Consider the following 115,343-nt stretch of genomic DNA (forward strand, 5'->3'; position numbering starts at 1 on the left):
GAAAATAGAAGCAATCGTATCTTTCAGTATCTTAGAAGACTTGTACAAATAATATGAAACGGTTTATATTTTGGAGCACGGTACTCCTCGCTTTGTCCGGCACAATGATGGGAATGGCACAGGAAAACAACGTATTTCCATTCACAACTGATGTGATAGCCGTATACAAAAAAGATAATATGTATTATGTCGTAAAAGAATGCGAGACTTTGAATATTCTTTCTAAGTATTTCAAAGAAAACAAAAAATGGGCGAAAAAAATCCTTAAAAAAGTAACTCGAAATAAAAACGGATTGGTAGATATATTCGAACTAATCAATGTGATAGATCAGCCAGCATACATAACTTATTATTATGGAACCGAAGTATTATCAGCCTACGATGAATCATGTACAGACTATGACCCAACGGTAAAAAAACACTTTTTAAGCATCGAATTGCCTAAAAAATTGTTTACATACGAGAATGTATGGAAACTGTACGAATATATTATGTCCCGTATTAACATTTCTGAGAATTTACCTTATTCAATACGGCTCGAAGATGCCGAAATCCGGAAAGTCCTGAATGCGCCCCTGGAATAACTTCCAAGCCAAGCGATAACAGACAGCCTGTTATCGCTTGGCTTTTATACCATGACACCGGATCGGAACACCGCCGGCCCCGACTTCATACAAGAAATTGTCCGGACGGTCCGCATAAAGGAATGAAGGGGGCTGAACGATCATTCATGGATTTCGATCAACGAACGGATAAATATATCGAGATACACCGTTATATTGTCCATTGTAATAATATTCTGAGGCGACATCCTCCCAATATTTATTATTCAATCGAATCATCTTTATAATATAATGTGTAAGTGCGCTATCTCGAAAAACGCAGTCGTTGTATTGCAGGTGGGAATATCCGTCCAAGAATAACGTATCAAGCTTTTGGTCAGAATGTAACATTACAGCTATGGAAGTGTCAACTTCTTGATAATCAAATGAAATAGAATCCCGGGTTGCATGTTCTATCTGATCATAAATAAACTTCAAACTATCGAAATTCGTTATTGTAAGCTTATTTAATTTCAAACTATCTTTTAGGAAAACTCGACCTGGAGTATCAACGAATTTCAGAATGCCCCAAGGAGTTTGATTCGGGTTATAATATATAGTAGCTTTTTTTAGCGGATTGTTGGATTCCATACAAGCACTACATATTATTACTGTCAAAAATAAAAGTCGTCTCATATTGCTCTATCAATAACCTACATAACACAAACCGTGGCCGTCGTCACTGGACATCAAATACTTCCGACCGTTCGAAAGATAAGAAAAATTTGCCAGCAATCTGCCGTCTCGCGTAACTTTTTCTATCAGATTCAGTCGATTATACGTCATATCGAGTCCGTTTGCCCCGTCATGGACCAGATTCCTGTTCGTATCATAGGCATACGGATAAGCCGTCCCGGAATCGGAAAGCGACACGAGACGGTTCCCCGCATAGGTGTATGCGAAATCGGTCGTCACCGCATCACCCTGCGATCGTTGCAGGGTCAGTATATTGCCGTTCCGGTCGTAGGTCAGCGACCGTTCCACGAACCGGTCGGTACGTTCCCCGGCCTGATATTGCCTCGTATCCGTCAGACGGGAGAGGCCGTCATAGGCGAAAGCATAGGTGTTTTCCTCTCCACCGGCATGCCGCCACGTCCATTCGGCGATATTGCCCGTGTGATTGCATGAATGAATTGCTGAAAGGCACTGAGAGCTGTCAGGTAGTTCCGCCGAATATCCGGGGAATCATTGTGTTGGATTGTTCTCTTCGAAATTTGTAAAAGTCCAAACGGAAGTTGCCTTCGCCCTGCAATTTCAGCTTGGGATAACGGACAAGCTCGTCAATAGTCATGCCGTTGATTTTATAGCCTGACTTTCGGGTGATTCTTCGGCATTCATGACAGAGATCTTCACGAAGATCGACATGCTCATCATCCGTGATCTGAAGATCCGGGGAGAGATTTTCTTCCTCGACGTAAAGGGGAGTGTTTATTTTCGGGGTCTGGTAATTATGCGTAATCCGTAATTTCGTATTGTACGTTCCATCCTTCCGTAAATGATTCCTGAAGGCACAACCTTGAAAGCTGCCATTGGTTAATTCTTTTTGGCTCAAAAACAATCATTTTTCTGCCTTTTTGTGAGGATATACCAACCCGAGAAGATCGGAATGCACCAAAAAAACATATAGCGATCTGTGAGAATCGCTATATGTTAAGATAGATAGGAATTCGAGCGGAAAACGGGATTCGAACCCGCGACCCTCAGCTTGGGAAGCTGATGCTCTACCGACTGAGCTATTTCCGCAATTCGGAGTACAAAGTTACTCCGCTTTTTTGATTTTGCAAATCCCGGAGACGAAAAAACGTGCGCTACCCCACGATTTTTTCCAGCGACGCGAGGTTCCGGGGATTCTTCAGCGTTTTGCCTTCGGGTGTGTAGAGATAGGCTATCCGGTCGCCGAAGTGTTTCTCGACCTTGCCGCGGACCACTTTCATCGTACTGTTCACCAGCCCGTTCTGCTCCGTGAAGGCTTCGTCCACGATCGCCAGTCCCGCCGGCAGCCACCGCTCGGGGAACTCCCCGGCGTAGATGCCTCCCGCGCGGTAGCGGTCGATTTCCGCCCCGAGAATTTCCGCTGCGGCAGCGGCCCGGTCTCCCGGCGCCACGCCGCGGTTGTCCAGCTCGCGCCGCAGCGCTTCGCGGTTCGGCACCACGACGGCTCCCGTAAACGGGCTCTGGTTGTTGTGTATCAGAATCTGGTCGATGTAGGGCGATTTGTCCACGATCGCCTCCTCCATTCCCTCGGGGCTGTATTTCTCGCCGTCCGACGAGATCAGCAGGCTCTTGAAACGTCCCAGCACGTAGAGGAAGTCGTCCTCCGAGACATAGCCCATGTCGCCCGTGTGCAGCCAACCGTCGCGCACCGTGTCGGCCGTGGCTTCGGGATTCTTCCAGTACCCGGCCATGACGTTTTCGCCGCGGACGACGATTTCGCCCCGCTGTCCGCGGGGCAGTTCGCGTCCCTGTTCGTCCACGATCTTCAGGTCGAGCGGAATCAGTATCTTGCCCGACGATCCGAACCGATGCCAGTGGTGTTTGGGCGAGTTGGTCGAAATCACGGGTGTCGCCTCCGACAGGCCGTATCCCTGGAACATGGGGATGCCGATGGCGTAGAAGAAGCGTTGCAGTTCCGTGTCGAGCAGCGCGCCGCCGCCGACGAAAAATTCGAGGCAGCCGCCGAACGCCGCGCGGACCTTGCGGAACAGCAGGGCGTCGAACAGCCCCACTGCGGGAGCCAGTGCGATCCGCCAGCCGCGCCCCCGGCCGTATCCGTCCTGATTGTAGATATAGGCCGTGCGGAGCGCCAGCCGGAACAGCCGTTCGGTGAAGGGGCCTTTCGCGCGGATCGAACTCTCGATGTTCTTCCGGAAGTTCTTGGCCAGCGCCGGGACCGACAGCAGAAAGTGCGGCTGCACCTCGCGGATGTTCTGCGGGATGTTCTTGAGCGTCTCCATCGGTGTCGCGCCGATTTGCACCGTGGCCACCGAAGCGCCGCAGGCGATCATGATGTAGAACCCTACCACGTGGGCGAAGCAGTGGTCCAGCGGCAGGATGATGAGCGTGCGGTAGTGCGGCGGAATGTCGATGCGCGAGAGCGACTGTTCGACGTTGGCCGTATAGTTGCGGTGCGTCAGCACGACGCCTTTCGGGTCGGCCGTCGTGCCCGACGTGTAGGTGATCGTGGCGTAGTCGTCGTTGCGGATCGCCTGTCCGCGCCGCATGAATTCCTCGCGGTTCTTCGCCAGGTAATCGCGGCCCAGCCGCTTGAGTGTCCCGAAGGCCGTCTCGCCCGCCTCGAGCGGGAGGTGTCCGAAGACGACGATGTGCTCGACTCCGGGCAGTTCCTGCCGGATGCGCCGGATTTTGGGCAGTTGGTATTTCGAAACGAACAGCGCCCGGACCTCGGCGTGCCGCAGGCGGAAGAGCAGGTCGTTCGACTCCTCGAGCTTCACCGAGAGCGGCACGCTGACCGCTCCGGCGTAGAAGAGCCCCAGCTCGGAGATGATCCAGGCATTGCTGCCTTCGGCCAGAATGGCCACCTTGTCCTGCGGGCGGATGCCGAGCGAGGCCAGTCCCGCCCCGACCTCGATCGCCTGCTCGCGGGTTTCGGCGTAGGTCGTCGGTTCGAATTTGCGGTGACGCTTCTCGAGCAGGAAGGTCTTGGCTCCGTACTTCGCGACGGAGTCTTCGAACAGGTCGATGATGGTCTTCTTCATGTCTTATTTCTGTGGTAGTATGTTGGGGCCGGTCCGGAGAGCGGGCGCGTCCGTCAGTCCATCTTCAGTACGGCGAGGAAGGCCGACTGCGGCACTTCGACGTTGCCGATCTGGCGCATGCGCTTCTTGCCCTTCTTCTGCTTTTCGAGCAGCTTGCGCTTGCGCGATATGTCGCCTCCGTAACATTTGGCCGTCACGTCCTTGCGCACGGCCTTCACCGTCTCGCGGGCGATGATCTTGGCCCCCACGGCGGCCTGTATGGCGATGTCGAACTGCTGGCGCGGGATCAGCTCCTTGAGCTTCTCGCACATTTTGCGGCCGAAATCGTAGGCGTGGTCCGTGTAGGTGAGCGACGAGAGGGCGTCCACCGGCTCGCCGTTGAGCAGGATGTCCAGTTTGACGAGTTTCGAGAGCTGGAACCCCGTGCGGTGATAGTCGAACGAGGCGTAGCCTTTCGAGATGCTCTTGAGTTTGTCGTAGAAGTCGAAGACGATCTCCGAGAGAGGCATGTCGAAATTCACTTCCACGCGGTCCTGCGTGATGAATGTCTGGTTCTTCATCACCCCGCGCTTGTCGATGCAGAGCTTGATGACGTTGCCCAGAAACTCCGACTTGGTGATGATCTGCGCCAGGATGTAGGGTTCCTCGATCTTGGCGATCTTCGTCACCTCGGGCAGTCCCGAGGGGTTGTGGACCTCCACCGTGTCGCCCTGCGTGGTGGTCACGCGGTACGAGACGTTCGGCACGGTGGTGATCACGTCCATGTCGAATTCGCGGTACAACCGCTCCTGGATGATCTCCATGTGCAGCAGCCCGAGGAATCCGCAGCGGAATCCGAATCCGAGGGCCAGCGAGCTTTCGGGTTCGAACGTCAGCGAGGCGTCGTTGAGCTGCAACTTCTCGAGCGAGGCGCGCAGGTCCTCGTACTGGTCGGCTTCCACGGGGTAGATGCCGGCGAAGACCATCGGCTTCACGTCCTCGAAGCCGGCGATGGCCTCCCGCGAGGGGTTGGCCACCGAGGTGATCGTGTCGCCCACCTTCACGTCCGACGAAGTCTTGATGCCCGAGCAGATATACCCCACGTCTCCGGCCCTGATCTCCTGCCGGGGCTGCATCTTGAGTTTCAGCACGCCGATTTCGTCGGCGTCGTATTCGCTGCCCGTGTTGAAGAACTTCACGTGGTCGCCCTTGCGCAGCGTGCCGTTGAAGACGCGGTAATAGGCGATGATGCCGCGGAAGGGGTTGAACACCGAGTCGAAGATGAGCGCCTGTAACGGGGCGTTTTCGTCGCCTTTCGGGGCGGGGATGCGCGCGACGATGGCTTCGAGCACCTCCTCGACACCCTGCCCCGTCTTGCCCGAGGCCAGGAGAATGTCCTCGTCCTTGCAGCCGATCAGGTCGATCACCTGATCCTTCACCTCGTCGATCATCGCCGAATCCATGTCGATCTTGTTCAGCACGGGGACGATCTCCAGATCGTGCCCGACGGCCAGGTAGAGGTTCGAAATAGTCTGGGCCTGAATGCCCTGCGTGGCGTCCACCACCAGCAGCGCCCCTTCGCACGAGGCGATGGCGCGCGAGACCTCGTACGAGAAATCGACGTGTCCCGGGGTGTCGATCAGGTTGAGCGTGTACGTCTGCCCGTCGCGGGCCGTGTACTCCATCTGGATCGCGTGGCTCTTGATCGTGATGCCCTTTTCGCGTTCGAGGTCCATGTCGTCCAGCACCTGCGACTGCATTTCTCGCTGATTCAGTGTGTTGGTCTTTTCCAGCAGCCGGTCCGCGAGGGTCGATTTGCCGTGGTCGATATGGGCTATGATGCAAAAGTTCCGAATGTTTTTCATGGATTCCGCGTAAAAAATACGGGCAAATATACGAAATATATTTGAATTTCCGGCCTTCGTGCGGCGTCCTCCCGCCTTCCGGTCCGGGAAAGGAAGTCGTCTGGCGTGGGGGCGTCGGTTCCGGCGGGGATATTCCCTCTCCGCCGCGATTCCTGGTTCCGGAATTTGCCTTTTCCGGCTGAAAAATCTATCTTTGCGGCTTTACAAGGTTAAGGTTAAGTCAGTCAATTATGTTAAGCAGGCACATCGCATCCAAGCTCCGGGGCTTCGAGACCCCGTTCTATCTCTACGACACGGCGCTGCTGCGCCAGACCCTCGAAAGCGTCGTTTACGAATCGAACAAATACGGCTACAAGGTCCACTACGCCATCAAGGCCAATTACGACGATCACCTGCTGGCGATCATCCGCGAGTACGGGCTGGGCATCGACTGCGCTTCGGGCAACGAGTTGCGCAAGGCCGTCGAGGCGGGTTTCGATCCCCGGGGAATCGTTTACGCCGGCGTGGGCAAGCGTGACAAGGAGCTGCGCTACGCCATCTCGCAGGGTATTCTGGCGATCAACTGCGAGTCGATCGAGGAGCTGGAGGTTGTGGATGCGCTCTCGGCGGAGGCGGGCGCCGTGACCGACGTCGCACTGCGTATCAACCCGGACATCGACCCCCGCACGAACCACTGCATCGACACGGGACAGGCCGACAGCAAGTTCGGCATTTCGTACGAGGAGGTGCTCGAGCACGCCGCGCGGATCAAGTCCCTGACCCATGTGAACGTCGTCGGCGTCCATCTCCACATCGGTTCGCAGATCCGCGAACTGCATGTCTTCGAGAACATGTGCCGCAAGGTCAATGTGATCGTCCGCAACCTCGAGGGACTGGGTTTCTCGTTCCGCTTCGTGGACGTGGGCGGCGGCCTGGGCGTCAACTACGACGTACCGGAGAACGAGCCGATCCCCAACTTCGCTTCGCTGTTCTCCATCGTCCACAATCATCTCGACATCGGCGGCAAGGAGGTGCACTTCGAGTTCGGCCGTTCGATCGTGGCCGAATGCGGCGAGCTCATCACGCGCGTGCTGTTCAACAAGACCACCGCTACGGGGCGCAAACTGGCCATCGTGGACGCCTCGATGACCGAGCTGATCCGTCCGGCGCTCTACGGTTCGTACCATAACATCGAGAATATCACCTCCGAAGAGGAGACCTCGGACAAATACACCGTCGTCGGCACGGCCTGCGAATCGACGGACGTCTTCGACGAGAACGTGAGCCTGCGCAGAACGCGCCGCGGCGACCTGCTCTCGATCAAGTCGGCCGGAGCCTACGGCATGTCGATGGCTTCGCGCTACAACCTCCACGACCTGCCCGGCGCCGTTTACAGCGACGAGTTGTAGGCCATGTGGCTTTCGCTCGCCTTTCTGTCGGCCGCTCTGCTGGGGCTTTACGACGTCGCCAAGAAGAAGTCGCTCTCCGGCAACGCCGTGCTGCCGGTGCTGCTGCTCAACACGCTCTTCTCGTCGCTGCTGTTTCTGCCGGCGATTCTCTCCGCGGAGCTCGGTCTCGGATGGTTCGATTCGACGCCGCTGGCTGCCTCGCGGGGTACGGCCGAAGCTCATGCGCTGGTCGCGGTGAAGTCCGTCATTGTCCTCACTTCGTGGATTTTCGGATACTTCGGTATGAAGCATCTGCCCCTTACGATCGTGGGGCCGGTCAATGCCACGCGCCCGGTGTTGGTGCTCGTCGGTGCGCTGGCCGTCTTCGGCGAGCGGCTCAACGGGTTCCAGTGGATCGGCGTGGCGCTGGCGCTGACGTCGCTCGTGCTCCTGAGTCGCTCGGGCCGCCGTGAAGGGGTCGATTTCCGGCACAACGTCTGGATTCTCTGCCTCGCGGCGGCGGCCGTGACGGGAGCTGCCAGCGGCCTGTACGACAAATACATCATGACGCGGCTCGATCCGGCCTTCGTGCAGAGCTGGTACAATCTCTATCAGTTGGGCATGATGGCCGTCGTCACGGCGCTGCTCTGGCTGCCGCGCCGCGCGGCTTCGCCTTTCCGCTGGAGCTGGGCCATTCCGCTGATTTCGGTCTTTCTCTCGGCTGCCGATTTCGCCTATTTCTGCGCCCTGCGCGAGCCGGACGCGATGATCTCGGTCGTCTCGATGGTCCGCCGCGGGTCGGTCGTCGTGTCGTTTCTCTGCGGAGCGCTGCTCTTCGGCGAGAGGAACCTGCGCGCGAAGGCCGTCGATCTGGGCTTCGTCCTTCTCGGCATGCTCTTCCTCTGGCTGGGGTCGCGGTAGCGAAAAAAGCCCCGCCGCGGCGCGTATTTTGCCGGAAAATGCCTATCTTTGTTCGATTTTAGCTAATTCACAAATTCAACGATATGAACATTTCGTACAATTGGCTCAAACGCTATCTTCCGACCGAGCTTCCGGCCGGGGAGATCGCCCGGATCCTGACCGACATCGGGCTGGAGGTCGAGGGCTTCGAGAAGATCGAGACCGTCCGCGGCGGCCTGCAGGGGGTCGTCGTGGCCGAGGTGCTGACCTGCACGGACCATCCCGATTCGGACCACCTGCACCTGACGACGGTGGACGTCGGCTCCGGAGAGCCGCTGCAGATCGTCTGCGGGGCGCCGAACTGCCGTGCCGGGCTGAAGGTGCTCTGCGCCACGGTGGGCGCGGTACTCTATCCCGGCGGCGGGGAGGAGGAGTTCAAAATCAAGCGGTCGAAGATCCGCGGCGTCGAGTCGCTCGGCATGCTCTGCGCCGAGGACGAGCTGGGTATCGGCACGGCGCACGACGGCATCATGGAGCTGCCTTCCGACGCTCCGGTGGGCATGGCCGCCCGGGAATACCTGCATATCGAGGACGACTACCTGATTCAGATCGGACTGACGCCCAACCGCGTGGATGCGGCGTCGCATATCGGCGTGGCGCGCGACCTGGCGGCCTACCTCCGCAGCCGCGGCGAGCGGATCGAGGTGCAGTGGCCCGACGTCTCGGCCTTCGCTCCGGACAACCGCGACCTGCCGGTGAAGATCCGTGTCGAGAACACGGAGGCCGCGCCCCGCTATGCGGGCGTGACGGTCACGGGCTGCAAGATCGGCCCTTCGCCCGAGTGGATGCAGAACTGCCTGCGCGCCGCGGGCATCCATCCCAAGAACAACCTGGTGGACATCACCAATTTCGTGCTTTTCGAGCTGGGCCAGCCCCTGCACGCCTTCGACGCCGCGAAGATCGAGGGCCGCGAGGTCGTCGTCCGCACCTGCGCCGACGGCACGCCCTTCGTGACGCTCGACGGCGTGGAACGCAAACTCACGTCGCAGGACCTGATGATTTGTTCGGCCGAGCGCCCCATGTGCATCGCGGGCGTCTTCGGCGGGCTGGATTCGGGCATCGGCGACGGGACGACCGATGTCTTCATCGAGAGCGCCTATTTCAATCCCGTGTGGGTGCGCAAGACGGCCAAGCGCTTCGGGCTGAACACCGACTCCTCGTTCCGCTTCGAGCGCGGCGCGGATCCCAACCTGCAGGTCTATGCCGCCAAGCGCGCCGCGCTGCTGATGAAGGAACTGGCCGGCGGCACGATTTCGAGCGACGTCACGGACATCTACCCCGCCCCGATCGGCGATTTCGTCTTCGACGTCTCGCTGCGGCGGATCAACGCCCTGATCGGCAAGGAGATTCCCGAGGAGACGCTGCGGCGGATCATCGGCGCGCTCGAGGTGAAGATACTCGCCGAGAAGGGCGACGGGGAACTGACCGTGGCCGTGCCGCCCTACCGCGTGGACGTGCGGCGCGAGGCCGACCTGGTGGAGGAGATTCTCCGAATCTACGGCTACAACAACGTCGAGTTGCCCGCGCACGTGCGTTCGACGCTCTCCTACGCTCCCCGTCCCGATAGGAACCGCCTGATGAATCTCGCGGCGGATTTCCTTTCGGCCAACGGCTTCACGGAGATCATGTCCAACTCGCTCACGAAGGGCGCCTACTACGAGGGGCTGACCTCCTGCCCCGCGGAGCGCTGCGTGCGCATCCTCAATCCGTTGAGCGCCGATCTGAACGTCATGCGGCAGACGCTGTTGTTCAACATGCTGGAGGCCGTGGCGCTGAACGTCAATCGCAAGAACGGCGACCTGAAACTCTATGAATTCGGCAACTGCTACTTCTACGACGAGGCGAAGCGCTCCGAAGCCGACCGGCTGGCGCCCTACTCCGAGGAGTACCGGCTGGCGATCGCCGTGATGGGGGTCTCCACGCCGCATTCGTGGAACACGAAACCCGGGAAGGCGTCGTTCTTCACCCTGCGCGCCGTGGCCGAGAAACTCCTGCGCCGCTTCGGCATCGACATCTATGCGCTGGAGACGGAGACGCTCGAAAGCGATCTCTTCTCCGAAGGGCTGACGATGGCGCTCAACGGCCGGGAGCTGCTCCGGATCGGCTCGGTGGCCCCGGCTATTCGCCGCCGGACGGACCTCAAGCAGGAGGTTTACTTTCTGGAGATGAATTTCGACGTCCTCGTGCGTTCGACCCGGAAACACCGCATCGTCGCCGCGGAGCTGTCGAAGTTCCCCGAGGTGAAGCGCGATCTGGCGCTGCTGATCGACAAACGGGTGACCTTCTCGGAGCTGCGTGACGCGGCCTTCGCCGCCGAACGCAAACTGCTGCGGAGCGTCTCGCTTTTTGATGTCTATGAGGGCGACAAGCTCCCCGAGGGCAAGAAGTCCTATGCGCTGAGTTTCGTGCTGGAGGACAAGACCCGCACGCTGGACGAGAAGACCATCGAGCGTGTCATGGGGAACCTCGTCCGGCAGTTCGAACAGCGCTGCGGTGCGCAGGTCCGGGCCTGACGCCGCGTGGCGGAAACGAAAAAGGCAGCGGCCGGGTGATCCGGCCGCTGCCTTTTCGTTATGTGCGAATCTTCCTCCCGGGTGCGGGGTTACAGCACCGGCTTGATCTCCGGGGGCATCACCACGACGATCGGCGTGCCGTTGCCGTCCGAGGTACAGACCAGCCGCACGGCCTTCACGGACCGTTCGGGGTGCAGCAGGATGGCGCCTTCGTCGAGCTCCCCGGCGCGTTCGAACGTCCGGCCGTCGTACGACACCTCGGCATACCCGGTCACGAACTGCATCTTCGTCAGGTGCGAATAACCCGTGCGGAGCAGCATCTCGCGGCAGGAAACCGGTTCGTCGAAGGTATAGAGCACCCAATCCCCCTTGCGTCCGGTGCGGCTCGTGTAGGCGTAGCCTTTGTAGGTGTCCACGTTCGAATAGGGGAACTTCGCACTCTCGCGGATCGAGGAGGTGAGCGTCACGGCGGGCCGGATCGTGCGGTAGCGGGAATCGTGGGCCGCATAGGGGCTGCGTCCCGTCCCCCGCTCCGAGCGGAAACGGTAGCGGTGCGGCTCGGAGGTCTGCACCGGGGCCGTGTAGTCGGACTCCTCGTCCGGACGGTCGTCGCGCACGAAGCGGATGCGCGAGCCGTCGTCGGTCGCCGCCGTCAGCATCCCGTCGGCGTAGCGTACCTGCGGCGGAGTCAGACGGAAGCGGATGCCCATGGCTGTCATGCGGGGGTAGTGTTCCTCGCACAGTTCCTTATAGTATGCGTCCCACCCCTCGTCGTTGCCGCTCCAGGCGATCCGTGCCAGCGCGCAGACCCGCGGGAAGAGCATGTAGTCGAGGTAGTCGGGCTTCTCCGGCTCGTGCGCCACGTAGAGCTCGCTGAAAAAAGCCCCCTGCAAACCCTCGACGCGGCGCATCTGCGCGGCGGAGAATCCGGCTTCGGCGAAGTCGAACGAATAGACCTTCCGGGCGTCGAAGATCGCCGCCCACTGGTGGCCCGGCTCGTTCGGCGACTGCCGCATGTCGAAATAGAAATACTCGCCCGGCATCACGACGGTCCGGTAGCCTTTGGCCGTGGCATCGAGGCACGCCTTCGTGCTCTCCCAACCGTTCACGCGGCAGTCGTGCGAAAAGGCGCCCGTGCGCACGGCTTCGTTCCAGACGGCGGGCCGCTTGCCGTGCTCGCGCAGGATATCCGCGAGCCGCTCCAGAAAGAGGTCCTCCAGCCGGTGCGGGTCGTCCGTTCCCATCCGGGCCATGAGCGCCCGGCAGTCCGGGCAGCGCTTCCACTGCGACATGTCCACCTCGTCGCCGCCGATATGGATGTATTCCGACGGGAAGAGTCCGCAGATTTCGCCCAGAATATCCCCGAGCAGCTCGTAGTTCTCCTCGCGCGCCACGCACCAGGCGTTGCGGTAGTCGTATCCGGCGGTGGCTGCCGTGTCGGCGGCGTAGGCGCAGCGGATTTCGGGATGCACCGTCCCGACCGTGCGGCTGTGCCCCGGGAGGTCGATCTCGGGGATCACCTCGATGTTGCGGACGGCGGCATAGCGGACGATGTCGCGCATCTCCTCCTGCGTGTAGTAGCCGCCGTAACGTTCGAACCATTTGCCGTAGATGGCCTTCACGGGCGAATCGCCGCCGCGGAATCCGCCGACCTCGGCCAGTTCGGGGTGGGAACGGATCTCGATGCGCCATCCTTCGTCGTCCGTGAGATGAAGATGCAGTTTGTTGATATTGTGGTATGAAAGCAGGTCTATATAACGCTTTACCGCATCCGCATCCATCCACGTCCGGGCCACGTCGAGCATCATTCCGCGGAATGCGAAGCGCGGGGCGTCCTGCGTTTCCGCACAGGCGATCACGGTCCCTTCAGGCAGGCCGCGCTTCCCGTAGATTGCGGGCGGCAGCAGCCGGAAGAGCGCCTGCACGCCGTTGAAGGCCCCGCCGTAGTCGCCGCTGCGGACGACGATGTGGTCGGGGGCGATTTCGAGACGGTATCCTTCGGCCGGGATGTCGCCGGAGGCGTCGAGCACGAGCGCCACGGTGCCGTCGCCCGAGTGGTCCTGCCGCACCGGGCAGCGGAGGTATTCCGCGGCGTAATCCGCTATCGGACGCAAGGCCTCGTCGGCCGTGAGCGTCGTGCGGGAATCGAACGGGAAGACCCCTTCGCGGAAGGTCGTGCGCCCCGGGCCGGGCTGTGCGGAGACGGAAACGGCGCAAAGCAGCGCCAGCGCCAGAGAGAGTCGTTTCATCGGCAGGTAGAATTTTTGTACGACGCAAAGATATGTTTTTTCGGCCGATTTGTTATCTTTGCCTTGCTAAATCGAATCGGATTCATGGAAGACAAACGTTTGGAAGCCACGGCACGCCTGCTGGAGGTGATGAACACGCTCCGCCGCGAATGTCCGTGGGACCGGGAGCAGACTTTCGACTCGCTGCGCAGCAACACGATCGAGGAGACCTACGAACTGGCCGATGCCATCACGGCGCACAATATGGAGGGAATCAAGGAGGAGCTGGGCGACCTGCTGCTGCATGTGGTTTTCTATTCGAAGCTGGGCGAGGAACAGGGCGCGTTCGATTTCGGTGATGTGGCCAATGCCTTGTGCGACAAGCTGATCTATCGCCATCCGCACGTTTACGGCGACATCCACGCCAATACGCCCGACGAGGTGAAGGAGAACTGGGAGGCGCTCAAGCTGCGCAAGAAGAACCGCAAGAGCGGCACGCTCGGCGGCGTCCCCCGCTCGCTTCCGGCGCTGGTGAAGGCGTTCCGCGTGGGCGAGAAGGCCGCCGGGGCAGGGTTCGACTGGCAGCGCAAAGAGGATGTCTGGGCGAAGGTGAAGGAGGAGATCGCCGAGGTCGAGGCGGAGATGTGCGCGGGCCGCAGGGAGGAGCTCGAAGGAGAGTTCGGGGACCTGTTCTTCGCCCTCGTGAATGCCGCACGGCTCTACGGCGTGGATCCCGAATCGGCGCTGGCACGCACGAACGAGAAATTCATCCGTCGCTTCAATTATATGGAGGAACAGGCTGCCGCACAGGGAAGTTCGCTGCACGACCTCTTGCTCGACCAGATGGAGGTTCTGTGGCAGGAAGCCAAAAAAGAAGAATAAAAAACGCGAAGAGTATGCACCTGTCGCGGACGGAATTGAAACGCTCGCTGTCGTATGCCCTGGCGTGCCTGTTGCTGGCAGCCTGCGGCGGCGCAGGGGTGCAGCATTCTGCCGCACCACCGGATCCGGAACTGCTGCCCGAAGGTGCGGTCGCATTCCGTTACCACCGGGGACACCTCTATTTCGATGCGACGGTCTGCGATTCGATCCCGGCGCGTCTGGTCTTCGATACGGGTGCGACGGGGCTCTATGTCGATTCGCTGTGGCTCGCGCGCTCCGGCGTTGCGCCCGGGCGTGCAGCCCGGGGTATGATCGGCGGTACGGGAGTCTCGGTCGCGTCGATGCGCATACTGCTGGAGAAACTCGCATTCGCCATCGACACATTGCGCCGGGAGAGTGAGATGACGCCTGTCCTTGCCCTGAAGGAGGTGCTGGGACGCCAGTCCGACGGTATTCTCGGGCAGCGTTTTCTGGCGCAGTCGTGCGTGGAGTTCAATCTCCGGCGCGGTTACATGCGGGCCGTGTCGCCCGATACGCTCGCCGCTGCCGGCTTCGCCTGCGTGGCGGTGGAAAAACGCGATGACCGCATTTACCTTCCCGCCTGCGTGCGGTTTGATGCCGGGCATGCGCCCGAGGGGCTGCGTCCGGGCGACGTGGTCGTGGAATGGGACGGCGAGCCGGTCGGCGGGATGCGGATCGACAGTGCCGTGACGGCCCCCGGACGCCACCGCATGGCGGCGCTGCGAGGCGGTGTACGTACGGAATATACATTTGAAACCAAAGAGATATAATTATGGCATTGATCAGAGAAGTGCGGGGACATACCCCCGTGATCGGAGAAAATACGTTTCTGGCCGAGACGGCCGTGATCCTGGGCAACGTGACGATCGGGCGCGACTGTTCGATCTGGTACAACGCCGTCCTGCGGGGCGACGTGAACAAGATCGTCATCGGCGACCGCACGAACATTCAGGACGGCGCGGTGCTCCACACCATCTACGACAAGGCGAAGCATCCGTCGCAGACGATCATCGGCAACGACGTCTCGGTGGGCCACAACGCCGTGGTGCACGGCGCGCGCATCGGCGACAACTGTCTGATCGGCATGGGCGCCATCCTGCTCGACAACGCCGTCATCCCGTCGGGCTGCATCATCGCCGCCGGGGCGCTGGTACTCTCCAATGCACAACTGGAACCCGACTCGCTTTACGCGGGCGTTCCGGCCAAGCGGATCCGGGCGGTGACCCCCGAGCAGCGCGAGGAGATCGTGCTCCGCACGGCACGCGACTACATGCACTATGCCTCGTGGTTCCGGGACGGAGCGACCGAAGGCGAACCGGAGAAGTAACCCCTTCCCATGCGGCTGCAATCCCGATATTCCGACGTCGTGCTGAACCTGCTGGTCGCCGTGGCGATCAGCCTGGTGGTCAATTTCTCGTACCTGCTCCTGCTGCTCGTCGAGCAGAGCAGCGAGGCGCCGCCGCGTTCCGCCGGCGAGCAGATCGCCGAACGGCGCGACGCGGGTACGCTTTTCGTGCATCCCGACGGATACGGGTATCTGATCTACGCCAACGGCGACAGCGTCTATACCCCCTCGCGGCGTATGCGCTGGCTGGGGCTCGAGGCGGGCGACCGGATCGTGGCCGATCTGATGCCGCCCCGCAACGCCGGAGGACATCCCGTGCTGGAGCGGGTGCGGACGCTCAACGATGCGGAATATGATTACAGCGCCCTCTACAACCGCACTTCGCGGTGGACGGAGCTGCTGCTGCAACTGGTCTTCTACCTCATCATGTCGTTCGTGATGCTCTCGATCCTCACCTCGTCGCGCCGGAACTATTCGATGGCACGTTACGTGCGCCGCTGCCTGTGGTGCATCGCCGCGGCCGTTGGGCTATACTGCGTGGCTCCCGTCACGGAATGGCATTCCGGGCGGATCGTGATGAACTTCATGGGCGGCCGCATGTTCGACTACATGCTGCTGCTCAAATGTTCGTTCGCCGTGGTCGTCTCGCTGCTGTACAGCCGCATCTACGTGCTCATCTCGCAGCGGCAGGCCGTCGTCGTGGAGAACGAGCGGCTCAAGAACGAGAATCTCACCACGCGCTACAATCTGCTCGTCGGGCAGATCAACCCCCATTTCTTCTTCAACTCGCTCAACTCGCTGGCGATGCTCGTGCGCGAGCGGCAGGACGACAAGGCGCTCGTTTACATCGACCAGCTCTCCTACACGTTCCGCTACATCATCCAGAACGGCCAGAGCACGCTCATGACGCTCGGCGAGGAACTCAAATTCGCCGAGGCGTACAGTTATCTGTTCAAGATCCGCTATGCCGACAAACTCTTCTTCGACATCGCGGTCGATGCGCGCTACTTCGACTGGCGGCTGCCGGCGCTCTCGCTCCAGCCGCTGATCGGCAATGCCGTCAAACACAACACCATCACGCGCAGCAATCCGCTCCATGTCTCGATCCGCGTGGAGAACGGCATACTGGAGGTCTCGAATCCCCGGCGTCCCAAGCTCGAACCCGAGCCCTCGACCGGTATCGGACTGGAGAACCTGCGCAACCGCTGGCAGCTCATCACGGGGCGTGACATCGCCATTCTCTCGACGGAGGAACGGTTCACCGTGCGGCTGCCGCTGCTCAATCCCGACAAGCCATGATGAAGGCGCTGCTTATCGAAGACGAGACCGCCGCCGCGCGGAACCTCGCCGCCGTGCTGCGGGAGGTGGCCCCCGGCGTGCAGATCGTGGCGACGCTCGAAAGCGTCGCCGAGAGCATCGAATGGCTGCGTTCCAATCCCCAGCCCGACCTGCTGTTCATGGACATCCACCTGGCGGACGGCGATTCCTTCCGCATCTTCGGCGCCGTGGAGGTCACCGCTCCGGTCATCTTCACCACGGCCTACGACCGCTATGCGCTCGAGGCGTTCAAGGTCAGCAGCATCGACTACCTGCTCAAACCGATCAATGCCGACGACGTGCGGCGTGCGCTGGAGAAGCTGCGGAGGCTCACCTCGGGCGAACGGCTCGACTACGGCTCCCGCGTGCGGAGTCTCGCCGCGCAGCGGCAGGAAGAGGTCTTTCTGGTCCGCGTGCGCGACCGGATCATTCCCCTACAGCGCGACCGGATCGCCTACTGCTACACTTCGAACGAGAAGGTCACGGCCTGCGATTTCGACGGGGAGACCTACCCGCTCGACAAGACCCTCGAAGCGTTGCAGGCCTTGCTTCCCGAGCGCGATTTCTTCCGCGCCAACCGGCAGTTCATCGTGGCGCGCCGCGCCGTGAAGGAGATAGCCGTGTGGTTCGGCAGCCGTCTGACGCTCTATCTTACGGTCGATACCCCCGAGCGGATCGTCATTTCCAAAGCCCGCGTTCCCGAATTCAAGACCTGGCTGCGGGCGGTTCACCCTGCCGAATAGGCGGTTCGGCCCGTCCTTTTGCCGTTACGCCCGGAGTCCGCTCCGGGTTTTCGTGTTTGGCGTTACCTTTGTACCGACGATTCCCCGGAACGGTTTTCGACAACCGGGAATGTTTAACCAAAATTCGGAAAAGATGAAAAAGACGATTTTTGCAGTCTTCGCCGCCCTCTGCATGGCGGCAGGTACGAGCGCCTTCGCGCAGCCGCAGCGTATGGAACGGGGTCCGGAAGCGGGCGAACGCCCCTCCGTCGAGCAGATGGCCCGCGAGATGACGGACCGCATGGCCGAACGCCTGAAGCTCACGGAAAAACAGTCCGAACAGGTCTATGCCGCGACGCTCGAGCAGTTGCAGACGATGGAGGCCCATCGCGAGGCGATGCGCAAGGCGCGGGCGGAGCAGGCCGAGAAGATGAAGTCGATCCTTTCGACCGAGCAGTTCATGGAGTGGTCCAAGATGCAGGGCCCGCATCCCGGAGCCCGCCGCGGTCCGCAGATGATGCGCAAGGCGCCCGAAGGTCCCGCATGCCGGGAGGGCGCATGCTGCGACAGACCCTGTCCCCGTGAGAAGATGAAGGGAAAGAAGTGATACCGGATTTTCGGCGGCTTGTTGCAGCCGGGGCGCCGGTCGGTCGATTGGCGCCCTTTTTTTGCCGTTTCGCCTCTCTGTCGAACCGCCGTTGCGGGAAATGAATTAACTTCGCGCGTGCAAACAAGTGTTATTAAATAAAATGAAAAACGTACTACTGACTACCCTGCTGGCGCTCTTCGCGGCGGCGGCCTCCGCACAGACCGGGGCCGTCACGGGACGGATCGTGGATGCCGACACCGGAGAGAGCGTGGTCGGCGCGGTCCTGACCGTGACACCGGCCAGGAATCCGGAGAAGAAACAGTATCTCACCTCCGCCTACGAGGGATCGGTGTCGATTCCGTCGCTCTCCTACGGGGAGTACGGACTGTCGGTATCGTTCCTCGGCTACAACACCCTCGATACGACCTTCCGCGTCGCGTCGCCGAAGGTGTCGCTCGGCGTGCTGAAGCTCAAGCCGGGCGTGCAGATCGAGACCGTGGTCAAGGAGGTCAAGGCCATGCGCACCTCGCAGAAGGGCGACACGGTGAGCTATAATGCCGGGGCCTTCAAGGTGACCACCGACGCCGACGTCGAGGGCCTGCTGAAGAAGATGCCGGGCATCACCGTCACGGACGGCACGGTGGAGGCCCAGGGCGAGGAGATCAAGAAAATCTTCGTGGACGGCAAGGAGTTCTTCGGCGAGGACGTGACGACGGCCATCAAGTCGCTGCCGGCCGAGGCCGTCGAGCGCGTGGAGGTTTACAACAAGCTCTCCGACGCGGCCGAGTTCTCGGGCATGGACGACGGCGAGGGGTACAAGGCCCTCAATATCGTGACCAAGCCCGGCATGCGTCAGGGACAGTTCGGAAAACTCTACGCCGGATACGGTTATGACGCCGACACGAAGACCGAGTCGCAGCACAAGTACATCGCCGGCGGCAACGTCAATATCTTCTCGGGCGACAGCCGCGTGTCGGTGATCGGGTTGTTCAACAACGTCAATCAGCAGAACTTCTCGTTCGAGGACATTCTCGGCGTCACGGGCGGTTCGGGCGGACGCCGCGGCGGCGTGGGCCAGTACATGATGCGGCCCCAGAGCGGTGTGGCGAAGGTCAATGCGGTCGGACTGAACTATTCCGATACGTGGGGCAAACGCGACCAGCTTTCGTTCCAGGGCAGCTATTTTTTCAACAACACCAATACCACGAACCGTTCGACGACGCAGAAGTGGTACGAGGCCCCGATGGCCGTCGATACCCTCTCGACGACGGGCTACTCCGACACGAAGGGCTTCAACCACCGGTTCAACGCCCGTCTGGAGTGGAAAATCTCCGAGAACCAGAACCTGATGGTCCGGCCGAACTTCAGCTACCAGTCCAACGATCCGTGGAGTACGACGCAGGGCTGGCAGTACGGCGAGAGCGGATACAGCCGCACGGACAACTTCAACGACGGCCTCCGCAGCGGATACAGCCTCGGAACATTCGCCGTTTACCGCGCCAAACTGGGCAAGGACGGCCGGACGATCACGCTCAACGGCAGTTTCCGCTATTCGGACAGTGAGAACAACGCCACTTCCTACTCCAACCAACTGGGCAGCCTTCCCGACCGCCCTGTCACCGATCCCGCGACCGGCGTATGGATTCCGGACGACTACGTGCAGTTGCGCTACTTGCGCGATATGGCGCCTTCGCGCAGCCATACCCTGCGCGGCGAGTTCACTTACACGGAACCGGTGGCCAAATACGCGCAGGTGAGCTTCCAGTACCGCGCCACCTACGACCATCAGGAGCGCGACAAACGCTCCTACGAAACGGGCAGCGACTTCTCGATCGCCGGACTGACGCCCGATCCGCAGTTGTCGAACGCCTACGAGAGCAACTTCACCACGCATCGCTTCGGTCCGGGATTCCGCTATTCGAAGGAGCGCAACACGTTCATCGCGAACGTTTACTACCAGCGCTCGTTGCTCGACGGCATGGTGACGCAGAACGGTTCGGAGAAGATCCGCCACAACTACAACGACGTGACCTACTTCATGATGGGCCAGCTCAACATCAATCGTGAGAACTCGCTGCGGCTGTTCGTCTCTTCCTATACGGACAATCCGGAGGTGACCAACCTGCAGAGCGTCTACGACATATCGGATGCACAGAACATTTCGCACGGTAATCCGGGGCTCAAACCCTTCTACTCGCACCGCGTCAATTTCCACTACGTCAATTCGAACGTCGAGAAGGGCCGGACGTTCATGTGGATGTTCTCGTTCCAGAGCACGTCGGATTACATCGCCACGCATACGGTGCAGAATCCCTCGATCGAAATAGACGGTCAGCGTTATACGCCCAACTTCTATTCCATGCCGGTCAATCTCGACGGCAGCCGGAGCCTGATGACCCACTTGAGCTACGGCTTCCCGATCGGGTTCCTCAAGTCGAACTTCAACGTCATGGCGGGCATCGTTTACAGCAAGACCCCGAGCATGTTGGGCGGTACGGTGGATGCGGCGACGGGAATGATTTCGGGCGGCGAGCGCAACGACGCGAGCAATATGGGATACGACTTCCGCGCCGTGCTGGGCAGCAACATCTCCGAGAACGTCGATTTCACGCTGGCGTGGAACGGTACGTACAACGAGGCGACCAACTCGCTCGATGCCTCCGATTCGAAAAACCGCTACTTCAGCCATACGGCGCAGGGGGATCTGAAGGTGGTCTTCCCGCTCGGCTTCACGCTTACGGCGAGTGCGGCCTACACGCAGTATATCGGCTTTACGAACGATTACGACAGCCACTACACGCTCTGCAACGTTTACGTCGGCAAGAAAGTCTTCCGCAACCGACGCGGCGAGATCATGGTCGGCGTGAACGACATGTTCAATCAGAACAAGGCATTCGCCCGCACGACGGGTTCGGGATGGACGCAGAACGCCACGAACAGCGTGATCGGCCGCTATTATATGGTGCAGTTTACCTACAATCTGCGCCGCTTCGGCAAAAAAGGCTCCACGAATATCAAGGATTACGACGGCATGGAGCACCTGGAAGGCCGCCGTCGGATGGGGCCCGGCGGCCCGGGAGGTCCTCCTCCGTTCCGTCCGCGGTAACTTTCAGAATCGGCGGAACGCTTCGCATGCGCACCGGCCGGACCTCCTTCCGCAGACAGCCTTTCAGACCGCCGACCGTATAGCGGCTTCGGACCGAAAAGCGAAGACACCGGATCTCCCGGTGTCTTTTTTGTGCGAGCTCCGCAAAGAATGATTGTAAATAATTTTACTATATATGTGAATTCGTCTGCGCTTTGAGTGTCTTTTGATTGCCTTAATATCCGGCATGTGTATTATGTAAGGATTTTTTTGTCGAAATATTTGCGCTTTCAAATGGAAAATATATAACTTTAAAGTGGGTTTTACGGATTTCTTTACAGCGACTGTAAAATTCGAGAAAAACTACGACTTTTTTAACCTGAAAATTTCATGTATTAAAGAGAAACTGATTTTTGCGGGAGCCGTCGTATTGATGGTTGCCGCGGCTGTGACCGGATTCGCAATATCCGATCGATCGAATACCTTTGATCTGTTAAATGCCAATGTCGAAGCGTTGGCCAACGGAGAAACTGCTACAACTTGGAATTGTATTGGAAATACTGGTGATTGTTATGCAAGTTGTGGTATATGCGGAACATCCGTATCCGGCAAAGGTGATTTAAGAGGATCTCATAGATGTAATTAGTAATCCACAAGCATGCCGGTATTTTATTTGCCGGCATGCTTTAAAGAACTGATCCGCATGTATATAATAAAAAGAATAGGAATAATTTCGTTTATAGTGTTTTGTTGCCAGTGCAGCAAGCATACCATTGAATACGAAGGAGCAATAATTCCTGAACAAACAGAGCATCTTGCTTCGAATATATTGAATGATACGTTTTTATTTAGTTGGCCAAAAGATTTGATGATTTTGGACTCTTTATTAATAGTTCATGATTCTTATCAACAAACGAAATGTTTCCATATCTTTAGAAAAAGCAATGGCGAATTTCTCAAAAGTTTTGGCCAAAAAGGTCGTGGTCCAGGAGAGTTCATGGATATTAATTCAGTTAATAATAGAGACGGTTTAATAACTGTATATGACCCCAATTATAGGAAAATAGTGGTATTCGATCTTGTTGATTTGTTGCAAAATCAAGAGTCCTATTATCAAGAATTCATAATTCTTAATGCGCCTAATTTCATAAAACAAGCTCTTTATTATCAAAATAATTTTATTTTAAAAGGAAATACCGATAAATTACGCTATGCTTTTTGGGACCCTTCTTCCCAAACGTTTCATTCTGTTTATAATGATTATCCTCAATTATCCGAAGATCGAGAAACTAATTGGTCCTTAACTGATTATGGAGTAAAAGTCAGATTAAGTCCAAGCGGCAATACACTTGTCGCCGCAACTTATATAGGAGGAATATTGGAAATATTCAATATTGATAATAACTGTTTGAAATTAAAAAATATACGCTATTTTTTCGAACCTCGATATGGTTACGCCCAAGGAGCTAAACCGCGGTGGGTAACAACATCTCCGGAATCTATCATCGGTTTTGAAAACGTTTTCCTTACGGATGATGCAATTTATGGACTTGTGTGGGGTGTCGAAAAATCGAAGATGGAAACATGTAAACCTCAATTAGTTCGTTTTGATCAAAACGGAAATCCTGTCAAGTCTTATACTTTAGATGATACACTTGAATCAATGGCTGTCGATAATGATGGGACGATATATGGAGTGGGATATGATTCTAACGGACGGTATAAATTATGTAGATATACTCCGAAAACCGATAAAAAATCCCTATGATAGTGAATTCCAGCCATTACTCTCTTCCGCCGACAGCGGCTTCGGACCGAAAAGCGAAGACACCGGATTACCCGGTGTCTTTTTTTTGTGCGAGCTCTGCAAAGAATAATTATAAATAATTTTATTATATATGCGGATATACCTGCGCTTTTAGGTGTTTTTTTTGATTTCCTTGATATCTTACATGTGTATATGTGAGAATTTTTGTCGAAATATTTGTGCTGTTAAATAGAAAATATATAACTTTAAAGTGAATTTTGCGAGCTATTTTACGGAGACTGTAAAATTCAGATTAATTATTGACCTAAATTTTACAAGTATGAAAAATATGCGTCAGTCACCGAATCGTCGAAACTGCAAAATTTATTTGCCAATGCGGAAGCCTTGGCCGATAATGAAAGTCCGACCGAAGGCGAGTCCGGAGGAGGACTCGTTTGTAGGTGTCAGCCGGGAAACGCCAGAAGTTGTACTGTAGATAATTAAGGAGTTTTTAATTTGAAATGACTATGATCCGATTTCGTTATCTCTGTCTTATATTGGTCGTTGCAGCCCTTGCAGGATGTAATAAAACAAAAACAGGCTTTTGGCAAGGAAAAGTTTTCGATGCTCCGGCTGAAATTGCATATCGGAATGTTGCTTTGGACCGAATTGTATTGGATACCGTCAATTGCTCGTACGAAGGCCTTTCCGGAATCCTCGAAAACGGGAATATCTATTATATTGACAAATATTTCAGTTATCTGTATGAATTTTCTCCGGAAGGACGGTTGATAGAAAGACGATTGGGGGTCGGCAGAGGGCCTAAGGAAACGATCATACAGCATATCGACATAAACGCCTTTTCGAAAAACGGAGAATTGGCTTTGTTGGGGTCCAACGTGAATTTCGACGTATTCGATAATACATATCAGGCTCAGGCTCGATTTGTCGTTCCTTACGATCCGACAACCACCGATCGTGAGCGGTTCGAAATGTATTCGTATGCCCGTGATAATTTTAGTTGCAGGATGTATGAAGATATTATTTATATCGGAATGATATCGTATGTACGATCTTCTTTCAACTATTTCAGCCACGGAACCGATTTTTTGCAAAATTCGTTTCATATCGGCCGGGTTGATTGGAAAAAGAAAATAACGATGCCTATGATGCTTAAAGGTCATCCTGACATGTACTTCAACGACTCAGACAAGTATTATGAATTCCGATGCGTAAACTTCGACATTGATCGCGAGGGCAATTTCTATGTCAATTTCGAGGCGGATTCGATGATTTACAAATACACGCTGGATCAACGGCCGTTGGTTGCATTCGGACACGCGGGTCGCGATATGGATATGGATTATATGCCGATCGCGTCATTGGAACAAGTGAACCGGGACCTCGGGAAAAACCGTTTGAAAAAAGGGTATTACGGTACTGTGGAGTATATCGACGCAACGGGTTACCTGTTCCGTTCCTATCTGAAAGGCGCGGATGCCGCCACCGACGGTTTGCAGATTTACAAGGATGGCGTGCTCGTGGGCGATGTGGATGTTCCGAAGGGATTCCGCGTCACGGGCTACAACGCACCCTATTACTACTCGCAGGTCTTCGAGGATGAAGAAGCCGAGAAACTGACGGTTTACCGCTTCCGGTTATGAAACGATCGGTACAAAAGTTTTTTTTGTGTGTTTGCGGAGCCGGGAGGCCGGATTCATCTCCGGCTACAAGTCGATACGTACCATAAGATCGGTGAGAATGTGCTGAATACCGTAATCTGGGCGAACACTCCGGCATCGCTTCATATATTGAAATTGAAATTCAACGTATTGTCGGATTATTCCGATGGCGCCGACGAGGTGCTGCTGTTCGACGGCGGGACGGTCGATCTGGGCGAGCTTCCGCTCGGCGGGAGCCGTGAGGTGCGCGTCGGAGCCAGGAACGGTTCGGACAAGCCTGTCGTGGTGGTAGAGGCCTACTCGTCGTGCGACTGCACGCAGGTCACATACGACCGCAAGCCCGTACAGCCCGGCGGGAAGGCGAATGTCGATTGTATATAATTAAATTCAAAGCGCCTAATAATTTTATTAGGCGCTATTTAAAACCGTATTTATGAAAAAAAGTCTGGCTATCGTACTGATAGGTCTCGTCTTGTCCAGTTGCAGTACGAATCCCGAAGCCCACATGGCCTTCGAAGAAGTTCGTTATATCCGGGAGTTTCCCCACACTTATTCGCTTACGGCACAGGATGCAGAAAGTGTGGATTTCGGAATCATCGGCACACAGGATTTCATTGTCCACGACTCCCTGCTGATTCTCTCCACGGCAAACAAAAACGGATTCCTGACCTTTCTTTCCTTACCAGACCACCGAAATCTGGGGAGTTATCTGCTATTGGGGAATGGTCCTCAGGAGTTCATCATGCCTCCGTGGATCAGCCAGTCGGTCTTCTATCGGGAAAAAGGCGATTTATGCTTTACTTTGCACAACGTGGTCCGGAAACGGCTGGAGTGTTTCAATGTCACCCGAACACTTGAAAGCAAGCGGTTGCATCTATCCACGATAAAGGACTCTTTAGTATCCACGGCATTCCGATTCCTGTATATCAACGACTCAACCTTCATGTGCCGGGAGATAACATCGGACGAAACCCGGCAAATCCGATATTTCATCGAAAACGGCCGGCGTACGGAGCCCTTGTGTCTCATTCCTCTGAACGAATCCCGAGTCGATCCCGGCAATGGGAACTACAACATTCTGGCGACATTGATCCAATACAATCCCGACCGGCGGCGAGTTGTGGAGGCTCCTACCCTGCTGAACCACATCAACCTCTATGCTCCGGACGGTTCGTTCGCCCGGACGATCTGCGTCGGAAAGCGGCTCGATAAGACGAAAGACATTCAGGCCCGGGAGTACGGAGAGAGAATCCGCACCTACATGCATCTGCTGGCTTATCCGGATTTTTTCGGAGCCTTATATTTCGGGGCCACTGAAAAAGAGTTCGAGTCGGAACCCGGCAAAATTTCACCCGTTATCCAGTTATTCGACTGGGACGGTGAACCTCTGGCTGAAATTCGTCTTCCGTATATGGCTACGGCATTTGACTTTGACTTGAAAAACGGCGCGCTTTATACATTTGACCGAACTTCAGAGCAATTTCAAAAATATGATATAACGGATTTAAATTTTTGATATGCTCTTCGTGCTGCTCATTGACGCTCGTCGGATATTCCCGCATGCAGACTTGTAAAGGATTGCGGTAGTGAAGCCGGATTTCCTGTCGATCTGAAGGTTCGTTGCGAAGGACGATCGGTCGATGCACTGGCCGACGGGCCTATTGGAACCACGTGATGCACCTCGTGCCTGATCAACCGTCTTGAGTCCGCTTGCGCAGGATTCGACCGGCTGCCATCCGAAAAGCGAAGACACCGGAGCACCCGTATGGCAACTACCGGCCGGCTCCTTCCGATCTGCTGAATGCCAGTATCGGGGCTTTGACGCAGGATGAATCTCTCAATCCGGTGGCAGTCGGTTGTGATTGTAGAAACGGTTGCAGATATTTTAAATAATAGATAGAGCCTTTCTAAAAAGGAAATACTCTAAAAATGATTATGAAAAGAATATACGCTTTTGTTTTCGCTTGGTCGATAATTGCCGTGGCATGTACCGATACGCGGTCCAATTGTCCGACGGTCATCAAAGACCCGCAGGTTGTAAACTCGCTGGAAGGCGATCTTGTGACGCCCGATTCGGTAATCTCTGTGCTTGATTGGAAATTGACGGACCGATATATTGTCATATATACGTCTCAGGCCGATGGTGTCCTCCAATTGTGGAGCCTTCCGGAGTTGAAATACCACGGAAGCTATATCCGGAAAGGACGGGGCCCGGGAGAGCTGATTGCGGCAAACTGGGGGCAGACCGTTGAACGTAATGCGGTAATACTCTACGATATTCCGGCCGGGAAATTGACACGCTATCTCGTACGGAATGATTCATTGGAGACCGAATGTGTATTGGATATAGTCGGTCGCCGAACCCAAGACAAGTCACTTTTCAAACCGTATGTCGATATTTTGCAGATGAACGATTCATTCTATGCGATGCGGGCCTCTGACCGCCAAAAAGATGAATTGTCGATCGTGAACCTGCGACATGGCAATGTCGTATCTTATGCGGAAGAACTTTTACAACGCGATCCGGAGAAAGATCAATATTTGGAGTACGACTATCTTCTTGCAACGGATGGCCGTCATCTCGTTAAAGCCTATATGGAGTCCGATCGAATCGAAATCTTCGAACTCTTGGGGACGGATCTGCTGCCCCGATGCGTGATAACCGGTCCGGAAAATTCTGTGTCGTCCGGTTATAACGATATTATCTGTATGGGCGATCGGTTTGTTTGTCTGTTTGCGAGCGATGGATCCGGAGAAGGAAACATATTGGAGGTTTACGGATACGATGGCAGCCAGTTGGACCGGATTGCTCTTTCGCATCCGCTGACCCATATTCTCTACGATGAAAAGAATAAAATATTCTATGGATACAACGCCTGTTCTGAGAAGAATAACTTTTATCTGTTCCGTTATCCGAAATGAATCTCGCGGATAAGTTTTCCCCGTGAAGGGATACTGTAGATTGCAACGTTCTGAATAATAAAGAATGGCTATTAGAAACGACTTCGAATCCGTGTGGAAGGAATTGATATCGTTCTGAAAAACAGCTTCCTAACACTTTATTTGTAGGTAGTCGCCAATAATATAAACGGATCGGCCTCTGAATGCGTATTAAGACAAACGGGGTTTTGTTGATGAATTCATTTTGTCTGCGTATCTTTATCCGGCGAACCCCATGCAGATTCTGACCGCTTATGAAAACGGTAGGGAAGGAAATTATCGATGGACTTAATCGGGGCAGCGAATCGGCGTTCGCCGCCTTGTATGACTCCTATTTTTCCTATCTGTGTGCCTGTGCGGCGACCTATGTCCCCGATCCTGTGAGCGCCGAGGAACTTGTCAACGACGTCTTTGTCAATATATGGGAACATCGCGGCCGTTATCGGGTCCCTTTGCACGGATATCTCGTCAACAGCGTCCGGAACGCTTGTATCAGCCATATCCGCTCGCAGTTGTTCCGCCGTCGGCTGCGGGAAGGCTACGAACGGGAGTTGTTGCTGTTTGCCGAGCAACGATGTCTCACCGACGCTCATCCGCTCGAGGTTCTGTCCGCACAAGAGGTGGAGACACGTATCCGGGCTGTCGTCGAAACGCTTCCTGAGCGCTGCCGGGCCGTCTTCGAACAATACTTCTACCGGGGAGAATCCGCCCGGGAGATCGCCGAGAACCTGCGGATCGACCCCGTCACGGTACGAGTTCACATCAAGAACGCTCTCGACCGCCTTCGTGTCGAATTAGGACCGTTACTGACTGCCTATCTTTTCACGGCCTTTTTCAACCCCTGATTGATTATCCGTCCAAACAAAAAAACGGCGGGTCCTGCTAAACGATGCAGGACCCGCATGCGTAATTTATTATGCATGCAAAACTGGACAAGATGGAAAAATATTTTGAAGAGCTGATTATCGACTACCTGACCGGGAACCTGTCGGACCCGGATATCGCCCGGTTTCTCGAGTTCGTACAAAGTGACGAACGACACCGCAGGCGTTTCGAGGAGCTGAGCCGCCTATATGCCCAGTCGCTCATCCCCCGTTTCGAAACTGACAAAAAGGCCCGGTACCGGGAGGCGGAGCGGCGGATCGCCGCATCCCGCCGCAGGCCGTCGTTTTGGCGGATTGCCGGTTGGACGCGTGTCGCAGCCGCTCTCTTGGTCGGTATCGTCGTGGGAGCCGCCTCGCTTTTCGTACTCCGGCTTGATGCGGAGCCCGGCCTTTGCGAAGTGACGGTTCCGGCAGGCGCCCGTTCGCAGATCATGCTGCCCGACAGCTCCCTGGTATGGCTCAATGCCGGTTCTAAACTTATATATGCCAGCGATTTCGGTCGTAAGGACCGTCAGGTGCGACTCGAAGGCGAAGGCTATTTCGAGGTTGCGCGTAATGTCGGATGCCCTTTTACCGTCCGGACTGACGTGCTGGATGTCACGGTGCTGGGAACCTCCTTTAATGTGCAGGCTTACGCCGATGCCCGGACCGTCGAGGTCGATCTGCTCAAAGGTCGCGTGGAGGTAGCCGCAGCCGACGGACGCCGCCTTTCGCTCCTTCCTGACCGGCAGGCACGGTTCGACCGTACCTCAGGGCTGTTCGAATCTCACCCGGCCGTAACCGCGCTGGCGGCAGATTGGATCAACGGACGCCTGTCGTTCGTCAACACGCCGTTCCGGGAGATTCTGGACAAGTTGCAACGCCATTTTAACGTACGAATTGAGGTCAGCAGCGAAAAAGCCGCTCGTGAGTCCTTCTCGGGAAGCATCGACCTGCGCCTCTCGCTCGACGAAATACTCCGCTACATCGACGTGGACCGGAAATATACCTGGACAACGACCGACGGAACACTGCGACTCTCGGACCGGAATTGATAACGCACCACAACCTAAACCAACCTGAATACGATGAACAAACTCTACCTGAACCTGAGAAACTCCCTGTTCCGGTATCTGCTGCCGGTCGGGTGCCTGCTGTTCTGGGGGCTGCCGGCCGCGGCGCAATCCGGGTCCAACGCCCGGATTACGATCCATGCCGATGAGCAACCGGTTATCCGGATACTCAACCGGATCGGTGAACAGAGCGGCTGTTCGATCATCCTGCGCGACAACGATGTCGATCCGGACCTGAAGGTCTCCCTGCACGTTGATAATGCGACGCTCGGGACGGCCCTGCGACAATTACTGTCAGGGACCGACCTGACTTATCAGATCGACGGACGGAAGATTTCCGTCTTCCGTCCCCGGCGATCCGTTCCCGCTCTTCCCGGAACGCGGAAAGTCCAGGGTGTCGTGATCGACGAACAGAAACGCCCTGTCACCGGAGCAACGATCGTGCTGCCGCAGTTCCCGACAGTGGGAACCATCTCCGCCTCTGACGGCAGTTTCTGCCTGCAACTGCCTGTCGGTGCCGACCGGCTCGAGATCTCCTGTATAGGCTATGAGAAACAGCAGGTAACTCTCCCGGCCGATGCGGGTCGGACGTTGGAGATCGTCCTGCAAGACGATGTCCAGACGTTGGAGAATGTGGTGGTGGTCGGTTACGGCGTTCAGCGTAAAAGCGTCGTCACGGCGGCCATCAGCAGCGTGAAGGGCGACGATCTGAGACGTGTGACGGGCACTCGCATCGACAATGTGCTGAAAGGCATGGTGTCGGGTGTGAACATCACGCAGAGCTCCGGCCAGCCCGGTTCCGGAGTTCGTGTACGCATCCGCGGCGTGGGGACCATCAACGACAGCAATCCGCTCTACATTGTCGATGGGATGCCCGTCAGCAGCAATATCGACTATCTTAATCCGGCCGACATTCTCTCGGTCGAGGTGCTCAAGGACGCCGCGTCGGCTGCCATTTACGGTGCCCGCGGTGCGAATGGCGTCATTCTGGTCACGACCCGTCAGGGCAACAAGGGCCGCACGTCGGTCGATTACTCGTTCTCCTACGGATGGCAGAGCCCCTGGCGCACGAAGGACGTGCTCAACGCCCATGAATACGCTGTGATGATGAATGAGATGAATATGAACAGCGGCCTGTCCCCGATCTACGAAAACCCGGCGGCGCTGGGTAAGGGCACGAACTGGCAGAAGGAGCTCTTCAACTACAATGCGCCTGTCGTGGAGCATCAGGCCAGCGTCAGCGGCGGCAACGATAAGGTAAATTACTATCTGTCGTTCGGTTATCTGTATAACGAAGGTATCATCGGCGGCGATGTCAATCGGTCGAATTATGACCGTTATAGCGTCCGGGCCAATACGAACTATACGCTTTTCGAGAAATCCGAGCAGCGCTTTTTCCGTTCGGCGCGCGCTGGTGTCAATATGGCCTATTCGCGTACCGTGTCGCGTAGCATCGGTGAGAACAGCGAACGTGGCAGTGTGCTGGGCAGTGCCGTTTCGATGTCCCCGATCATGGGAGTCTATGCCGGCAACCCCGAGGAGGTCCTCAACGAACATCCCACGGCCGTGACTGACTTTTCGGGCCGGGTTTTCGCCATCGCAGGCGACAATTTCGGCAACATGGTCAACCCGATCGCTCAACTGCACCTGCCGGGCGACAAGTCCGCCGCCGACAAGCTGATCGGCAATATCTGGGGCGAGATCGAGCTCTATAAAGGACTGATATTTAAATCATCCTACGGTACGGAACTGGTCTTCAGCAGCAACGACGGCTATCAGATGCCCTATTATCTGGGACGTTACACTTATGCCGACCGCTCGTCGGTCTGGTCGAGTATGGAACGGCTCTTCACGTGGCAGGTCGAGAACACGCTGACCTACGACTGTACGCTGGGCGAACGGCATCAGCTTACAGTTCTGCTGGGACAGTCGGCACAGTCCTCGCACTCGCAGAACGTCGGCGGTTCGAGCTACGACATCAGCGACCCTTCGCAGCCGTGGATCGACACGACCGAGTCCGATGACAATTCGCGCAGCGCCTGGGGAGCACCTTCGCCCGACCACCGGCTGCTGTCGTATTTCGGCCGTGTGAGCTATAATTACGACGAACGTTACATGGCCGAGTTCACACTTCGCCGCGATGGATCATCGAATTTCGGTCCGGCGCACAAGTGGGCTACCTTTCCGTCGGTTTCTGTGGGATGGAACCTCACCAATGAACCTTTCATGGCAAACCGCCCGAAGGCACTCTCTTCGCTGAAACTCCGTGCCAGCTGGGGCCTGAACGGCAACGAATCGATCGGTTCTTTCCACTATATTTCGACCGTGACCGGTGGTGCGGATTACATACTCGGTCCCGAAGGGCTGAATACGTTGGTACCGGGTGCTACGCCGAGCGGCTATCCGAACGATGGTCTGAAATGGGAAGAATCCGAGCAGTTCGACGTAGGTATCGACGCGTCGTTCTTCGGAAACCGACTTTCGCTGACGGTGGATTATTTCAACAAGCGCACCAACGGTATGCTGATGACCGTTCCGTTGCCGCAGTATATCGGTAATTCCCGGCCTTACGGCAACGTGGGCGACATGAAAAACAGCGGTGTGGAGATAAACCTCCGTTACCTCTTCCAGGTGTCGGACGTCTCGTTCGATATCGGCGGCAACGCTACCTATATCAGCAACCGGCTGATACGCCTGGGTAATCAAAACGGCTGGGCCAATTACGATACGGTGTTGGGTAATATCGGCACCATCACCCGCGCCGAGAACGGTGAACCGTTCCCTTTCTTCTACGGTATGCGCACGGCAGGCATCTTCCAGACGGCCGACGAGGTCGCCGACTATGTCAATTCCCGGGGTGAAATGCTCCAGCCCGATGCGCGCCCGGGCGACGTGAGGTTCGTCGATTGCAACGGCGACGGAACGATCGACGATGCCGACCGTGTGAAGATCGGCAAAGGTGCACCCGACTGGACTTTAGGTTTCAACCTCGCAGTGGCTTGGAAGGGCATCGACCTCGGGGCCTTTTTCAATGCCACGATCGGCAACGATATCTTCGATGCCTCCTATCGGTCGGACTATCCTTACCTCAACATGCCGCGTCACATGCTCGATCGCTGGACGGGGCCCGGCTCCTCGAACCGTATTCCGCGCCTCTCCCGCAATGTCGACGCCGCCAACTGGCAGTCGTCGGACCTTTACGTGCACGACGGTTCCTTCCTTCGCCTGCGCAGTCTCCAACTGGGCTATTCGTTCCCTGCGGCGTTGCTCCGCAAGGTCCATATCGAGCGGCTGCGCCTCTGGGTCGGAGCCGAGAATCTCTGGACCCTGACTTCGTACGAAGGCTTCGATCCGGAAATCTCCTCCGGCGGGACCTCGCTGGGTGTTGATCGCGGCGTTTATCCTACGGCGCGCATCTTTACCATCGGAGCCAACATCACCTTCTAACCTCAAAACGACGATGAACATGAAATACATACGGATTATATTGGCGGCATTGGTCCTTTCGGTGTCCGTCTCCTGCACATCGGATTTCCTCGACGTGGACCCCACGACGGAGATTCCCGAAAAAGATTATTACGATGATTATGAAACTCTGTTGAAAGGACTGATGGCGGCCTATGCGCCCCTTCAGTGGCCGGATTTCGTCTTCGGGGAATACGGTCCGCTGGCATTCGTATCCGACGTCATGTCGGACGACGTACGCGTCGGCGGGGCCAACGAGACCGACATTCCCTACCTGCAACTCATGCGTAAATTCTCCGCGACGCCCAACCATACGCCGTCGGTCCTCTGGGTCGTCCTTTATTCGGGCGTCTACCGTGCCAATACCGTGCTGCAGTACGTCGATACGGCGGAAGGCATGTCGGGTGCGACCCGCAGCCGAATCAAGGCCGAGGCCTACGCCCTGCGTGCCTACTATTATACCTGGCTGTGGAAACTTTTCGGAAATGTCCCCTACTACGACCGCAATCCGACGGGGCCCGATTACCTGATCGACCAACTTACGGCAGACGGGGTTTATGCCAAGATCATCGGCGATCTGGATGCCGCGCTGACCGGCAGCGGGCTTCCCAAGGTCGTGAAATCCGCTGAACTGGGTCGCTTCACGCGTGCAGCCGCACAGATGCTTCGCGCCAACGTGGTGATGTACCAGCAGGATGCCTCCCGCTACGCAACGGTGCTGACCGATATGCGCGAGATCATCGGCTCCGGGCTTTATTCTCTCCGGAGCGATTTCGCCGGCCTCTGGACCGACAGCGGCGAATGGGGGACGGAATCGATTTTCGAGATCAACTATACCGATTCTCCCAGCAGCCGCACTTGGGAGAATCCGACGAAAGCCGGCGGTACGGTCTTCCCGACGCTCATCGGAATCAACGGTTATTCAGGCCCCGAATGGGATACGGGCGGCTATGGTTTCGAACCCGTCGAGGAGGCGCTCTACAACGCCTATGAAGGTGACGACACGCGCCGGGACGCCACGATCCTGAATTTCGCCAAATACCGGCAGCAGCATCCCGAGGCGACCTACACGCCCCGTTACGACGATACGGGCTACTTCAACCGCAAATATTTGGGTCGTGCCGACGGCCACGACAAATATACGGGCAACGCCCCGGAGATGAATTTCCGTAACAACTACCGCGTATGGCGTTATGCCGAAACGTTGCTGATCGCGTCGGAGTTGATCGTGCGCACGAACGGCGACCGGGACGAGGCCGACGACTACCTCAATCAGGTCCGCGCACGGGCTTTCGGCATGAAGCCCGGCGATGCGGCCTTTGCAGCCAAACGGCGCACTGCGACGCTCGACAACCTGCTGCTGGAAAATCGGCTGGAGTTCGCGCTCGAAGGTCATCGTTTCTGGGATCTCGTGCGTTACGGGAAAGCCGAGGAAGTACTCGGCAGCCGCGGTTACACCGATGCCAAGAAACACCTGCCGATCCCGCAGTCGGAGATCGACCAGGCACACGGCACCTTGAAACAAAATCCCTATTAACCGGCTTCCACCATGAAAAAACTACTGATATTACTGTCGTTCACCGCCCTGTGCCTGGCGTGCAGCAAGGCGGAATACAGTCTGGGAGACATTCCTTCGAATGAGAATACCGATTATTCGGTCACCCCGGAAAAAGAGCATCCCAATATGATCCGGTTCCGGTTCAACGAGCAGGGAGTTTCTCCCTTCTGGAAGGTCCGCAAACCCGACGGCTCCTATGTCGAATCGAGCAGCCGCGATTTCACGCTCCGCTATTATATGAAGGGCGAATACGACGGAACGCTGCAGGTTTACGGCGGCGGCGGAGTCAGCGAACCCATTGCCTTCACATTCCGCGTGACGGAAAACGACCCGATTGTCGCCCTGTTGACGGGTTCGGGCGAACAGAAAGTTTGGGAGTGGAATTATTCCGTTGATAACCACTTCGGCGAAGGTTCCAGTTCGACCCGTGTTCCGGACTGGTGGCCCGTGAAAGCCAACGAACTGAAGGATATGAAGATGTATGATGACGAACTGTCGTTCGTTACCGACACCTGGCAGTATGTGCTCGATGCCAAAGGTTATGTCTATGCCGACGGTTCGGTTCTCTCCGACCTTGATCCGCAAAATTATCCCGAAGGGGGTACCTACAATTCTGCGACGATCGCTTACAACCAGCCCGAAGGTCAGAAATGGGCCCTTTACGCAGACGAGACCGGGACACTGTGGCTGAGCTTCACCGGAGGCGGATTCCCTTCGTATGCTCCTTATCCCGATGGGCTGGGCGGTGCCTACGAGGTAATGGAACTGACGGAGGAGACGCTGGCGCTGCGGTTCGATACCGGATCGGACAAATACGGCGCCTGGTATTACCGCTTCGTAGTGAAAGGTTCGCAGCCCGATGCCGACCTGCTGGCGCTCGAACAACTGCTGACGACGAAGAGTGACGGAACGCAGAAGGTCTGGACCTGGGATTATACCCGGGACGGACATTTCGGCGAGGGAGATCTGGCCTCCCGCGAGCCTGATTGGTGGCCGGCCGGTGCCAATGAAATGCATAACTACTCGATGTACGACGACGAGCTCTCGTTCCTCGCCGCAGGCAAGGCGTATGAACTGGCGGCGAACGGCTACGTTTACTGCGATGCCAGCGCACGTGCTGCCATGGGCCTCGAAGACGGTCCTACGGGTGATGTTGCCTATACGCAGCCCGAGGGACAGACCTGGAAAATCGAAATGCGCGAGGGCGTACCCTATCTGAAATTCTCGGAGATGGCATTCCCGAGTGCCGTTTGCCATCCGTCGGCGCTGGGCGGCAGTTTCGAAATTCTCTCACTAACGGCCGATGAACTCTATCTGCGTTTGGCGACCGATGTGGATGCGTGGTATTTCCGTTTCGTTCCGAAGCCCGAAGCGGAGCCCGAGCCCGAACCCTCCGAACTGGAAAAACTGCTGACAACCTCGGCGGACGGTTCGCAGAAGGTTTGGGTCTGGGATTACGCTCGGGACGGTTATTTCGGTGAGGGCGATCTTTCGGCCCGTGATCCGAACTGGTGGGCTCCTTCCATGGACGAAATGAGCGTTTATTCGATGTTCGACGACGAACTGATCTTCCGTTTCGAGGGCAATGCCTACGAACTGTCGGCGCATGGGGCGGTCTATTGCGATGCGAGCGCCCGTGAGGCCATGGGTCTCGAAGCGGGCAAGACAGGCGACATAGATTACACCCAACCCGAGGGACAAACCTGGAAGATCGAGGATCGCAGCGGTACACCCTACCTGGTATTTTCCGAGATGGCATTCCCCAGCGCGATCTGTCATCCGTCGGCGCTGGGCGGCAGTTTCGAGATTATGGCCTTGACGGCCGACGAACTCTATCTGCGCTTGGCGACCGATGTAGATGCCTGGTATTTCCGCTTTACCGTGAAAAAATAACCGATAACGACCTGAAACGATGAAAAAGATGATTTGGATGATAAGTCTGCTGTGCATGGCCACGGCAACAGGATGCATGCAGGACGACCCGACCTATTTCCGGAAACCCGGCTGGTGGGTTGACGGCGAACAGGACGAGGAAGGCGACGGCGAATACCGCCTGGTCTGGTCCGAGGAGTTCGATGAGGAACCCGCCGCCGGAGCGGAATATGCCCAGCCGGGTGAGAAATGGCGGTTCGAAACAGGCGGTTCGGGCTGGGGTAACAACGAGGAACAGTATTATGTTGACCGCGTACACGGGGATTATGCCGTGACCAAAGTCCGCGACGGAATGCTGACCATCACGGCTTACAAGCCGGAAATGCCTGTCGGAGGCAAGAAGTATATCTCGGCCCGTATGAGCAGCCGTCAGTCGTGGACCTATGGCAAATTCGAGATGAGGGCCAAGCTTCCGGCGGGTCGGGGCGTATGGCCGGCGTTCTGGATGCTGCCTGTCACCCATTCCGACGACAACCTGCTCGACGGAGAGATCGATATCATGGAATACGTAGGCTACGAACCCGGTATCGTGTGGTTCTCGGTACACAATAAAAAGGACCGCACGGAGGACGGCAAGAATGAATTGACGACGAGTTATGCGCCGGAATCCCCCGAAACGGAATTCCATGTTTATGGTATGGAGTGGACGCCGGATTATATCCAGGCCTACATCGACGGCGTGCCTTACTACACATTCCGCAACGACGGCTCGGGCCGTGCTGAGAGCTGGCCTTTCGACAAGGCGTTCTACCTGAAGCTCAACATTGCCGTCGGCGGTGACTGGGGCGGCTACGAGGGGATCGACGATTCGATCTTTCCGGCGGAATATGTTATCGATTATGTACGGGTCTATCAACGGTAAGCGATGAAAATAGACAGGCGCTCCGGCGTTATAATGCACGGATCGCTGCGGTCGAGATGCCGCGGCGCGTAAATTTCCGGGTTTCATCGCCGGGCCTGAGACGGCAGGACGGGATTCTGCGGGCCAATTCGGCCGAGCCCGGTGCGACAATCCGCCATACGCCCGACGGCAGCGAACCGACCGAGACATCCGACCGATGAACCCCGCTCCATTTGCCTGTAAGTTGCCGGACCGGGCGCCTTCACGGCCTATGCGGATACTGTGTCGGACGATATTCGCGGTATAGCAGGGATCGAGTTGAAAGTTATTTCGACTCGATCCCTTTCCGGATAATTATACATGCCGCCGCAGCGCCCGGACTGGGTAGATGATTCTCGGCGTTTCAGCCGAAAGGCGGTCGCAATTCATCGAATCATGGGCTTCAGAATGGAACCGTCTGCGGCTGACAATACTATGGAAGTATCGGGCTGACAACCGACGGATGATGAAGCCTCGATCGGATAATACCGCCATGAATCCGTTCCCGGATAAAAACAGCGCAACAAAACGTTTTCTGTCCGGTAATCGACGGGCCGCTCCTCTCGGAATTGCAATTAAATCGAGGGGAGTTTCATTATTTTATCGATCATTTTCTATATTTGTGTGTTCGAGTCCGGCCGGCGACTGCCCCGGACGCCGTTGAATGGATAGTTCATACGACGGCAAATCAATAGACGAAAAGGCTGCGAAAAAGATGGCTAACAGTTTATTTGCGATTCGGTCGTCGGATGCGATTTTCGGAATTTCCATGCATGGACGGATAACTGCGGAGCATTGGAGATAATACGTTTTTGGACGATGCGCTCATTACATTCGGATAAAATACAGACGGATTCTTCGGATGAAACTCTCCCGTTCGTTCCGGAAGAGGGGGACTTCGGCCGTTTCGATCGCATCTATCACGAATATGCGGCCCGCCTGATCGTATTCGCCCGCCGTTTCGTCACGGAGAAATTTGCAGAGGATATCGTGCAGGACGTATTCGTGCGGGTTTGGCAGCAGGGGCGTTTCCGTCTGCCGTCCGAGGAGTTGAGCCGTTATCTTTACCGCAGCGTATTGAATGCCTGCCGGAATTCCATTCGGCATGAACTGGTCGTCAGCCGGTATGTCCGCACCTCGCTTGCAGAGCTGCGGCTCGGAGAGGTGGAATACGAACTGCGGATTCTCGATGAACCGCGGAACGAACGCGAGGATGTCCTGCGGGCGTTGATCGAGCAGTTGCCGGAACGCTGCCGCGAGGTTTTCCGGTTATCGTGGTACGAGGATCTGAAGAGTGCGGAAATCGCCGAGCGGCTCGGCATTTCGCATCGTACGGTGGACGCCCAGCTTTATAAAGCGCTTCGCTTCCTTCGCGAAAGGATGCTCATCCTGCTGATCTTTAGTCTTATTTACCCCCCCCCTTCGAATGGCTGCTGAATTTTTTTTCGAACGGAGTAGGTAATTTTTACGGGACATGTGTTTTACATATAAAACGCATGACCGATGAAAGAAATCTCCGAAGCACTCGAATCCGCCCTGATCGCCTATCTCGAAGGTGAAGCCTCGTTGCAGCAGATCGAGTCGTTGCACGAATGGGCCGGCCTCGATCCCGAGAATGCAGAGTTGCTTTACGGGCTGACGCATCTTTACGCCGAGCGGGATGCCGCATCGAAGATCGGAGCGGTGGATGTCGAGGCCATGCGGCGCCGGTTGCTCGCAAGGCCCGAATTCGCCTCGGATGAGCGTATTGCCGCGCTGCGCCCTGCACCCCGCCGAAAGCTCGGGCGGAAGATATGGTTCCGGGCAGTCGGTTATGCCGCCTCGGCAGCCGCACTGATCGCTGTCGGCATTCTGGCCGGGAGGAGCGGCGGGACAGGGCTTTCCGGCTCGTTCAATACGATATGCGTGGATGCCGGAAGCAAGTCGCGCATCGTGCTCGCCGACGGTACGCAGGTGACGATGAAAGCCTCTTCGAAGTTGCGTTATCCCGCCTCTTTCGGCTCCGGTCCCCGCGAGGTATGGCTCGACGGCGAAGCCTATTTCGATGTCGAACACGATGCGGAGCACCCCTTCATCGTCCATTCGTGCCGCCAGTCGGTACGCGTGCTCGGAACGACTTTCAATGTCCAGGCCTATTCCAACGAATCCGAGAACACCGTAACGCTCCTGAGCGGGGCCGTGGGACTCGACTTGCTCGACCGTGAGGGCGAATTGCTCCGGTCGCTCGAACTGCATCCTTACGAACAGTGCCATTTCGACAAGAGAGCCGGTAGTTACCGGCTTTCGGAACTGGACGCCTATGAGCGGCAGTTTCCGTGGGACGACGGGGTTTACCGTTTCCGCGATCAGAGTCTCGCGCAGATCGCCGCCCGGTTGCAGAACTATTACGGCGTGCGGATTCTTCTTATCGACGAAGCTGCGGAAAAGATCCGTTATACGGGCAGTTTCTCGCTCACGGAGCGGCTCGACGAGGTGTTCGGCGTCCTGAACCACGACGGGCGTCTGCATATCGAACGCGACGGGAACACCTACCGCATCCGCTTACGCTGACCTTTTGAAAACTACGAAAACCTCAATAGACATGTCGAACCTTAAATCTTTCCTGCCTATGACCGATTGACGAACGGATTCTTTCCCCCCCCCGAACAAAGAGGAGCCGGTCATGCTGCTGACATTCCCCGGCTCCGGACTCGTTAAATTTTCGTTCATGCCCCGATGCTCCGGAATCCCGGCGCTTTGCGGTGCATGGCATAAACTACTCATCTAAGAGGTCTTAAATTTATGAAAAAAAATCTGATTCTTGCTCTTCTCGCGCTGTTTTTCACGCTCGGGACGGGTAAAATGACGGTTTCGGCGCAATCCGGTGTGTTGCAACAACGCATCAGCGTCTCCGTAGAGGGCGGAACGCTCGACGATGCCGTCGTGCAGATCGAGAAGCAAACATCGCTGATGTTCCTCTATAAAACACAGGACATCGCCCCTTCTCACCGGGTGACGCTGCACGCCAGGCGGGAGCCGCTGTCGGTCGTGCTCGACCGTCTGGTCGAAGGCACGAAACTCGGCTGGGAACTCTCGGACAATCACATCGTATTGACACAGAAAAGCGTCGATGACCAGCCCCGCAGGGTGACGGGACATGTCCTCGACAAGAACGGAGTTCCCATCATCGGAGCGACGGTCATTGTCAAGGGGACGACCGTCGGTACGAGTACCGGGGCCGACGGCTCTTTCGCGCTGGAGATTCCCGCTCCCGCCGCGAAGGCGGTGCTGTCGTTCGGCTACCTGGGATACGACGACACGGAAATTCCGGTCGGGAGCCGTACGGCAATGGAGGTCACGCTGCGCGAATCCGCGCTTGAAATGGATGCTGTCGTCGTAACGGCCCTGGGCATCAAACGTTCGGAAAAGGCGCTGTCGTACAACGTGCAGCAAGTTTCGGCTGAGGAGATTGTCGGCAACAAGGACGTGAACTTCGTCAATGCGCTCAGCGGCAAGGTGGCCGGCGTGAACATCAACGCCTCGTCGTCGGGCGTGGGCGGAGCCTCGAAGGTGGTCATGCGCGGTACGAAGGGCATCGACCAGTCTTCGAACGCCCTGTACGTCATCGACGGTGTTCCGATGTACAACCTCGGCGGCGAGGGCGGAACGGAGTTCGACTCGGCCGGAACGTCGGAAGCCGTCGCGGACATCAATCCCGAGGATATCGAGTCCGTGTCGGTGCTGACGGGCGCTGCGGCTGCGGCGCTCTACGGCAGTTATGCGTCGAACGGCGCCATCGTCATCACGACCAAGAAGGGCAAGGCGGGCCATACGTCCGTGACCGTGACCAGCAATACCGAGGTACACTCTCCCTTCGTGATGCCCGAATTCCAAAACCGCTACGGTACGGGCAATCTTAATGCTTCGGAGGGGCAGACGCTCATGAGCTGGGGCCGCCGGCTCGGTGCTGCGGACCGCACGGGCTATTCCCCGCGCAGCGACTACTTCCAGACGGGCGTCACCGGCACCGAGACCGTTTCGCTCTCGACGGGCACCGACCGCAACCAGACCTACCTTTCGGCCTCGGCTGTCAATTCCCGCGGTATTGTGCCCAACAACGGCTACGAGCGTTACAACTTCACGGCCCGCAACACCACCTCGTTGCTCAAAGACCGCATGACTCTGGACATCGGAGCCTCCTACATCATGCAGAACGACCGCAACATGGTCAATCAGGGCACGTATGCCAATCCGTTGGTTTCGGCTTACCTGTTTCCCCGCGGAAACGACTGGAACCGTGTGCGGATGTTCGAACGATACGACCCCGAACGCCGCATCTGGGTGCAGGACTGGGACGAGTGGATCGGTGCGGGCAATCTGACGATGCAGAATCCCTACTGGATCAACTACCGCAACCTGCGCGAGAACGACCGCCGGCGCTATATGCTCAATACCAACATCTCCTACCGGATTCTCGACTGGCTTTCGGTTTCGGGCCGTATCCGAATCGACAATTCGGTGAACAACTTCACCGAGAAGTTTTATGCCACGTCCAATTCGACGCTCATCGAGGGTTCGAACAACGGACTTTACGGCATCACCAAGACCGAAGATCAGCAGACCTACGGCGACGTGCTGCTCAATATCGACAAGACCTTCGGAGCGAATTGGTCGCTGCAGGCCAACGTGGGCGCCGTGATTTCGGATATCCGGCAGGATGCCTTCAAGAACCGCGGTCCCATCATGGAGTCGGGTATCGCCAATCTGTTCAACGTCTTCCAGCTCGACGACACCCGTGTGACACGCGAGCAGTCCGGCTGGCGCGAACAGTACCAGTCGCTCTTCGCCTCGGCCGAAATCGGGTACAAGGGAACCTACTACCTCACCCTTACGGGGCGCAACGACTGGCCTTCTCAACTGGCCGGCCCGCAATCGGTCAAGGCTTCGTTCTTCTACCCTTCCGTCGGCGCCTCGGTGGTGCTTTCGCAGCTCATCCCCGACATGCCGGAGAACCTCTCCTACGTCAAGGTGCGCGGTTCGTGGGCCTCGGTAGGTATGCCCTTCGCCCGTTTCCTGGCCAACCCCGTCTATGTCTGGGATGCCGACAACAAAGTGTGGAAGACGGAGACCAATTACCCCTTCTACGACCTGAAGCCCGAACGCACGGATTCGTGGGAGATGGGTCTTACCATGCGTTTCCTGAAGCATTTCAACCTCGACGTATCGTATTACAACACGAAGACCTACAACCAGACCTTCGACCCGCAGATCTCCGTGTCGTCCGGTTATTCGACGCTCTACGTCCAGACCGGATCGGTGCGCAACCGGGGTATCGAGCTGGCGCTGGGCTACGGCAACAAATGGGGCGAGTTCTCGTGGAGTTCGAATTTCACGCTCAGCTCCAACCAGAACCGGATTCTCGAACTGGTGGACAACTACCGCCATCCCGAAACCGGACAGTTTGTCACGAAGGACCGCCTCGATGTCGGCGGTCTGAACCAGGCGCACTTCATCCTCAAGAAGGGCGGTTCGCTGGGCGATCTTTATTCGATCATCGACCTCAAACGCGATGCCAACGGTCATATTTACGTGGACGAGAACGACCGCATCTATACGGTCTCCGAGAATCTGGACGACATCAGGCTGGGATCGGTCTTCCCGAAGGCCAACATGGCGTGGCGCAATGACTTCCGCTGGAAAAACCTGAGTTTCGGGTTCATGGTATCGGCCCGTATCGGCGGTATCGTTTACTCCGCCACGCAGGCTCAGCTCGACTATTACGGCGTATCGGAGGATTCTGCCGCGGCACGCGACGCCGGAGGCGTCGCCGTCAACGGAGGTTCGCTCCTGCCGGCCTACAATTGGTACGAGGTCGTAGGCGGCAAGAACATCCCGCAATATTACACCTATTCGGCGACGAACGTCCGCTTGCAGGAGGCTTCGATCGGCTATACGATTCCGAAGGAGAAACTCGGCGGCGTTTGCGAGATAAACCTCTCGCTCGTGGGCCGCAACCTCTGGATGATTTACCGCAAGGCTCCGTTCGACCCCGAAGCCGTCGCCACGACGGGCAACTACTATCAGGGCATCGACTATTTCATGATGCCTTCGTTACGGAATATCGGTTTCAACATGAGACTCAAATTCTAAACGCGCTATGAAAAAACCACAATATCTTCGCAGACGCCTCCGCCTGCTGGCGCTGGCACCGGCAGCGTTGTTCGCCGCCTGCACGGGCGGGTTCGATGACATCAACACCGATCCCTATGCCGCCTCGAAAGACGATATGAACAACGACAACTACATCGTCTCGTCGATTCTGACGGGCATGCAGGGATGGGTCATTCCGCTCGATGTCAATACGCACCAGTTCACCGACATCGTGCTGGGAGGTGCGCTCGGCGGCTATACGGCCGACTCGAATCCGGGACTTCCCACCCGCATCGCCATCTTCAACCCTACCAACGACTGGACGCGCGTGATGCTCATCCGCGTGATTCCTGAGATCTATACGGCTTACAACAAGCTGAAAGTCAATTCCGACGACGAAGTGGCCCTTGCGCTTGCCGAAGTGATCCGCGTGGCTGCCGTGCATCGCGTGACCGACACCTACGGACCGGTTCCCTATTCGCAGATCGGAGCCGACGACGCGCTTACCTCACCCTACGATTCGCAGCAGGCCGTCTATGAACGGCTGTTCGAGGAGCTGGACGGTGCGCTGACCGTGCTGAGGAACCATTCGGCCGAGACCATCAAGGCCGCCTCGGACAAGATCTATGCGGGCGACCTGTCGAAATGGGTGCGGTTCGCCAATTCGCTCAAGCTGCGCATGGCCATGCGTATCAGCTATGCGGCGCCGGACGAAGCCGAACGGATCGTAAAGGAAGCTCTTTCCGGAGAGAACGGCGGCGTGATCGAATCGAATGCGGACAATGCACAGATTCCGACCCAGAACAACCCGTTCCGGGTGGTGATGTACGACTACAACGGCGGGGACTCGCGCGTTTCGGCCGACATCACCTCCTACATGAACGGTTACAAAGACCCCCGGCGGGCCAAATACTTCACCCTTTCGACCTTCACAGGCGGAATTCGGAACGGCTATATCGGGCTGCGTTCGGGAATCAGCATTCCCTCCGAATCGCTTCTTTACTCGAATATGGCGGTCGATTATACGACGCCGCTCATGTGGATGAATGCCGCCGAAGTGGCCTTTCTGAAGGCCGAAGCCTCCCTGCGCGGCTGGTACGGCGCGACGGGCGATGCCGAACGCTGGTACGAGGAAGGGGTGCGCCTCTCGTTCGAACAGTGGGGGCTCTCGGGCGATTACGACGCCTACATCGCCGACGGGGTGTCGCTGCCCGAGTCTTATGAGGACCCGCTGGGCAAGGAGAGCAACACTTCGGAAGTGAGCACCGTAACCGTCAAATGGGATACGCGCGGCGATTTCGAAACCAACCTCGAACAGATCATCACCCAGAAGTGGCTGGCGATCTATCCCGAAGGGTTCGAAGCATGGTGCGAATTCCGGCGCACGGGCTATCCGCGGCTGATGCCCGCCACGAACAACCGCAGCGGCGGCATCATCCCCGAGGGAGGCTATGCGAACCGCATGCCCTATCCGGCGGAGGAGTACCAGGAGAACAACGAGCATATCAATGAAGCGGTTTCACTGCTCGGGGGACCCGACAACATGGCCACCCGTCTGTGGTGGGACTGCAAGGAGAAATAATCCATTATCATTCGAGTCATGAAAAGAACGATAAGCAACATATTCTGCGGCGCGGCGCTTCTGCTCGCAACATCGGCGGGCTCCTCGTGCGACGACTGGACGGAGAACGAGAAAATCGCAGTCGAAAACCCTGTTTTCGGCGAAGACGATCCCGGACTGTATGCCCGTTACCTCGCCTCGCTCCGCGCCTACAAGAACGGCGACCATTATCGGACGGTCGTCTGGTTCGACAATTCGGACAAGAGACCCGTCAGCCGGGGCGGCTTTTTCTCCGATGTGCCCGACAGCGTGGATGTCGTGGCGCTGACGGCCGGAGGACGCCTTACGGCCGAGGAACTCGAACAGGCCGAAGCGCTTCGTGAGAAAGGGACGAAAATCATCGGCGCCTTCGACTGTCAGGCCGCTCTGGCGCGTGCCGAGGATACGCAGGCCCCCGAAGAACGGCTCTCTGCCGCCTTGGCTGAGCGTTTCGAAGAGATCGAAGCCGACGGCCTCGACGGGCTGACGCTCCGCTACGAATCCACCGACCCGACTTTCGCTACCGAAGAGGAACTCCGCGTGCAGCGGGCGCTCGACGACGTGGTGGCCGGAGCTCTGGCCGAATGGCGGGAAAGACATCCCGGGGGGCTGCTTCTCTTCGAAGGAACGCCCCAGTGGCTGAGCGACCTGTCGGCGGTGGCCCTTTGCGACTATCTGGTAGTTCGCTGCCTCGACGCCGAATCGGTGTACGACTTCGGTGTCCGTGCCCGCCGCATGTGCGCCGTCGAAGGAATTCCCTCCGACCGCTTCCTGTGGCTCGTCTCCGCCGTGCCGCCTTCTGCAACCGATGCCACGGGGTATCTGGCCGACGCCTCGGGTGCTTCGGTACGTGCCGTCGGAGCATTGGCCGAGTGGCTGCTCCGTCCGGAGGATATCGGCAAGGCGGGAATGGGCATCATGAACGTGCAGTACGACTACTACAACTCCGCGATGATCTACCGCTACACGAAGGAGGCCATCGAAACGCTTAATCCCTCTCCCAAAAACTAAACGGATATGAAAAGATTTCATACGGCACTCCTGCTGTCTGTTTGGACGCTGGCGGCGATGACGGGGTGCGACAAGAAACCGTCTCCCTACGGGGATTTCGACAACAGGGTGTTCATCGACCAGAACACGAACGTCACGACGCTGCTCGTCAAGCAGAGCACCGTCTCGGACGAACGTTCGTTCCGCGCGGCGGCTCCCAAGCCGGTCGGCAAGGAGGTCGGCCTGCTCTTCGAGGCCGACGCCGGCCGCGTGGCGGACTACAACCGCATGTCGGGCGAAGAGGCGGCGATGCTGCCCGAAAACTACTTTGAGATCGTGGGCGGCAAGACCTCGATCCCGGTCGGTACGAACCGTTCGGCCGACGTGACGGTGCGCTTCCATAACCTCGGCGAACTCGACACCGAGGCATTGCACGTGCTTCCCGTCACACTGCGTAAAGCCGATGGAGCGGCTGTGCTCGAAAGCGCCCGCACGATCTATTACGTGCTGCGCGGCGCGGCCATCATCAATGTCGTGGCCGACCTTCAGGAGAGCAACTACATCTCCTTCGACAAGACGCTCGACGGGCAGAGCGCATCGTGCAAGGTGCTCAACGGCCTGAACGCCGTGACGATGGAGGCGCTCGTGCGGTGCAGCGACTACGTGCTCGAACCCGGTATCAAGACCGTGATGGGCATCGAGGGGCATTGCCTGATCCGCATCAGCGACAACGGTCTGGAGCCCAACCAGCTCCAGGTAGTCATGCCTACTCCCTACGCTACGGCCAACTTCACGGATGCGACTACGTGCCTCGTCCCGGCGAACGAGTGGACGCATATCGCCGTGACATGCGATGTGGCGACCGGACATCTGGTCATTTACATCAATGGCGAAACGGTGCTCGACAAGACGGGCAACCAGTTCGTTCCCGTAAACCTCGGGCAGCCGAAAACCGACGCCCAGCAGAAGGATCATTTCTTCCATATTGGTTACTCGTATGCGGCCGGACGCGAACTCCACGGTGAGATCTGCGAGGTGCGCATCTGGAATACCGTACGTACGCAGGAGCAGATTGCCGCGAACGTTTACGAGGTCGATCCAGCGAGCGAGGGACTCGTGGCTTACTGGAAATTCGACGAAGGTTCGGGCGAAACCATCCGTGACCATACGGACAACAACAACAGCGGCACGGCGCACGAGACACTCAAATGGAATCAGGTGTCGCTGCCCGAGGCTCCCTCCGGTGACGGAGACAACTAATCTACTGATTCAAAAACAAGATTCGCTATGAACTACACAAGAAATATGCTATGGAGCCTTGCAGCCGGAGTCTCCGTGCTGGTTGCGACTTCGTGCACGGAGGATGATATTCGTCCCGGCGGAATTGATGAAGGACGCATCGAGACGGTCGGATCGTGCTTCTGCTCGGTCTACAATCCGCAGGGTGCGGCCGGTGCGACGCTGCGGCTTTATGACGAGCCCGTTTCGGGCGAAGTGCGCGTCGCCCTGAGCGCTGAGGCAGGAAAGGCCGTGGACCTTCGGTTCGCCTACGACGAGAGCGTGCTGGAGGCTTACAATGAGACCCATGCTGCTTCGTTCGAGGCCGTTCCCGAATCGTCCGTCGAACTGGAGGCCGACGGAGCGCTGCTCGTCGGCCCCCGAAGCGTGCAGTCCGACCCGCTGCGCGTCGGCGTGAAGCCCGGCGGGGGACTCGCCGAAGGCGAAACCTATGCCGTACCGCTGCGACTGACCTCCGAGACCGAAGGGGTCGGAGTGTCGGCCTCGGAGGGTACCTGTATCTTCTGGGTGCAGGTGCAGGGCGCACGTCCCTCGACCGATAAGGGGACGGGAATGATCACTGTCTGCTATGTCGAGGTGAACGACAACAATCCGCTCAATGCTTTGGAATGGAGTTGCAAGCGGAGCGGCAAACCGCTTTTCGACGTGGTCAATATTTTCGCCGCCAACATCAACTGGATCGAGCAGGAGCGGCGCGTGGGCGTCACGCTGAACCCCAATGTGCGGCACATCCTGGACAACCGCGACATCTACATCCGCCCGTTGCAGGAAGCCGGAATCCGCGTCAGCCTGACGATTCTGGGCAACGGCGACGGATCGGGCGTGGCCAACCTCTCGGACGAAGCGGCGCGCGCCTTCGCGCAGGATCTGCGTTCGATCGTCGATACCTATGGACTCGACGGCGTCGATTTCGACGACGAATATTCGAAGTACGAGGAGCATCTCGGCAACCTCTGGCCGGGATGCGTGCAGTACGGCCCCGGGCCCTATGCCCGTCTGCTCTACGAGGTGAAGATGGCGATGCCCGACAAACTGGTGATGCTCTATCAGATCGGACAGGCCAACTTCGGGTTCAAGGAGGCGGTGGACGGAGTCCGTCCCGGCGATTTCATCGATTACGCCTATTGCGACTACGGTGCGCTGATGAACCCGATACATCTCGGGCTGTCGCGCCGGCAGTGGGGCGAAGGATCGCTCGACATGACCTACGGCCAGGAGTCGTCGCCCGAAAATTTGCAGTACAACCGCCGGATGGGCAACGGCGTGCAAATGGTCTATAACCTCAAGCCGGGCGACGGGCAGTTCACGCCGCTGAACGACGTGGCGAAGTACATCTACGACGACGAGGCTTTGTGGTCGGGCGTAAGACACGAGAAAGATTGGTAGCGGGGCGTTCCGTACCGGGTGGTACGGAACGAATCCCTGCGGTATTTCAAACACGAAAACGCAGTATGAAAAAGATATTTTGGATGCTCGTCGCGGCGGCTTTCGCCGGCTGCGGCGATGACAACGGAGCGGAGGCTCCGGCTCCCGCGGAGAGGCTTGCCCTTTCGGCCGAAACGCTCGCGTTCGACGCCGACGGCGGAGTTCTCTCAGGAGGAACGAACGAGGTAAGTGTCGCCAGCAGCGGTCCTTGGCGTCTGAGCGGACGTCAGGAGTGGTGCGTTCCGTCCGTCGATAAGGGCGGCGACGGGGAGACGGTCGCCTTTGCCGTCGAACCGAATACGGACCTCGATGCGCGCGAAGTCCGCTTCACTTTCATGTGCGGCGGCGAGGAGCGTCGCCTGACCGTCACCCAGGAAGGCGGTTCGCTGCTCGATCCGGACCAGACCAATTACTCCCTGCCTGCGGAGGGCGGCGAGTTCCGCCTCCGCATCGAATCTTCGGGCGAAACCTCCTGTCGTTTCTTGGAACCGGTCGATTGGATTCACCGCGTCGAGACACGGGCTTCGCTTTCGTTCTTTTACTTCACGGCGGATGCCAATACGACGGGACGTCCCCGCGATGCGCGGCTCGTCGTGACCAATACGGACGGCGACGAACGCACGGTGACGGTGCGACAGGAGCGCAATCTGCTGTTGGAGGTCGGCGAGACGTCGTTCAACATCCCCGTGGAGGGCGGAGAAGTGCGTGTGAACGTGCGGAGCAATCTGCCGTTCCGGGCCGACCCCACCGTGGACTGGATCGTGTTGCAGACACCGCCCTCCTCGTCGGAGGAGCTGCTGGAGCAGGAACTCGTCTTCAAGATCGAAGCTGCCGAGGTTCCGTTCCGCTCGGGCTTCGTGCGTTTCACGACCGATGAAGAGTCGCTTTCGGCTGAAGTCTCCGTCGTGCAGGGCGAACGACCGAAAGGAATCGAGTTCCCCGACGACACGTTCCGGCAGATTCTGGTGGATGCCGGTTACATCACCGTACTCGACGGTACCGAATGTATTCTGACGGAAACGGGCGAAGCCGCCACACAATTACCCGATCTCTACCGGAAAGGCATCGCATCGCTGAAAGGCATCGAGGCGTTCGCCAACCTTACGACGCTTGAGCCGAACGGAATCGGAGAAAACCCCATCCGCAAACTCGATCTGAGCGGTAATGCCAAGCTGACGACTATCGGCTGGCAGAGCATGCTGGGCGGATGGCGTTCGTACCTGACCCCTGCGCCGCTCGAAGTGCTCAAACTGGGCGATGCGCCCGTCGAAGAGGGGCGTGTCGTACTTTCCAGCCTCTACTGCTCGTCGCCTTACGAAACATCCGAATCGCTGACCGTGTCCGGTACTGCGGTGCGGATCATCGAGATCACGCTGGGTTCCTACGATAAGGTTCAGTGGCTCGATATCACGGGGTGTCCGGCCATTCAAAGCGTTACGCTGAACAGCTACTATCTTAAAACGCTCTATGTCACGGCCGGGCAGAAGAGTGCGATCGACGCGCAGCGGATCGTGATCAACGACCAGAATTATCCGACGTCGCAGTTGGAGATCAAGGTGCGTTGAATTCGGGAAGGCGCTCTGCGATCTATTCGGATGCAGACCGGCTTTCCGACAAGTCGATTCTTGTAATTTCCACTCTCGTTGAAGAACGCTTCAACGAGAGTGTTTTTTTGAGTCTGCTATCGGTCTTGTCCGGCGGTTACTGTCCGGAAGCGATTCGGGGAGTTTTCGGACTACCCGCAACATTGCGTTTTCCACCTCCGATGATCCGTTCGGTGTCGATGAGTTACCGAAACCGGACGATCCCTATGAGCAGTTGTTCCGGGTTATGATGCTGCTTCCTTTGCCTTATGCGCCTCTGAACAGGGGCTCCGGCGGATAGCACGAATCTATGGACTCGTGTGCTCTGCAATTTTATTTTGCGGCTGTTGGCTGGGTATTTTGGCCAAGGGGACCAGAACACCGTGTGCAGCCTGATCTCGGTATGACATCGCTTTTCGGGCGGCAACCCTCTGTTCCGGATATCTATGCAGGAGGTTCCATTGGCAAGAGTCGTAAAATTCATTCCCGGGCCGGACGATGCGACGATACGGGTTTCGGCAGCCGCCGGAGATATGTAAGGTCGCCGCACTTTAGACATCTTTTGATTATATTGATATACGATGAGTGTTTTATGTGAGAATTTTTATCGAAATATTTGTACTTTTCTTTAAAAAATATATAACTTTAGAGTGGATTTTACGGATTGCTTTACGACGACTGTGAAATTCGAGAAAAACTACGATCTTTTTAACCTGAAATTTTCATGTATTAAAGAGAAACAGATTTTTGCGGATGCCGTCTCATGATGGCTGCCGCGGCCGTGACTGCCTGTACTGTACGGCAAACTACCGGCCGGATCCTTTCGATCTGCTGAATGCCGATATCGAGGCTTTGGCACAAGATGAATCATTGGCTCCAAGGGAATCTTACTCTGGAAAATATGGAATATCTTCAGTGGAGCAACTCTCATTCGCTGTATGCCCTGCTATGAACCATGTCCGAGCAGATGCACTCCTACAAGCCATAGTTGTTGAACAAAGACTTCATCTACATTAGTAGATGAAGTCTTATAAATTCATTATTATGAGACATTTTGTCTATTGTTTTATATGTGCCTTGCTATACGGATGTACAACCGAGAACGATCCAGAAGACAATTCCTCACAAAATATACATATCATCGATATCAATGATGCAAAAATCGATCGAGATAATTCAGGTTTGACCATCGATCATTTTATTAAATTGGATACACCTGATAAAGCCTTGATCGACCAAATCGCCAAAGTCATTTGTTATGATGAAAAATTATATATTCTGACGACTATTCCCTACAATAGCGTCTATATCTTTTCATCCAAAGGTGCTTTTTTACATAAATTCACAAATGGACGAGCTAATAATGAATTAATATATCCATTTGACATCTCCATAGACGAATATAACAACGAATTGCTAATTTTGGATAATTACCGGATTATCAAACGGTTCACTCCAGACGGACGTTATATATCCCAAAAGACCCTCGCTTATCCGCAACTGTACGTGGAAAGCATCGGACGGGAAGGCACGGAGTTGTTTTTCAGTCCCAATATCTCTTTCAAAAGCCAGTTTTCGGGCTACCACATGGAACGGCGCGGCAAACTGGCGGGAATTTATAAATCGCTTTACGCCGGAAAGACCTACCTGAATTCCGGGGTCTTGACCAAACTTACCCAGGACAGCGTATTGTTGTGTCCGCTGTTCTCTGATACGATATATCTGTATAATATGCAAAGGGGTAAATTCGATCCGTATTTTGTTCTTAATTCCGGCAATCGGAGTGCAAACCGGCCAAACCGGCTCGAAACATTCGAGGATTTATCCACATACCTCCAAGCGATAAAACAAAATCGTTGGTATTCGGGACCGAATCATGTTCTTTTATCGGACGGCCGTCTCTTCTTCCACTACGGACCGACTGATCGCTGGAGCGTTTTCGACAGCCATAGTCGTACAACGACCATTTATGAACGGATGTTTGATGAACTGCCTAACTGTTTTGGAAAAGCCGGACAAAACGACAATAAGCTCATCTACGCTTATGATGTTGTTTGGTTGCAGAGCTATTACCATAAACATCCTCCTGTATCGCCAATCGCAAAAGAAATAGCACGTGCCTGCGAGAACGAGGAAGATAATCCAATCATAGTCTTTGCTAAGATTAAATAATGCGAATCAAATACATACCTTACAATCATTCCTCTTAATTGTACTGAAAGGTATTGCTGTTCGACGGCGGGACGGTCGATCTGGGCGAGCTTCCGCTTGGCGGGAGCCGTGAAGTGCGCATCGGAGCCAGGAACGGTTCCGACAAGTCCGTGACATTCGCCGTGCAGGGAATCGTGCCTGACGAATAGCGCCCTCTTGTCTCTCCCCTCCCGCCGAAACTGTCGGACGGAAGGAATTCCGGCCGGCAGCCTACTCTCCTTTCCCGCACCGCTCCCGCTCCTCGCGGCGGATCACCTGATGGATACCGATGCAGGCCAGACCGCCGTAGGCCACCGTGAGTATCACGAGCCACTTGATCTCTGCGAACACCTCGTCGAGCGAAGCGCCCATCGTCTGAATGCGGATGAAGCCGTTCACGCCGTGGCTGCTCGGGAAGAGTTTTCCCAAGGCGAACATCCACTCCGGAATGCCCTCGCGCGGATAGGAGATTCCGCTCAGCATCAACACCGGAATCGAAGTCCAGAGCAGCAGCAGAAGCGAGTTTTCCCGGTAGCGGAAGAGTGTCGAGACGGCAATGCTCATGGCGATGCACGCCGCGAGATAGACCGCCGTGAAGAGCGCGACGGCTCCTGTCTGGCCGTTCATCGGGAAGTGGAACATCCGGTAATGCAGCCCGAGCACGTAGGCGCAGGTCACGGCATAGATCAGCGCATAGACCGTGGCCCGTCCCAGGACGATCGGCAGCGTGGACATTCTCCCCCGCCCCGCGGGCCGGAGCTTGCGGTACAGTCCGTGCTCGCGCCACGTGCCGCCGATCATGCCGATTCCGATAAGCATGGTTTGCTGGATGATGACGATGATGATGGCCGGCATGACGAAGGTTCCGTAGCCCAGATAGGGGTTGAACAGATTGTGCGACTGGTAGATGACCGGCTGCGTCACGGCCTGCGCCTGCGGAATGTCCGCCCCTTTGGCGATCAGCCTCCGGAACTCGACCATCGCGCCCGTCTGCCCGATCGTCGTCACCAACTCCTGAAACACCTGCCGGTACATGAGGAAATAGCTGGCGTCGCAGTAGATCGCCACATCGGCCTGCGACCCGCCGACGAGCTTCCGCTCGTAGTCCGACGGAATGTAGACCACGCCGTAGATCTTGCGGCCGTAGAACAGCTCCCGGGCCTCCTCCATGTCCGTCGGTTCGTAGGCCACATACGTATTCGGCCCGGCGTTGAAGGTCTCGATCAGGCTGCGGCTCGTCGCCGTGCGGCATGCGTCCACCACACCGATCGGCACGTTGCGCAACACCTGCGAGCCGTAGGCCAGCGAGTAGGCCGTGGCGTAGATCAGCATGGCGAATACGAGGATCAACAGCACGCCGCCGTCGGTGAAGATCGTGCGGAATTCGTTCCGCACCACTGCGCCGAACTGTTGCAGGTAGGAGGCCATCTGTCGTGTAAAACGGTTCATGCTACAATCTCCCCCAGAATTTTTCTTCCGTCGCCACGCGTTTCAGACGCGGCAGACACAGAAGCGGTAATACGACGAACAGCAGCAGACAGCCCAGATCGGGCAGCGAGTAAACCGCCGGGGCGCCGCGCAGCATCTGATCGACGAAAATATCGGTATAGAAAGTGAACGGAAAGATACGGCTCACCCACTGCATCGGCTCCCACATGGCCATGATCGGGAACGTGAGTCCCGAAAAAGTGAAGGCCAGCACCGAGTAGCCGCCGCCGATCGAGAGCGAGAGACGCAGGTTGGCCAGCAACGCGACGATCATCACGGCGATCGACTGATAGGCCAGAACGAAAAGCAGCGTTCCGGCGAGGATGATGCCGAGGCTGCCGTTGAGCGGCGTTCCCACGATCTTGAAGATGACGACCAGCATGACGAGCGACATGAGGAACATCGCGGCCGTGATCGGAAGCGTCTTGCCCGCGAGGGCCGCCGCGACCGAATCGCCGCCCGTGGCCAGCCATTCGCGCGAAGTGCCGTATTTCAATTCGGTTCCGATGGCGAAGATCGTGGCCATCACCGTGAAGATCATCAGCATCATCGGCATGAAGCTCGGCGAGAGGTAATAGCCGTAATTGATATGCGGATTGAAAAGTACGTGGCGGTCGAACCGTACGGGCATGAGCTGCGCCATGGCCTGCCGCTCGGTCAGTCCCTGCTTCATGAGCAGTTGCAGCTGGATGCCCGCCGAGAAGGTCGTCACGGCCGTCTGGATGTCTTTCGACAGCAGTCCGTTCACGGTGATATTGGTTCCCGAAATGTAATTCTCGATATGCGTCTGGCGGTTGCTCAGGATATCCTTCTCGAAAAACGCCGGAATCTGCACGATGGCCATGATCCGCCCTTCGCGCATCAGACGCTCGCCTTCGTCCATCGACTGCACTCCGTAGGAGACCAGCGCCGTAGGCGTGTCGTCGATCATCTGCGTCACCTTGCGCGAAAGGGCCGTGTGGTCCTCGTCGAGCACGGCTACCGGCACGTTGCGGATCGCCCCCTCGTTGAACAGCAGGGCGAAGAAGGCGAACGACGCCGCCGGGAGGAGGAGCATCAGCACGAAGTACATCGGCTGGTGCGCCAGCCGCCCCAGTTCCCGCCGCAGCACGGCTCCGGTATTTTCCAGCAGTCGGCGCATCGCTATCGCCCGATTTTATCCCAATCGACCAGCACGCTCATCCCCGGGCGCATGTTCTCCGCGGCGGAGACGGGCCGGGCCTTCACGGCGAAGGTGCGGATGTCGAATCCGCCCTGCGTGCGGGTCGCCGCCCACGTGGCGAAATCGGCCTGCGGGGCTATGTAGGTCACCTCGAACTCCACATCGCGGTCGAGTGCAGGGACGAATCCCGTCATCCGCGTCCCGAGCTTCATGCCCGGGAGCAGCGTCTCCTTGACGTTGAATGTCACCCACATGTCCGACATGTCGAGAATGGCCACCACCGGATAGCCGCTGCCCACCAGCTCGCCCTCCTCGGCGATGACGGTCGAAACCTCTCCCGTCACGGGCGAGTAAACCATCGCGTCGCCGATATAGGATTCGACCTCGCTGACGGCCCCTTCGGCCTGCCGCACGCGTGCCGCGGCGGCCTCCTTGTCTTCCTTGCGGGCCCCGTCGGCGGCCAGGTCGTACTGCGCCTTGGCTGCGAGCGCCGTCGCCTCCATGGCCTTGTAGTTGGCTTCGGCTTCATCGAGCTTCTGTGCCGGGACCACTCCGTCGTCGTAGAGGTTCCGCACCCGTTCGTAGGTCTTGCGCGCCAGCTCCAGGCCGGCCTGCGCCTTCTCCCACATGTTCAGCGCCGCCTCTATCTGCTGGATGCGGGCTCCCGCCACGGCGGCGGCGTCCAATGCGGCGGCCGCGCTCTTCACGGCCTCGGCCTGCCGCAGCTTGGCTTCCAGCTCGGGTGTCGAGAGCATGTAGAGGAGCTGCCCCTTCTCCACGCGGTCGCCCTCCTCGACCTTCATTTCGTCGATGCGCCCGGGAACTTTCGAGGAGGCCTTGTAGGTCGTGCACTCCACCGTGCCCTGAATCAGCAGGGGCGTCCGTTTGTCGAGGTAACGGCTGATGAGTACGACCGAAAGGACGATGACCGCCGCGGCCGCCGTGATTCCGATTACGTTGTTTCGCTTCATATCGTTCGTTTTTTATTCTTGATCGAAAAGGATCACCCGTGCGTCCATGCGACGGGCGTAGGCCGCGAATTCGTCGCTGATGCCCGCGGCCTCGAGCAGTTGGGCCAGCAGCACGTCGAAATTGTAGGCCGCCTGCAGGCGTTCCGTGCGCACGCCCGCGAGATTCAGCTCGGCGTCGATCAGGTCCGTCGCGGACGACATGCCTTCCCGGAACGCCGAGTTCTTCATCCGCAGATACTCCTCGGCGAAGGCGAGCGAAGCCTCGATCGAGGTCATCTGGTTGCGGTAGTTCATCATCTGATTGTAGAGCTTCTCCACCAGCACGGCGATATCCTGCGACGCCTTGTTCTGCAACTCGCCGACGCGGCTCACGGTCTGCTTGGCCGCCGAATACTTGTATTCGCGGTTCAGACCGTCGAAGAGCTTGATATTGACGCCCACGCCCACGGCCCAGCGGGGTACGAAGCCGGCCACCTGGTAATTGTAGAACGATCCGCCGCCCATGGCCACCACCTGCGGCAGGAAAGCCGAACGCTGCGCGCGGACGTTCTCCTCGGCCAGCTGCCGTTTGAGCGACACCTCCGTGAGCAGCGGGTTGCGCGCCGCGGCCAGGTCCTGGTAATAGGCCGGCTCTTCGATCTCGCCGATGAGGAACAGCGCCGTGACGGGCCGCCAGTCGCTCTCGCGTCCCAGCGTGTTCGACAGCGCGCTGGAGAGGGTCTCCGCCTGCAACTTGGCATTGGCCAGCTCACGCTCCGCTTCAGCCATCTTGAACTCCACGTAGAGCCGTTCGCTGCGGGCGATCATGCCGTTCTTCTCGAGCACCCGGGCATCTTCCAGATGGCGTCTCACGCCGTCGGCCACCTGCTGCCGCACGGCCACGACCTGCGTGGCCAGCGCCAGCCCGAAATAACGTTCCACCAGTTCCGAGATCAGAGCGTTGCGCGTCTGGTTGCCCTGCTCCGCGGCCGTGCGTTCGTTGAGCCGTGCGGCGCGGTTGGCGGCGTTGATCTTGCCGCCCATCCAGATCGGAAGGGTCACCTCGCCGCCCACGAATCCCAGACTGCGGTCCTGCAACGTCAGGAACCAGTCGGCGTTCATCATCGGGTTCAGCAGCCCCTGGATCGAGGGGATCAGCTCCGGAGCAATCAGCCCGCTGCCCAAAATCTTGCCCGCCAGGTCGTTCACGGGGGTTTTCAGGTCGTTGAAATCGAATCCTATGTCTTTGCCCAGATAGGCGTAGGCTCCCGTCAGGTTGATCTGCGGCATTCGCAGGCCGATGGCAGCCCGGCGCTGCTGCTGCGCGGCACGCTCCTCGTAGGCCGCCGCCTTCATCGCGGGATTCTCCGTGAGCGTGACGGCGATCGCTTCGTCGAGCGTGATGGCACGTCCGGTCTCCTGTGCCGGAGCGTATGCCGCCGCGGCCAGAGCTGCTGCCGTCACGGCGATCTTGATGCTGATTTTCATACCGTTCATTCGTTTACGAGGCAAATATAGGTGTTTTTGCGGGATTCTGTTCGGCTATGCGCATTTTAGGACAGTTTTATGTCTTTACGGAAACAAATTGCGCCTTTTTCACCGCCACAGATGGGCGTTTACGGCCCGCACCTCCTCCCCCAGTTCCGGGTAGCAGCGGACGTCGAGCCCCGCCTCGCGCAGCATGAGGGCTCCGCGGCAGCAGACGAACCGGTCGGGTTCGTAGAGTGCGAAGGCCACGCGGGCGAATCCGTGGCGCAGGATGAGCTGCGTGCAGCTCTCCGGTTCGCTGGCCCGCTGCGAGCACGGCTCCATCGAGGACCAGATCGCGGCGCCGCGCAGCTCCGCACCGGCTGCGAGGGCTTTGGTTATGGCCTCCTGCTCGGCGTGGTGCGTGGCCGACGTTTCGTGCGTGTAGCCCGTGAAGCGCCGCCCGTCACACGTCCGGATCACCGCCCCGACGCAATAGGAAGTTTCGCTGGGCGTGCAGCGGCGGCTCTCCGCGATCGCCTCGCGCAATCCGGCCAGATCCTCGGCCGTCGTATCCTCATGCAGCGTGCAGAACGCAATCTCCATGCCGTCGATACTCTCCCGGCGGCACGGTGCCGCAGCGGGCGGCTCGAAGCGGAATCGCGCCCCGCCCCGTCCGCTGCCGAGCGCGAGCCGCGGATTGACCGCATAGCGTACTTCGTCGGCCAGCCCTTCGCCGAGGAAGAGGCCGAGCGTCTGCGCACCCCCTTCGACCAGCAGGCGGCGAATGCCCCGCTTCTCGAGTTCGGTGACGATCCGGACCGCTGTCACGGGTGCTCCTTCGCTCGAAATGACCGTTGCAACCGCTTCCAGTTCAGGAATGTCGTACGGCGAGAATACATACCGGTCCGCATCGCCCTCGGTGAAAAACCGCAGCGACGGATCGAGACGGCCGGAACGGGTCACGACCGCCTTCGACAGGTCGGGCCGCAGGCCGCGTGCCGCCCGGCGGGCGCGTTCGGCGTCGTCGCGTAGCGACAGCGCCGGATTGTCCCGGCGCACGGTTTCGGCCCCCACCAGGATGGCGTCGCAGCCGGCGCGCAGCCGCAGCACCGCCGCCCAGTCCCCGGGCGTCGAGATCACGAGCCGTCCGGGCCCGTTGTCGTCCAGATAGCCGTCGGCCGTGACCGCGGCGGAGAGTATCACTCGCATCGTTTCAGGGTTATGAGCGTGATTTCGGGACGGGCGCCCAGCCGCATGGGGTATCCCACGCAGCCCGTGCCGTCATTGACGTAGAGCGTCCGCCCGGCGGAATCGTCGTAACGGCCGCTCCAATGCGTGTAGAGGAGTGCCGCGGGCGACCAGCCGCGGCCCCCGAAGCGGATCTTGCACTGCATGGCGTGCACGTGTCCCGAGAGGGTCAGGTCGCCGTATCCGGCTGCCGTGATCTGCTCCCAAAGTTGCGGCACGTGTGCCAGTACGATGCTGTAAAGTCCCTGCGGAACGCCTGCGAAGGCGCGCCGGAGTCCCGTGGCAGGCAGATGACGGTCGTGCCGCTGCTCGCTCAGCGCCGGGTCGAACGAGAGCCCCGTGAGGGCGATGCTGTCGCCGCCGCGGCGCAGATAGACGGTCTCGTCGTCCAGCACGCGCCACCCCATCGCCCGTTGGCGCGCGATCACCTCGCGCAGACTTTCGGCGGCCGGATGGCGCAGCGAGTCCTTGATGTATTTGCCCACGTCGTGATTGCCCGTGACGGAGTAAACCGGGGCTTCGATGCGGCGGAGCAACCGCACGGCCGTGCGGTCCAGCTCCGAGGCGCGTATATTGACCAGATCGCCCGTGAAAAGCACCAGGTCGGGCCGCAGGGCGTTCACGCGGTCTGCGAGACGCGTCAGCTCCCGCCCGGGCGAGACGATCGTCCCCAGATGGATGTCCGAGAGCTGCACGATGCGCAGCCCGTCGAACGTCGCGGGCAGCGCCGGGGAGCACACCTCCGTCCGGCTGACGCGCAGGCTCGTACGGCCCGCCGTGACCCCTATCACGAGCGCGGCGAACACCGCAGCTGCGGCGGCGAGGCCCGTGCGGCGCAGTCCGAAGAAGTTGAAGGCGTAGAAGGCCAGACGCGGCAGCACGGTCGCCATCCAGACCCAGAAGAGCCACATCGAAGCCATGACGACGGGCGTCGGGTTGTCGCGGCAGAGAAGTCCCATGCCGACGACCGCGAGCGGCAGCGCGTCGGTCGCCGCGGCCCATGCGAGCGAGAGCCGGCGAAGCCGCGCACGCCGTGCGCGGCGGAAGTGCAGCCAGTCGGCGGCCGCAGCCGCCAGACTGAGCAGAAGAATCAATCCCAGCAACATAACTATTTCCTTTCGGGTCCGAATTTCGCTCCGCGGCCTTGGCGGCGATTTCGCCGCCCGGTTCCGCCGCCGGAAAGAAACGGAGGTTTTTCCCGTGCAAAGATAGCGAAATTCGGGATTTTTCCCTCCGCGGTTTTGGCATACGAGTTGCGGGCACGTCGCCGGAGACCGGGACCGTCCGATGCGGTCCGGGTCCGTTCACCGAAAACAGTCGTTCAGCCTATGACACCATTCCGATTCCGGGCCGTACCGGCGCTGCTGGCCGCCCTCCTCGCCGCTCCGGTCGCGGCACAACCCTCCCGGCCCTCTTCCCGGCCGGACGGGGAGAATCCGGCCGCGGCCTTCGCCGCATCGCACAGTCCCGCGACAAGCGGCCGCCACCGCACCTCCGAAGAGGAAGACGCGCGGCGCGACCATGCCGAAACGCACCGCCGGGGATTCCAGCAGCACGACCGGCCGCAGTTCGTCTTCTCCTCGAAGGAGAACCGCTTCTCTTTTTCGCTGGGCGGATTCGTCGCCCTGAGGGCCGCCTACGATGCGGGCGGCATCGTGGAGAACATCGACTTCGTGACCTACGACATTCCCGTCGCCGGGAACTATGCCACGCGGCAGAAACTCACGCTGGACGCCTCCACGTCGCGCCTCTTCCTGAAGGCGATCGCCAACACGCGGGCCGCGGGACGCGTGGTGATCTATCTCGACGGAGACTTCCGCGGAGGAGCCGCGAACAGCTACACGCCGCGTCTGCGCTCGGCCTACGTCTCGCTGCTGGGACTGACCCTCGGGCGCGACGTGACGACCTTCTGCGATCTCGAAGCGGCCCCTGCGACCGTCGATTTTCAAGGCCCCAATGCCTACAACTTCAACTTTGCCACGCTCGTCCGCTACGAACGCTCCTTCGCCGAAGGCCGACTCTCGTTCGGCGTGGCGGCCGAGATGCCCGTCGTGAGCGGTACGTACGGCGAGGGGTTCGACGCCATCCCGCAGCGCGTGCCCGACATTCCCTTTTACCTCCAATATGCCTGGGGCGGCGACCGTTCGAGCCATATCCGCGCTTCGGCCGTCGTGCGCAACATGTACCTGCATGACCTGACGCGGAAAAGCGACACCTCGCTCACGGGTTGGGGAGTGCAGTTCAGCGGCACGATCCGCTGCTGCGACCCGTTGCGGCTCTTCATGAACGGTATCTATGGCAAGGGCATCACCCCCTACATCCAGGACCTCACGGGTTCGGGGCTCGACTTCACGCCCTGCCCGCGCGACGAAACGCGCATTCGGACGATGCCGATGTGGGGCTGGCAGGCCGCCGCACAGATCGCCCTCACGCCGCGTCTCTTCCTTTCGGGCGGCTATTCGACCGTCCGCGTGCAGCGCAGCCACGGATTCTACGCCGCAGACGAATACAAACGCGGACAGTACGTCTTCGGCAATGTTTTCTACACGATCGCGCCGCGCTGCAAAGTGGCCGGGGAGTACCTCTACGGCTCGCGCCGCGACATGGCGGCGGGCAAAGGGCACGCCAACCGGGTCAATGTGATGCTGCAATACGGCTTCTGACGGGAAACGGCTGTTTTTTCGGGCGGTCCTGCGGCGGATCGCCCGTTTTTCGTATCTTTGTCCCGCAGGGCGGAACACACCGTTCCATGCGGCGAGAACGACATCGAAACAATATGGAATTTCTGACGCAACACAACCTCACGGGACTGGCCATCGGACTGGGCACGTTCCTCATCATCGGCATCTTCCATCCGTTCGTCATCAAGGGCGAATACTATTTCGGGGTGCGCATCTGGTGGCTGTTCCTTCTGTCGGGCATCGGGGCGATCGCCGCCTCGGTCGCCGTGCGCGAACTGTTCTGGTCCACGCTGCTGGCCGTCTGGGGCGCTTCGTCGCTCTGGGGTATCGGCGAACTGTTCGAACAGCGCAAGCGGGTCGAGAAAGGATGGTTCCCCCGCAATCCGAAACGGAAATCCTGACCTGCACCCGCTCATGCGGCTCAGAATGCGACATACGCTGGCCTGCCTGCTGTTCGCGGCGGTCTGCTGCACCCCTGCCGGCGGACCTCCCCGGCAGCGGCCTGCCGTTCCGCCGCCCCAGCGCGTGCGGATGCTTTTCGGCGGCGACGTCATGCAGCACCTTCCGCAGGTCGAGGCCGCGCGCAGCGGCGAAGGGTTCGACTACACGCCCGTGTTCGCCGCCCTCGCCCCGCGGATGCACGCCGCGGACCTCGCGGTGGTCAATCTGGAGACCACGCTGACGCGGAGCGGCCGCTACACGGGCTATCCGCTTTTCCGCTCCCCAGCGGAACTGGCTGACGCCCTGCGCGGAGCGGGCGTGGATGTCGCGCTCTTGGCCAACAACCACTGCTGCGACGGCGGTGCGGAGGGCATCCGCACGACGATCCGCGAGCTGGACCGCTGCGGCATCCGCCACACGGGGGTCTTCGCCGACAGCGCCGACTACTGGCGGAATCATCCGCTGCGCATCGAACATTGCGGCCTGCGGATCGCGCTGGTCAATTACACCTACGGCACGAACGGAATGCCCGTGCCCGCGGGGTCCGTCGTAAACCGCATCGACACCGTGCGAATGGCCGCCGATCTGGCGGCGGTGCGGCGCGAAGGGGCCGATTTCATCGTCGCCTGCATGCACTGGGGCAACGAATACGAGCGGCGGGAGAACGCCTCGCAACGCACACTGGCCGCCTTCCTGCGGCGCCACGGCGCGGATGTGGTGGTCGGCGGCCATCCGCACGTCGTGCAGCCGTGGCAGGCCGATTCGACGCACGTGGTGCTCTATTCGCTCGGAAACCTCGTCTCGAACCAGCGCCGCCGCTACACGGACGGCGGGCTGGTCGCCCGGATCGAAGCCCTGCGTTATCCGGACGGTCGTAGGAGCTACCGCCTCGAACCGCTTCCCGTATGGGTCGCTCTGCCCCGCTATCGCATCCTGCCGCCCGAGGCGGCCGACACCGCAGCCCTGCCCGATGCCTACGCCCTCTTCCGTCGCGACCTGCGCGAACTGACCGGAAAGGACTTATAGCCGTTCCGAATAGCCGTATCAATATTTCCGATGGCGATAATTTGCCGCACGTACCGGAATTTTCGTATCTTTGCATACACACAAACATCAAAAAAGATATGGAAAAGAGCATCAAAGGTACGCGTACCGAACAGAATCTGCTGAAAGCCTTCGCCGGCGAGAGCCAGGCCCGCAGCCGCTATGTCTTCTTCGCCAGCAAGGCCAAGAAGGAAGGATACGAACAGATCGCAGGCGTATTCGCCGAGACCGCGGAACAGGAGAAGGAGCATGCCGAACGTTTCTTCAAGTTCCTCGAAGGCGGCATGGTCGAAATCACGGCCAGCTACCCCGCCGGCAAGATCGGCACGACGCAGGAGAACCTGCTCGCCGCGGCGCAGGGGGAGAACGAGGAGTGGGACGTGCTCTACCCCGAGTTCGCTAAGGTGGCCGCCGAAGAGGGTTTCCCGGAGATCGCCACGGCGTTCCGGATGATCGCCACGGTCGAAGCGGAGCATGAAAAGCGCTATCTGAAGCTGCTGAGCCGCCTGACGGACGGCAACTTCTTCAAGCGCGACGGCAAGATATGGTGGCAGTGCCGCAACTGCGGCTACGTGTGCGAGGCTTCGGAGGCTCCGCAGATGTGCCCCGCCTGCAAGCACCCCCAGGCCTACTTCGAGCCCAAGAAGGAGAACTATTGATCGGATTCCGTTCGGAGTCTCTCCTTGCAAGCGAACGGCCGCACCTTTTCGGGGTGCGGCTTTTTCGTCTTCGGACACGGTGGGCACACCGGATGTTTCCGCCGCCTCATGCCGCAGCCCGATTGCCCCGGCTGTATGAATCGTCTGATAAAAACGGTCGATGGAGTATCGGCGGCCGTTTTCGCAAGCGGGAGCGGGCAGGACGCCTATTCGTCAGCAGTCACGATTCCCTGCACGGCGAATTTAATCGGACATCCCCCATTTACATTCCATTATGCACTGCAATCAAATTATTAGGAAAACAAACTGTTTTTCCAAGAAAAGATTTTATCTCATCTTTCATCTGCCATCGGGAGCAACCAACAATAAATATACAGAGATTCAGCAATAGAATTTTTCGATACATATCAAAAAATTATAGATTATTATCTAAATCCAAACAAGCGAATTGCACGGCTTCATCGAGAGCTAAGATCAACCGGTTGTTCTCCGCATCATAGCAAAAGTCGCTCAATCTGTATCCGGTTTCCCAAGTCTGCAAGTAGTTTCCTTCGAGATCGAAGACCATAAAATTCGTGGGTTCGCACCCTTCGGAATCGTTAGCTTCTCCACTGTATGCCACGATGATTCGGTCCCCACAGAATAACGGTTTACCATAATACAAGTAAGCATTTGACGTGGCCGCGTCCCATCGGGGCCCGTAGATGTTGTACCGGAGTGTTCCATCCATATTACCAATCGTGATCAGATCGTGATGATGATAAACCTCCGCATACAGCCCTTTTTCGACGGATACAGCAAAATCAATGCGCCGCCGTTCGATATCCGGATGTTCGTAAGGCATTGGTGAAATATCTCCGTTCTTCAGACTCCATTTGGCCAGCGATTCCCTGAAGTTACTCGTACCGATAGGTTCTATTATGATGCCCATCAGCAAATCGTCCCCAAGAAGGTAGGAGTCCGCTGGAAACGATTTCGCCTGCATTTGCATCTCGACTTCCGGTTTGTAATCGGACTGTCTGAGGAAACCATGGAATCCAAAACCATAGATAACTTGTTTTCCGTAATCGGGAATGAGAAATTTGCAACGGGACTCGTCTATGATGAGGTTCCCCGGACTGACAATTTCTCCAGGACCCCGACCTCTTTTTATGCCACTACGGAGATGTGCGAACGTATTTTTATCGATGACATGCAACAGATTGTTGTAGGAACGCACGTCCAAAATCAGTAAATAGTCGCCCATTAGAAACAATCGGGGCATTGCTCCGACCAGCAATTCATTGCCGAGGTCGATTTCCCGGATTCGAGAGTGAACATCCACGACTCGGTCTCGTTTCTTCTGATATTTTTCCGTACGGTCAGTCTTCTCGCATCCTGCGAGGACCAAAACCGACAACAGCAACCATAGCTTCTTCACTGTTTCAAGTTTTACAACCTTGGTCAGCATAACTATCTGACCAAGGTTTATTAATTTACCAAATTGCTTCTTTATAATACGGATAATAGAAATTACAATAACATCCATTTCCATTATCTAAACATCCATTTTCACAATTTGGATTTTCATCCTGCGCCAAAGCCTCGATATTGGCATTCAGCAGATCGAAAGGATCCGGCCGGTAGTTTGCCATATAGGCAGTCACAGCCGCGGCAATCGGTCGAATCCTGCGTGAACGGGCTCAAGACGGTCGATTTTGGCCCGAAGTCACAGATATCAATTACATTAATCCAAATTAGTGCGGGCTATTATTGCTTCTTGTTTATCATTTAATATGACGGTATATAGATCATGGTCATCAGGGGTAATAGCCATACATAAAAATTTTCGATCCGTTTCGTATATTTTAATTAAATCTCCCTTGTAATTAAATTTAAACAAATAGTTATTATCGTCTGCCGCTCTATTGGCTATTGTATTATTGTTAAAAGCAATATAGACATGATTATTCGTAGTATATATACTTTTAATACCCACTATATCCGATTGGTAAATCTGGAAATCACTCTTACTTACCCGCTGACGTATTTTATCAAAAATCTCTTTTCTATTAATAGTATAGTATTTGTATTGATATAGACTATCGCTTTTTATATCAAAGAATCGAATCTCGCCAGTAAAGGAAGAGGCTAATACTAATTTATCCTGGATTGTAGCTATATGGCTTTGCCCCAACCTATAACGCATTGAAGGATCAGAAATTGTCTTTATGAAATCTGCACAAGGATTATAAGACGCAATTTCATCTCCTTTACTGTTATAATGTTTCAAAAGGCCATCTTGGAAAAAACCGCCAACGAAATAACTAGAATCACGCGATAGATATATACCCCGATCTGTTCCAAAAGGAAGTTGTATATGTGCCGTGCAAAGTAAAGGATTTTCAGAAGAAAGGTCCAAAGAAAAATGTCTGAATACTGCTTTTTGGCGATCTAAAACAACCAAATTATTTTCAGAAAAACTCACGTCAATTGGACCGATCACTTCATTTGGACCTCGTCCTTCATGAAGTGTGCTGAATAATGAGTCTTTATTTGCTAAATTATAGACGGTAATAAATTTACCCTTAATAAAATCAGATATGAATAATAAACTATCTTTAATACACAATTTAGAAGGATTCCCCAACAGATAGTGCATGTCCATTTGTTGCAGGGTAATGTTTTGACATAATGCATTTTTGATTTTTATATCTTCAAAGGTGTTTTTATTTTCTTGGGTGCATGCACCCAAGAAAATAAAACAAACAAAAATAGTAACGCAAGGATTTTTCATGTTATTGTAAAGACCTTCATATAAGTTCATTTAATACACAGATAGGTCTTCTTTTAGGAGATCTATTGCAGCCAAGTATTGATATCCATTTTGCAAATTTCTTCAGACGAAATGAACCCGTATAAAAAACCTGCTTGGGTATCCAACGAAATACTCCGTATAGGATTTGCAGTCGTAAGAATTGTTTGTAAATCACCGGCCCAATCAAAAAGATGTATTTCTGTTAAACCTGTTTGATGATTTTGGTAGAGAGCCACTATTCGCTCATTGGTCGTTTCAACATCAATATAGTACATTGGCCGCGTCTCGGGAGCTTTAGATTCAATCTGCGTAAGGGAGAGAGGTTTCGAACATGTTGAAATGCTCTTACGATCACTCCCGTCCACATAACAGATATTTATCTGATCGAAATAAACCGGCAACATAACCATACGAGTGAGATCAGGACTTATGGCAATCGGGCCACCTGTAAGATTGGGTTCCTTATTAGACTGAATACTAAGTTTAAAACGCTGAATTTCTATTCGTTTCTGAAAATCATAAATCCCTCCTGAAACATAAGTTCCCCGGATGATTTGGTACAACGCAAGCGTATCATTTATTCGATCAAAAGCAAATAGTTGTCCTGGAGAGCCAACGTTACCTGGAATATCAAGCTCGGTCAATGAAAGGCGACTATCGATACAAACCTTATCCTCGGTTATACTTTTCGTCAAATTAAGCCTTGCGGATTCCTGTTTACTGCCGGAATAGAACCAAAATCCACTTCCTTCATCATTACAAGTCCTTTGTCCGGGTGTGAGATAGTTATATTCATTCGGTCCCCGTCCTACTCGAACCAAGTTAGTAAGAGGAGTCATCGTACGCCGGTCATATACAGCAAAGCGATGTTCAGGATGCAACATCGTATAGAAAACATAGAATGAATCTACAACAAAGCCATGTACCGCCCCCGGCACATCACAAGGTATTATTTCACAAGGCAATGCTATACTTCGGGGACGCTCCACTCGGATGTATTTGCTATCAAAGATATTATCGGACCGACAAGAACTCGATAGTAAAACGACCAAAACAAATGTAAAAATTTTGCTGTTTTTTATTGGTAGCATATACCTGTCTGTGATTTTGTAGGCCAAGTTAAATTATACTCAAATCGACATTCGTTATTACCAGAACATACAAAAATTCCAGGACCTCCATAATTTGGATTATAGATACAATATATAAAATCTCTGCCTTCCCCTGGATCCAATGATTCATCCTGCGCCAAAGCCTCGATATTGGCATTCAGCAGATCGAAAGGATCCGGTCGGTAGTTTGCCATATAGGCAGTCACAGCCGTGGCAGCCATCAATACGACGGCATCCGCAAAAATCAGACTCTCTTTAATACATAAAAATTTCAGGTTAAAAAGATCATAGTTTTTCGAATTTCACAGTTGCCGTGAAATAATCCGTAAAATCCACTCTAAAGTTATATATTTTTCTATTTGAAAGCACAAATATTTCGACAAAAATTCTCACATAAAATACATATCGTATATCAATATAATCAAAAGATGTCTAAAGTGCGGCAATCTCACATATATAATAAAATTATTTACAATCATTTCTTGCGGAGCTCGCATAAAAAAACACCGGGGCGATCCGGTGTCTTTGCTTTTCGGCCGAAGCCGCTGGCTGCCGATGTCCGTCCGACAGTGTCGGCGGGAGGGGAGAGACAAGAGAGCGCCTATTCGTCAGTCACGATTCCCTGCACGGCGAATGTCACGGGCTTGTCGGACGCACTGTGGCGCACGGCGATCTTCTTGAAGAAGGTTCCCGGCTGCTCGGCCGAGAAACGCACCGTAAAGAACACCTTCTCGCCGGGCTGTACGGGCTTGCGGTCGTATGTGACCTGCGTGCAGTCGCACGACGAGTAGGCCTCTACCACCACGACGGGCTTGTCCGAGCCGTTCCTGGCTCCGACGCGCACCTCGCGGCTCCCGCCGAGCGGGAGCTCGCCCAGATCGACCGTCCCGCCGTCGAACAGCAGCACTTCGTCGGCATCCGTTTCGCGGCTCTCCATATCGACCGTCTCCTCCAGCGCGGCGAGGTTGGCCGTGGCCAAAGCCCGAGACCCGTCCGCTGCGCCACGACAGGAGACGAATAACAGACATATACAAAATTTATTGATTGACTTCATGATCTGTTATTGTTTCGATGGTAGTTTTATATAAATTCCATAATTTAGAGTTCTTTTTGGGATCTCCTACCAATACTATCTTGTTTTGAGCGTTCAATAAAAATGCACTGTACTGCGATGTTAATAATATATTTGAATTTAATTTTTCAAATTCATTCAACTTATCGAGATACACAGGATAATTTATAGGGTGTTTTTCCAATCCATATATTAAATCCAAATAATTACTATCATTTGATGAATAGATAATAACAACACCAAAATCTTTATTCTCCCGGGTATAATCAATTATCGCTTTGTATTGAGATAGACTAGTAGTACTGCATATCGAACAATTTTGATTATTTTTATAAATTAGAAGCTTAATAGGAGGGATTGACGATGTTGTTGTGTCTTTTCCGTTGTATGTGGCATATAACCTTTTGGGAAATCTTATTTCTTTGCCTATAAGTTTTGAGATGTTATCAAATTGATTATTGGCGCAACTTGTTAATAGAACAAGAATTATTGTAACCTGTATAAATTTATAGAGCCTCATAAATTCTTAAGATCTATTGAATATACTTCCACTCCATCGGGAATTTCAACAAAGAAATATAGACTTGTTCCGTCAAATGCAGAACTTAAAATATTAGATTGCTTTGAATCTATTAGCCTATAATTGGATACTGTGTTTTGGGTGTATATACCAATATGCAAATTATCAGCATATGAATATAGAAATAATAAATTTTCCGCATTTTCCCATACGTAGGTTATAATCCCCGCATGATTCTTTCGCCAAGTTTTATCTTGATATAGCCCCAATATTTCATAATCATCTTTAACTGTTGTGAGTTCCGGATAATTTTTATTTCCAAATGATAAGGTATATGCGAGTTTGATATTTTGGTCAGGTGTTATCCGAAATATCCTTCTATCCAATGGATTCCAATATAATGCAGTATTATTGACGGATTGTATTAATGGATAGCCTATTCGTAAACCGCTCCTTATTGTTAAATGCCCAATCACTGAATGAAATGCAAAATTCTTATCATAAAAGGCTAAAGCTGGTGATTCTTTCATAGAGCCATTCCATACACACTGCCCAATATATCCGTCTCCAAATGGAATAATAAATGCAAAAGGATAAGTATTAGGCGATACTTCTGATTTTAGCGGATAAATTTTATCCAACTGATTATCTAAAGTATATTTTAATACTTTTTTCCCGTTCATGTCATATAAATATACATGATTATCTTGTATCCAGCAGTCTGTATACCCGATATATTCATTTGCAGCTCTACCCCGTTGCCCTATTTGACCAATGAAATTACCATCTCGTGAGTACAATAATAGCTTTCCTTGTGTGCTTATTAAAAATTTATCATCATAATATATTGATTTACTTATTTTTCCAATCATCAAGCTGTCTTGCTGAAGTTTAAATTTATTACAGTCAGACCATGATATGGTCTGACTGTAATTTGGATTGACTATAATTTCGGTCCCTTTCTCGATCTTATCTTGTGTACATCCACACATTATAAAAATCAAAAAAAGATTCCAAAAAATAGATAATAAAGCTCGATTCATATCTTTAACAACAAATACAACGAAGTGAACAACATGCATAATAACTACCAGAACACGTTACAGAACATCCCATAGAAGCTCCAAGACCTAAAATTTCTGTTCCTGCTTCAATAGAACAAGAAGTGGCACCAGGACCTCCGCTATAACAATAACCGCAAGAACCACTTTCTCCTTGATCTGTTTCATCCTGCGCCAAAGCCTCGATATTGGCATTCAGCAGATCGAAAGGATCCGGTCGGTAGTTTGCCATATAGGCAGTCACAGCCGCGGCAGCCATCAATACGACGGCACCCGCAAAAATCAGTTTCTTTTTCATACATGAAAATTTTAGGTTAAAAAGGTTGTAGTTTTTCTCGAATTTTACAGTCGCCGCAAAGTAATCCGTAAAATTCGATCTAAAGTTATATATTTTCTGTTTGAAAATACAAATATTTCGACAAAAAATTCTTGCATAAAACACACTGCATGTATCAATGTAATTAAAAGACCTCTAAAATGCGGACAGATCCACATATATAATAAAAATATTTATAATCATCCTTTGTGGAAACTGCATAAAAAGACACCGGATTTTCCGGTATCTTTGTTTTTCGGTCCGAAGCCGCCATACGATCCGGCGGTCTGAATCCGCTGTCTGGGAAGAAAGTCCGGCCGATGCGCGTGCGAAACGTCCCGTCGGTCCTGAAGTTACCGCGGACGGAGCCTTCGTACCGGGGGGGGCACGTCCCCTTCCCTCTTTGGGGCGACAGCCTCTTCCGGTATGGCTGGACAGCCGCCGTATCCTGAGACCCGCGCGGAGCCGAATAATTCCGCCGCAGGGGCCGAAAATCCGGAAATTCGTCGTATCTTTGTCCGAATCGTTCCGGCGAGCCGCACGGTGGTGGCGGATCCGCCCTGTGCGGAACCAGCGGGAGGGGGCGTCCCGGGGCGGCGGAAAGAAAATACAAACGCAAACGATATATGGCAGACGAAAAAATCATCTTTTCGATGGTCGGCGTGAGCAAGACCTTCACCAACCAGAAACGGGTGTTGAACAACATCTACCTCTCTTTTTTCTACGGCGCAAAGATCGGCATCATCGGTCTGAACGGCTCGGGTAAATCGACGCTGATGAAGATCATCGCCGGCATCGACAAAAACTTCGAGGGCGAAGTGGTCTTCTCGCCGGGCTACACGGTGGGCTACCTCGAACAGGAGCCCAAGCTCGACGACGAGAAGACCGTCCGCGAGGTGGTCGAAGAGGGATGTGCCGCCACGGTGGCGCTGCTCAAGGAGTACGAAGAGATCAACACGAAGCTCTGCGAGCCGATGTCGGACGACGAGATGGCACGGCTCATCGAACGTCAGGGCGAATTGTACGAAAAGATCGACCACTGCAACGGCTGGGAGCTGGACAGCGTGCTCGAACGCGCGATGGACGCGCTGCGCTGCCCCGACCCGGACCAGCCCGTCAAGCACCTCTCGGGCGGCGAGCGCCGCCGCGTGGCCTTGTGCCGCCTGCTGTTGCAGCAGCCCGACGTGCTGCTTCTGGACGAGCCGACGAACCACCTCGACGCCGAGTCGATCGACTGGCTCGAGCAGCACCTCCAGCAGTACAAGGGCACGGTGATCGCCGTGACGCACGACCGCTACTTCCTGGACAACGTGGCGGGCTGGATTCTCGAGCTGGACCGCGGCGAGGGCATTCCCTGGAAGGGCAACTATTCGGGATGGCTCGACCAGAAGACCAAGCGCATGGCCATGGAGGAGAAGCAGGAGTCGAAGCGCCGCAAGACGCTCGAACGCGAGCTGGAGTGGGTGCGCATGTCCCCGTCGGGACGCCACGCCAAATCCAAGGCGCGTCTTTCGGCCTATGACAAACTGATGAACGAGGATACGAAACAAAAAGAGGAAAAGCTCGAAATCTTCATTCCGAACGGTCCGCGTCTGGGCGACGTGGTGATCGAGGCGCACGACGTCTCGAAGGCTTTCGGCGACCGCGTGCTGTACGAACACCTCGAATTTTCGCTGCCGCCCGCCGGCATCGTGGGCGTGATCGGTCCCAACGGGACGGGCAAAACCACCCTTTTCCGGATGATCATGGGGCTGGACACTCCGACGAGCGGTTCGTTCCGCGTGGGGCCCACCGTCAAGCTGGCCTACGTGGACCAGCAGCATAAGTCGATCGACCCCGAAAAGAGCGTTTTCGAGGTGATTTCGGGCGGCGCGGACCTCATCACGCTGGGCAACCGGCAGGTAAACGCCCGGGCCTACGTGGCGCGGTTCAACTTTTCGGGCGCCGATCAGGAGAAGAAGTGCGGAATGCTCTCGGGCGGCGAACGCAACCGGCTGCATCTGGCCCTCGCGCTCAAGGAGGAGGGTAACGTGCTGCTTCTGGACGAGCCGACGAACGACATCGACGTCAATACGCTCCGCGCGCTGGAGGAGGGCCTGGAGAACTTCGCGGGCTGCGCCGTGGTGATCTCCCACGACCGCTGGTTCCTCGACCGCATCGCCACGCACATCCTTTCGTTCGAAGGCGATTCGAAAGTGGTCTTCTACGAAGGCTCCTACTCGGAGTACGAGGCGTGGAAGAAGGCGCAGGGCGGCGACACGGAGCCCCATCGGGTGCGTTACAAAAAATTGATGGCTTGATAAAATGCGTATTGCAGCCTTTTTCCTGCTCGTCTTGGGGCTTTCCTCATGCGGGATGCCGGCAAACCGTCCGGTCGATGCGTTTGTCTGGGACAGACTCTGCGCCCACGAAGATCCGGACCATGTGGAACCGGTCGGGAAGTGCGATCTCGACGAATTTCTCGTCGAGATGGAGCGGTTTCCCTGGCATGAGCAGGCGCGCGAGGCTCTGAGGTTCAGGAAAAACTCCCCCACCCTTTCGGTGACGGATCTGAAGACCGACCGTTCGTTTTTCATTTCATCCGCTGTGGACGACAACGACCGGTTGGGATATTTCGTCGGATATATCTATCCCGGGGAGCAGGGAACGCGAGCACGGCGCTACGTGAGCATGTATGAGGTCGAACAAATGGAAGCGATCCGCGAAACAGTCGTCCTGTTCTTCCGCCGTGACGAGGCCGCATTGAAGCGCCTGCTCGGGAAACAACCCAAATACATGGACACACGGGATAACACGGGTTGGGAAAAATACCTGAAAATGAAACGAAAATTTATGTAATATGGCACAACAGAAACCTTCGATACCCAAAGGTACGCGCGACTTCTCCCCCGCGGAGATGATGCGCCGCAACTACATTTTCGACACGATCCGGCAGGTGTTCCGCACCTACGGTTTCGCACCGCTCGAAACCCCCGCGATGGAGAACCTCTCGACGTTGCTGGGCAAGTACGGCGACGAGGGCGACAAGCTCCTGTTCCGGATTCTCAACTCGGGCGACTACGCCGCGGGCCTTTCGGACGGGGAGCTGCGCAGCGCCTCGCACATCAGCGAAAAGGGGCTGCGCTACGATCTGACCGTCCCCTTCGCGCGCTATGTCGTGCAGCATCAGGGCGAACTGACCTTCCCTTTCAAGCGTTACCAGATGCAGCCCGTGTGGCGTGCCGACCGTCCGCAAAAGGGGCGTTACCGCGAATTCTACCAATGCGACGTGGACGTGATCGGCACGCGCTCGCTGCTGTGCGAGGTGGAGCTGGTGGAGATCGTCGAGCGGGTCTTCGCGGCGCTGGGCATCCGCGTCGCGCTGAAGATGAACAACCGCAAGATTCTCTACGGCATAGCCGAAGCCATCGGCCATGCAGACAAGATGACGGACATCACCGTGGCCATCGACAAGCTCGAGAAGATCGGGCTGGAGAACGTGCGGGCCGAACTGCTCGGACGGGGACTTTCGCCCGAGGCGGTGGACCGGCTTCAACCGATTCTCGAGCTGAGCGGAGACAACGATTCGAAACTCGCGCAGTTGCGCGACGTGCTGGCCTGCTCCGAAACGGGTCTGAAAGGCATTGAGGAAATGCGGACCGTCTTCGACTGCGTGGCCCGGCTGGGGCTCGCGATGCCCGTCGAGCTGGACCTCTCGCTGGCACGCGGACTGAACTACTATACCGGGGCGATCTTCGAGGTCAAGGCCCTCGACTTCGCCATCGGCTCGATTTCGGGCGGCGGCCGTTACGACGATCTCACGGGCATCTTCGGAATGCCCGACGTGTCGGGCGTCGGCATCTCGTTCGGCGCGGACCGCATCTACGACGTGATGACGGGCCTCGGCCTCTTCCCCGCCGAACTGAACTGCTCGACGCGCGTGCTGTTCACGAATCTCGGCGAAGCGGAGCAGGCCGCCGTGCTGCCGCTGTTGCGCTCCGTACGCGACGCGGGCGTTCCGGCCGAGATCTACCCTGATCAGGCCAGGATGAAGAAACAGATGGAGTACGCCAACCGCCGCGGCATTCCGCTGGTGGCCATCGTCGGCTCGGAAGAGCTGGCCGCAGGCGTCGTCACGCTCAAGGACATGCGGACGGGCGACCAGCGGCAGGTCCCCTTCGCCGAGGTGGCCGGCGCCGTGAAATAGGCGGCCGCGCCGCCGGACAAAAAACTGACCGAGATGCTCAAACCGTTATCGGCTCTGCTCGCCCTGCTCTGTGCGCTGCCTCTGGCGGCGCAGGACCGGGCGGACGTGGAGCAGTTGCAGAAATTCGCCCGGGTGTACCGCTACCTGACGGAGCTCTACGTGGACGACGAGGACATGGCTCCCGTCGTCGAGGGGGCCATTGCGGGCATGCTCGAACGGCTCGACCCCCATTCGGCCTACCTCACGGCCGAGGAGATGCGGAGCGTGCGCGAGAGCATCGACGGGGAGTTCAGCGGAATCGGCGTGGAGTTCAACGTGCTGCGCGACACGATCATCGTGGTGAACACCGTCGCCGGAGGACCTGCCGAACGCGCCGGAATGCGTGCCAACGACCGCATCGTGCGCATCGACACGACGGAGGCCGTGGGCTTCACGCGCGCCGACGTGCCGAAGCACCTGCGCGGCAAGACCGGCACGAAGGTCGCGCTGGAGGTCGTGCGCCACGGCGTTCCGGAGCGGCTGCGCTTCACGCTCGTGCGCGACAGGATTCCGCTCAACACGGTCGATGCGGCCTATCGGGTCTCGGACAGCGTGGGCTACATCAAGGTGAACCGCTTCGGACAGACCACGATGGCCGAATTCGGGGAGGCGTACCGCAAACTGGGGCGGCCCGGGGCGCTGATCCTCGATTTGCAGGGCAACGGCGGCGGACTGCTCGACCAGGCGATCGGCATGGCGGGCTTTTTCCTGCCGCGCGGCGCCGTGGTCGTCTCCACCGAGGGACGCGCCGTGCCGCCCACGGATTTCGAGACCCAAAGCCCGGGCGAGGACGCCGCAGGACGGCTGGTCGTGCTGATCGACGAAGCGTCGGCCTCGGCGTCGGAGATCGTCGCCGGCGCCGTACAGGACTGGGACCGGGGCATTGTCGTGGGACGGCCGAGCTTCGGCAAGGGGCTCGTGCAGCGGCAGATCGGACTGCCCGACGGTTCGGCCGTGCGGCTCACCGTGGCCCGCTACCACACCCCTTCGGGACGCGTCATCCAGCGCCCCTACGAGAAGGGCAACCGCCGCGAATACTACCTCGACCATCTGCGCCGTTACGACGACCGGACGCGCGATTCGCTCGACGCCGGAGCTCCGGCCTACCGCACGCTGCGCACCGGGCGCACGGTCTATGGCGGCGGAGGCATCCGCCCCGACGTCGTCGTGGCGCCCGACACGGCGGGCTATTCGGATTACTACGCGCGGCTGATCCGTCAGGGCGTCGTGGCCGACTTCGTGAACGACTGGCTCGACCGTGCGCGCGACAGCCTTTCGCGGCGTTACGCCGACTTCGAAGCCTTCGACGCGGGATTCGTCCCTTCGGACAGTCTGCTCGGCCGCCTCACGGCCGAAGGCGAGCGGCGCGGCGTGGCGTTCGATGCGGCCGGATTCGCCGCCTCGGCGCCCGTCGTGCGCATCCAGCTCAAGGCGCTGGCCGCCCAGCGGATGTTCGGTCCGGCAGCCTATTTCCGGGTCGTAAATCCCTCGCTCAATGCGGCGTATATCCGTGCGACGGAGATTCTCGCCGACTGGCGGCGGCGGGGCGAACCGCTTCTCGAAGGGAAAAATTAGGCGGAAGTTTTTGGCGATCCGGATTCTTTTGCGTATATTCGTATACCTAAAGACCAGAATCGTATAGTTCCGGATTAACCTAAAAGCTACCGTTCATGTCTCTTTCACCCATACGCCGCGGAAGCGAGGAGCACGACGATCCCGTTTTATCGAAAGCCGTCAAAGCCGGCCGACGCACCTATTTCTTCGATGTCCGGGCCACGCGCAGCGACGACTATTTCCTGACCATTACCGAGAGCCGCAAAATGACCGACGCCAGAGGCGAGGTTACCTTCGACCGGCATAAAATCTTTCTTTATAAGGAAGATTTCGACAAATTCGTGTCGGAACTCGCCGAAACGATCGCGTTCATCCGCTCTCGGACGTCCGTCGCGGCCGAAAGCGGAGAGTGAGGAGCCGCCCCGGTTCCGGCACTCCTTGTCGTACGGGCGGGGCGATCTGCCGAAACCGGCGCGCGCGAATATCTCGGGAGTCCCGGACTCCGGATCGCGGGGCTGTTTCGTGTTTCCGGCAGCCCGGCGCGACGACCGGAAACGCCGCATAAAATCTTTCCCGGATTTGTTTCTGCGCGATGCTTGCACTATCTTTGTCTCCGGATAAACGGACCGGACGACCGTAGCGTCGTATCCGCCGCTACGCACCGTTCGTGCGGCCGCGGCGGGAGCGGAGTGACGTTCGTCCGCATTGCACACGGGCGTTTCCGCACGGACCGGTGCGGCCCCGCAGCCGGGGACGTGTCCCGGACGGGCGGAGACCGAAACACGGAATTATGAAATTCACCAAATCTGTCGTTCTGGCGCTCAAGGGATGCGCCATGGGTATGGCCGATGTCGTTCCGGGCGTCTCGGGCGGCACGATCGCCTTCATTTCGGGAATCTACGAGGAACTGATCGACTCGATCCGCAGCGTCGATGCCACGGCCCTGCGGCTGCTGGCGCGCCTGCGGCTGGGCGAGTTGTGGCGGCATGTGAACGGCCGTTTCCTGCTGCCCGTACTGACGGGCATCGCCATCGCCGTCTTCTCGCTGGCGCGGCTGATGACCTACCTGCTCGAACACCACCCGATCGAAATCTGGTCGTTCTTCTTCGGTTTGATCGTCGCCTCGGCACTACTGGTTTCCAAACAGATCGGCCGTTGGGACTGGCGCACGGCCGCGGCGCTGGCCGTGGGGGCCGCCGCCGCATGGTGGATCACCGTCGCCACACCGACCGAAACGCCGAACGACTGGTGGTTCGTCATGCTGTCGGGGGCCGTCGCCATCTGCGCCATGATCCTGCCCGGCATCTCCGGGGCCTTCATCCTGTTGCTGCTGGGGAAGTACCAGTATATCATGCAGGCCGTCGGCGACCTGAACATTCCCGTCATCGCTATCTTCGCCGTCGGCGCCGCCGTCGGCATCATCTCCTTCTCGCACCTGCTGTCGTGGCTGCTCAAACGCTGGCACGATGTCACGGTGGCGGTGCTGATGGGCTTCATGGTCGGCTCGCTCAACAAGGTGTGGCCGTGGAAGGAGACCGTCGAGACCTACACCGACAGCCACGGGGTCCTGCAGCCGCTCGTGGAACGAAACATCGCTCCGGGGCATTTCGAGGCGCTGTACGACAAACCGTCGCTGCTCGCGGAGGCCGTGCTGCTCTGCGCGGCGGGATTCCTCGCCATCTACGGCATCGAGTTGCTGGCACGTATCGTGCTCAAAAAACGGGAAGAGTAGCCATGCGCCGGTTCGGATTGATCGGCCGGCCGCTCGGGCATTCGGCATCGGCGAAGTACTTCACGGAAAAATTCCGCAAAGAAGGATTATCGGACTGCGAATATGCACTTTACGAACTTCCGTCCGTCGAAGAGCTGCCGTCTTTGCTGGCTGCGATGCCGGAGTTGTGCGGACTGAACGTCACGATCCCCTACAAACGCAGTGTCATGCATCTGCTGGACCGCATCGCTCCCGAGGCGCAGGTCATCGGCGCGGTGAACTGCATCCGCCGCCTGCCGGACGGAACGCTGGAGGGACACAATACCGACATCGCCGGACTGCGCGCCGCACTCGACCGCCTGCTGGGCGGGGCCGAACCTGCGCAGGCGCTGGTGCTCGGCACGGGGGGCGCCTCGCAGGCCGTGCAATACGCACTGGCCGAACGCGGGATTCCTTTCGCACTGGTGTCGCGCGACGCGGCGAAAGGCAACTACACTTACGACAACCTGCCGTGCGAAGCGGTCGCCGAGAGCCGCCTCATCGTCAATGCGTCGCCCGTGGGGACCTACCCCGCCGTCGGGGAAGCGCCGCGAATCCCCTATGCCTATATCACGCCTGAGCATTTTTTGCTCGACCTGGTTTACAACCCGCCGCTGACTCGTTTTCTCGACTGCGGTCTCCGGCGAGGGGCGCGCGTACTGAACGGCGAGACGATGTTCCGCGGGCAGGCCGAGGCGTCGTGGAGAATATGGAATACCTGAAGCGCAACATGAACCAAAAGCTGTAAACGGATGAAAAAGTATTTACTGCTGCCTATTATCTCGGCGGCGTTCTGCACCTTTGCGGCCTTCGGGCAGGAGCAGCCCGAAGCACCCCGCTTCAACGGGGCCGACGTACAGTATTTCATGCGCCGGCTCATCGGCGAGTTCGGAAAGGTCGTACGGGAGAGGAACGTGCCCGCCGAAACGCTTTCGCCGAAAGTCGGCGTGGCGTTCATGGTCCGTGCCGACGGCAGCATCGACGAGTGGCGTTTCCGCGACAGCACGTCGGAGGGACGCGACCGCTGCGACCTTGCCCCCGCTTCGGAGGCCACCCGCGCAACGCTGACCGAAGCCTTTTCGCGCCTCGGAGGCTGGACCCCCGCCACCTATGCGGACGGACGCACGACGGATTACACCCTGCGGCTGACGCTCCGGATTCCCGTCGAAAAATACCTCCGCGAGCAGGACCCCGATCCGCTGCTCTTCCTGGGCGAGGATCCGGACAAGAGTTTCACGGAGTGGATGCGGGAGCGCGTCCGCTACGACGAACGTTTCGCACGGGTCGGCGGTATCGTGTGCGTGAAGTTCTACATCGAGCCGGACGGCCGTATCACGATCGGTGAAACGCTCGAGACGCCCGATCCGAAACTGGCGAAGGAGGTAATCCGCGTAATCCGCGGCAGCAAAGGCAAATGGACGCCCCGCAAGGTAGATGGCGTACCTCAGCGTACCGCTTACGAATACCGCTGCAACTACGTGAACGAAAGCTACTGACGCCTCCGGGGCAGACCGCTCGCGGACGAAGACGAATACGAACCGCCCCTGCCGCAACGGATTGCGCAGGGGCGGATTCTTTCGCATGCGGGGCGTCGCGGCCGTACGCCTACCGGTGGTGCAGCATGGCCCGGGCCTTTTCGTAGTCCTCTTCGCGGACGACGACCTGCGCGGGCATCGTGCCGATGGGATAGATGGCCGACATGTATTCGTTGCGGATCGTCGCCCAGATTCCGGCACTGTCGAGCATCGACTTGGCGATTTCGGCTTCCGTGATGGTGTTGTACTCCGCCAGTACAATCATGGTCTCGTCTTGCATAGTTTTTCGTTTTTCGTTGGATATTTAAAGTTAAGCATTTTGTTGATAAAATGCAAGACCCCTGCCACTAATTCTCCGGAAATAATCGCTATCTTTGTCCGTGCGTATCCGGCCGCGGCGGCCGACGGTCCGCGGAACCCGAACGGCGCGGAGAAGATGCACGCCGCGCCGGAGCGAAAACAACGTTACGACAATGCCCCAATTCGTTCACCTTCACGTACATTCCCAATATTCGATCCTCGACGGACAGGCCAGTATCCAGCGTCTGGTGGACAAGGCCATGGCCGACGGACAGCCCGGCATCGCCATCACGGACCACGGCGACATGTTCGGCATCAAGGAGTTCTACAACTATGTCAAGAAGGTCAAGGGCAAGCTCAAGGACAAGGCCGCCGACTGCGAGAAAAGACTCGAGGAGCTGCGCGGCGGAGAAGCCGGGGCGGCGGAGATCGCCGACTGTGAGAAGCAGCTCGCAGAGCTGAAGCGCAAGCTCGCCTTCAAACCCATCATCGGCTGCGAGGTCTATGTGGCGCGCCGCAGACTGCACGACAAGGAGGGCAAACCCGACCAGAGCGGCTACCACCTCATCCTGCTGGCCAAGAACCTGAAGGGTTACCACAACCTCATCAAGATCGTCTCGAAGGCGTGGACCGAGGGCTTCTACATGCGCCCGCGTACGGACCGCGTGGAGATCGAGAAGTATCACGAGGGGCTGATCTGCTGCTCGGCCTGCCTGGCGGGCGAAGTGCCGCGCGCGATCACGGCCGACGACATGGAGAAGGCCGAGGAGTCGATCCTCTGGCACAAGCGGGTCTTCGGCGACGACTACTATCTGGAGCTCCAGCTCCACAAGGCGACCGTCGAGCGGGCCAACCACGAGGCCTACTCCATGCAGCTCAAGGTGAACAGACACCTGCGCGAACTGGCCGCCAAACACGGGATACGCACGGTCTGCACGAACGACGTGCACTTCGTGGACGAAGACAACGCCGAGGCGCACGACCGCCTGATCTGCCTCTCGACGGGCAAGGACCTCGACGATCCCAAACGGATGCTCTATTCGAAGCAGGAGTGGCTCAAGACGACGGCCGAAATGGCCGCGATCTTCGGCGAGACGGACCCCGAGGCGATGGCCACGACGGTCGATATATGCAACCAGGTGGAGTGCTACTCCATCGACCATGCGCCGATCATGCCGACGTTCGCCATTCCGGCCGACTTCGGCACGGAGGAGGAATACCGCGCCCGCCTGACGGAGCAGGACCTCTTCGACGAGTTCACGCGCGACGAGCACGGACAGGTGGTCATGTCCGAAGAGGAGGGGCGCAAGAAGATCGAGAAGCTGGGCGGATACGACAAGCTCTACCGCATCAAGCTCGAGGCCGACTACCTGGCCAAACTCACGATGGAGGGGGCGCACCGGCGCTACGGCGAGCATCTGACCGAGGAGCAGGAGGAGCGGCTGCGCTTCGAGCTGCACATCATGAAGACGATGGGTTTCCCGGGCTACTTCCTCATCGTGCAGGATTTCATCCGCGCGGCGCGCGAGGAACTGGACGTCTCGGTGGGTCCGGGACGAGGCTCGGCGGCCGGATCGGCCGTGGCCTACTGTCTCGGCATCACACAGATCGACCCCATCGCCTACGACCTGCTGTTCGAGCGCTTCCTCAATCCGGACCGTATCTCGCTGCCCGATATCGACGTCGATTTCGACGACGACGGCCGCGGCCGCGTGCTGAACTGGGTGACGCAGAAATACGGCAAGGAGAAGGTGGCGCACATCATCACCTACGGCACGATGGCCACCAAGCTGGCCATCAAGGACGTGGCGCGCGTGCAGAAACTCATGCTCTCGGAGTCGGACCGGCTGTGCAAGCTCGTCCCCGACAAGATTCCGGACAAGAAGCTCAACCTCCAGAACGCAATCGACTACGTACCCGAGCTCAAGGCGGCCGAGCAGTCGGACAACCCCGTGCTGCGCGACACGATACGCTATGCCAAGATGCTCGAGGGCAACGTCCGCAATACGGGCGTTCACGCCTGCGGCACGATCATCTGCCGCGACGACATCACCGACTGGGTCCCCGTCTCGACGGCCGACGACAAGGAGACCGGCGAGAAGATGCTCGTCACGCAGTACGAAGGCTCGGTGATCGAGGACACGGGTCTCATCAAGATGGACTTTCTCGGACTGAAGACCCTCTCGATCATCAAGGATGCCGTGGAGAACATCCGCCAGACGAAAGGCGTCAAAATAGACATCGACGACTTCTCGATCATCGACGATCCGGCGACCTACCGCCTTTACGGCGAGGGCCGTACGGTCGGGACGTTCCAGTTCGAGTCCGCAGGCATGCAGAAATACCTGCGCGAGCTGCAACCCTCGACCTTCGAGGACCTGATCGCCATGAACGCCCTCTACCGTCCGGGGCCGATGGACTACATCCCCGACTTCATCGCCCGCAAGCACGGCCGCAGTCCGATCGTGTACGACATCCCGATCATGGAGAAGTACCTGAAGGACACCTACGGAGTGACGGTCTACCAGGAGCAGGTCATGCTGCTGTCGCGCCTGCTGGCCAACTTCACCCGCGGCGAGTCTGACACGCTGCGAAAGGCCATGGGCAAGAAGCTCAAGGACAAGCTCGACGCACTGAAACCCAAGTTCATCGCCGGAGGGCAGAAGAACGGCCACGACCCGAAGGTGCTCGAAAAGATCTGGGCCGACTGGGAGAAGTTTGCCTCCTATGCCTTCAACAAGTCGCACGCCACGTGTTACTCTTGGGTGGCGTTCCAAACCGCCTACCTCAAGGCCAACTACCCTTCGGAGTACATGGCCGCGGTGCTGAGCCGGAACCTGACGAACATCGAGCAACTGACGCTCTACATGAACGAGTGCAAGCGCATGGGCATCAGCGTGCTGGGGCCCGATATCAACGAGTCGATGCGCACCTTCTCGTCCAATGCCGCGGGCGACGTGCGCTTCGGTCTCGCAGCCGTGAAGGGCGTAGGAGAAGCGGCCGTGGAGAGCATCATCGCCGAACGGAAGGCCAACGGGCGGTTCAAGGACGTCTATGACTTCATCGAACGCGTGAACTACTCGCTCGTGAACCGCAAATGCCTGGAGAACCTGGCCTACGCCGGAGCGTTCGATTCGATCGCCGACTTCCCGCGCAACAAGTTCTTCGGAGCCGATGCGCGCGATTCGAGCGGCGTCACCTTCATCGAACAGCTCATGCGCTACGGACAGCGTTACCAGACCGAGCAGAACAACGCCCAGCAGAGCCTGTTCGGCGGCGGCGAGCACGTGGACATCCAGCGTCCCGTGACTCCGGCCTGTCCGGACTGGAGCCAGCTCGAGAAACTCTCGAAAGAGCGCGAAATGGTGGGGCTCTATCTCTCGGCGCACCCGCTCGACGACTACAAGATCATCATCGACCACATGTGCAAGACGCAACTCTCGGAGCTGGAGAATCTCGACCCGCTCAAGGGACAGGAGATCGCCGTGGCGGGTATGGTCGTCAGCGTGCAGAACCTGATGACCAAGACCGGCAAGCCGTGGGGCAAATTCAAGCTGGAGGACTACAACGGAGCGCACGAGTTCGCGCTTTTCGGCAAGGACTACGAGAATTTCCGCAAGTACCTCTTCGCCGACTACTTCCTCTTCATCCGCGGGAAGGTGCAGCCCAAGCCCTACAACGATCAGGAGCTGGAGTTCAAGATCGTCGGCATGACGCAGCTCTCCGAGATGCGCGACTCGATCAAGGAAATGGTCGTGCAGTTGCCCGTGAGCGACGTGACCGAGGCGCTCATCCGCGGTTTCTCGGAGTGCGTGCGGCAGTCGAAGGGCGACACGCTGCTGCGCGTGAACGTCTTCGACCGCGAAGCGCGCGTGGCGCTCAACCTCTTTTCGAAGAGCCACAAGGTGAGCCTCTCGCAGCCGCTGGTCGGATACCTGGAAGAGAACGAGATCAAATATTCAATCGCATAAACTTAAATTTCAATTCACAACAACTATGGCATTGGCTATCAACAAGGAGAACTTTGAGCAACTGCTCGCTTCAGGGCAGCCCGTCGTAATTGATTTCTGGGCCGAATGGTGCGGACCCTGCCGCACGATGTCGCCGATCGTGGACGAGCTGGCGGCCGAATACGAAGGACGCGTCGTCATCGGCAAATGCGACGTCGAGGAGAACGACGAGATCACGATGAAATACGGCGTGCGGAACATTCCGACGATCGTATTTCTCAAAGGCGGGGAGCAGGTGGACAAGCAGGTCGGCGCCTGTTCGAAGGACGCGCTGAAGGCGAAGATCGAAAAACTGCTCTGAGCCGTGCTCCGCAGCGTCGATTTCCACGGGCTCCGTGCCGTGGAGTTCTCCAAAGGCGACTATACGGCGCTGGTGATCCCCGAAATCGGGGCCAACCTCGTGCGGCTGTGCCACACGGGGCTGGGCGCGGAGATTCTGCGCACGCCCGCGGCCGACGAGATCGAGACCTTCCGGCGCCGTCCGCAGGTTTTCGGAATGCCGCTGCTCTTCCCGCCCAACCGTATCGCCGACGGACGTTACGAGTTCGACGGGCGGACGTACCGCTTCCCCATCACGATCGAGAAGGAGCACAACTACCACCACGGCATCCTCAAAAGCCAGCCGTTCGCCGTGTCGAAGGCATGGGAGACCGACGAGGAGACGCTCGTGGAATGCCGCTACTACTCGAACGCCGGGAACGACGCCGTGTTCCGCGACTTCCCGCACGAGTTCAAGTGCAAGCTGATCTACCGCCTCACGCCCCGCGGCATGGAGGTCGAGGCGATGTTCGCCAACCGCAGCCGGCTGCCGATGCCCGTCGGCGCGGGTTTTCATACGCCGATGCGGATCCCCTTCGCCGGAGGCGCGGCGGAGGATTACGTGATGCGCGCGGCCGTCGGCGAGGAGATCGAGCTGGATGCCCGCAAGCTCCCGACGGGCCGCAGACTGCCGCTCTCGGAGCGCTTCGCCAGACTGCGCGGCGAGGGGCTGCAAGTGACCGGATGCGAACCGATCGAGGCGGCCTTCACGGTGCGTGGGATCGAAGTGGACGGACGGGAGTTCCGCGGGGCGCTGGTCGAGAACCGGCGCTCGGGCGCAAGGACTTTCTTCGAGGCGGACGGACAGACCACGAGCTGGACGCTCTGGAACAACGGCGGCGAAGTCCCCTACTGCTGCCCCGAACCGCAGTCGTGGACGACGAACGCACCGAATGCCGCGGATCCCGCGGCCGAAGGGTTCCGTTCCGTGGCGCCGGGCGACAAGTGGAGCATGCGCTTCCGGCTCTACGCGCAATGACGCGGCTCCGGAAACCGGAGGGCAGGCGCGACCTCCGCACGACCGAATCGGAAAACCCCTCGCACTCGTCGAGGGGTTTTCGTTTTACAGACACGGGAAAAACATGAAATACGAATCGTTGAAGGGCCACGGCGCCATGCTCGGGGCCAACGCCATGTGGGGACTGATGTCCCCGGTGGCCAAAGTGGTCATGGCGGGCGGCGTCGTGACGCCGCTCGTCGTCACCGACCTGCGCGTGGCCGGGGCGATGCTCCTCTTCTGGACGGCCTCGCTCTTCCGCAGGCCGGAACACGTGCCGCCGGCGGACATGATGAAGCTCTTCGGAGCTTCGCTGCTGGCGATCGTCTTCAACCAGGGATGCTTCATCTTCGGCGTGGAGATGACCTCGCCCGTGGACGCCTCGATCATCACGACGAGCATGCCGCTCGTGGCGATGATCCTGGCCGCCGTCCTTCTCAAGGAGCCGGTCACCGGCAAGAAACTGCTCGGTATCGCGGCGGGTGCGACGGGCGCGCTGCTGCTTATCCTGGGCAGCAGCGGCGCGGAAGCGGCCGGGGCCGCGGGCGGCAAATCCGTCTGGGGCGACCTGCTGGTGTTGCTGGCGCAGTGCAGCTATGCGCTCTATATCGTGCTGTTCAAGAACTTCGTCGGCCGCTACTCGCCGGTGACGATCATGAAGTGGATGTTCACCTACTCGTTCGTCTGCCTGCTGCCTTTCTCCTACAACGACCTGATCGCTACGGAGTGGACGGCGCTGGAGCGGAACGCGCTGCTGTCGCTGGGCTATATCGTCGTCGGCAGCACGTTCCTGAGCTATATCCTCGTCATCGTAGGCCAGAAACTGTTGCGCCCGACCGTGGCCGGCATGTATAACTACGTGCAGCCGCTCGTGGCCAGCATCGTGGCGGTCTGCTGGGGTATGGACAGCTTCAACCTGTCGAAAATCCTCTCGGTCGTGCTGATCTTCGGCGGCGTCTATCTGGTGACGATGAGCCGCAGCCGGGCCGACGAGGAGCGTACCGCAGCCGCGGGAGGCGGCGCGAAGGAGGCATGAAGGAAAAGCACGCGCGGAAGATGAAAAATCCCGGTACGGCATGTTGCCGTACCGGGATTTTCGTCCGTTGCGGATGCGGATCAGCGCTTCTGTCCGAACCGCTCGTAGAAGACCGTCTCTTCGAGCGGCTTGCGCAGCGTCGCATGACGGTCGGGCGAGGCGGGGGCGTCGGCCCCGTAACCGATGAGCAGGATGTTCACCGGCTCGACCGTATCGGGCAATCCGAACTCCTCGCGCACGGCTTCGGGCTTGAACATGCAGATCCACAACGTGTCGAGTCCGAGCGATGCGGCGGCGAGCATCATGTGGTCGGTGACGATCGAGGCGTCGATGTCGCCGATACGCTTGCCGTCGTACTTGCGGGTCCACACCTCGGAGGTGTCGGCGCAGACGACGACGGCCGCCGGAGCCCCGAAGTCGCGCGTACAGCGTGCGAGGCGCTCCATTCCCTCCGGCGATTCGACGACGATGAGCCGCTGAGGCTGCCGGTTGGCGCCCGTGGGGGCCATGCGCCCCGCTTCGAGAACGGCGGCGAGTTTTTCGGGTTCGACCTTCCGGTCGAGGTACTTGCGGCAGGCATACCGCTTTTTGGCCAATGCGAGAAAATCCATATCTTCTTCGGTTTTCGGGTGTCACCCCTCCGTTCCGGCGGGGGCGGAGCCGTCGCGCGGATTTCGCTCCGCAGGCGAAGATACGAAAAAATACGCACCCGGCAAAACGGCGCCCGGCGGTGAATGGCAGACGGGACTGACAAAGTGGCAGACAACAGGAGCTGGCACACCGTTTGTTGGAGCAGTGAAGCGGAAAATAACTGAAAACAACACGATACGATTATGAAAAACGGAAAAATCGGAGTCACCACGGAGAATATCTTCCCCGTGATCAAGAAATTCCTCTATTCGGACCACGAAATCTTCCTGCGCGAGCTGATCTCGAACGCCGTGGATGCGACGCAGAAGCTCAAAACCCTCTCGTCGATGGGCGAAGCAAAGGGCGAGCTGGGCGACCTCGCGATCCGCGTCGCGGCGGACAAGGAGCGGAAGACGCTGACCGTGACGGACCGCGGCGTGGGCATGACGGCCGAGGAGGTGGACCGCTACATCAACCAGATCGCCTTCTCGGGGGCCGAGGAGTTCATGGCCAAATACAAGGACCAGGCGATCATCGGCCACTTCGGACTGGGCTTCTACTCGGCGTTCATGGTCTCGGACAAGGTGGAGATCGTGACCCGCTCGTGGAAGGAGGGCGCCCGGACCGTGCGCTGGAGCTGCACCGGAACGCCCGAATTCGAGATGGAAGAGACCGATGAAGAGCACGACCGCGGCACGACGATCACGCTGCACCTCGCCGAAGACGCGCTCGAATACGCCGAGGACTCGAAAATCGAGGGGCTGCTCAGAAAATACTGCCGCTTCCTGCCCGTGCCGATCGTCTTCGGCAAGGTCAAGGAGTGGAAGGACGGCAAGTACGTGGATACGGACAAGGACAACGTCATCAACGACGTGGATCCGCTGTGGACGCGCAAGCCGACCGAAATCACCGAGGAGCAGTACAAGGAGTTCTACCGCGAGCTCTACCCGATGAGCGACGAGCCGCTGTTCTCGATCCACCTGAACATCGACTACCCGTTCCACCTGACGGGCATACTCTACTTCCCGAAAATCCACAACAACTTCGAAATCCAGAAGAACAAGATCCAGCTCTACTCGAACCAGGTGTTCGTGACGGATCAGGTCGAGGGCATCGTTCCGGAGTACCTGACGTTGCTGCACGGCGTGATCGACTCGCCGGACATTCCGCTCAACGTCTCGCGCAGCTACTTGCAGAGCGACGCCAACGTGAAGAAGATTTCGAGCTACATCACCCGCAAGGTCGCCGACCGGCTGCAGGAGCTGTTCAACACCCTGCGCGCCGATTACGAGTCGAAGTGGGACGACCTGAAGATCTTCATCCAGTACGGCATCCTGACCGACGAGAAGTTCGCCGAGAAGGCCGCGGACTTCATGCTCTGGAAAAACGTCGAGGGCAAGTACTTCACCCCGAAGGAGTACACGGAAAAGGTGAAGGAGGCGCAGACCGACAAGAACAAGCAGGTGGTGTTCCTCTACGTGGACGATCCCGAGGAGAAGCACACCTTCCTCGAGGCGGCCAAAGGCAAGGGTTACGACGTGCTGTGGATGGACGGCCAGCTCGACAACCACTATATCAACTGGTACGAGTCGAAGCACAAGGACGAACGCTTCGTGCGTGTGGACAGCGACGTGATCGACAAGCTGATTCAGAAGGAGGAGAGCATGAAGATGTCGCTCACCGAGGCGCAGCAGGAGTTGCTCACACCCGTCTTCGAGAGCCAGATGCCCAAGGACGAGAAGATCAACTACCACATTTCGTTCGAGGCCATGTCGCCCGACGAGGCGCCGGTGGTCATCACGCAGAACGAGTTCATGCGCCGCATGAAGGAGATGGCCGCCGTGGGCGGCGGAGGCATGAGCCAGTTCTACGGACAGATGCCCGACAACTTCACGATCGCGGTGAACGGCAACCACCCCATCGTCATCGACATTCTCGCCGACGTGGAGAAGGCCTACGGCGACAAGCTGAAGACCACGACCAAGAAGATCGACGCCGCAGTGGCCGAGGAGAAGCGGTTCGAAGAGATCGTAAAGGACAAGAAAGAGGCGGACCTCACGCCCGAAGAGAAATCGACGCGTGAGGAGCTGTCGAAGAAAGTCGTGACGCTGCGTGACGAACGCAACGAGCGACTGCGGCAGATCGGCGGCGAGAACCGCCTCGTCAAGCAGATCATCGACCTGGCGCTGCTGACCAACGGCATGCTGAAGGGCAAGAACCTCACGGACTTCATCCAGCGTTCGATCTCGCTCATCGAGAAATAAGGCCGCATGGGCTGTAATGCAGAAAGAGGCTGTCCAAAGTCTGTTTTCTAAAGAAATGGCCCCCGTCAGAGTGATCTGACGGGGGCCATTTCAGTTTGCAGGGACCGTGTGCCGCACGGCCTCTTTTCCTGTCAGGGGCATTCCTCGGCTGCCGGAAAACATGTTCCCGCCCGCGGACTGCACCGGGGAACGAATGCACGAAGGCCGAACAGTCCGGCATCCGCCGCGCAGTCCCGACCGGAGGAGATCACTCCTGCCAGCGGGTATCGAGCAGCGCGAGGAACCACTCCGGACAGCGGCAGGGACGGCGCGTGTCGCTGTGGATGAATCCCAGTTGCGTCATACCGGTGTTTATCAGTTCGCCCCGCTCGTTGTAGATTTCGTAGAAGAAGTTGATGCGTGCGGCGGGTTTCTCGCGGAGGATGATGCGCACGGTGAGCAGCTCGTCGAAATAGGCCGGCTTGCGGTATTTCGACTGCACCTCGAGTATCGGCATCATGATCCCCCGCCGCTCCACTTCGGCGAAAGACATGCCCAGCTCGCGGAGCAGTTCGCTGCGTGCGGCTTCGTAATAGCAGATGTAGTTAGAGTGATGGCAGATGGCCATCTGGTCGGTATGCTTGTACCAGACCCGGATCTTGCAGTCGTGACTCAACATGGTTGTCGTTCTTTTGTTTATTCGTTGTTTCGGCCGGATACGCCGGGCTTCTCCCCGCATGCGGTCTCCGCCGTAGCCGGAGTCTCCTGCACCGCCGCACGGAAGCGATGGCCCAGCAACCGCTCGGCCTCTGCGATCCGTCCGGCCTCCACCAGCCGGCGGATCGCCGTGGAACTGACGTGCTCGCCCTCCACGCTCCGTTCGTCCACGCGGATTACCCGCATCCCCAGCGCCGCCAGACGGTCGCAGTCGATGCGGTCGTGGCCGAAACGGTGATCGTATCCGGCCACGAGCGTCTCGGCCCCCACCTTTCCTATCAGATAGCGCCGGGCGAATTCCTCGCCGGAGAGGGCGCTGAACGTGCGGTCGAACGGGATCACGATCACGTTGTCCACCCCCAGCCCGCGGAGCAGCGCCACCTTTTCGTCGAGCGTCGTAAGCAGCCGCAATCCCTCGCCGCGTCCCAGCGTGATGCGGGGATGCGGGTCGAAGGTCAGCACGACGCTTTCGCCTCCGACAGCGCGGGCTTCGGCCGTGAGGCGGTCGATCAACGCGCGGTGTCCGAGGTGCACGCCGTCGTACGACCCCACGGTGACGACCGGGCGGACGAACCGCGGCAACGCGTCGAAACCACGGAAGACGCGGATGCCGTGCCATCCCGTATTTCCGCACTCCGGGCGGGACGTTCCCTCCGCCGGAATCCGTCTGTCCTCCGATTTCTCCATCAGCCGTTGCTGTTCTCCTCGCTCTCCTTGACGAAATAGGCGACCTTCTCGAGCAGCGTCGTGATGTCGTAGTTCTCGACGACGATGCCCTGCGGGAAGTTCAGGGGCGTGGAGGTGAAATTCAGCACCCCTTTGATGCCTGCATTGATGATCGGCACGACCAGGCTCGGGGCCACCTTCGTGGGCGACGAGACGATGACGATCGAGATGTCCTTCTCCTCGGCGATCTCCTCGAACGAATCCATGTGGTAGCAGGGAATGCCGTCGATGGTCGTGGAGACTTTCGCGGGATCAACGTCGAATGCGGCCGTGATCTTCAGATTCAGCCCCTTGCCGTTGAAATATTTGGTGATGGCCTGCCCCAGATGGCCCATGCCCAGCACAGCGATATTCATCGGCGACGGACTGTCGAGGATCCGGCTGATGTAGTCGATCAGCACCTGCACGTCGTAGCCCTTCTTCGTGTCGCTCGAAAACCCGATCAGCATCAGGTCGCGCCGCACCTGCACGGCCGTGATGCCGTGGATGCCGGCCAGCACGTGCGAGAAGATATGCGTGATGCCCTGCTTGTGGCTGGCGAGCAGCGTGCGGCGGTATTCGCTCAGCCGTTCGATGGTCTTTTCGGGAATCGAATTGGTCAGTGAAGCCATGCCTCTGCCTCCCTTACTGAATGGTTATCGTGAAATTCTTGTTGTAATCGACCCGTGTCCAGTTGCCGTTCACGTGGTTCGACCGTCCGGCGGGCTGTCCGAAGCGGTAGGTCGTCTGCAACGGCGTATAGCTGCACCCTTCGAGGTCGTACTCGATTTCTCCGTACATGGCCGGCGCGAAGATCAGCGCCGAATCGTATCCCCGGTAGGAATAGAGTGTCGGCAGCGTGCCGAAGGCCCGGATGTAGGCGCTGTCGAAAGCGGTCACGGCCTGCGCGTCGCGCTTGGCGTGGTAGGTCGATATGAAGACCACGCGGTCCTTGAAGAACATGGTGCGGTCGATGTTGTTGTAGCGGTTCCAGCGGACGTTGCCCAGCACCGTGAAACGCGGGGCCGTGCGGCCGCGGCTCGTGAGGTTCGTGTCGGCCGAGGCCAGCGCCGCGAGGATGCGGTCCACCTCCACTTCGTCGTCCGAGAGGATGATGAAGACGTTGTCGTCCTTGTTCTCGAGCAGCGGCGTCAGGTCGCTCGGACTGTTGCCGCCCGATCCGGAGGCGGACCGTGCGTTGCGGAACACATAGCGTTCGTACTGCCGCCCGTCCAGCAGGGCGAGCATCTCGCGCTCGAACTCCCGGTCGGTCGAGGCCGTGGCGATGAGCGTCACGCGCTTGCCGGGTCCCACCAGATCGGCCACTTTGTCGTACTTGTGCGCGGGATCGGGCGCGAGCTGGAACAGCACGTCGCTGTTCTCCCGCTCGATGTGCGCCAGCGGCGAGACGACGGGAATCCCTTTCTCTTCGGCAAAGCGGAGCACCGGCTGCAATCCCGTTTCATAGACGGGTCCCACGACGAGATCCACCTGGCGGAATGTCTCGTCGGCGACGATCTGACGGATACGCTCCGGGCTGCGCCCCGTATCGTAAAGCCCGACGTTCACCGAATAGCCGAGCCGCTTCACGCTGTCGAGTCCCAGCAGGAAGCCCTGGTAAAATTCGAGGTAATTGGGATTCGCCGCACCGCCGACCTCCAGCGGCAGGAGCAGCGCGATGTCGAGCGGTTCGCCGCGGCGCAGCGCCCGGAATTCGACGGCGGCGGCCGAATCGGGCCGGAGCGACGAAAGGCTGTCGCGGAGCGTCAGGGAGTCGGAGGGCAGCGCTGCCGTCCGGTCCGGTCCTCCGGGGACCTTGATCATGGCGCCGGCCTTCAGGTCGGCGGGTGTCATCCCGCCGTTGAGCGCACCGAGTTCCGCTTCGGTGATGCCGAACCGGCGCGAGAGCGAATAGAACGTCTCGCCCGGGTGCACGATGTGGTAGGCCGTGCCCTCGTCCGCCACACTGTTGAGCGAACGCCGGTACTCCTCCCATTGTTCGATGCTCCCCGCCTCGTCCTCCGAGCCGATCTGCTTTCTGCGGATCAGGATGCGTTCGCCCGGCCGCAGGTGCGTGGGGTCGATGCCCGGATTGTCCCCGATGATGGTCTTCACGGGAATCTCGTACTGCCGCGAAATGGCGTAGAGCGTCTCACCCTTCGTGACGAAGTGGAAATCGAACGTCTTGCGGAGTTTGCGCTCCGACTTGCGGTCCTTCTCCGGGGAGACCTCCGCCACGACGGGAATGCGGATGTTCGCGGCGCTCTTCAGCCCCTCGGCCAGCGCCGGATTGTTCTCCACGATGACCTTCTCGCCCACGCCGTAGAGTTTCGCCAGCCCGTAGAGCGTCTCGCCCGGCTGCACGGCGTGGATGTAATACTTCGCCCCGTTGATATAGACGATCGTCCGGGACTTTTCGCCGGCCGCCAGGGCGCAGAAGCCCCATGCGGCGAACAGCAGTGTGGCGCAAAGTCGTTTCATCCCTGTCTGAGTTTGTCGCGCATCCGGATTTCGGTGATCACCTTCTTGGTATAGAGCGGAAAATCCCCGTTCATCATCCACGCGTAGTAGCTCGGCTCCGCGCGGAAGACCTCGGCCACCGACCGGCCCCGGTACTTGCCGAACCCGAAGACCTCCTCCCCCTTCTCGTTGTAGAGGATGCGTCCGGCGTAGTCGGCCGCCTCGGCGCGGCACGAATACTCGGCCAGCGCATCGACGTCGTTCCGCAGGTCGGGATAGCGGTCCAACTGTGCCTTCAGCACCTCGTAGGTGGCGCGCGTGTCGGCCTCGGCCGAATGGGCGTCGTCGAGTTCCTTGTCGCAATAGAACTTGTAGGCCGCCACCAGCGTGCGCTGCTCCTTCTTGTGGAAGATGTTCTGCACGTCGATGAACCGGCGCCGTTTCAGGTCCACGTCCACGCCCGCGCGCAGGAATTCCTCGACGAGCACCGGCAGGTCGAAACGGTTGGAGTTGAATCCTCCGAAGTCGCAGCCGCGGATGAACTGTTCGAGCGACCGGGCCACCTGGGCGAACGTCGGCGCGTCCTTCACGTCTTCGTCCGTGATGCCGTGCACGGCCGTCGCCTCCGCGGGAATGGGCATGCCCGGATTGAGCCGCCGGGTGCGGGTGATCTCCTCGCCGTCGGGCATGATCTTGATCATCGAAATCTCCACGATACGGTCACGGGCGGTGTCCACGCCCGTGGTCTCGAGGTCGAAGAAGATGATCGGACGCTTCAGGTTCAGCTTCATCTGTCGCTATTTTATGCGTTGAGCATCATCGGCATCAGAAGCATGAGCGTCGAGCTGGTCTGCTTGTCGTCATAGACCGGCTTGAAGACGCCCGCACGCGTCGAATCGGCCAGTTCGACGACCACCGTCGGCGTGTCCATGTTCGAGAGAATCTCGACCAGGAAGGTCGATTTGAAGCCGATTTCGATCGGCTGTCCGTCGTAGCTGCACGATATGGTCTCGTTGGCCGACACCGAGAAGTCGATGTCCTGCGCCGCGAGGTTGATGCGGTTGTCGGCGATCTCCATGCGGATCAGGTTCGTCGTGGGATTCGAGCAGACGGCCACGCGCTTGATGCCGTTCACCAGCTCGATACGGTCCACCAGCACCTTGTTGGGGTTGCCCGTCGGAATCACGGCGTTGTAGTTCGGATAACTGCCTTCGATCAGGCGACACACGAGCGTATGGCTCTTGAGGCTGAACATGGCGTTCTTCGAATCGAAGGCCACGGCGATGGCTCCCTCCTCCTTGAGCAGCACCGACTTGAGCAGGTTGGCCGGCTTCTTGGGCAGGATGAACGACGAGGAGACCTCGTTCCGCGTCTCGGACTCGTACTTCACGAGCTTGTGCGCGTCGGTTCCCACGAACGTCAGCGATTCGGGCTGCAGGTTGATGTAGATGCCGTTCATCACGGGGCGCAGTTCGTCGTCGGCCGTGGCGAAGATGGTCTTGTTGATGCCGTTCACCAGCGTATCGACGTCGAGCTCGATCTCCTTCTTTTCGGCGCTCAGCTGCGGCACGGCGGGATAGCTCACGGCCGACGCGCCGGGAATCGAGAGCGAACCGCTCTTCCAGTTGATGCGGATCTCCCAGTTCTTGTCATTGACGTCGATTTCGAGCGGCAGTTCGGGGAACTCCTTGAGCGAATCGAGCATCAGCTTGGCCGGTGCGGCGATCGTGCCTTCGGTCTCGACGCTGTCCACCTCGATCGACCCCACGAGCGTCGTCTCGAGATCCGACGTGGTGACCTTCAGCGTCGTGCCGCTGAGTTCCATGAGGAAGTAGTCCAGGATCGGAAGCGTGTTTTTATTGCTGATGACCTTGCCGGTCGTAGCCAGAAGCGAAAGAAGCGCCGAGCTTGATACGGAAAATTTCATAGTGTTTCTCTTGTGTTTTATGATCTATCTATCGGTTTTACTTTTTTTCATCCATTCAGTCCAGTTCCGCAAGCCGGTCGAGCGCCGTAGCGATCATCCGCCGGACGAACGGCTTGTAGTCGGTGCAGGCGTCCAGCGCCACGCGCTGGGCGATGATCGTGCAGATCGTGGCGGCGCGGTGACCCATCAGGGCGGCCAGCCCCGCGAGCGCCGAGCCCTCCATCTCGAAGTTGGTGATGCGGCGGCCGCCGTATTCGAACGACTCGATCTTCTCATTGAGGTGCGCATCCAGCGGTTCGAGCCGCACCCAGCGCCCCTGCGGGGCGTAGAATCCCGGGGCAGCGACCGTGATACCCTCGCGCGTGCAGTCGCGGAAATGCTCGAACAGCATGCGGTCGGCGTCGATGAAATAGGGTTTGGGCAGCAGTTCGTTCCAGCCCGTGTGCTCCATGAAGGCCCGTTCGATGTCCAGGTCGCAGACCTCGTTGCGGCCCTTGTAGTAGTTCAGCAGGCCGTCGAAACCCACCGACGTGCGCGAGAAGACCATCTCCCCTACCCGGATGTCGGGCTGAATGGCTCCCGACGTCCCCAGCCGCACGAGTGTCAGACGGCGTTTTTCGCGCCTCTCCTGCCGCGTGGCGAAATCGACGTTGGCCAACGCATCCAGCTCCGTCACGGAGATGTCGATGTTCCCGATGCCGATGCCCGTCGAGAGGACCGTCATGCGTTTGCCCCGGTAGGAACCCGTCACGGTGCGGAACTCGCGGTTCGAAACCTCGCACTCCCGACTGTCGAAATATTCGGCCACGAGCGCCACGCGGCCCGGGTCCCCCACCAGGATCACCGTGTCGGCCAACTGTCCGGGACGCAGATGCAGGTGGAATATCGAACCGTCGTCGTTGATAATCAATTCGGAAGCGGGGATCGTCCTCATAATTGTCGTTTTTTAATTTTCATAATTGGCATAAAAGTAATATATTTACCTCGAATATCAAAATTTTTTCTTATTTATAGGTATCAATTTTTTGCCGTATAAACTTTCTGGAACATGACACTCATCAAGTCCATTTCGGGCATCCGGGGTACGATCGGAGGCCCTTCGGGCGAGAATCTGACGCCGCCCGACGTCGTGAAGTTCACCACGGCCTACGTACGCCTGATCGCTCCCCGTACGCAGGGACGCCGCCCCCGCATCGTCGTGGGGCGCGACGCACGCATTTCGGGACGGCTGGTCGCCGATCTGGTCGAGGGTACGCTGCTGGCCTCGGGCGCCGACGTCATCGACGTGGGGCTGTGCACCACGCCCGGCACGGAGATGGCCGTCATTACGAAGCATGCCGACGGCGGCATCATCATCACCGCGTCGCACAATCCCCGCCAGTGGAACGCCCTGAAACTGCTCAACGCCGACGGAGAATTTCTCTCCGCGGCCGAAGGGCAGAAGGTGCTGGCACTCTCCGAAGAGGAGGGGTTCGACTACCCCGCAATCGACGGCATCGGCCGCGTCGAGGAGCGCACGGATTACAACGACGAACATATCCGTCGTGTGCTGGAACTGCCGCTGGTGGACGTCGAGGCCGTGCGGCGGCGGCGTTACAAGGTCGTCGTCGATGCCGTGAACTCGGTGGGCGGCGTGGTGATGCCCCGCCTGCTGCGCGAGCTGGGCTGCGACGTCGTGGAACTGAACTGCGCCCCGACGGGCGAATTCGCCCACAACCCCGAGCCGCTGGCGGAGAACCTCCGCGAAATTTCGGCCGCCGTGGTACGCGAGAAGGCCGATCTGGGCGTGGTGGTCGATCCCGACGTGGACCGGCTGGCCTTCATTTCGGAGGACGGCACGATGTTCGGCGAGGAGTACACGCTGGTCTCCGTCGCCGACTATGTGCTGTCGGAACGGCCGGGCAACACGGTCTCGAACCTCTCCTCGACGCGTGCGCTGCGCGACGTGACCCGGCAGCACGGAGGCCGCTACTATGCCTCGGCCGTGGGCGAAGTGAACGTCACGACGAAGATGAAGGAGGTCGGAGCCGTGATCGGCGGCGAAGGGAACGGCGGGGTGATCTATCCCGAACTGCACTACGGCCGCGACGCGCTGGTGGGAACGGTACTCTTTTTGACGTGGCTCACCCGGCGGGGCATGACGATGACGCAGCTGCGCGCGACCTATCCGGCCTACTTCGCCTCGAAGAACAAAATCGAGCTGACTCCGGAGATCGACGTGGATAAAGCGTTGCAGGAGGTAAAGGCCCGTTATGCGAATGAGAACGTGAACGATATCGACGGTGTGAAGATCGACTTCGAGACGAGCTGGGTACACCTGCGCAAGTCGAATACCGAGCCGATCATCCGCATCTACACCGAAGCCCGTTCGACCGAAGAGGCCGATGCGTTGGCGCAGCGGTTTATCGCCGAGCTCCGGGAAATATGCAAATAACACTTTGTAAGACAATGAAAAACAGAAAAGTAATGATTCTGGCCGCTGCGGCCGTAGCATTGGCTTCGTGCGGCGGGAATGCGCCGTGCCGGAGCGCGCAGCAGGAGACCGGGACTTTCAAGCCGGACATCCACAACGCCGAGACGTCGCTCGATTACCGGGGAACGTACCGGGGCGTGCTGCCGGCCGCCGACTGTCCGGGAATCGAGACAACGCTGACGCTCAAACCCGACGGAACCTACTCGCTGCACGAGGAGTACCTCGAGCGCGACGCGCGTTTCGACGCGGAGGGAGCCTACACCCTGCACGGCAACCTGCTGACGCTCGAAGGGAGCGACACGACCTGGTACAAGGTCGAGGAGAACCGGCTGCGCCGGCTGACGACCGACCGCAAGGAGGTCGAAGGACCGCTGGCCGAACATTACGTACTGCGAAAAACCGCCGAATGACATGGATAAAGCGAAAGTTTATATCGACGCGAACAAGGAGCGTTTCCTGAACGAGTTGTTCGACCTGATCCGCATCCCGTCGGTCAGTACCGAAGCGGGCCGCAAACCCGACATGCGGCGCTGCGCGGAGTACCTCGCCGCAGCGCTCGCCGAGGCCGGGGCCGACCGGGCCGAGGTGATGCCCACGGAGGGCAATCCGGTGGTGTATGCCGAGAAAATCGTTTCGCCGAAAGCCCGGACGGTACTCATCTACGGCCACTACGACGTCATGCCGGTCGATCCGCGCGGAGAGTGGCGTTCCGACCCGTTCGAACCGGTCGTGCGCGACGGCCGCATCTGGGGCCGCGGCGCGGACGACGACAAGGGGCAGTTGTGGATGCACGCCAAGGCGTTCGAGGCGATGTGCGCCACGGGGACGCTTCCGTGCAACGTGAAGTTCATGCTCGAAGGCGAAGAGGAGATCGGTTCGCCGAGTCTCTACGGATTCTGCCGGCAGTACAAAAAGTTGCTCAAGGCCGACGTGATCCTCGTCTCGGACACCTCGATGCTCTCGATGCAGACCCCGTCGATCACCTGCGGCCTGCGCGGCCTGGCCTACATGGAGGTCGAGGTGGAGGGGCCGAACAAGGACCTCCATTCGGGGCTGTTCGGCGGTGCGGTGGCCAACCCGGCCAACGTGCTGGCACGTCTGGTGGCACAACTGACCGACGCCGAGGGGCGCGTGACGATCCCCGGATTCTACGACGACGTGCGGGAACTTACTCCCGCCGAAAGGAGGGCCTTCAACCGGGCTCCGTTCAGCCTCGCGGCGTACAAGAAGTCGCTCGCGATCGGCGACGTGGAGGGCGAGGCGGGCTACACGACGCTCGAACGCACCGGTGTGCGTCCCTCGCTCGACGTAAACGGCATCTGGGGCGGCTACACGGGCGAAGGGACCAAGACGGTGATTCCGTCGAAGGCGTCGGCCAAGATTTCGATGCGGCTGGTTCCGCATCAGGACTACCGGAAGATTTCGAAACTTTTCGAACGCCACTTCCGGCGCATCGCCCCCCGGAGCGTGAAGGTCACCGTGAAGGCGCTGCACGGCGGAATGCCTTACGTCGCTCCGACCGACATGCCGGCCTACAAGGCGGCCGAGAAGGCCGTCGAGGCGACTTTCGGGCGGAAGCCCCTGCCCTTCTACTCGGGCGGGTCCATTCCGATCATCAGCGGTTTCGAGTCGATTCTGGGCATCAAGTCGCTGCTTCTGGGCTTCGGACTGGCCGAGGACGCGATCCACTCGCCGAACGAGAGTTTCGGACTGGAGCAGTTCGACAGGGGTCTGGAGACCATTCCGCTGTTCTACAAATATTTCGCCGAGGCGAAGTGACCGCCGGAGGCGGTACGGGAAGCGGCGGCCGGAGGAAACTCTCCGGCCGCCGCTTCGTCATGTCCGCACCGGTCGCGGATCACCGCAGCAACGGAAGTTCGCGCAGCATGTTGCGGATGCGGACGGCCGTGCGGGGCATCGGCTCGGCGACGGTCAGGGCCACCAGCTCCTTCGTCGCAGCGATGTCGCCGATCACGCGCACGACCTCCGCGGTCTTCATGCCGCCGGGAACCACGCCCACCGCGGCGACGATCTCGGCAGGGTCGAGCACGTCCATATCGAAATGCACGGCGACCCGCGAAGCACCGCACGAATGCAGCCACTCCCGGACGGCTCCGCTGTCCGCGGCCACGTCGGTGGGCGTGAGGTGGCGGATGCCGTACTGCCGCCGGCGTGCCTCGATCTCGGGACGCTCCCAGTCGCGTACGCCGACCAGCAGCACCCGCGAAGGGTCGATGTGCGCGGGAAGCGCGGAGACGATCCGCGCGTCGCCCCGCCCCATGCAGGCGGTGAGCGCCATGGCATGAAAACCCGCATAGGCGTCCCCGGGCAGGGTGATGTCGGGATGCGCGTCGATCCACACCACGGCCATGTCGTCCGCATAGCGCCGGGCGAGGTAGGTGAAGGGTGCGACGCTGACCGAGCATTCGCCGCCCAGCGTGACCACCCGGTCGGGGCGTTCGCGCTCCAGCAACTCCAGCGCGGCCTGCATCTGGCAGAGGATCGCATCCCGGTCGAGCACGCCATCGACCGCCTCGCGCGCGCCGGGAGCGGTCGTCACGGGAACGGTGAAGGTCGCCTGTCCGTTGCGGGGAGCGAGGAAATCGAGCAGCAGCGCCCCGAGGTAGTAGCCCCGCGCCGCGTCGTCGGGCGTCAGTTCCGGAATCCACCGGGCGATGTCGCCGCCCTGCCATTGGGGATAGACCAAACGGATCGTTTTCATTGACGGTATCCTTTTCGGAATGTTTCGGACGGCTGCCGTTTTTTTCCGGGAACATAGTGTCCGTAGTTGGCGTCGAGGTAGTCGTCGATCGCAAAGGCCGCGGGCCGTTCGGGGGCGTCGGGCGGCACGATACGGGTCTCGAAGCGCCGTCGCTCGCCGCCGAAAACGAAACGGTCGAGGAAGGCGTCGATCTCGGCGAAGTGTTCGCGCATCGGCCGCCAGGCCATCGAATGGTCGGCGCCGGCCTCGGAGACGAACCAGTACGGCACGCCGCGCTGCGCGAGGTCGCGGGCGACGGCGGCCGAGCCGAACAGCACGCCGCCGCCGGGGACCGGAACGGTGTCGTAGGGCACATTCCGGTCGGCGTCGCCGTGGAAGAGCAGCAGCGGCGCGGGAGGCGTCGTCCACCGCTGTTCGCCCGACGGATCGTACACGGCTCCGGCATAAGCGATTACCCCGGCATACCGGAACTCTTCCGGGAGGTGACGTACAAAGACGGAATCTCCGTTGCAGAGGGCGTATTCGGCCATCAGGACCGTCATGGCCCCGGCACTCGAACCGCTCGTGAGGATCCGCTGAGGGTCCACGCCCCACTCCGCGGCACGGCGGCAGACGAACGCCGTGGCGTCGCGGAGGTCCTCGGTGGCCATCGCAAGCGTCGAAGCGAGCACTCCGGGGAAGCGTTCGCCGTCGATCGGGCCGGCATCCAGCGCCCGCTTCATCCCCAGCCGGTAGTCGATCGACACGACGTCGCACCCCCGCGCGGTGAAGTGGCGGAAATAGGGAAGGAACCGGCGGTTGTCGCGCGTACCGGTCAGGAAACCGCCCCCGAAGAGGAAAATCATGCAGGGACGCGCCCCTGCGGCGGACGAAAGGGCCGGATAGCGGTCCAGTCGCAGCGAGTCGCCGTCCCGGACGGCGTAAACGAAGGTCTCCCGGTCGGGACCGTGCTCCGCACGTCCGGCCGGCTGCGCGCCCGCCGCAGCGAAAGCGGCCAGCGCGGCGAAAAGCAACAGCACGCGTCTCATCCCCCCATCTCCTCGTAGGCGTACTGCACGGCGCGGTTCAGGATCGCGACGAAAGGCTGCGTGCGGCGGAACTCCGCGAGGGTCCGCTCCAGCAGGTCATCCGCGAGCAGGAACTCCTCGGTGACGGGTTTTTCGAGGTAGAAATCCTTCAGCTTCAGCATGTCGGACCACTCGCTGTCGGCCGGGAATCCCGTGGGAACCCGTTTGAGGCTGTTGGTCCGGCAGAGCCGGAAGCCGCGGGCACGCCCGATGGCCGCGGCGATCGCGGCCCCGTTGTCGAGAATCTCCTCGCGCACCGAGCGCAGCACCGTCGGTTCGGGGCAGTACAGTCCCGCCGAGAGCATGTTGCACCACACCAGCGAATCGGCGCAGGGTTCGATATGGAAATAATACCCCGCGAAGCCCGACTTCTTGCCTTTCGGGGCGATGTAGGCCCCGATATAGGTCTTGTAGGGCGACTTGTCGGGCGAAAAGCGCGTGTCGCGGGCGATGCGGTAGGTGCAGTCCTGCACGCGCACGCCCCGCACCGAAGGGTCGAACGAGGACACGCCCTCGATCAACCGTTCGGTGAAGGCGCCGAACAGCCCCTTGACGCGGGTCCATTCGGCGCGGTGGGCGTCGAACCACTCGCGGTCGTTGTTGTCGTGCAAGCGCCGGAAGAAGTCGATTACCTCTTTCATATTACCATGCGAAGAGCGGATAGTCGGCCATCAGGGCGTTCACGTCGCCGCGCACGGCGTCGATCGTCCGCTCGTTCTCGGGGTCGCACAGCACGCGATCGATCAGCCCGACGATGCAGTCCATCCGGTCCTCCTTCAGGCCGCGGGTCGTGATGGCCGGCGTGCCGAAGCGCAGACCCGAGGTCTGGAACGGCGAACGGCTGTCGAAGGGAACCATGTTCTTGTTGGTGGTGATGTCGGCCGCCACGAGGCTCTTTTCGGCCTGCTTGCCCGTCAGGTCGGGGAACTTCGTGCGCAGATCGACCAGCATCAGGTGGTTGTCCGTGCCGCCCGAGACGATCTTGTAGCCGCGGCGGACGAACGCCTCGGCCATCGCCGCGGCATTGCGCTGCACCTGCCGCTGGTATTCCTTGTATTCGGGTTCGAGCGCCTCGCCGAAAGCCACGGCCTTGGCGGCGATGACATGCTCGAGCGGACCGCCCTGGATGCCCGGGAAGACGGCCGAATTGAGAATCTGCGACATCATCTTCACGGCGCCCTTCGGCGTCGTGAGCCCCCACGGATTCTCGAAGTCTTTGCCCATGAGGATAATGCCGCCGCGCGGCCCGCGCAGGGTCTTGTGGGTCGTCGAGGTGACGACATGGGCGTATTTCACGGGATTGTCGAGCAGTCCGGCGGCAATGAGGCCCGCCGTGTGGGCCATGTCTATCAGCAGCAGCGCCCCGACCTTGTCGGCGATCTCGCGCATGCGCTTGTAGTCCCACTCGCGCGAGTAGGCCGACGCACCACCGACGATCAGCTTCGGGCGGCACTCTTCGGCCAGACGCTCCATGGCGTCGTAGTCGATACGCCCGGTGGCCTCGTCGAGCTTATAGCCCACGGCCTTGAAATACTTGCCCGACATATTGACCGGCGAACCGTGCGAGAGGTGGCCGCCGTGCGACAGGTCGAGACCCATGAAGGTGTCGCCGGGCTGCAGGCAGGCGAAGAAAACGGCCATGTTGGCCTGTGCGCCCGAGTGGGGCTGGACGTTGGCCCATTCGGCGCCGTAAATCCGGCAGATGCGCTCGATGGCCAGGTTCTCCACCTGGTCCACCACCTGGCAGCCGCCGTAATAACGCGCTGCGGGATAGCCCTCGGCGTACTTGTTCGTAAGCACCGAGCCCATGGCCTCCATCACCTGATCGCTGACGAAGTTCTCCGAGGCGATCAGTTCGATACCGTGCATCTGACGGCTGCGCTCGGCGGCGATCAGATCGAAAATCCGGGTGTCTTTTTTCATAGCTGAATATGTGGTGAGATTTCGTTTACGAAGTGTAAAGATAGTAATATTCGGCGAAAAAAAAGCCGGTACGGAGACGATTGCGGGCAAAATAGGTGAAATTTATTCCGGCCGCCGCCCGATGTCGCGGACCGTTCCCGGACGATTTCGCCGTGTCCCGGAGCTATGCCGCCGCTTCGGACGGAGCCGCGCGGGGTTTCCAGAGCATGTCGCCGACGAGGTACGGAAAGGCCCGCGCCGCGGAACTGCGGCGCGGAGGCGGACCGCCGAAATCCGGGTCAGCGGTCCGTTTCCGCCTCGCCGATCCTGCGGATGAACCGCGCGGGGTTGCCGCCCACCACCGTAAGCGGCGGCACGTCGTGCGTGACCACGCTGTTCGCACCGACGATCGCCCCGTAACCGACGGTCACGCCGGGCAGGACGGTGGAATTGATGCCGATCCACGCCTTGTCCTCGATGACGATGGGGCGGCCGTAAGTCGCACTGCGGTTGCCGGGATCGGGGTCGTGGTTGATGGTGACGAGGTTCACCTTCGGGGCGATGAACACGTCGTCGCCCAGCGTGATCCCGCCGCGGTCGAAGAACGTGCATCCCTGCTGGATCCAGCAGCGTTTGCCGATCCGGATGTTCTTCCCGAAGTCCACGTAGAACGGCGGCAGCAGCGTCACCGATTCGTCGATTTCCCGTCCGGTGATGCGCGAGAGGTAGCGGCGCGCCTCGTCCGGCGTCCGGAAGCCGTCGTTCAGCTCGTAAGCGAGCTTCATCGTCTCGAAGATGGAGGCGATCAGCCGGTCGTAACCCGGCTCGTCGGGCGAAACCATCGCGCCCGAGCGGTCTTTTTCGAAAATGTCGTTCATAGCATCGTTCGTTTGTCCGTCCGCAAAGATAGCGCGCCGCCGCGGAGCCGCGGATACCCCGATTACGGTTGTTTGTATCCCGTTTCCGGATTTTCGGCGGCGTCCCGGAACTGCCGGCATTCCGGGGCGGATTTCCCTCCGGCGGAGCGACATTCCGAAAACGGAGCGGCGCAAACTGCGTTTTTTTCGCGGTTATTCCGCGGATTATTCGTAACTTTGTTCGTCGAACGGAAAGACCGAAAATCGGAACACAACATCTAATATATTGACAACTATGAAATTACTCGAAGGAAAAGTCGCTGTCGTAACGGGCGCGGCCCGCGGCATCGGCAAAGCCATCGCACTGGAATTCGCCAAGGAGGGCGCCGACGTGGCGTTCACGGACCTTACGATCGACGAGAACGGCAAGGCCACCGAAGCCGAGATCGCGGCGCTGGGCGTCAGGGCCAAAGGATACGCCTCGAACGCGGCGAATTTCGAAGAGACGCACAAGGTCGTCGAAGAGATCGTCAGGGAGTTCGGCCGGATCGACATCCTGGTGAACAACGCCGGCATCACGAAGGACGGTCTGATGATGCGCATGACCGAGGCGCAGTGGGACGCCGTGCTGACGGTGAACCTCAAGTCGGCCTTCAACTTCATCCACGCCACAGTGCCTGTCATGGCGCGCCAGAAGAGCGGGTCGATCATCAACATGTCATCCGTGGTGGGCGTCAGCGGCAACGCCGGGCAATGCAACTACTCGGCCTCGAAGGCCGGCATGATCGGTCTGGCGAAGTCGATCGCCAAGGAGATGGGTCCGCGCGGCATCCGCGCCAACTGCATCGCCCCGGGCTTCATCATCACCGACATGACCAACCAGCTCTCGGACGAGATCAAGGAGGCATGGTGCAAGCAGATTCCGCTGCGCCGCGGCGGCACGCCCGAGGACGTGGCGAAGGTGGCGCTGTTCCTCGCCTCGGACCTCTCGTCGTATGTCAGCGGACAGGTGATCCACTGCTGCGGCGCGATGAACTGCTAAGGGATCCGCCGCCGCACAGTCTCCCGGACGGGAAACCCCGCGGAGAGGGAGAAAGAGGGCGAAACGCCCTCCGGCCGGCCGCCGAAAACGGATTATCACCCCTGCCGGAATTCACTCCGGCAGGGGTGATCCGTAAAAAGCGGAAGCTGGCATCCGTTCCTGAACCCGCCGTGTCCGTGTGCGGTCCGCCGGGCTCCTTCCGGAAACGGACGGACCGGGATCCGGCAAAATGCAGGCGCGACGCGGCATCCGATCCGCTCTCCGGAAACAGCGGAGCCGCCGCCCCGGAACAGGTGTGCCGATTTTTCGTATCTTTGCAGCCATGAAACACCTCGTAAATCCCGACACGTGGGAGCGGCGCGACAACTACGCCTTCTTCCGCGATTTTCTCAACCCCTGGTTTTCGGTCACGACCGAAATCGACTGCACGGAGGCCTACGCCGCTGCGAAAACCTCGGGACGCTCGTTCTTTCTCCACTACCTCTGGGCCGTCCTGTGCGGCGTGAACGAAGTGCGCGAGCTGCGCTTCCGCACGACGGCGAGGGGCGAAGTGGCATGGTACGACACGGTGGACGTCATCACGCCGATCGCCGTGCCGGGACGCACGTTCCACACCGTCCGCATCCCCTACCGCGCGGATTTCGAGCCCTTCTACGCCGAAGCCCGCGCCATCGTGACGGACATTCCGGCGGACGGCGACCCCTACGGCGAGGAGAAGCGCCTGCAGGCGCAGGGCGACTACGACGTCTTCCTGCTGAGCGCGACGCCGAAGCTCCGGTTCACGGCCGTCACCTATGCGCAGGAGGCCCCGGGATGCCCGACGCAGTACCCGCTGATGAATGCCGGGAAGGCCGTGCGGCGCGACGGACGGCTCGTAATGCCGCTGTCGATGTTCGTGAACCACGCCTTCGCCGACGGAGAGCATATCGGCCGGTTCGTCGAGGCGACGGAAGCGGCGCTCGCACGGTTCGGCCGCTGATCCGCATGTCGGGCGGAGTTTCGCGGGCCGATGGCGGCGGGTAGCATCTTTTTTGTATATTTGCTCCGATGAAACGACTGACGATTACCCTCGTAGCGGCCGCGGCCGCAGTGCATGCCTTCGCTCAGGAGGCGATGTTCCCCACACCCGACGCCAAGACGCTGGGCATGGGCGGTGTGGCGATGACCACGCTCTCGGGGTCGCACGCCCTGTACGGAAACTCCGCGACGGCAGCCTTTTCGCTGATGCCGTCTCAAATCTCCTCCTCCTATTACGGACAGGACGAATCCGACTATTACGCCGTCTCGGGTTACTGGCGGTTCGACACCTTCAACCTCGCGCAGATCGGCTGGCGGCAGTGCCTCCGGGAACGGGGCAACAACGACATGGCGGTCGATCTGGGCTATTCGCGCCGCATCGACGACCGCTGGGCCGTAGGCGTCGTGGCCCGTTACATGCACCTCAAGCGTCCGGGCGACGTCACGGCCGACGCATTGGCGGCGGACCTGAACGCAGCGTGGATGGCGCCCGTGGAGATCGGCAGCTTCTCGACCGTACGCGCGGGAGCGAAGATAGCGAACCTGGGCGGCTGGTTCGGCGGCGGGGACCGCTCGCTGCCGATGAGTTTCACGGCCGGAGCGGCGCTCGACACGTTCCTCACCGACGCCCACGAGATCACCGTCGGCGCGGACTTGGGCTACCGCTTCTCGCCCGGCGCGATGCGGGGCTTCATGCTCTCCGCCGGCGCCGAATACAATCTCATGCAGCTCGTGCAGCTGCGCGCGGGATACCACTACGGCGAGCTGCGGGGCGACGATCCCAGCTATGCGTCCGTCGGTGCAGGATTCCGTTTCCTGCACCTGCGGCTCGACTTCGCCTACCTGTTCACGGCGAAACACACGCCCGACATATACAGCATCAGTTTCGGATTCGATTTCTGATCCTCCGGCGCTCTTCTTTCGGGACGACCGCCGAAGAACCGGCGGGGACCTATCGGGCGGAAATGCGTTCCAGCAGCCCCCGGCAACCGTCCTCCAGCAGATCGAGCACCAATTCGAACCCCTCCCGGCCTTCGTAATAGGGATCGGGGACATGGGTGCGGCCGGGATGTTGGCGGCAGAATTCCGTCATGCGGAAAATCCGCTGCGCAGCCTCCCGCAAAGGCGCCAGCCGGTGCAGCGCCTCGTAGTTCATGTCGTCCATGGCCACGATCATGTCAAACCGGTCGAAATCCTCCTCGCGGACCTGCCGGGCCCGGTGGCGGAGGTCGTACCCGCGCAGCGAGGCCGCACGGCGCATCCGAGGATCGGGCAGGTCGCCCGCATGGCCGCCGTAAGTTCCTGCCGAGTCGATTTCGACAAGGTCGGACAAACCGCTGTCCGACACCATTCTACGCAGTATGCCATCGGCCGCCGGGGAGCGGCAGATATTGCCCAGGCACACGAAGAGCACGCTTGTTTTCGGTTTCATGACGGCAAAGATAACGCAAAGCAGGCGGAACGCCAAATTCAACCGCTGCCGCGCCTTTCGGTGCAGAAATGCAAACGTTCGGAACAATAAAAACACGCCCGGGCTTCCCGTGTTCGGAGATTTTTTTCTACCTTTGCAATGATTATTTTCGTTTGAAACCAATTGTTCAGGATGTTATGAAAATACGGACGATCATGATGCTGGCGGCCGTAGCCCTCGCCGCCCCGACGGTCCGGGCACAGGAACTTCCCCGCAAGGTGGAGAACGTCGAGGTGCTCGACCTCGACGGCGAACCGGCACGCCTGCCCCATTTCGGAGAGAAACACCTTATGATATTCTACGTGGATCCGGACCGTCACAAGCAGAACGAGGATTTCACCGTCGAGCTGGAGCAGAACCACCGCGCCGAGAGCGACAATATCTACGGTTTCGGGGTGATGAACCTCAAAGACGCCCCGATGGTCCCCAACGGCATGGCCCGCAACATGGCCCGCAAGCGCACGGCCAAGAACGGCGCGACGGTGCTGGCCGACCAGGACCGCATTCTGAGCACGGCCTGGGGGCTGGGCGACTGTAACAACAAGTTCGTGCTGATGTTCGTCACCAAGGAGGGCGAGTTGGTTTTTCTGCGTAAGGGAGAGCTGACGGAGGCCGACAAGGAAGCCTTCTACGAGGTGCTCGACCAGTACCGGTAGAGTGCATGCTGCGCGGAATCGCCCTCATTGCCTTCGTATCGGTCTGCACCGTCCTTGCGGGACGGGCGTCCGTGTGTGTCCGCATCGCGGAGAGCGACTCGCTGCGACAAGTCGCGGCGACCGTCCCGCCGGAAGACCCTGAAGTTCGGGAAGACGCCGAGGAGCGTACCGGGAAGGACTGTAAACCGGAGAAAGAGCGGACGGCAAGGGAACGCAAAGGGTTTCTGCGCCGGATCGTCCGGTACTTCGAGGGATCGAACGTGGACCGCACGTTCGAAAAGAAGATCGACGTCACCTTCGCCGGAGGTCCCAGTTTCTCGAAAAACACGAGTCTCGGCATCGGGTTGCTCGCGGCGGGACTGTACCGCCTCGACCGGACCGATTCGGTGACCGTGCCTTCGGACGTCTCGGTGTTCGCCAACGTCTCCGTATCGGGCTTCTACGCACTGGGCGTTACGGGCAACACGATCTTCGCGCACAACCGCCAGCGGGTGAATTACACGGTCATGTTCTCCTCGGCGCCCCGCAGTCTCTGGGGCATCGGCTACGATGCCGGACGCTACAACCCCGAGAGCACCTACTCCGAGAAACACTACCTGGTCGAGGCGAGCTACCTGCACGAGGTGTTGCCGCGGACCTACGTGGGAGGCATCGCGAGCTTCGAACACACGCGCGGCGTGAAATTCTCCGATCAGGCCTACCTCTACGGCCAGAAGCGGAGTTACACGGCGACGGGCATCGGACTGATCGTCGAGTACGATTCGCGCGACTTCATTCCCAACCCCTACCGGGGCGTGTACGTGAGTTTTCAGGAGCGTTTCTTCCCCAAGGGGCTGGGTAACTGCGAGCGGTCGCTGTGGCGCACGACCTTCACGGCCGACGCCTACCGGCGCGTGTGGAAAGGCGGCATTCTGGCCGCCGACCTCTATGCCGTCTTCAACTCCGAGGGGACCCCGTGGCCGATGCTCGCCCGGCTGGGCGGCAACCAGCGCATGCGCGGCTACTATCAGGGACGCTATACGGACAACGACATGATTACGCTGCAAGTGGAGCTGCGACAGCGCATCTGGCGACGGATCGGCTGTACGGTGTGGGGCGGCGCGGGCAACGTCTTCCCTTCGCTCGACCGGTTCGACTGGTCGCACACGCTGCCCAACTACGGCGTCGGACTGCGCTGGGAGCTGAAGAAGCGCGTGAACGTCCGGCTCGACTACGGGTTCGGCAAGAAGACGAGCGGGTTCCTGCTGAGTATCAACGAAGCCTTTTGACAAGCGAGAGAGTAACGTAATATATGGAAGCTGATTCCGACAAGAAAATCCGGCGGAGGGCGGTCAAGACACGCAGTCGTTTCACGACGCTGCTGACCGTCTATTTCTTCGTGACGCTGATCGTTCCCAATCTGGTGCTGGCCAATACGGAGCCCTATTCCCTGTGGACCGTCGAGGCGCTGATCCTCATGCCGCTGGGATTCTACATGATGTGGAGCGTGGCGCTGCGCCGCTCGGGCGTGATGATCTGGCTGGCTTTTCCGTTCATCTTCTTCTGTGCCTTCCAGATCGTGTTGCTGTACCTGTTCGGCAATTCAGTCATCGCCACGGACATGTTCACCAACGTACTGACGACCAATCCCGGCGAGGCGGGCGAGCTGCTGGGCAACATCTACCCCGCCGTGGTGCTCGTCTGCGCCATGTACCTGCCGCTGCTGTGGCTCGCGGCCCGGGAGATCGGCCTCAAACGCTACATTTCGCGCACGACGCGGCTGAACGTCGGACTGACCGGCGCGGCGATCTTCGCAGTCGGAATGCTGGCCCTCTGGCCCGCCTACCGCGCGAGCGAGGACCGGCACGTGCTGCGCGACGAAATCTTCCCGCTGAACGTCTTTTACAACCTCGGACTGAGCGGCTCGGAATTCCGTAAATCGCACGACTTCGAGAAGAGTTCCGAGGGTTTCAGCTATGCCCCCCGGCGGACGGCGCAGGCCCCCGGGCGCGAAGTCTATATCTACGTCATCGGCGAGGCATCGCGCGCGATGAACTGGCAGCTCTACGACTACGACCGCGAGACGAATCCCCGCCTGTCGCAGGTCCGGGACCTCGTGGTATTCCGCAACATGCTGACACAGAGCAATACGACGCACAAAAGCGTGCCGCTGATCCTCTCCTCGGTGAACACCGACGAACACGAGGAGCTGTACCGTCGCAAGGGACTTCCGGCGCTGTTCAACGAAGCCGGATTCGACACATGGTTCATCTCCAATCAGTCGCGGCAGGGAGCCATGATCGACAATCTGGCCCACGACGCCCGTCACCTGATCTACATCCGTTCGCCGCGTTACGACATGCAACTGCTGGACGAAGTGCGCAAGGTGCTGGGAAACAGCGATTCGCAGAAAATACTGATCGTCCTTCACTGCTACGGATCGCACTTCAGCTACCACCAGCGCTATCCGCGCGAGTTCGCCCATTTCCGCCCCGAGGGCGACGTGGCGATCGCCAAGCAGCACAGGCAGACGCTCGTCAATGCCTACGACAATTCGATCCGCTACACGGACCATTTCCTCGCCGAGACCATCGCCTACCTCCGCACGCTCGAGGACACCTCCACCGCACTGCTCTACTGCGCCGACCACGGCGAAGACCTCATCGACGACGACCGCGAACGGTTCCTGCACGCCTCGCCCACCACGACGGCCTATCAGCTCTACGTAGCTTCGCTGGCGTGGTTCTCCGACGCCTACCGCCGCAACTTCCCCGAGAAGGTCGCGGCCGCCGAGGCGAACGAAACGGCCCCGGCCACGACGCATGCGCTGTTTCATACGATGGCCGATATGGCCTCGCTCGAAGGACGTTTCATTTCAAAAGAGACGTCGCTCGTCAATTCCGGTTACGACCGCACGGCGCCGCGCCGTTACCTGAACGACCACAACGAAGCCGTCCCCTTCCGCAAAACGGGACTCGGCCCCGAGGACATGGAAGTATTCCGCCGCTACGGCATCGAACCCTGACCGTGCGAAGACCGGAAAACCGAAACAGAAAACGGCAGAGCAGAGGCATCTACCTATATTATAAAGCTGATCATTCGACGAACCGGACTTTCTCCCGGTTCCGGGGCTTCGCCTCGGGGGCCTCGGCCGGATAGCCGAAGGCGATGGCGTACAACAGCCGGTGCGTATCGGGCAATTGCAGGCGGCGCAGCAACTCCGCTCCTTCCGGAGCGTTCAGGAAGCGGCACAGCCCGCCGAGACAGCACGACCCCACTCCCACGGACTGAGCCGCGAGGATCATGTTACCGCCCAGCAGTCCGCAATCCACCTGCGAGAGGTCGTAAGTCGTGTCGCAGGCGATGAAGACCAGGGCCGGAGCGCCGTAAGCGGCCGGATGCTGCGCTTTCGGATTCCGGGAGACCTGCCGCACGTAACATCCGTACTGGCGGTCCAGCGCGGCCAGCAACGCGCTGTCGGTCACCACACGCACCTCCCACGACTCGCGTCCCTGCCCGTTGGGAGCTTGCAGGCCGCAGTCGAGAATCCGCAGCAGCGTATCCCGGCCGACGGGTTGCGATTCGTAACGACGGATGCTGCGGCGGGCGCGGATCGTCTCTTCGACAGGATTGCCCGCGGCAAGAGTCGCGGCATCCGCCGCACGATCTCCGAAAGAGGTCTGCGAACGACAGCCGCAGAGAGCGAGACCGCAGAGGATCCCGAACAAAAGGTGTTTCATCATCGTAAGTTTTTTACAAAGACACGAAGGGATGGAAGACAACGAAGGCCGCCCGAAATGGACGGCCTTCGTCGTTTCGCTTGTGAAACGCTTATTTCGAAGCCTCCACGGAAACCTTGCGGAACTCTTTCATCAGCTTCGACAGCTCGAGAGCCGACTTGCGGGCGCGCGTGCCGGCAGCCTTGTTGCCCTTCTCCACCTGCGCAGCGGCGTTGGCTGCGAACACTTCGAACTCGGCGTTGATCTTTTCTACTAATTCTTTCATGACTGTAAAAAATTTTGGGTTTGTTATCGGAACAAAGATATAAAAATTATCTAAAAGCCATCGTCCGGAGGCCCGAAAAACCGCTTTTTTTCCGGAAAAATCCCGATTCGGAGGCCGTCGGTATATTTTTTGATTCCTTCGGAGCGTAAAAACATGCCATTATGCACCGATTTTTTCTTCCGGCCTGCCTCCTGGCCGCATTGTCCGGCGGGTGCGGGAAACCCGCCCCGCGGCAGGTTCCGCCACTGAGGGTCGAGGCCGTCCGCGCCCAGGAGGAGCCGATCCCCAACCGCATGAGCTTCATCGGTTACCTGTCGAGCAACTTCGACGCCGTGATCCAGCCCCGCGTGAACGGGTTCCTCGCCTCGCGCCACTTCGCCAACGGGATGCCCGTCCGCCGCGGGCAACTGCTCTTCACGATCGACCCCTCGCAACTCTCGACCTCGATGCTCGCGGCCCGCGCGGAGCTGGAGTCCGCCCGGGCCCGGGCGCTCGAAGCGCGCAACAATTACGACCGCGCCGTGCCGCTGGCCCGCATCAACGCCATCAGCCAGTCGCAGTTCGACCAGTACACGGCCCAGTTCCGGGCCGCCGAAGCCGCCGTGCAGTCGGCCGAACAGGCGCTGCGCAACGCCCGTATGAACGTGAGCTACACCGAGCTGCGCTCGCCCATCGACGGAACCATCTCCAACACCTCGGCGCATGTGGGCGACTACGTGGGCCCCGGCACGCAGTTCACCGTGCTGACCACCGTATCGAACACCGATACGATGACCGTGGACGTGGCGATCCCCATGTCGCAATACCTGCGGCTGGCCGGCGGCCGCACGTCGCTCTACGACAACGAGGGGCTGCTCTCGGACATCCGTCTGACACTGGCCGACGGCACGCAGTATCCCGGCGAAGGTTTTTACAGCTACACGCGCAAGGACATTCCGAACGCCACGGGCACGCTGGTCCTCGTCGTGGCGTTTCCCAATCCCGACGGAACGCTCAAGCCGGGGCAGTTCGCCCGCGTCGCGGCCAATGTCGGCCCCGTGCGGCCGCACGTCGTCGTCCCGCAGCGCTGCGTGATCCAGTCGCAAGGGCAGGCCTCCGTGTGGGTCGTGGGGCCGGACAGCACGGTGCGCTACCGCCGCATCGAACCGGGCGGGACATACGGCGACATGTGGTGCATCGACCGGGGATTGCAGGCAGGCGAGGCCGTCGTCGCGAACGGCGTGCAGAAGATGCGCGACGGTGCGAAAGTCATCCCCGAAATCCGATAGCGCCATGGAAAGATTCTTCATCACGCGGCCGATCTTCGCCCTGTCGCTGGCAATCGTCATCGTCATCGCGGGATTCATCTCGCTCCGCGGACTGCCTGTCGAGCAGTACCCCGACATCACGCCCCCGGTGGTCGAGGTCACGGCGACCTACGACGGCGCCGACGCCGAAACGGTGAACGACGCCGTGGCTACCCCCGTGGCGCAAGCCGTCATGGGCGTGAACGACATGCTCTACATGCAGGCCACATCGGCCAACGACGGCTCCATGTCGCTGCAAGTGACTTTCGAGATCGGCTCCGATCCCGACATGGACGCCATCCTCACCCAGAACAACGTCGCTACGGCCACGGCCGAGTTGCCCGCGGCGGTAACCAGACAGGGTGTCACCACACGCAAGACCATGACCGGCTTCCTGATGGTTTACTCGCTGCACAGCGACGGCCGTTACGACGACGAATACCTCGCCAACTACGCCTACATCAACCTGCAGAACGAACTGCTCAAGCTCGACGGCGTGGGCAAGGTCAATATCATGGGTGCGGGCGAATACGCCATGCGCATCTGGCTGCGGCCCGACGTGCTGAAATACTACGGCATCTCGGTCGAAGAGGTGACCGAGGCCGTCGAACGGCAGGCAGGCATCTACCCTGCCGGGCAGTTCGGAGCCGAACCGGCCCCCGAAGGAACGACCTACACCTACACGGTGACGCTGCCGCCGCAGATCTCCACGGCCGAGGAGTTCGGCAGGATACTCGTGCGGACCACCTCCTCGGGACAGCAGATCCGGCTGCGCGACTTGGCCGAAGTATCGCTCGGCAGCCGGAGCTACGGCGTCAGCTCGCGGTTCGAGGGCAGCCCCACGGCGCTCATCGTCATCTACCAGCAGCCGGGCAGCAACGCCGTGGCCGTGGGCAACGAGGTCAAGGCCGCCATGACGCGGCTCGCGCAGCGTTTCCCCGACGGCATCGAAGCCACGACGATCGTGGACAGCACGGAGAGCATCGACGCCGGCGTGCGGGACATCTTCCGCACGCTCGTCATCGCCCTCGTGCTCGTCATCGCCATCATCTACCTCTTCATCCAGGACTGGCGTGCCACGATCATCCCGCTGGTGGCCATTCCCGTATCGCTCATCGGAGCCTTCGCGCTCTTCCCGCTGCTGGGATTCACGATCAACATCATCTCGCTGCTGGGACTGGTGCTCGCCATCGGACTGGTGGTGGACGACGCGATCGTCGTGGTCGAGGCCGTGCAGGTGAATATCGCCGCCGGCATGAAACCCCGCGAAGCGACGGCCGAAGCGATGCGCAACGTCGCTTCGCCGATCATAGCCACGACCGTCGTGCTGCTGGCCGTCTTCATTCCCGTCTCCTTCTCGGGCGGCATCACGGGGCGGCTGTTCCAGCAGTTTTCGGTGACGATCGCCGTATCGGTGGTCATCTCCTCGTTCAACGCCCTGACGCTCTCCCCGGCGCTCTGCGCCCTGCTGCTGCGACACCGGGAGCCGCCCCGGCACGGATTTTTCGCCGCCTTCAACCGCTGGTTCGACCGGCGGACAGCGCGCTACACCGCCTTCGCCCCCACGCTCGCGCGGCATGTCGCCCGCACCGGGCTGTTCGTCGCCGCGATGCTCGCAATCGTCTTCCTCGTATGGCGCAAACTCCCGGCGGGATTCCTGCCCGAAGAGGACCAGGGATACCTGATGGTGACGGTCTCCACGCCCGAAGCCTCGTCGCTGCAAATAACGCGCGAAGCGATGGCCGAAGCCGATGAGCTGATCCGCAGGCTTCCCGAAGTCTCCTCGACCTCGTTCGCCGCGGGATTCGACATGCTCGCAGGCATCGCCTCGACCTCGAGCGGCATCATCTTCGTCAAGCTCGCGGACTACGCCGACCGCAAACTCTCGGCC

The 115,343-nt window shown here is 58.7% G+C and carries 98 protein-coding genes and 1 tRNA gene (1 of these 99 running past the window's edge); 62 read left to right on the forward strand and 37 right to left on the reverse strand.

Going from position 1 to position 115,343, the window contains the following annotated elements; genetic code table 11:
- Positions 1–53: 53 nt before the first annotated feature.
- Complete coding sequence (locus KB554_RS00005) at positions 54–584, forward strand: hypothetical protein (RefSeq protein WP_211034533.1); 531 nt, start codon at positions 54–56, stop codon at positions 582–584.
- A gap of 144 nt (positions 585–728) precedes the next feature.
- Here the strand turns inward: KB554_RS00005 and KB554_RS00010 are convergent, their stop codons facing one another.
- The 6 genes from KB554_RS00010 to lepA all read right to left on the reverse strand — a co-directional run bounded on the left by KB554_RS00010 (position 729) and on the right by lepA (position 6,162).
- Complete coding sequence (locus KB554_RS00010; RefSeq protein WP_211034534.1) at positions 729–1,193, reverse strand: hypothetical protein; 465 nt, start codon at positions 1,191–1,193, stop codon at positions 729–731.
- Positions 1,194–1,247: 54 nt separating this feature from the next.
- Positions 1,248–1,586 (reverse strand): hypothetical protein, encoded by a 339-nt coding sequence (locus KB554_RS00015; RefSeq protein WP_211034535.1) that lies wholly within the window; start codon positions 1,584–1,586, stop codon positions 1,248–1,250.
- Positions 1,587–1,758: 172 nt separating this feature from the next.
- The gene (locus KB554_RS00020) at positions 1,759–2,154 is read right to left on the reverse strand and encodes a hypothetical protein (protein WP_211034536.1); all 396 of its coding nucleotides are present in this window, start codon (positions 2,152–2,154) and stop codon (positions 1,759–1,761) included.
- 118 nt (positions 2,155–2,272) lie between these two features.
- A tRNA-Gly gene (locus KB554_RS00025) sits at positions 2,273–2,345 on the reverse strand.
- 65 nt (positions 2,346–2,410) lie between these two features.
- On the reverse strand, positions 2,411–4,318 hold the full coding sequence (locus tag KB554_RS00030) for an AMP-binding protein (RefSeq protein WP_211034537.1): 1,908 nt from the start codon (positions 4,316–4,318) through the stop codon (positions 2,411–2,413).
- A 53-nt stretch (positions 4,319–4,371) separates the two neighbouring features.
- Positions 4,372–6,162, reverse strand: a complete 1,791-nt coding sequence (gene lepA / locus KB554_RS00035) for a translation elongation factor 4 (RefSeq protein ID WP_211034538.1) — start codon at positions 6,160–6,162, stop codon at positions 4,372–4,374.
- Positions 6,163–6,392: 230 nt separating this feature from the next.
- Between lepA and lysA the strand changes: the two genes are divergently transcribed.
- The 3 genes from lysA (at position 6,393) to pheT (ending at position 11,002) form a co-directional block, all read left to right on the forward strand.
- Positions 6,393–7,550 carry a diaminopimelate decarboxylase gene (gene lysA / locus KB554_RS00040; protein WP_141429775.1) on the forward strand — a complete coding sequence of 386 codons (1,158 nt, stop codon included), beginning with the start codon at positions 6,393–6,395 and terminating at the stop codon, positions 7,548–7,550.
- 3 nt (positions 7,551–7,553) lie between these two features.
- Complete coding sequence (locus KB554_RS00045; RefSeq protein WP_141429774.1) at positions 7,554–8,450, forward strand: DMT family transporter; 897 nt, start codon at positions 7,554–7,556, stop codon at positions 8,448–8,450.
- An 83-nt stretch (positions 8,451–8,533) separates the two neighbouring features.
- A complete protein-coding gene (pheT, locus tag KB554_RS00050; RefSeq protein ID WP_211034539.1) occupies positions 8,534–11,002 on the forward strand; it encodes a phenylalanine--tRNA ligase subunit beta in 2,469 nt (822 codons plus the stop codon).
- 89 nt (positions 11,003–11,091) lie between these two features.
- On the opposite strand, the gene KB554_RS00055 is transcribed toward pheT, so the two are convergent.
- A complete protein-coding gene (locus KB554_RS00055; protein WP_211034540.1) occupies positions 11,092–13,251 on the reverse strand; it encodes a beta-N-acetylhexosaminidase in 2,160 nt (719 codons plus the stop codon).
- Positions 13,252–13,335: 84 nt separating this feature from the next.
- On the opposite strand from KB554_RS00055, the gene mazG reads away from it, so the two are divergent.
- The 30 genes from mazG (at position 13,336) to KB554_RS13365 (ending at position 52,717) form a co-directional block, all read left to right on the forward strand.
- Positions 13,336–14,112 (forward strand): nucleoside triphosphate pyrophosphohydrolase, encoded by a 777-nt coding sequence (gene mazG / locus KB554_RS00060; protein ID WP_211034541.1) that lies wholly within the window; start codon positions 13,336–13,338, stop codon positions 14,110–14,112.
- 14 nt (positions 14,113–14,126) lie between these two features.
- On the forward strand, positions 14,127–14,903 hold the full coding sequence (locus tag KB554_RS00065; RefSeq protein WP_211034542.1) for an aspartyl protease family protein: 777 nt from the start codon (positions 14,127–14,129) through the stop codon (positions 14,901–14,903).
- Positions 14,904–14,905: 2 nt separating this feature from the next.
- Positions 14,906–15,460 (forward strand): gamma carbonic anhydrase family protein, encoded by a 555-nt coding sequence (locus KB554_RS00070; RefSeq protein WP_211034543.1) that lies wholly within the window; start codon positions 14,906–14,908, stop codon positions 15,458–15,460.
- A gap of 9 nt (positions 15,461–15,469) precedes the next feature.
- A complete protein-coding gene (locus KB554_RS00075) occupies positions 15,470–16,777 on the forward strand; it encodes a histidine kinase (RefSeq protein ID WP_211034544.1) in 1,308 nt (435 codons plus the stop codon).
- A complete protein-coding gene (locus tag KB554_RS00080; protein WP_211034937.1) occupies positions 16,777–17,538 on the forward strand; it encodes a LytTR family DNA-binding domain-containing protein in 762 nt (253 codons plus the stop codon). The genes KB554_RS00075 and KB554_RS00080 overlap by 1 nt, the downstream gene beginning before the upstream one ends.
- Positions 17,539–17,671: 133 nt before the next feature.
- Positions 17,672–18,124 (forward strand): DUF4890 domain-containing protein, encoded by a 453-nt coding sequence (locus KB554_RS00085; protein ID WP_211034545.1) that lies wholly within the window; start codon positions 17,672–17,674, stop codon positions 18,122–18,124.
- A gap of 142 nt (positions 18,125–18,266) precedes the next feature.
- Complete coding sequence (locus tag KB554_RS00090; protein WP_141429765.1) at positions 18,267–21,212, forward strand: TonB-dependent receptor; 2,946 nt, start codon at positions 18,267–18,269, stop codon at positions 21,210–21,212.
- 295 nt (positions 21,213–21,507) lie between these two features.
- A complete protein-coding gene (locus KB554_RS00095; RefSeq protein ID WP_242116190.1) occupies positions 21,508–21,837 on the forward strand; it encodes an NVEALA domain-containing protein in 330 nt (109 codons plus the stop codon).
- Between the two features lie 57 nt (positions 21,838–21,894).
- Positions 21,895–22,959, forward strand: coding sequence for a BF3164 family lipoprotein (locus tag KB554_RS00100; protein WP_211034546.1), 1,065 nt, complete (start codon positions 21,895–21,897; stop codon positions 22,957–22,959).
- Between the two features lie 506 nt (positions 22,960–23,465).
- Positions 23,466–24,602 (forward strand): hypothetical protein, encoded by a 1,137-nt coding sequence (locus KB554_RS00105; protein ID WP_211034547.1) that lies wholly within the window; start codon positions 23,466–23,468, stop codon positions 24,600–24,602.
- A gap of 99 nt (positions 24,603–24,701) precedes the next feature.
- Positions 24,702–25,001, forward strand: coding sequence for a DUF1573 domain-containing protein (locus tag KB554_RS00110; protein WP_211034548.1), 300 nt, complete (start codon positions 24,702–24,704; stop codon positions 24,999–25,001).
- A gap of 52 nt (positions 25,002–25,053) precedes the next feature.
- Complete coding sequence (locus tag KB554_RS00115) at positions 25,054–26,136, forward strand: BF3164 family lipoprotein (protein ID WP_211034549.1); 1,083 nt, start codon at positions 25,054–25,056, stop codon at positions 26,134–26,136.
- A gap of 419 nt (positions 26,137–26,555) precedes the next feature.
- Entirely contained in the window at positions 26,556–27,542 is a 987-nt protein-coding gene (locus KB554_RS00120; protein ID WP_211034550.1) for a hypothetical protein, read from the forward strand.
- Positions 27,543–27,814: 272 nt separating this feature from the next.
- Positions 27,815–28,405, forward strand: coding sequence for an RNA polymerase sigma-70 factor (locus KB554_RS00125; RefSeq protein ID WP_211034551.1), 591 nt, complete (start codon positions 27,815–27,817; stop codon positions 28,403–28,405).
- 92 nt (positions 28,406–28,497) lie between these two features.
- Entirely contained in the window at positions 28,498–29,478 is a 981-nt protein-coding gene (locus tag KB554_RS00130; protein WP_211034552.1) for a FecR domain-containing protein, read from the forward strand.
- Positions 29,479–29,511: 33 nt separating this feature from the next.
- Positions 29,512–32,943: a TonB-dependent receptor gene (locus KB554_RS00135; protein WP_211034553.1), complete on the forward strand. Its 3,432-nt coding sequence runs from the start codon at positions 29,512–29,514 to the stop codon at positions 32,941–32,943.
- A gap of 19 nt (positions 32,944–32,962) precedes the next feature.
- Entirely contained in the window at positions 32,963–34,498 is a 1,536-nt protein-coding gene (locus tag KB554_RS00140) for a RagB/SusD family nutrient uptake outer membrane protein (protein WP_211034554.1), read from the forward strand.
- 12 nt (positions 34,499–34,510) lie between these two features.
- Entirely contained in the window at positions 34,511–36,412 is a 1,902-nt protein-coding gene (locus tag KB554_RS00145; protein WP_211034555.1) for a hypothetical protein, read from the forward strand.
- A gap of 19 nt (positions 36,413–36,431) precedes the next feature.
- Positions 36,432–37,313, forward strand: coding sequence for a glycoside hydrolase family 16 protein (locus tag KB554_RS00150; RefSeq protein WP_211034556.1), 882 nt, complete (start codon positions 36,432–36,434; stop codon positions 37,311–37,313).
- A gap of 56 nt (positions 37,314–37,369) precedes the next feature.
- Complete coding sequence (locus tag KB554_RS00155) at positions 37,370–37,513, forward strand: chitobiase/beta-hexosaminidase C-terminal domain-containing protein (protein ID WP_211034557.1); 144 nt, start codon at positions 37,370–37,372, stop codon at positions 37,511–37,513.
- Between the two features lie 637 nt (positions 37,514–38,150).
- Positions 38,151–38,768 carry an RNA polymerase sigma-70 factor gene (locus KB554_RS00160; protein ID WP_141429754.1) on the forward strand — a complete coding sequence of 206 codons (618 nt, stop codon included), beginning with the start codon at positions 38,151–38,153 and terminating at the stop codon, positions 38,766–38,768.
- Positions 38,769–38,834: 66 nt separating this feature from the next.
- Positions 38,835–39,881 (forward strand): FecR domain-containing protein, encoded by a 1,047-nt coding sequence (locus KB554_RS00165; protein ID WP_211034558.1) that lies wholly within the window; start codon positions 38,835–38,837, stop codon positions 39,879–39,881.
- A 291-nt stretch (positions 39,882–40,172) separates the two neighbouring features.
- On the forward strand, positions 40,173–43,460 hold the full coding sequence (locus tag KB554_RS00170; protein ID WP_211034939.1) for a SusC/RagA family TonB-linked outer membrane protein: 3,288 nt from the start codon (positions 40,173–40,175) through the stop codon (positions 43,458–43,460).
- Between the two features lie 7 nt (positions 43,461–43,467).
- Positions 43,468–45,042, forward strand: coding sequence for a RagB/SusD family nutrient uptake outer membrane protein (locus tag KB554_RS00175; RefSeq protein WP_141429752.1), 1,575 nt, complete (start codon positions 43,468–43,470; stop codon positions 45,040–45,042).
- A gap of 18 nt (positions 45,043–45,060) precedes the next feature.
- Complete coding sequence (locus KB554_RS00180) at positions 45,061–46,071, forward strand: glycoside hydrolase family 18 (protein ID WP_211034559.1); 1,011 nt, start codon at positions 45,061–45,063, stop codon at positions 46,069–46,071.
- A 6-nt stretch (positions 46,072–46,077) separates the two neighbouring features.
- Entirely contained in the window at positions 46,078–47,310 is a 1,233-nt protein-coding gene (locus KB554_RS00185; protein ID WP_211034560.1) for a DUF1735 and LamG domain-containing protein, read from the forward strand.
- A 27-nt stretch (positions 47,311–47,337) separates the two neighbouring features.
- Positions 47,338–48,735 (forward strand): DUF1735 domain-containing protein, encoded by a 1,398-nt coding sequence (locus KB554_RS00190; protein WP_211034561.1) that lies wholly within the window; start codon positions 47,338–47,340, stop codon positions 48,733–48,735.
- 65 nt (positions 48,736–48,800) lie between these two features.
- Positions 48,801–50,339 (forward strand): BACON domain-containing protein, encoded by a 1,539-nt coding sequence (locus KB554_RS00195; protein WP_211034562.1) that lies wholly within the window; start codon positions 48,801–48,803, stop codon positions 50,337–50,339.
- Positions 50,340–51,401: 1,062 nt separating this feature from the next.
- Positions 51,402–52,529 (forward strand): 6-bladed beta-propeller, encoded by a 1,128-nt coding sequence (locus KB554_RS00200; protein WP_211034563.1) that lies wholly within the window; start codon positions 51,402–51,404, stop codon positions 52,527–52,529.
- A gap of 53 nt (positions 52,530–52,582) precedes the next feature.
- The gene (locus KB554_RS13365; protein WP_277927706.1) at positions 52,583–52,717 is read left to right on the forward strand and encodes a hypothetical protein; all 135 of its coding nucleotides are present in this window, start codon (positions 52,583–52,585) and stop codon (positions 52,715–52,717) included.
- 61 nt (positions 52,718–52,778) lie between these two features.
- On the opposite strand, the gene KB554_RS00205 is transcribed toward KB554_RS13365, so the two are convergent.
- The 6 genes from KB554_RS00205 to KB554_RS00230 all read right to left on the reverse strand — a co-directional run bounded on the left by KB554_RS00205 (position 52,779) and on the right by KB554_RS00230 (position 59,971).
- Positions 52,779–53,996, reverse strand: coding sequence for an ABC transporter permease (locus KB554_RS00205; protein ID WP_211034564.1), 1,218 nt, complete (start codon positions 53,994–53,996; stop codon positions 52,779–52,781).
- 1 nt (position 53,997) lies between these two features.
- The gene (locus tag KB554_RS00210; protein WP_141429745.1) at positions 53,998–55,176 is read right to left on the reverse strand and encodes an ABC transporter permease; all 1,179 of its coding nucleotides are present in this window, start codon (positions 55,174–55,176) and stop codon (positions 53,998–54,000) included.
- A 2-nt stretch (positions 55,177–55,178) separates the two neighbouring features.
- Complete coding sequence (locus tag KB554_RS00215) at positions 55,179–56,168, reverse strand: efflux RND transporter periplasmic adaptor subunit (protein ID WP_141429744.1); 990 nt, start codon at positions 56,166–56,168, stop codon at positions 55,179–55,181.
- A 12-nt stretch (positions 56,169–56,180) separates the two neighbouring features.
- Positions 56,181–57,635: a TolC family protein gene (locus KB554_RS00220; protein ID WP_242116192.1), complete on the reverse strand. Its 1,455-nt coding sequence runs from the start codon at positions 57,633–57,635 to the stop codon at positions 56,181–56,183.
- A 108-nt stretch (positions 57,636–57,743) separates the two neighbouring features.
- Positions 57,744–58,826 (reverse strand): dihydrofolate reductase family protein, encoded by a 1,083-nt coding sequence (locus KB554_RS00225; protein WP_211034566.1) that lies wholly within the window; start codon positions 58,824–58,826, stop codon positions 57,744–57,746.
- Positions 58,817–59,971: a metallophosphoesterase gene (locus KB554_RS00230; protein ID WP_211034567.1), complete on the reverse strand. Its 1,155-nt coding sequence runs from the start codon at positions 59,969–59,971 to the stop codon at positions 58,817–58,819. Before KB554_RS00230 ends, KB554_RS00225 begins: the two co-directional genes overlap by 10 nt.
- A gap of 222 nt (positions 59,972–60,193) precedes the next feature.
- Here KB554_RS00230 and KB554_RS00235 point away from each other — a divergent pair, with 222 nt between their 5' ends.
- The 4 genes from KB554_RS00235 to rbr all read left to right on the forward strand — a co-directional run bounded on the left by KB554_RS00235 (position 60,194) and on the right by rbr (position 63,690).
- Positions 60,194–61,528: a DcaP family trimeric outer membrane transporter gene (locus KB554_RS00235; RefSeq protein WP_211034568.1), complete on the forward strand. Its 1,335-nt coding sequence runs from the start codon at positions 60,194–60,196 to the stop codon at positions 61,526–61,528.
- A 113-nt stretch (positions 61,529–61,641) separates the two neighbouring features.
- On the forward strand, positions 61,642–61,947 hold the full coding sequence (locus KB554_RS00240) for a DUF4491 family protein (RefSeq protein ID WP_141429739.1): 306 nt from the start codon (positions 61,642–61,644) through the stop codon (positions 61,945–61,947).
- A gap of 25 nt (positions 61,948–61,972) precedes the next feature.
- Positions 61,973–63,013, forward strand: a complete 1,041-nt coding sequence (locus tag KB554_RS00245) for a CapA family protein (protein ID WP_348771866.1) — start codon at positions 61,973–61,975, stop codon at positions 63,011–63,013.
- A gap of 98 nt (positions 63,014–63,111) precedes the next feature.
- Entirely contained in the window at positions 63,112–63,690 is a 579-nt protein-coding gene (rbr, locus tag KB554_RS00250) for a rubrerythrin (protein WP_141429738.1), read from the forward strand.
- Positions 63,691–64,105: 415 nt separating this feature from the next.
- Here the strand turns inward: rbr and KB554_RS00255 are convergent, their stop codons facing one another.
- From KB554_RS00255 to KB554_RS00285, 7 genes are all read right to left on the reverse strand, one after another.
- On the reverse strand, positions 64,106–65,224 hold the full coding sequence (locus tag KB554_RS00255; RefSeq protein WP_211034570.1) for a 6-bladed beta-propeller: 1,119 nt from the start codon (positions 65,222–65,224) through the stop codon (positions 64,106–64,108).
- Between the two features lie 192 nt (positions 65,225–65,416).
- On the reverse strand, positions 65,417–66,466 hold the full coding sequence (locus tag KB554_RS00260) for a BF3164 family lipoprotein (protein ID WP_211034571.1): 1,050 nt from the start codon (positions 66,464–66,466) through the stop codon (positions 65,417–65,419).
- A 62-nt stretch (positions 66,467–66,528) separates the two neighbouring features.
- Complete coding sequence (locus KB554_RS00265; protein ID WP_211034572.1) at positions 66,529–67,578, reverse strand: hypothetical protein; 1,050 nt, start codon at positions 67,576–67,578, stop codon at positions 66,529–66,531.
- A gap of 622 nt (positions 67,579–68,200) precedes the next feature.
- Positions 68,201–68,653, reverse strand: coding sequence for a DUF1573 domain-containing protein (locus tag KB554_RS00270; protein ID WP_211034573.1), 453 nt, complete (start codon positions 68,651–68,653; stop codon positions 68,201–68,203).
- The gene (locus KB554_RS00275) at positions 68,637–69,191 is read right to left on the reverse strand and encodes a hypothetical protein (protein ID WP_211034574.1); all 555 of its coding nucleotides are present in this window, start codon (positions 69,189–69,191) and stop codon (positions 68,637–68,639) included. Before KB554_RS00275 ends, KB554_RS00270 begins: the two co-directional genes overlap by 17 nt.
- The gene (locus KB554_RS00280) at positions 69,188–70,234 is read right to left on the reverse strand and encodes a 6-bladed beta-propeller (RefSeq protein ID WP_211034575.1); all 1,047 of its coding nucleotides are present in this window, start codon (positions 70,232–70,234) and stop codon (positions 69,188–69,190) included. The genes KB554_RS00275 and KB554_RS00280 overlap by 4 nt, the downstream gene beginning before the upstream one ends.
- A 4-nt stretch (positions 70,235–70,238) precedes the next feature.
- Positions 70,239–70,550 (reverse strand): NVEALA domain-containing protein, encoded by a 312-nt coding sequence (locus KB554_RS00285; RefSeq protein WP_211034576.1) that lies wholly within the window; start codon positions 70,548–70,550, stop codon positions 70,239–70,241.
- A 644-nt stretch (positions 70,551–71,194) separates the two neighbouring features.
- Here KB554_RS00285 and ettA point away from each other — a divergent pair.
- The 8 genes from ettA to KB554_RS00325 all read left to right on the forward strand — a co-directional run bounded on the left by ettA (position 71,195) and on the right by KB554_RS00325 (position 79,593).
- Entirely contained in the window at positions 71,195–72,868 is a 1,674-nt protein-coding gene (gene ettA / locus KB554_RS00290; RefSeq protein ID WP_211034577.1) for an energy-dependent translational throttle protein EttA, read from the forward strand.
- A gap of 55 nt (positions 72,869–72,923) precedes the next feature.
- A complete protein-coding gene (locus KB554_RS00295) occupies positions 72,924–73,406 on the forward strand; it encodes a hypothetical protein (RefSeq protein ID WP_211034578.1) in 483 nt (160 codons plus the stop codon).
- A gap of 1 nt (position 73,407) precedes the next feature.
- On the forward strand, positions 73,408–74,754 hold the full coding sequence (gene hisS, locus KB554_RS00300) for a histidine--tRNA ligase (protein ID WP_211034579.1): 1,347 nt from the start codon (positions 73,408–73,410) through the stop codon (positions 74,752–74,754).
- A gap of 33 nt (positions 74,755–74,787) precedes the next feature.
- Positions 74,788–76,368, forward strand: a complete 1,581-nt coding sequence (locus KB554_RS00305) for a S41 family peptidase (RefSeq protein WP_211034580.1) — start codon at positions 74,788–74,790, stop codon at positions 76,366–76,368.
- Positions 76,369–76,463: 95 nt separating this feature from the next.
- Positions 76,464–76,760, forward strand: a complete 297-nt coding sequence (locus KB554_RS00310; protein WP_211034581.1) for a DUF3276 family protein — start codon at positions 76,464–76,466, stop codon at positions 76,758–76,760.
- A gap of 377 nt (positions 76,761–77,137) precedes the next feature.
- On the forward strand, positions 77,138–78,079 hold the full coding sequence (locus KB554_RS00315) for a DUF368 domain-containing protein (RefSeq protein WP_211034582.1): 942 nt from the start codon (positions 77,138–77,140) through the stop codon (positions 78,077–78,079).
- Positions 78,080–78,081: 2 nt separating this feature from the next.
- Positions 78,082–78,819, forward strand: a complete 738-nt coding sequence (locus KB554_RS00320; RefSeq protein ID WP_211034583.1) for a shikimate dehydrogenase — start codon at positions 78,082–78,084, stop codon at positions 78,817–78,819.
- Between the two features lie 30 nt (positions 78,820–78,849).
- A complete protein-coding gene (locus KB554_RS00325; RefSeq protein WP_211034584.1) occupies positions 78,850–79,593 on the forward strand; it encodes an energy transducer TonB in 744 nt (247 codons plus the stop codon).
- A gap of 109 nt (positions 79,594–79,702) precedes the next feature.
- On the opposite strand, the gene KB554_RS00330 is transcribed toward KB554_RS00325, so the two are convergent.
- On the reverse strand, positions 79,703–79,912 hold the full coding sequence (locus tag KB554_RS00330; RefSeq protein WP_141429726.1) for a DUF2007 domain-containing protein: 210 nt from the start codon (positions 79,910–79,912) through the stop codon (positions 79,703–79,705).
- Positions 79,913–80,105: 193 nt separating this feature from the next.
- Between KB554_RS00330 and dnaE the strand changes: the two genes are divergently transcribed.
- The 4 genes from dnaE (at position 80,106) to KB554_RS00350 (ending at position 86,293) form a co-directional block, all read left to right on the forward strand.
- A complete protein-coding gene (dnaE, locus tag KB554_RS00335; protein WP_211034585.1) occupies positions 80,106–83,903 on the forward strand; it encodes a DNA polymerase III subunit alpha in 3,798 nt (1,265 codons plus the stop codon).
- 25 nt (positions 83,904–83,928) lie between these two features.
- Positions 83,929–84,243 carry a thioredoxin gene (gene trxA, locus KB554_RS00340; RefSeq protein ID WP_141429724.1) on the forward strand — a complete coding sequence of 105 codons (315 nt, stop codon included), beginning with the start codon at positions 83,929–83,931 and terminating at the stop codon, positions 84,241–84,243.
- A gap of 3 nt (positions 84,244–84,246) precedes the next feature.
- A complete protein-coding gene (locus KB554_RS00345) occupies positions 84,247–85,239 on the forward strand; it encodes an aldose 1-epimerase (protein WP_141429723.1) in 993 nt (330 codons plus the stop codon).
- 103 nt (positions 85,240–85,342) lie between these two features.
- Positions 85,343–86,293, forward strand: coding sequence for a DMT family transporter (locus tag KB554_RS00350; RefSeq protein WP_211034586.1), 951 nt, complete (start codon positions 85,343–85,345; stop codon positions 86,291–86,293).
- Between the two features lie 80 nt (positions 86,294–86,373).
- Here the strand turns inward: KB554_RS00350 and KB554_RS00355 are convergent, their stop codons facing one another.
- Positions 86,374–86,904 carry a nitroreductase family protein gene (locus KB554_RS00355; RefSeq protein ID WP_211034587.1) on the reverse strand — a complete coding sequence of 177 codons (531 nt, stop codon included), beginning with the start codon at positions 86,902–86,904 and terminating at the stop codon, positions 86,374–86,376.
- Positions 86,905–87,126: 222 nt separating this feature from the next.
- On the opposite strand from KB554_RS00355, the gene htpG reads away from it, so the two are divergent.
- Entirely contained in the window at positions 87,127–89,187 is a 2,061-nt protein-coding gene (gene htpG, locus KB554_RS00360; protein WP_211034588.1) for a molecular chaperone HtpG, read from the forward strand.
- A 247-nt stretch (positions 89,188–89,434) separates the two neighbouring features.
- Here htpG and KB554_RS00365 read toward each other — a convergent pair whose 3' ends face one another.
- Genes KB554_RS00365 through KB554_RS00395 form a run of 7 tightly spaced genes read right to left on the reverse strand, consistent with a single transcriptional unit; the run spans position 89,435 to position 95,909 of the window.
- On the reverse strand, positions 89,435–89,845 hold the full coding sequence (locus KB554_RS00365) for a thioesterase family protein (RefSeq protein ID WP_141429719.1): 411 nt from the start codon (positions 89,843–89,845) through the stop codon (positions 89,435–89,437).
- 17 nt (positions 89,846–89,862) lie between these two features.
- Positions 89,863–90,570, reverse strand: a complete 708-nt coding sequence (locus KB554_RS00370; protein ID WP_211034589.1) for an FAD synthetase family protein — start codon at positions 90,568–90,570, stop codon at positions 89,863–89,865.
- Positions 90,570–91,220: a redox-sensing transcriptional repressor Rex gene (locus KB554_RS00375; RefSeq protein ID WP_141429717.1), complete on the reverse strand. Its 651-nt coding sequence runs from the start codon at positions 91,218–91,220 to the stop codon at positions 90,570–90,572. Before KB554_RS00375 ends, KB554_RS00370 begins: the two co-directional genes overlap by 1 nt.
- A 13-nt stretch (positions 91,221–91,233) precedes the next feature.
- A complete protein-coding gene (locus KB554_RS00380) occupies positions 91,234–93,069 on the reverse strand; it encodes a LysM peptidoglycan-binding domain-containing protein (protein WP_211034590.1) in 1,836 nt (611 codons plus the stop codon).
- Positions 93,066–93,839, reverse strand: coding sequence for a 3'-5' exonuclease (locus KB554_RS00385; RefSeq protein WP_141429715.1), 774 nt, complete (start codon positions 93,837–93,839; stop codon positions 93,066–93,068). The genes KB554_RS00380 and KB554_RS00385 overlap by 4 nt, the downstream gene beginning before the upstream one ends.
- An 11-nt stretch (positions 93,840–93,850) precedes the next feature.
- Positions 93,851–94,975: a DNA polymerase III subunit beta gene (dnaN, locus tag KB554_RS00390; RefSeq protein ID WP_141429714.1), complete on the reverse strand. Its 1,125-nt coding sequence runs from the start codon at positions 94,973–94,975 to the stop codon at positions 93,851–93,853.
- A gap of 55 nt (positions 94,976–95,030) precedes the next feature.
- A complete protein-coding gene (locus tag KB554_RS00395; protein ID WP_211034591.1) occupies positions 95,031–95,909 on the reverse strand; it encodes a nucleoside phosphorylase in 879 nt (292 codons plus the stop codon).
- Between the two features lie 114 nt (positions 95,910–96,023).
- On the opposite strand from KB554_RS00395, the gene glmM reads away from it, so the two are divergent.
- The 3 genes from glmM to KB554_RS00410 are packed head-to-tail and all read left to right on the forward strand — an operon-like array spanning position 96,024 to position 99,227.
- Positions 96,024–97,409 (forward strand): phosphoglucosamine mutase, encoded by a 1,386-nt coding sequence (gene glmM, locus KB554_RS00400; RefSeq protein ID WP_211034592.1) that lies wholly within the window; start codon positions 96,024–96,026, stop codon positions 97,407–97,409.
- Positions 97,410–97,423: 14 nt separating this feature from the next.
- Positions 97,424–97,858 carry a copper resistance protein NlpE gene (locus KB554_RS00405; RefSeq protein WP_211034593.1) on the forward strand — a complete coding sequence of 145 codons (435 nt, stop codon included), beginning with the start codon at positions 97,424–97,426 and terminating at the stop codon, positions 97,856–97,858.
- 1 nt (position 97,859) lies between these two features.
- Positions 97,860–99,227 carry a dipeptidase gene (locus KB554_RS00410; protein ID WP_211034594.1) on the forward strand — a complete coding sequence of 456 codons (1,368 nt, stop codon included), beginning with the start codon at positions 97,860–97,862 and terminating at the stop codon, positions 99,225–99,227.
- 79 nt (positions 99,228–99,306) lie between these two features.
- Here KB554_RS00410 and KB554_RS00415 read toward each other — a convergent pair whose 3' ends face one another.
- The 5 genes from KB554_RS00415 to KB554_RS00435 all read right to left on the reverse strand — a co-directional run bounded on the left by KB554_RS00415 (position 99,307) and on the right by KB554_RS00435 (position 104,017).
- Positions 99,307–100,170, reverse strand: coding sequence for an arginase family protein (locus KB554_RS00415; protein WP_211034595.1), 864 nt, complete (start codon positions 100,168–100,170; stop codon positions 99,307–99,309).
- On the reverse strand, positions 100,167–101,198 hold the full coding sequence (locus KB554_RS00420) for an alpha/beta hydrolase (protein WP_211034596.1): 1,032 nt from the start codon (positions 101,196–101,198) through the stop codon (positions 100,167–100,169). The genes KB554_RS00415 and KB554_RS00420 overlap by 4 nt, the downstream gene beginning before the upstream one ends.
- Positions 101,195–101,878, reverse strand: a complete 684-nt coding sequence (locus KB554_RS00425) for a DUF2461 domain-containing protein (RefSeq protein WP_211034597.1) — start codon at positions 101,876–101,878, stop codon at positions 101,195–101,197. The genes KB554_RS00420 and KB554_RS00425 overlap by 4 nt, the downstream gene beginning before the upstream one ends.
- 1 nt (position 101,879) lies before the next feature.
- Positions 101,880–103,160 (reverse strand): serine hydroxymethyltransferase, encoded by a 1,281-nt coding sequence (gene glyA, locus KB554_RS00430; protein ID WP_211034598.1) that lies wholly within the window; start codon positions 103,158–103,160, stop codon positions 101,880–101,882.
- 278 nt (positions 103,161–103,438) lie between these two features.
- Positions 103,439–104,017 (reverse strand): DapH/DapD/GlmU-related protein, encoded by a 579-nt coding sequence (locus KB554_RS00435; RefSeq protein ID WP_141429705.1) that lies wholly within the window; start codon positions 104,015–104,017, stop codon positions 103,439–103,441.
- A gap of 274 nt (positions 104,018–104,291) precedes the next feature.
- Here KB554_RS00435 and fabG point away from each other — a divergent pair, with 274 nt between their 5' ends.
- The 3 genes from fabG to KB554_RS00450 all read left to right on the forward strand — a co-directional run bounded on the left by fabG (position 104,292) and on the right by KB554_RS00450 (position 106,958).
- Positions 104,292–105,038, forward strand: coding sequence for a 3-oxoacyl-[acyl-carrier-protein] reductase (fabG, locus tag KB554_RS00440; protein WP_141429704.1), 747 nt, complete (start codon positions 104,292–104,294; stop codon positions 105,036–105,038).
- 322 nt (positions 105,039–105,360) lie between these two features.
- Positions 105,361–106,017 carry a CatA-like O-acetyltransferase gene (locus tag KB554_RS00445; RefSeq protein ID WP_211034599.1) on the forward strand — a complete coding sequence of 219 codons (657 nt, stop codon included), beginning with the start codon at positions 105,361–105,363 and terminating at the stop codon, positions 106,015–106,017.
- Positions 106,018–106,085: 68 nt separating this feature from the next.
- Positions 106,086–106,958 (forward strand): PorV/PorQ family protein, encoded by an 873-nt coding sequence (locus tag KB554_RS00450; RefSeq protein WP_141429702.1) that lies wholly within the window; start codon positions 106,086–106,088, stop codon positions 106,956–106,958.
- 49 nt (positions 106,959–107,007) lie between these two features.
- On the opposite strand, the gene KB554_RS00455 is transcribed toward KB554_RS00450, so the two are convergent.
- The gene (locus tag KB554_RS00455; RefSeq protein ID WP_211034600.1) at positions 107,008–107,487 is read right to left on the reverse strand and encodes a low molecular weight protein-tyrosine-phosphatase; all 480 of its coding nucleotides are present in this window, start codon (positions 107,485–107,487) and stop codon (positions 107,008–107,010) included.
- Positions 107,488–107,663: 176 nt separating this feature from the next.
- Here KB554_RS00455 and KB554_RS00460 point away from each other — a divergent pair, with 176 nt between their 5' ends.
- The 3 genes from KB554_RS00460 to KB554_RS00470 are packed head-to-tail and all read left to right on the forward strand — an operon-like array spanning position 107,664 to position 111,186.
- Positions 107,664–108,182, forward strand: coding sequence for a hypothetical protein (locus KB554_RS00460; protein ID WP_141429700.1), 519 nt, complete (start codon positions 107,664–107,666; stop codon positions 108,180–108,182).
- Positions 108,183–108,187: 5 nt separating this feature from the next.
- Positions 108,188–109,450 (forward strand): BamA/TamA family outer membrane protein, encoded by a 1,263-nt coding sequence (locus KB554_RS00465; RefSeq protein ID WP_211034601.1) that lies wholly within the window; start codon positions 108,188–108,190, stop codon positions 109,448–109,450.
- Between the two features lie 23 nt (positions 109,451–109,473).
- Positions 109,474–111,186: a lipid A phosphoethanolamine transferase gene (locus KB554_RS00470; protein WP_211034602.1), complete on the forward strand. Its 1,713-nt coding sequence runs from the start codon at positions 109,474–109,476 to the stop codon at positions 111,184–111,186.
- A 70-nt stretch (positions 111,187–111,256) separates the two neighbouring features.
- Here the strand turns inward: KB554_RS00470 and KB554_RS00475 are convergent, their stop codons facing one another.
- Positions 111,257–111,901 carry a nitroreductase family protein gene (locus KB554_RS00475; RefSeq protein ID WP_211034603.1) on the reverse strand — a complete coding sequence of 215 codons (645 nt, stop codon included), beginning with the start codon at positions 111,899–111,901 and terminating at the stop codon, positions 111,257–111,259.
- 91 nt (positions 111,902–111,992) lie between these two features.
- On the reverse strand, positions 111,993–112,166 hold the full coding sequence (locus KB554_RS00480; RefSeq protein ID WP_141429696.1) for a histone H1: 174 nt from the start codon (positions 112,164–112,166) through the stop codon (positions 111,993–111,995).
- 161 nt (positions 112,167–112,327) lie between these two features.
- On the opposite strand from KB554_RS00480, the gene KB554_RS00485 reads away from it, so the two are divergent.
- Positions 112,328–113,434 (forward strand): efflux RND transporter periplasmic adaptor subunit, encoded by a 1,107-nt coding sequence (locus tag KB554_RS00485; protein WP_211034604.1) that lies wholly within the window; start codon positions 112,328–112,330, stop codon positions 113,432–113,434.
- Positions 113,435–113,438: 4 nt separating this feature from the next.
- On the forward strand, positions 113,439–115,343 hold the 5' portion of the coding sequence (locus KB554_RS00490) for an efflux RND transporter permease subunit (protein ID WP_211034605.1). 1,233 nt of this gene lie beyond the right edge of the window; 1,905 of the gene's 3,138 nt are visible here — the first part of the coding sequence; the start codon lies at positions 113,439–113,441; its stop codon lies beyond the right edge, outside the window.

This window comes from Alistipes sp. Marseille-P2263, assembly GCF_018101075.1.
GTDB classification, from domain to species: Bacteria; Bacteroidota; Bacteroidia; order Bacteroidales; family Rikenellaceae; genus Alistipes; species Alistipes dispar.

What these genes read in the sequence shown, in the direction of transcription:
- KB554_RS00005 (WP_211034533.1), top strand. Translation starts at nt 54, where the DNA reads ATGAAACGGTTTATATTTTGGAGCACGGTACTCCTCGCTTTGTCCGGC.
- KB554_RS00010 (WP_211034534.1), bottom strand. Translation starts at nt 1,193, where the DNA reads ATGGAATCCAACAATCCGCTAAAAAAAGCTACTATATATTATAACCCG.
- KB554_RS00030 (WP_211034537.1), bottom strand. Translation starts at nt 4,318, where the DNA reads ATGAAGAAGACCATCATCGACCTGTTCGAAGACTCCGTCGCGAAGTAC.
- lepA (WP_211034538.1), bottom strand. Translation starts at nt 6,162, where the DNA reads ATGAAAAACATTCGGAACTTTTGCATCATAGCCCATATCGACCACGGC.
- lysA (WP_141429775.1), top strand. Translation starts at nt 6,393, where the DNA reads ATGTTAAGCAGGCACATCGCATCCAAGCTCCGGGGCTTCGAGACCCCG.
- KB554_RS00045 (WP_141429774.1), top strand. Translation starts at nt 7,554, where the DNA reads ATGTGGCTTTCGCTCGCCTTTCTGTCGGCCGCTCTGCTGGGGCTTTAC.
- pheT (WP_211034539.1), top strand. Translation starts at nt 8,534, where the DNA reads ATGAACATTTCGTACAATTGGCTCAAACGCTATCTTCCGACCGAGCTT.
- KB554_RS00055 (WP_211034540.1), bottom strand. Translation starts at nt 13,251, where the DNA reads ATGAAACGACTCTCTCTGGCGCTGGCGCTGCTTTGCGCCGTTTCCGTC.
- mazG (WP_211034541.1), top strand. Translation starts at nt 13,336, where the DNA reads ATGGAAGACAAACGTTTGGAAGCCACGGCACGCCTGCTGGAGGTGATG.
- KB554_RS00065 (WP_211034542.1), top strand. Translation starts at nt 14,127, where the DNA reads ATGCACCTGTCGCGGACGGAATTGAAACGCTCGCTGTCGTATGCCCTG.
- KB554_RS00070 (WP_211034543.1), top strand. Translation starts at nt 14,906, where the DNA reads ATGGCATTGATCAGAGAAGTGCGGGGACATACCCCCGTGATCGGAGAA.
- KB554_RS00075 (WP_211034544.1), top strand. Translation starts at nt 15,470, where the DNA reads ATGCGGCTGCAATCCCGATATTCCGACGTCGTGCTGAACCTGCTGGTC.
- KB554_RS00080 (WP_211034937.1), top strand. Translation starts at nt 16,777, where the DNA reads ATGAAGGCGCTGCTTATCGAAGACGAGACCGCCGCCGCGCGGAACCTC.
- KB554_RS00085 (WP_211034545.1), top strand. Translation starts at nt 17,672, where the DNA reads ATGAAAAAGACGATTTTTGCAGTCTTCGCCGCCCTCTGCATGGCGGCA.
- KB554_RS00090 (WP_141429765.1), top strand. Translation starts at nt 18,267, where the DNA reads ATGAAAAACGTACTACTGACTACCCTGCTGGCGCTCTTCGCGGCGGCG.
- KB554_RS00100 (WP_211034546.1), top strand. Translation starts at nt 21,895, where the DNA reads ATGTATATAATAAAAAGAATAGGAATAATTTCGTTTATAGTGTTTTGT.
- KB554_RS00105 (WP_211034547.1), top strand. Translation starts at nt 23,466, where the DNA reads ATGATCCGATTTCGTTATCTCTGTCTTATATTGGTCGTTGCAGCCCTT.
- KB554_RS00115 (WP_211034549.1), top strand. Translation starts at nt 25,054, where the DNA reads ATGAAAAAAAGTCTGGCTATCGTACTGATAGGTCTCGTCTTGTCCAGT.
- KB554_RS00120 (WP_211034550.1), top strand. Translation starts at nt 26,556, where the DNA reads ATGAAAAGAATATACGCTTTTGTTTTCGCTTGGTCGATAATTGCCGTG.
- KB554_RS00125 (WP_211034551.1), top strand. Translation starts at nt 27,815, where the DNA reads ATGAAAACGGTAGGGAAGGAAATTATCGATGGACTTAATCGGGGCAGC.
- KB554_RS00130 (WP_211034552.1), top strand. Translation starts at nt 28,498, where the DNA reads ATGGAAAAATATTTTGAAGAGCTGATTATCGACTACCTGACCGGGAAC.
- KB554_RS00135 (WP_211034553.1), top strand. Translation starts at nt 29,512, where the DNA reads ATGAACAAACTCTACCTGAACCTGAGAAACTCCCTGTTCCGGTATCTG.
- KB554_RS00140 (WP_211034554.1), top strand. Translation starts at nt 32,963, where the DNA reads ATGAAATACATACGGATTATATTGGCGGCATTGGTCCTTTCGGTGTCC.
- KB554_RS00145 (WP_211034555.1), top strand. Translation starts at nt 34,511, where the DNA reads ATGAAAAAACTACTGATATTACTGTCGTTCACCGCCCTGTGCCTGGCG.
- KB554_RS00150 (WP_211034556.1), top strand. Translation starts at nt 36,432, where the DNA reads ATGAAAAAGATGATTTGGATGATAAGTCTGCTGTGCATGGCCACGGCA.
- KB554_RS00155 (WP_211034557.1), top strand. Translation starts at nt 37,370, where the DNA reads ATGCCGCGGCGCGTAAATTTCCGGGTTTCATCGCCGGGCCTGAGACGG.
- KB554_RS00160 (WP_141429754.1), top strand. Translation starts at nt 38,151, where the DNA reads ATGCGCTCATTACATTCGGATAAAATACAGACGGATTCTTCGGATGAA.
- KB554_RS00165 (WP_211034558.1), top strand. Translation starts at nt 38,835, where the DNA reads ATGAAAGAAATCTCCGAAGCACTCGAATCCGCCCTGATCGCCTATCTC.
- KB554_RS00170 (WP_211034939.1), top strand. Translation starts at nt 40,173, where the DNA reads ATGACGGTTTCGGCGCAATCCGGTGTGTTGCAACAACGCATCAGCGTC.
- KB554_RS00175 (WP_141429752.1), top strand. Translation starts at nt 43,468, where the DNA reads ATGAAAAAACCACAATATCTTCGCAGACGCCTCCGCCTGCTGGCGCTG.
- KB554_RS00180 (WP_211034559.1), top strand. Translation starts at nt 45,061, where the DNA reads ATGAAAAGAACGATAAGCAACATATTCTGCGGCGCGGCGCTTCTGCTC.
- KB554_RS00185 (WP_211034560.1), top strand. Translation starts at nt 46,078, where the DNA reads ATGAAAAGATTTCATACGGCACTCCTGCTGTCTGTTTGGACGCTGGCG.
- KB554_RS00190 (WP_211034561.1), top strand. Translation starts at nt 47,338, where the DNA reads ATGAACTACACAAGAAATATGCTATGGAGCCTTGCAGCCGGAGTCTCC.
- KB554_RS00195 (WP_211034562.1), top strand. Translation starts at nt 48,801, where the DNA reads ATGAAAAAGATATTTTGGATGCTCGTCGCGGCGGCTTTCGCCGGCTGC.
- KB554_RS00200 (WP_211034563.1), top strand. Translation starts at nt 51,402, where the DNA reads ATGAGACATTTTGTCTATTGTTTTATATGTGCCTTGCTATACGGATGT.
- KB554_RS00205 (WP_211034564.1), bottom strand. Translation starts at nt 53,996, where the DNA reads ATGAACCGTTTTACACGACAGATGGCCTCCTACCTGCAACAGTTCGGC.
- KB554_RS00210 (WP_141429745.1), bottom strand. Translation starts at nt 55,176, where the DNA reads ATGCGCCGACTGCTGGAAAATACCGGAGCCGTGCTGCGGCGGGAACTG.
- KB554_RS00215 (WP_141429744.1), bottom strand. Translation starts at nt 56,168, where the DNA reads ATGAAGCGAAACAACGTAATCGGAATCACGGCGGCCGCGGCGGTCATC.
- KB554_RS00220 (WP_242116192.1), bottom strand. Translation starts at nt 57,635, where the DNA reads ATGAAAATCAGCATCAAGATCGCCGTGACGGCAGCAGCTCTGGCCGCG.
- KB554_RS00225 (WP_211034566.1), bottom strand. Translation starts at nt 58,826, where the DNA reads ATGCGAGTGATACTCTCCGCCGCGGTCACGGCCGACGGCTATCTGGAC.
- KB554_RS00230 (WP_211034567.1), bottom strand. Translation starts at nt 59,971, where the DNA reads ATGTTGCTGGGATTGATTCTTCTGCTCAGTCTGGCGGCTGCGGCCGCC.
- KB554_RS00235 (WP_211034568.1), top strand. Translation starts at nt 60,194, where the DNA reads ATGACACCATTCCGATTCCGGGCCGTACCGGCGCTGCTGGCCGCCCTC.
- KB554_RS00240 (WP_141429739.1), top strand. Translation starts at nt 61,642, where the DNA reads ATGGAATTTCTGACGCAACACAACCTCACGGGACTGGCCATCGGACTG.
- KB554_RS00245 (WP_348771866.1), top strand. Translation starts at nt 61,973, where the DNA reads ATGCGACATACGCTGGCCTGCCTGCTGTTCGCGGCGGTCTGCTGCACC.
- rbr (WP_141429738.1), top strand. Translation starts at nt 63,112, where the DNA reads ATGGAAAAGAGCATCAAAGGTACGCGTACCGAACAGAATCTGCTGAAA.
- KB554_RS00255 (WP_211034570.1), bottom strand. Translation starts at nt 65,224, where the DNA reads ATGGAAATGGATGTTATTGTAATTTCTATTATCCGTATTATAAAGAAG.
- KB554_RS00260 (WP_211034571.1), bottom strand. Translation starts at nt 66,466, where the DNA reads ATGAAAAATCCTTGCGTTACTATTTTTGTTTGTTTTATTTTCTTGGGT.
- KB554_RS00265 (WP_211034572.1), bottom strand. Translation starts at nt 67,578, where the DNA reads ATGCTACCAATAAAAAACAGCAAAATTTTTACATTTGTTTTGGTCGTT.
- KB554_RS00270 (WP_211034573.1), bottom strand. Translation starts at nt 68,653, where the DNA reads ATGAAGTCAATCAATAAATTTTGTATATGTCTGTTATTCGTCTCCTGT.
- KB554_RS00275 (WP_211034574.1), bottom strand. Translation starts at nt 69,191, where the DNA reads ATGAGGCTCTATAAATTTATACAGGTTACAATAATTCTTGTTCTATTA.
- KB554_RS00280 (WP_211034575.1), bottom strand. Translation starts at nt 70,234, where the DNA reads ATGAATCGAGCTTTATTATCTATTTTTTGGAATCTTTTTTTGATTTTT.
- KB554_RS00285 (WP_211034576.1), bottom strand. Translation starts at nt 70,550, where the DNA reads ATGAAAAAGAAACTGATTTTTGCGGGTGCCGTCGTATTGATGGCTGCC.
- ettA (WP_211034577.1), top strand. Translation starts at nt 71,195, where the DNA reads ATGGCAGACGAAAAAATCATCTTTTCGATGGTCGGCGTGAGCAAGACC.
- KB554_RS00295 (WP_211034578.1), top strand. Translation starts at nt 72,924, where the DNA reads ATGCCGGCAAACCGTCCGGTCGATGCGTTTGTCTGGGACAGACTCTGC.
- hisS (WP_211034579.1), top strand. Translation starts at nt 73,408, where the DNA reads ATGGCACAACAGAAACCTTCGATACCCAAAGGTACGCGCGACTTCTCC.
- KB554_RS00305 (WP_211034580.1), top strand. Translation starts at nt 74,788, where the DNA reads ATGCTCAAACCGTTATCGGCTCTGCTCGCCCTGCTCTGTGCGCTGCCT.
- KB554_RS00310 (WP_211034581.1), top strand. Translation starts at nt 76,464, where the DNA reads ATGTCTCTTTCACCCATACGCCGCGGAAGCGAGGAGCACGACGATCCC.
- KB554_RS00315 (WP_211034582.1), top strand. Translation starts at nt 77,138, where the DNA reads ATGAAATTCACCAAATCTGTCGTTCTGGCGCTCAAGGGATGCGCCATG.
- KB554_RS00320 (WP_211034583.1), top strand. Translation starts at nt 78,082, where the DNA reads ATGCGCCGGTTCGGATTGATCGGCCGGCCGCTCGGGCATTCGGCATCG.
- KB554_RS00325 (WP_211034584.1), top strand. Translation starts at nt 78,850, where the DNA reads ATGAAAAAGTATTTACTGCTGCCTATTATCTCGGCGGCGTTCTGCACC.
- KB554_RS00330 (WP_141429726.1), bottom strand. Translation starts at nt 79,912, where the DNA reads ATGCAAGACGAGACCATGATTGTACTGGCGGAGTACAACACCATCACG.
- dnaE (WP_211034585.1), top strand. Translation starts at nt 80,106, where the DNA reads ATGCCCCAATTCGTTCACCTTCACGTACATTCCCAATATTCGATCCTC.
- trxA (WP_141429724.1), top strand. Translation starts at nt 83,929, where the DNA reads ATGGCATTGGCTATCAACAAGGAGAACTTTGAGCAACTGCTCGCTTCA.
- KB554_RS00350 (WP_211034586.1), top strand. Translation starts at nt 85,343, where the DNA reads ATGAAATACGAATCGTTGAAGGGCCACGGCGCCATGCTCGGGGCCAAC.
- KB554_RS00355 (WP_211034587.1), bottom strand. Translation starts at nt 86,904, where the DNA reads ATGGATTTTCTCGCATTGGCCAAAAAGCGGTATGCCTGCCGCAAGTAC.
- htpG (WP_211034588.1), top strand. Translation starts at nt 87,127, where the DNA reads ATGAAAAACGGAAAAATCGGAGTCACCACGGAGAATATCTTCCCCGTG.
- KB554_RS00365 (WP_141429719.1), bottom strand. Translation starts at nt 89,845, where the DNA reads ATGTTGAGTCACGACTGCAAGATCCGGGTCTGGTACAAGCATACCGAC.
- KB554_RS00370 (WP_211034589.1), bottom strand. Translation starts at nt 90,570, where the DNA reads ATGGAGAAATCGGAGGACAGACGGATTCCGGCGGAGGGAACGTCCCGC.
- KB554_RS00375 (WP_141429717.1), bottom strand. Translation starts at nt 91,220, where the DNA reads ATGGCTTCACTGACCAATTCGATTCCCGAAAAGACCATCGAACGGCTG.
- KB554_RS00380 (WP_211034590.1), bottom strand. Translation starts at nt 93,069, where the DNA reads ATGAAACGACTTTGCGCCACACTGCTGTTCGCCGCATGGGGCTTCTGC.
- KB554_RS00385 (WP_141429715.1), bottom strand. Translation starts at nt 93,839, where the DNA reads ATGAAGCTGAACCTGAAGCGTCCGATCATCTTCTTCGACCTCGAGACC.
- dnaN (WP_141429714.1), bottom strand. Translation starts at nt 94,975, where the DNA reads ATGAAATTTTCCGTATCAAGCTCGGCGCTTCTTTCGCTTCTGGCTACG.
- KB554_RS00395 (WP_211034591.1), bottom strand. Translation starts at nt 95,909, where the DNA reads ATGAGGACGATCCCCGCTTCCGAATTGATTATCAACGACGACGGTTCG.
- glmM (WP_211034592.1), top strand. Translation starts at nt 96,024, where the DNA reads ATGACACTCATCAAGTCCATTTCGGGCATCCGGGGTACGATCGGAGGC.
- KB554_RS00405 (WP_211034593.1), top strand. Translation starts at nt 97,424, where the DNA reads ATGAAAAACAGAAAAGTAATGATTCTGGCCGCTGCGGCCGTAGCATTG.
- KB554_RS00410 (WP_211034594.1), top strand. Translation starts at nt 97,860, where the DNA reads ATGGATAAAGCGAAAGTTTATATCGACGCGAACAAGGAGCGTTTCCTG.
- KB554_RS00415 (WP_211034595.1), bottom strand. Translation starts at nt 100,170, where the DNA reads ATGAAAACGATCCGTTTGGTCTATCCCCAATGGCAGGGCGGCGACATC.
- KB554_RS00420 (WP_211034596.1), bottom strand. Translation starts at nt 101,198, where the DNA reads ATGAGACGCGTGCTGTTGCTTTTCGCCGCGCTGGCCGCTTTCGCTGCG.
- KB554_RS00425 (WP_211034597.1), bottom strand. Translation starts at nt 101,878, where the DNA reads ATGAAAGAGGTAATCGACTTCTTCCGGCGCTTGCACGACAACAACGAC.
- glyA (WP_211034598.1), bottom strand. Translation starts at nt 103,160, where the DNA reads ATGAAAAAAGACACCCGGATTTTCGATCTGATCGCCGCCGAGCGCAGC.
- KB554_RS00435 (WP_141429705.1), bottom strand. Translation starts at nt 104,017, where the DNA reads ATGAACGACATTTTCGAAAAAGACCGCTCGGGCGCGATGGTTTCGCCC.
- fabG (WP_141429704.1), top strand. Translation starts at nt 104,292, where the DNA reads ATGAAATTACTCGAAGGAAAAGTCGCTGTCGTAACGGGCGCGGCCCGC.
- KB554_RS00445 (WP_211034599.1), top strand. Translation starts at nt 105,361, where the DNA reads ATGAAACACCTCGTAAATCCCGACACGTGGGAGCGGCGCGACAACTAC.
- KB554_RS00450 (WP_141429702.1), top strand. Translation starts at nt 106,086, where the DNA reads ATGAAACGACTGACGATTACCCTCGTAGCGGCCGCGGCCGCAGTGCAT.
- KB554_RS00455 (WP_211034600.1), bottom strand. Translation starts at nt 107,487, where the DNA reads ATGAAACCGAAAACAAGCGTGCTCTTCGTGTGCCTGGGCAATATCTGC.
- KB554_RS00460 (WP_141429700.1), top strand. Translation starts at nt 107,664, where the DNA reads ATGAAAATACGGACGATCATGATGCTGGCGGCCGTAGCCCTCGCCGCC.
- KB554_RS00465 (WP_211034601.1), top strand. Translation starts at nt 108,188, where the DNA reads ATGCTGCGCGGAATCGCCCTCATTGCCTTCGTATCGGTCTGCACCGTC.
- KB554_RS00470 (WP_211034602.1), top strand. Translation starts at nt 109,474, where the DNA reads ATGGAAGCTGATTCCGACAAGAAAATCCGGCGGAGGGCGGTCAAGACA.
- KB554_RS00475 (WP_211034603.1), bottom strand. Translation starts at nt 111,901, where the DNA reads ATGAAACACCTTTTGTTCGGGATCCTCTGCGGTCTCGCTCTCTGCGGC.
- KB554_RS00480 (WP_141429696.1), bottom strand. Translation starts at nt 112,166, where the DNA reads ATGAAAGAATTAGTAGAAAAGATCAACGCCGAGTTCGAAGTGTTCGCA.
- KB554_RS00485 (WP_211034604.1), top strand. Translation starts at nt 112,328, where the DNA reads ATGCACCGATTTTTTCTTCCGGCCTGCCTCCTGGCCGCATTGTCCGGC.